Annotated in this window: 115 protein-coding genes and 2 pseudogenes; 59 read left to right on the forward strand and 58 right to left on the reverse strand. The window is 59.9% G+C overall.

Annotated elements, in window-relative coordinates:
• Positions 1-876: cache domain-containing protein (locus HGHM_RS23440; protein ID WP_026076213.1), on the reverse strand; the 876-nt coding region annotated here is incomplete at its 3' end.
• Between the two features lie 854 nt (positions 877-1,730).
• Here HGHM_RS23440 and HGHM_RS19350 point away from each other — a divergent pair.
• Positions 1,731-2,120, forward strand: a complete 390-nt coding sequence (locus HGHM_RS19350; RefSeq protein ID WP_019143230.1) for a glutaredoxin domain-containing protein — start codon at positions 1,731-1,733, stop codon at positions 2,118-2,120.
• A 76-nt stretch (positions 2,121-2,196) separates the two neighbouring features.
• Here the strand turns inward: HGHM_RS19350 and HGHM_RS19355 are convergent, their stop codons facing one another.
• The 5 genes from HGHM_RS19355 to HGHM_RS19375 all read right to left on the reverse strand — a co-directional run bounded on the left by HGHM_RS19355 (position 2,197) and on the right by HGHM_RS19375 (position 6,137).
• Complete coding sequence (locus HGHM_RS19355; RefSeq protein WP_245549307.1) at positions 2,197-2,574, reverse strand: hypothetical protein; 378 nt, start codon at positions 2,572-2,574, stop codon at positions 2,197-2,199.
• Between the two features lie 91 nt (positions 2,575-2,665).
• Positions 2,666-3,697 (reverse strand): hypothetical protein, encoded by a 1,032-nt coding sequence (locus tag HGHM_RS19360; RefSeq protein WP_245549309.1) that lies wholly within the window; start codon positions 3,695-3,697, stop codon positions 2,666-2,668.
• 15 nt (positions 3,698-3,712) lie between these two features.
• The gene (locus HGHM_RS19365; RefSeq protein WP_245549311.1) at positions 3,713-4,366 is read right to left on the reverse strand and encodes a hypothetical protein; all 654 of its coding nucleotides are present in this window, start codon (positions 4,364-4,366) and stop codon (positions 3,713-3,715) included.
• Positions 4,367-4,622: 256 nt separating this feature from the next.
• A complete protein-coding gene (locus HGHM_RS19370) occupies positions 4,623-5,120 on the reverse strand; it encodes a DUF6160 family protein (protein ID WP_019143234.1) in 498 nt (165 codons plus the stop codon).
• A 510-nt stretch (positions 5,121-5,630) separates the two neighbouring features.
• Positions 5,631-6,137, reverse strand: a complete 507-nt coding sequence (locus HGHM_RS19375) for a DUF6160 family protein (RefSeq protein ID WP_026076214.1) — start codon at positions 6,135-6,137, stop codon at positions 5,631-5,633.
• Between the two features lie 648 nt (positions 6,138-6,785).
• Here HGHM_RS19375 and HGHM_RS23845 point away from each other — a divergent pair.
• The 6 genes from HGHM_RS23845 to HGHM_RS22010 all read left to right on the forward strand — a co-directional run bounded on the left by HGHM_RS23845 (position 6,786) and on the right by HGHM_RS22010 (position 14,841).
• Positions 6,786-9,350, forward strand: coding sequence for a LuxR C-terminal-related transcriptional regulator (locus HGHM_RS23845; RefSeq protein WP_281004513.1), 2,565 nt, complete (start codon positions 6,786-6,788; stop codon positions 9,348-9,350).
• Positions 9,351-9,643: 293 nt separating this feature from the next.
• Complete coding sequence (locus HGHM_RS19385) at positions 9,644-10,408, forward strand: C39 family peptidase (RefSeq protein WP_019143237.1); 765 nt, start codon at positions 9,644-9,646, stop codon at positions 10,406-10,408.
• A gap of 55 nt (positions 10,409-10,463) precedes the next feature.
• Positions 10,464-11,495 (forward strand): transporter, encoded by a 1,032-nt coding sequence (locus HGHM_RS19390; protein ID WP_019143238.1) that lies wholly within the window; start codon positions 10,464-10,466, stop codon positions 11,493-11,495.
• Between the two features lie 15 nt (positions 11,496-11,510).
• Entirely contained in the window at positions 11,511-13,154 is a 1,644-nt protein-coding gene (locus tag HGHM_RS19400) for an OmpP1/FadL family transporter (RefSeq protein ID WP_051155348.1), read from the forward strand.
• Between the two features lie 14 nt (positions 13,155-13,168).
• Positions 13,169-13,714 carry a DUF2059 domain-containing protein gene (locus HGHM_RS19405; protein WP_019143241.1) on the forward strand — a complete coding sequence of 182 codons (546 nt, stop codon included), beginning with the start codon at positions 13,169-13,171 and terminating at the stop codon, positions 13,712-13,714.
• Positions 13,715-13,806: 92 nt separating this feature from the next.
• Complete coding sequence (locus HGHM_RS22010) at positions 13,807-14,841, forward strand: AraC family transcriptional regulator (RefSeq protein WP_019143242.1); 1,035 nt, start codon at positions 13,807-13,809, stop codon at positions 14,839-14,841.
• A 1,930-nt stretch (positions 14,842-16,771) separates the two neighbouring features.
• On the opposite strand, the gene HGHM_RS19420 is transcribed toward HGHM_RS22010, so the two are convergent.
• Positions 16,772-17,134 carry a hypothetical protein gene (locus HGHM_RS19420; protein WP_019143244.1) on the reverse strand — a complete coding sequence of 121 codons (363 nt, stop codon included), beginning with the start codon at positions 17,132-17,134 and terminating at the stop codon, positions 16,772-16,774.
• Between the two features lie 233 nt (positions 17,135-17,367).
• On the opposite strand from HGHM_RS19420, the gene HGHM_RS22015 reads away from it, so the two are divergent.
• The 4 genes from HGHM_RS22015 (at position 17,368) to HGHM_RS19435 (ending at position 19,567) form a co-directional block, all read left to right on the forward strand.
• The gene (locus HGHM_RS22015) at positions 17,368-17,703 is read left to right on the forward strand and encodes a hypothetical protein (RefSeq protein WP_148415811.1); all 336 of its coding nucleotides are present in this window, start codon (positions 17,368-17,370) and stop codon (positions 17,701-17,703) included.
• A 463-nt stretch (positions 17,704-18,166) separates the two neighbouring features.
• Complete coding sequence (locus HGHM_RS19430) at positions 18,167-18,796, forward strand: tetratricopeptide repeat protein (RefSeq protein ID WP_019143246.1); 630 nt, start codon at positions 18,167-18,169, stop codon at positions 18,794-18,796.
• 110 nt (positions 18,797-18,906) lie between these two features.
• Positions 18,907-19,035 (forward strand): hypothetical protein, encoded by a 129-nt coding sequence (locus HGHM_RS23850; RefSeq protein WP_281004509.1) that lies wholly within the window; start codon positions 18,907-18,909, stop codon positions 19,033-19,035.
• A 58-nt stretch (positions 19,036-19,093) separates the two neighbouring features.
• Positions 19,094-19,567 carry a hypothetical protein gene (locus tag HGHM_RS19435; protein WP_148415813.1) on the forward strand — a complete coding sequence of 158 codons (474 nt, stop codon included), beginning with the start codon at positions 19,094-19,096 and terminating at the stop codon, positions 19,565-19,567.
• Between the two features lie 196 nt (positions 19,568-19,763).
• On the opposite strand, the gene HGHM_RS23900 is transcribed toward HGHM_RS19435, so the two are convergent.
• The 8 genes from HGHM_RS23900 to HGHM_RS19475 form a co-directional block, all read right to left on the reverse strand.
• The gene (locus tag HGHM_RS23900; protein ID WP_019143248.1) at positions 19,764-20,078 is read right to left on the reverse strand and encodes a YceK/YidQ family lipoprotein; all 315 of its coding nucleotides are present in this window, start codon (positions 20,076-20,078) and stop codon (positions 19,764-19,766) included.
• A 1,661-nt stretch (positions 20,079-21,739) separates the two neighbouring features.
• Positions 21,740-22,183 (reverse strand): hypothetical protein, encoded by a 444-nt coding sequence (locus HGHM_RS19445; RefSeq protein ID WP_019143249.1) that lies wholly within the window; start codon positions 22,181-22,183, stop codon positions 21,740-21,742.
• A 101-nt stretch (positions 22,184-22,284) separates the two neighbouring features.
• The gene (locus tag HGHM_RS19450; RefSeq protein ID WP_019143250.1) at positions 22,285-22,704 is read right to left on the reverse strand and encodes a cupin domain-containing protein; all 420 of its coding nucleotides are present in this window, start codon (positions 22,702-22,704) and stop codon (positions 22,285-22,287) included.
• A gap of 58 nt (positions 22,705-22,762) precedes the next feature.
• Entirely contained in the window at positions 22,763-23,152 is a 390-nt protein-coding gene (locus HGHM_RS19455; protein WP_019143251.1) for a VOC family protein, read from the reverse strand.
• A 352-nt stretch (positions 23,153-23,504) separates the two neighbouring features.
• Positions 23,505-24,131 (reverse strand): glutathione S-transferase family protein, encoded by a 627-nt coding sequence (locus tag HGHM_RS19460; RefSeq protein ID WP_019143252.1) that lies wholly within the window; start codon positions 24,129-24,131, stop codon positions 23,505-23,507.
• A gap of 48 nt (positions 24,132-24,179) precedes the next feature.
• The gene (locus HGHM_RS23790; RefSeq protein WP_019143253.1) at positions 24,180-24,524 is read right to left on the reverse strand and encodes a bleomycin resistance protein; all 345 of its coding nucleotides are present in this window, start codon (positions 24,522-24,524) and stop codon (positions 24,180-24,182) included.
• A gap of 67 nt (positions 24,525-24,591) precedes the next feature.
• On the reverse strand, positions 24,592-25,044 hold the full coding sequence (locus HGHM_RS19470) for a hypothetical protein (RefSeq protein ID WP_019143254.1): 453 nt from the start codon (positions 25,042-25,044) through the stop codon (positions 24,592-24,594).
• A gap of 597 nt (positions 25,045-25,641) precedes the next feature.
• Positions 25,642-25,962 carry a carboxymuconolactone decarboxylase family protein gene (locus HGHM_RS19475; protein ID WP_051155349.1) on the reverse strand — a complete coding sequence of 107 codons (321 nt, stop codon included), beginning with the start codon at positions 25,960-25,962 and terminating at the stop codon, positions 25,642-25,644.
• Between the two features lie 198 nt (positions 25,963-26,160).
• On the opposite strand from HGHM_RS19475, the gene HGHM_RS22020 reads away from it, so the two are divergent.
• Positions 26,161-27,366 (forward strand): GGDEF domain-containing protein, encoded by a 1,206-nt coding sequence (locus HGHM_RS22020; RefSeq protein ID WP_034349431.1) that lies wholly within the window; start codon positions 26,161-26,163, stop codon positions 27,364-27,366.
• Positions 27,367-27,513: 147 nt separating this feature from the next.
• On the opposite strand, the gene HGHM_RS19485 is transcribed toward HGHM_RS22020, so the two are convergent.
• Positions 27,514-28,098 (reverse strand): IMPACT family protein, encoded by a 585-nt coding sequence (locus HGHM_RS19485; RefSeq protein WP_019143257.1) that lies wholly within the window; start codon positions 28,096-28,098, stop codon positions 27,514-27,516.
• A 123-nt stretch (positions 28,099-28,221) separates the two neighbouring features.
• Positions 28,222-28,848: a TetR/AcrR family transcriptional regulator gene (locus HGHM_RS19490; RefSeq protein WP_019143258.1), complete on the reverse strand. Its 627-nt coding sequence runs from the start codon at positions 28,846-28,848 to the stop codon at positions 28,222-28,224.
• 156 nt (positions 28,849-29,004) lie between these two features.
• On the opposite strand from HGHM_RS19490, the gene HGHM_RS22025 reads away from it, so the two are divergent.
• From HGHM_RS22025 to HGHM_RS23910, 3 genes and pseudogenes are all read left to right on the forward strand, one after another.
• Complete coding sequence (locus HGHM_RS22025; RefSeq protein ID WP_019143259.1) at positions 29,005-29,874, forward strand: SDR family NAD(P)-dependent oxidoreductase; 870 nt, start codon at positions 29,005-29,007, stop codon at positions 29,872-29,874.
• A gap of 197 nt (positions 29,875-30,071) precedes the next feature.
• Positions 30,072-30,668, forward strand: a pseudogene (locus tag HGHM_RS23905) (alpha/beta hydrolase); the annotation flags it as partial.
• A gap of 177 nt (positions 30,669-30,845) precedes the next feature.
• Positions 30,846-32,381 (forward strand): flavin-containing monooxygenase, encoded by a 1,536-nt coding sequence (locus tag HGHM_RS23910; RefSeq protein WP_173390529.1) that lies wholly within the window; start codon positions 30,846-30,848, stop codon positions 32,379-32,381.
• An 81-nt stretch (positions 32,382-32,462) separates the two neighbouring features.
• Here HGHM_RS23910 and HGHM_RS19505 read toward each other — a convergent pair whose 3' ends face one another.
• The 4 genes from HGHM_RS19505 to HGHM_RS19525 form a co-directional block, all read right to left on the reverse strand.
• Positions 32,463-33,347, reverse strand: a complete 885-nt coding sequence (locus HGHM_RS19505) for a LysR family transcriptional regulator (RefSeq protein WP_019143261.1) — start codon at positions 33,345-33,347, stop codon at positions 32,463-32,465.
• 275 nt (positions 33,348-33,622) lie between these two features.
• Positions 33,623-34,720, reverse strand: a complete 1,098-nt coding sequence (locus HGHM_RS19515; RefSeq protein ID WP_019143263.1) for an ABC transporter ATP-binding protein — start codon at positions 34,718-34,720, stop codon at positions 33,623-33,625.
• Positions 34,717-36,495, reverse strand: a complete 1,779-nt coding sequence (locus HGHM_RS19520; protein ID WP_019143264.1) for an ABC transporter permease — start codon at positions 36,493-36,495, stop codon at positions 34,717-34,719. The genes HGHM_RS19515 and HGHM_RS19520 overlap by 4 nt, the downstream gene beginning before the upstream one ends.
• A gap of 100 nt (positions 36,496-36,595) precedes the next feature.
• The gene (locus HGHM_RS19525) at positions 36,596-37,939 is read right to left on the reverse strand and encodes an ABC transporter substrate-binding protein (protein ID WP_019143265.1); all 1,344 of its coding nucleotides are present in this window, start codon (positions 37,937-37,939) and stop codon (positions 36,596-36,598) included.
• 900 nt (positions 37,940-38,839) lie between these two features.
• Here HGHM_RS19525 and HGHM_RS19530 point away from each other — a divergent pair.
• Both HGHM_RS19530 and HGHM_RS19535 read left to right on the forward strand, forming a co-directional pair.
• On the forward strand, positions 38,840-39,619 hold the full coding sequence (locus tag HGHM_RS19530; RefSeq protein WP_019143266.1) for an alpha/beta fold hydrolase: 780 nt from the start codon (positions 38,840-38,842) through the stop codon (positions 39,617-39,619).
• Positions 39,620-39,791: 172 nt separating this feature from the next.
• Positions 39,792-40,070 carry a hypothetical protein gene (locus HGHM_RS19535; protein ID WP_019143267.1) on the forward strand — a complete coding sequence of 93 codons (279 nt, stop codon included), beginning with the start codon at positions 39,792-39,794 and terminating at the stop codon, positions 40,068-40,070.
• Between the two features lie 38 nt (positions 40,071-40,108).
• Here HGHM_RS19535 and HGHM_RS19540 read toward each other — a convergent pair whose 3' ends face one another.
• A complete protein-coding gene (locus HGHM_RS19540) occupies positions 40,109-40,693 on the reverse strand; it encodes a DUF1269 domain-containing protein (RefSeq protein WP_019143268.1) in 585 nt (194 codons plus the stop codon).
• 207 nt (positions 40,694-40,900) lie between these two features.
• Positions 40,901-42,247, reverse strand: coding sequence for a dihydrolipoyl dehydrogenase family protein (locus HGHM_RS19545; protein WP_019143269.1), 1,347 nt, complete (start codon positions 42,245-42,247; stop codon positions 40,901-40,903).
• A gap of 234 nt (positions 42,248-42,481) precedes the next feature.
• Between HGHM_RS19545 and msrA the strand changes: the two genes are divergently transcribed.
• Positions 42,482-43,270, forward strand: coding sequence for a peptide-methionine (S)-S-oxide reductase MsrA (gene msrA, locus HGHM_RS19550; protein ID WP_051155371.1), 789 nt, complete (start codon positions 42,482-42,484; stop codon positions 43,268-43,270).
• 21 nt (positions 43,271-43,291) lie between these two features.
• Here msrA and HGHM_RS19555 read toward each other — a convergent pair whose 3' ends face one another.
• From HGHM_RS19555 to HGHM_RS19570, 4 genes are read right to left on the reverse strand one after another with little or no spacing between them, the layout of a single operon-like run.
• The gene (locus HGHM_RS19555; RefSeq protein WP_019143271.1) at positions 43,292-43,915 is read right to left on the reverse strand and encodes a PqiC family protein; all 624 of its coding nucleotides are present in this window, start codon (positions 43,913-43,915) and stop codon (positions 43,292-43,294) included.
• Complete coding sequence (locus HGHM_RS19560; RefSeq protein WP_019143272.1) at positions 43,912-45,540, reverse strand: PqiB family protein; 1,629 nt, start codon at positions 45,538-45,540, stop codon at positions 43,912-43,914. Before HGHM_RS19560 ends, HGHM_RS19555 begins: the two co-directional genes overlap by 4 nt.
• On the reverse strand, positions 45,533-46,159 hold the full coding sequence (locus HGHM_RS19565; protein ID WP_019143273.1) for a paraquat-inducible protein A: 627 nt from the start codon (positions 46,157-46,159) through the stop codon (positions 45,533-45,535). The genes HGHM_RS19560 and HGHM_RS19565 overlap by 8 nt, the downstream gene beginning before the upstream one ends.
• Positions 46,160-46,207: 48 nt before the next feature.
• Positions 46,208-46,879 carry a paraquat-inducible protein A gene (locus tag HGHM_RS19570; protein WP_019143274.1) on the reverse strand — a complete coding sequence of 224 codons (672 nt, stop codon included), beginning with the start codon at positions 46,877-46,879 and terminating at the stop codon, positions 46,208-46,210.
• Positions 46,880-47,241: 362 nt separating this feature from the next.
• Between HGHM_RS19570 and HGHM_RS22035 the strand changes: the two genes are divergently transcribed.
• From HGHM_RS22035 to HGHM_RS19595, 4 genes are all read left to right on the forward strand, one after another.
• The gene (locus tag HGHM_RS22035; RefSeq protein WP_019143275.1) at positions 47,242-47,553 is read left to right on the forward strand and encodes a hypothetical protein; all 312 of its coding nucleotides are present in this window, start codon (positions 47,242-47,244) and stop codon (positions 47,551-47,553) included.
• Between the two features lie 303 nt (positions 47,554-47,856).
• Positions 47,857-48,150 carry a TFIIB-type zinc ribbon-containing protein gene (locus HGHM_RS19580; protein ID WP_019143276.1) on the forward strand — a complete coding sequence of 98 codons (294 nt, stop codon included), beginning with the start codon at positions 47,857-47,859 and terminating at the stop codon, positions 48,148-48,150.
• 209 nt (positions 48,151-48,359) lie between these two features.
• Positions 48,360-48,866, forward strand: a complete 507-nt coding sequence (locus HGHM_RS19590) for a hypothetical protein (RefSeq protein WP_020693872.1) — start codon at positions 48,360-48,362, stop codon at positions 48,864-48,866.
• A 12-nt stretch (positions 48,867-48,878) separates the two neighbouring features.
• Positions 48,879-49,406 carry a DUF421 domain-containing protein gene (locus tag HGHM_RS19595; protein WP_019143279.1) on the forward strand — a complete coding sequence of 176 codons (528 nt, stop codon included), beginning with the start codon at positions 48,879-48,881 and terminating at the stop codon, positions 49,404-49,406.
• A 39-nt stretch (positions 49,407-49,445) separates the two neighbouring features.
• Here the strand turns inward: HGHM_RS19595 and HGHM_RS19600 are convergent, their stop codons facing one another.
• From HGHM_RS19600 to HGHM_RS19610, 3 genes are all read right to left on the reverse strand, one after another.
• The gene (locus tag HGHM_RS19600; RefSeq protein WP_019143280.1) at positions 49,446-50,066 is read right to left on the reverse strand and encodes a glutathione S-transferase family protein; all 621 of its coding nucleotides are present in this window, start codon (positions 50,064-50,066) and stop codon (positions 49,446-49,448) included.
• Positions 50,067-50,106: 40 nt separating this feature from the next.
• Positions 50,107-50,817: a glutathione S-transferase family protein gene (locus HGHM_RS19605; RefSeq protein WP_019143281.1), complete on the reverse strand. Its 711-nt coding sequence runs from the start codon at positions 50,815-50,817 to the stop codon at positions 50,107-50,109.
• A gap of 114 nt (positions 50,818-50,931) precedes the next feature.
• Positions 50,932-52,824: a glycoside hydrolase family 15 protein gene (locus HGHM_RS19610; protein ID WP_019143282.1), complete on the reverse strand. Its 1,893-nt coding sequence runs from the start codon at positions 52,822-52,824 to the stop codon at positions 50,932-50,934.
• 316 nt (positions 52,825-53,140) lie between these two features.
• On the opposite strand from HGHM_RS19610, the gene HGHM_RS19615 reads away from it, so the two are divergent.
• The 7 genes from HGHM_RS19615 (at position 53,141) to HGHM_RS19645 (ending at position 61,164) form a co-directional block, all read left to right on the forward strand.
• Positions 53,141-54,940 (forward strand): thiamine pyrophosphate-requiring protein, encoded by a 1,800-nt coding sequence (locus HGHM_RS19615; RefSeq protein WP_026076219.1) that lies wholly within the window; start codon positions 53,141-53,143, stop codon positions 54,938-54,940.
• A gap of 3 nt (positions 54,941-54,943) precedes the next feature.
• Entirely contained in the window at positions 54,944-56,059 is a 1,116-nt protein-coding gene (locus tag HGHM_RS19620; protein WP_019143284.1) for an enolase C-terminal domain-like protein, read from the forward strand.
• On the forward strand, positions 56,044-58,965 hold the full coding sequence (locus HGHM_RS19625) for an FAD-binding and (Fe-S)-binding domain-containing protein (RefSeq protein ID WP_245549313.1): 2,922 nt from the start codon (positions 56,044-56,046) through the stop codon (positions 58,963-58,965). Before HGHM_RS19620 ends, HGHM_RS19625 begins: the two co-directional genes overlap by 16 nt.
• A 15-nt stretch (positions 58,966-58,980) precedes the next feature.
• Positions 58,981-59,358: a sensory rhodopsin transducer gene (locus HGHM_RS19630; protein ID WP_019143286.1), complete on the forward strand. Its 378-nt coding sequence runs from the start codon at positions 58,981-58,983 to the stop codon at positions 59,356-59,358.
• A 51-nt stretch (positions 59,359-59,409) separates the two neighbouring features.
• The gene (locus tag HGHM_RS19635; RefSeq protein WP_019143287.1) at positions 59,410-59,868 is read left to right on the forward strand and encodes a beta/gamma crystallin domain-containing protein; all 459 of its coding nucleotides are present in this window, start codon (positions 59,410-59,412) and stop codon (positions 59,866-59,868) included.
• 45 nt (positions 59,869-59,913) lie between these two features.
• Positions 59,914-60,507, forward strand: a complete 594-nt coding sequence (gene petA, locus HGHM_RS19640) for a ubiquinol-cytochrome c reductase iron-sulfur subunit (protein WP_019143288.1) — start codon at positions 59,914-59,916, stop codon at positions 60,505-60,507.
• Positions 60,508-60,705: 198 nt separating this feature from the next.
• Positions 60,706-61,164 carry a hypothetical protein gene (locus tag HGHM_RS19645; RefSeq protein ID WP_019143289.1) on the forward strand — a complete coding sequence of 153 codons (459 nt, stop codon included), beginning with the start codon at positions 60,706-60,708 and terminating at the stop codon, positions 61,162-61,164.
• A 188-nt stretch (positions 61,165-61,352) separates the two neighbouring features.
• Here the strand turns inward: HGHM_RS19645 and HGHM_RS19650 are convergent, their stop codons facing one another.
• Positions 61,353-62,321: a LysR family transcriptional regulator gene (locus HGHM_RS19650; RefSeq protein WP_019143290.1), complete on the reverse strand. Its 969-nt coding sequence runs from the start codon at positions 62,319-62,321 to the stop codon at positions 61,353-61,355.
• 112 nt (positions 62,322-62,433) lie between these two features.
• Here HGHM_RS19650 and HGHM_RS19655 point away from each other — a divergent pair, with 112 nt between their 5' ends.
• The 13 genes from HGHM_RS19655 to HGHM_RS19705 all read left to right on the forward strand — a co-directional run bounded on the left by HGHM_RS19655 (position 62,434) and on the right by HGHM_RS19705 (position 71,381).
• Complete coding sequence (locus tag HGHM_RS19655) at positions 62,434-63,036, forward strand: FMN-dependent NADH-azoreductase (protein ID WP_026076220.1); 603 nt, start codon at positions 62,434-62,436, stop codon at positions 63,034-63,036.
• Positions 63,037-63,060: 24 nt separating this feature from the next.
• Positions 63,061-63,936 carry a pirin family protein gene (locus HGHM_RS19660; protein ID WP_019143292.1) on the forward strand — a complete coding sequence of 292 codons (876 nt, stop codon included), beginning with the start codon at positions 63,061-63,063 and terminating at the stop codon, positions 63,934-63,936.
• A gap of 253 nt (positions 63,937-64,189) precedes the next feature.
• Positions 64,190-64,909: a hypothetical protein gene (locus HGHM_RS19665; RefSeq protein ID WP_148415821.1), complete on the forward strand. Its 720-nt coding sequence runs from the start codon at positions 64,190-64,192 to the stop codon at positions 64,907-64,909.
• A gap of 49 nt (positions 64,910-64,958) precedes the next feature.
• Entirely contained in the window at positions 64,959-65,276 is a 318-nt protein-coding gene (locus HGHM_RS23330) for a hypothetical protein (protein ID WP_148415824.1), read from the forward strand.
• Between the two features lie 99 nt (positions 65,277-65,375).
• Positions 65,376-65,600 carry a hypothetical protein gene (locus tag HGHM_RS22765; RefSeq protein ID WP_075111763.1) on the forward strand — a complete coding sequence of 75 codons (225 nt, stop codon included), beginning with the start codon at positions 65,376-65,378 and terminating at the stop codon, positions 65,598-65,600.
• A gap of 82 nt (positions 65,601-65,682) precedes the next feature.
• Entirely contained in the window at positions 65,683-66,207 is a 525-nt protein-coding gene (locus tag HGHM_RS19675; RefSeq protein WP_019143295.1) for a demethoxyubiquinone hydroxylase family protein, read from the forward strand.
• Positions 66,208-66,277: 70 nt separating this feature from the next.
• A complete protein-coding gene (locus HGHM_RS19680) occupies positions 66,278-66,721 on the forward strand; it encodes a hypothetical protein (protein WP_019143296.1) in 444 nt (147 codons plus the stop codon).
• A gap of 88 nt (positions 66,722-66,809) precedes the next feature.
• Positions 66,810-67,160: a DUF2185 domain-containing protein gene (locus tag HGHM_RS19685; protein ID WP_019143297.1), complete on the forward strand. Its 351-nt coding sequence runs from the start codon at positions 66,810-66,812 to the stop codon at positions 67,158-67,160.
• A 32-nt stretch (positions 67,161-67,192) separates the two neighbouring features.
• The gene (locus HGHM_RS23915) at positions 67,193-67,420 is read left to right on the forward strand and encodes a GFA family protein (protein ID WP_407635413.1); all 228 of its coding nucleotides are present in this window, start codon (positions 67,193-67,195) and stop codon (positions 67,418-67,420) included.
• Between the two features lie 311 nt (positions 67,421-67,731).
• Positions 67,732-68,673 carry a SphA family protein gene (locus tag HGHM_RS19690; protein ID WP_019143298.1) on the forward strand — a complete coding sequence of 314 codons (942 nt, stop codon included), beginning with the start codon at positions 67,732-67,734 and terminating at the stop codon, positions 68,671-68,673.
• Positions 68,674-68,751: 78 nt separating this feature from the next.
• Positions 68,752-69,354 carry a chalcone isomerase family protein gene (locus HGHM_RS19695; RefSeq protein WP_019143299.1) on the forward strand — a complete coding sequence of 201 codons (603 nt, stop codon included), beginning with the start codon at positions 68,752-68,754 and terminating at the stop codon, positions 69,352-69,354.
• A 646-nt stretch (positions 69,355-70,000) separates the two neighbouring features.
• A complete protein-coding gene (locus tag HGHM_RS23555) occupies positions 70,001-70,801 on the forward strand; it encodes a hypothetical protein (RefSeq protein WP_019143300.1) in 801 nt (266 codons plus the stop codon).
• A gap of 286 nt (positions 70,802-71,087) precedes the next feature.
• Positions 71,088-71,381: a YciI family protein gene (locus HGHM_RS19705; protein ID WP_019143301.1), complete on the forward strand. Its 294-nt coding sequence runs from the start codon at positions 71,088-71,090 to the stop codon at positions 71,379-71,381.
• Between the two features lie 34 nt (positions 71,382-71,415).
• Here the strand turns inward: HGHM_RS19705 and HGHM_RS19710 are convergent, their stop codons facing one another.
• Positions 71,416-72,357: a cation diffusion facilitator family transporter gene (locus HGHM_RS19710; RefSeq protein WP_034349453.1), complete on the reverse strand. Its 942-nt coding sequence runs from the start codon at positions 72,355-72,357 to the stop codon at positions 71,416-71,418.
• A 258-nt stretch (positions 72,358-72,615) separates the two neighbouring features.
• Between HGHM_RS19710 and HGHM_RS19715 the strand changes: the two genes are divergently transcribed.
• Positions 72,616-73,044, forward strand: coding sequence for an antitoxin Xre/MbcA/ParS toxin-binding domain-containing protein (locus HGHM_RS19715; protein WP_026076223.1), 429 nt, complete (start codon positions 72,616-72,618; stop codon positions 73,042-73,044).
• 21 nt (positions 73,045-73,065) lie between these two features.
• Complete coding sequence (locus tag HGHM_RS19720; protein ID WP_019143304.1) at positions 73,066-73,527, forward strand: RES family NAD+ phosphorylase; 462 nt, start codon at positions 73,066-73,068, stop codon at positions 73,525-73,527.
• Positions 73,528-73,548: 21 nt separating this feature from the next.
• Here the strand turns inward: HGHM_RS19720 and HGHM_RS19725 are convergent, their stop codons facing one another.
• The 17 genes from HGHM_RS19725 to HGHM_RS19805 all read right to left on the reverse strand — a co-directional run bounded on the left by HGHM_RS19725 (position 73,549) and on the right by HGHM_RS19805 (position 89,102).
• Positions 73,549-74,541, reverse strand: coding sequence for an SDR family oxidoreductase (locus HGHM_RS19725; protein ID WP_019143305.1), 993 nt, complete (start codon positions 74,539-74,541; stop codon positions 73,549-73,551).
• A gap of 1 nt (position 74,542) precedes the next feature.
• The gene (locus HGHM_RS19730) at positions 74,543-74,860 is read right to left on the reverse strand and encodes a cytochrome C oxidase subunit IV family protein (protein WP_245549314.1); all 318 of its coding nucleotides are present in this window, start codon (positions 74,858-74,860) and stop codon (positions 74,543-74,545) included.
• Positions 74,861-74,876: 16 nt separating this feature from the next.
• Entirely contained in the window at positions 74,877-75,530 is a 654-nt protein-coding gene (locus HGHM_RS19735) for a cytochrome c oxidase subunit 3 (RefSeq protein WP_019143307.1), read from the reverse strand.
• Positions 75,527-77,170, reverse strand: coding sequence for a cytochrome c oxidase subunit I (gene ctaD, locus HGHM_RS19740; RefSeq protein ID WP_019143308.1), 1,644 nt, complete (start codon positions 77,168-77,170; stop codon positions 75,527-75,529). The genes HGHM_RS19735 and ctaD overlap by 4 nt, the downstream gene beginning before the upstream one ends.
• The gene (coxB, locus tag HGHM_RS19745; RefSeq protein WP_019143309.1) at positions 77,167-78,096 is read right to left on the reverse strand and encodes a cytochrome c oxidase subunit II; all 930 of its coding nucleotides are present in this window, start codon (positions 78,094-78,096) and stop codon (positions 77,167-77,169) included. Before coxB ends, ctaD begins: the two co-directional genes overlap by 4 nt.
• A gap of 190 nt (positions 78,097-78,286) precedes the next feature.
• On the reverse strand, positions 78,287-79,060 hold the full coding sequence (locus HGHM_RS22050; RefSeq protein ID WP_019143310.1) for an SCO family protein: 774 nt from the start codon (positions 79,058-79,060) through the stop codon (positions 78,287-78,289).
• Positions 79,057-79,443, reverse strand: a complete 387-nt coding sequence (locus tag HGHM_RS22510) for a hypothetical protein (RefSeq protein WP_019143311.1) — start codon at positions 79,441-79,443, stop codon at positions 79,057-79,059. Before HGHM_RS22510 ends, HGHM_RS22050 begins: the two co-directional genes overlap by 4 nt.
• Complete coding sequence (locus HGHM_RS19760; protein ID WP_019143312.1) at positions 79,436-80,518, reverse strand: hypothetical protein; 1,083 nt, start codon at positions 80,516-80,518, stop codon at positions 79,436-79,438. The genes HGHM_RS22510 and HGHM_RS19760 overlap by 8 nt, the downstream gene beginning before the upstream one ends.
• Positions 80,515-81,129, reverse strand: a complete 615-nt coding sequence (locus tag HGHM_RS19765) for a c-type cytochrome (RefSeq protein WP_019143313.1) — start codon at positions 81,127-81,129, stop codon at positions 80,515-80,517. The genes HGHM_RS19760 and HGHM_RS19765 overlap by 4 nt, the downstream gene beginning before the upstream one ends.
• Positions 81,126-81,662, reverse strand: coding sequence for a DUF3341 domain-containing protein (locus HGHM_RS19770; protein ID WP_019143314.1), 537 nt, complete (start codon positions 81,660-81,662; stop codon positions 81,126-81,128). Before HGHM_RS19770 ends, HGHM_RS19765 begins: the two co-directional genes overlap by 4 nt.
• Positions 81,659-83,077 carry an NrfD/PsrC family molybdoenzyme membrane anchor subunit gene (gene nrfD / locus HGHM_RS19775; RefSeq protein ID WP_019143315.1) on the reverse strand — a complete coding sequence of 473 codons (1,419 nt, stop codon included), beginning with the start codon at positions 83,075-83,077 and terminating at the stop codon, positions 81,659-81,661. The genes HGHM_RS19770 and nrfD overlap by 4 nt, the downstream gene beginning before the upstream one ends.
• 2 nt (positions 83,078-83,079) lie before the next feature.
• A complete protein-coding gene (locus HGHM_RS19780) occupies positions 83,080-85,947 on the reverse strand; it encodes a 4Fe-4S dicluster domain-containing protein (RefSeq protein ID WP_245549316.1) in 2,868 nt (955 codons plus the stop codon).
• A gap of 29 nt (positions 85,948-85,976) precedes the next feature.
• On the reverse strand, positions 85,977-86,627 hold the full coding sequence (locus tag HGHM_RS19785; RefSeq protein ID WP_019143317.1) for a cytochrome c3 family protein: 651 nt from the start codon (positions 86,625-86,627) through the stop codon (positions 85,977-85,979).
• 109 nt (positions 86,628-86,736) lie between these two features.
• On the reverse strand, positions 86,737-87,246 hold the full coding sequence (locus HGHM_RS19790) for a MarR family winged helix-turn-helix transcriptional regulator (RefSeq protein ID WP_019143318.1): 510 nt from the start codon (positions 87,244-87,246) through the stop codon (positions 86,737-86,739).
• Positions 87,247-87,446: 200 nt separating this feature from the next.
• Positions 87,447-87,752: a cupredoxin domain-containing protein gene (locus HGHM_RS19795; protein WP_034349460.1), complete on the reverse strand. Its 306-nt coding sequence runs from the start codon at positions 87,750-87,752 to the stop codon at positions 87,447-87,449.
• Positions 87,753-87,803: 51 nt separating this feature from the next.
• A complete protein-coding gene (locus HGHM_RS19800) occupies positions 87,804-88,328 on the reverse strand; it encodes a DUF4142 domain-containing protein (RefSeq protein WP_026076226.1) in 525 nt (174 codons plus the stop codon).
• Positions 88,329-88,520: 192 nt separating this feature from the next.
• Positions 88,521-89,102, reverse strand: a complete 582-nt coding sequence (locus HGHM_RS19805) for an SRPBCC family protein (RefSeq protein ID WP_019143321.1) — start codon at positions 89,100-89,102, stop codon at positions 88,521-88,523.
• A gap of 242 nt (positions 89,103-89,344) precedes the next feature.
• Between HGHM_RS19805 and HGHM_RS23565 the strand changes: the two genes are divergently transcribed.
• Positions 89,345-90,925 carry a CHASE domain-containing protein gene (locus tag HGHM_RS23565; RefSeq protein ID WP_019143322.1) on the forward strand — a complete coding sequence of 527 codons (1,581 nt, stop codon included), beginning with the start codon at positions 89,345-89,347 and terminating at the stop codon, positions 90,923-90,925.
• 5 nt (positions 90,926-90,930) lie between these two features.
• On the opposite strand, the gene HGHM_RS19815 is transcribed toward HGHM_RS23565, so the two are convergent.
• A complete protein-coding gene (locus HGHM_RS19815; protein ID WP_019143323.1) occupies positions 90,931-91,371 on the reverse strand; it encodes a GreA/GreB family elongation factor in 441 nt (146 codons plus the stop codon).
• A 634-nt stretch (positions 91,372-92,005) separates the two neighbouring features.
• Here HGHM_RS19815 and HGHM_RS19820 point away from each other — a divergent pair.
• Together HGHM_RS19820 and HGHM_RS23795 are read left to right on the forward strand one after the other, a co-directional pair.
• On the forward strand, positions 92,006-93,010 hold the full coding sequence (locus HGHM_RS19820; RefSeq protein WP_019143324.1) for a Bug family tripartite tricarboxylate transporter substrate binding protein: 1,005 nt from the start codon (positions 92,006-92,008) through the stop codon (positions 93,008-93,010).
• 350 nt (positions 93,011-93,360) lie between these two features.
• Positions 93,361-93,957, forward strand: coding sequence for a DVUA0089 family protein (locus tag HGHM_RS23795; RefSeq protein ID WP_019143325.1), 597 nt, complete (start codon positions 93,361-93,363; stop codon positions 93,955-93,957).
• A 117-nt stretch (positions 93,958-94,074) separates the two neighbouring features.
• Here HGHM_RS23795 and HGHM_RS19830 read toward each other — a convergent pair.
• The 6 genes and pseudogenes from HGHM_RS19830 to gdhA form a co-directional block, all read right to left on the reverse strand.
• Positions 94,075-94,557: pseudogene (locus HGHM_RS19830) on the reverse strand (DUF2199 domain-containing protein); the annotation flags it as partial.
• Between the two features lie 39 nt (positions 94,558-94,596).
• Positions 94,597-95,004: an ester cyclase gene (locus tag HGHM_RS19835; protein WP_019143327.1), complete on the reverse strand. Its 408-nt coding sequence runs from the start codon at positions 95,002-95,004 to the stop codon at positions 94,597-94,599.
• Between the two features lie 123 nt (positions 95,005-95,127).
• The gene (locus tag HGHM_RS19840) at positions 95,128-95,712 is read right to left on the reverse strand and encodes a DMP19 family protein (protein WP_019143328.1); all 585 of its coding nucleotides are present in this window, start codon (positions 95,710-95,712) and stop codon (positions 95,128-95,130) included.
• A gap of 531 nt (positions 95,713-96,243) precedes the next feature.
• Positions 96,244-96,630 (reverse strand): hypothetical protein, encoded by a 387-nt coding sequence (locus HGHM_RS22065; RefSeq protein ID WP_019143329.1) that lies wholly within the window; start codon positions 96,628-96,630, stop codon positions 96,244-96,246.
• Between the two features lie 530 nt (positions 96,631-97,160).
• Positions 97,161-98,180: a tryptophan--tRNA ligase gene (trpS, locus tag HGHM_RS19855; protein ID WP_019143331.1), complete on the reverse strand. Its 1,020-nt coding sequence runs from the start codon at positions 98,178-98,180 to the stop codon at positions 97,161-97,163.
• A 2-nt stretch (positions 98,181-98,182) separates the two neighbouring features.
• On the reverse strand, positions 98,183-99,535 hold the full coding sequence (gene gdhA / locus HGHM_RS19860; protein ID WP_026076228.1) for an NADP-specific glutamate dehydrogenase: 1,353 nt from the start codon (positions 99,533-99,535) through the stop codon (positions 98,183-98,185).
• Between the two features lie 310 nt (positions 99,536-99,845).
• Between gdhA and rnk the strand changes: the two genes are divergently transcribed.
• The 7 genes from rnk (at position 99,846) to HGHM_RS19895 (ending at position 106,883) form a co-directional block, all read left to right on the forward strand.
• Positions 99,846-100,259: a nucleoside diphosphate kinase regulator gene (gene rnk, locus HGHM_RS19865; protein ID WP_026076229.1), complete on the forward strand. Its 414-nt coding sequence runs from the start codon at positions 99,846-99,848 to the stop codon at positions 100,257-100,259.
• Between the two features lie 143 nt (positions 100,260-100,402).
• Positions 100,403-101,434 (forward strand): C45 family autoproteolytic acyltransferase/hydolase, encoded by a 1,032-nt coding sequence (locus HGHM_RS22070; protein ID WP_019143334.1) that lies wholly within the window; start codon positions 100,403-100,405, stop codon positions 101,432-101,434.
• 418 nt (positions 101,435-101,852) lie between these two features.
• Positions 101,853-102,461 carry a TetR/AcrR family transcriptional regulator gene (locus tag HGHM_RS22075; protein ID WP_034349468.1) on the forward strand — a complete coding sequence of 203 codons (609 nt, stop codon included), beginning with the start codon at positions 101,853-101,855 and terminating at the stop codon, positions 102,459-102,461.
• 69 nt (positions 102,462-102,530) lie between these two features.
• The gene (locus tag HGHM_RS19880) at positions 102,531-102,821 is read left to right on the forward strand and encodes a YciI family protein (protein WP_019143336.1); all 291 of its coding nucleotides are present in this window, start codon (positions 102,531-102,533) and stop codon (positions 102,819-102,821) included.
• A gap of 37 nt (positions 102,822-102,858) precedes the next feature.
• Positions 102,859-103,470: a DNA-3-methyladenine glycosylase I gene (locus tag HGHM_RS19885; protein WP_019143337.1), complete on the forward strand. Its 612-nt coding sequence runs from the start codon at positions 102,859-102,861 to the stop codon at positions 103,468-103,470.
• 397 nt (positions 103,471-103,867) lie between these two features.
• Entirely contained in the window at positions 103,868-105,364 is a 1,497-nt protein-coding gene (locus HGHM_RS19890; protein WP_019143338.1) for an ATPase domain-containing protein, read from the forward strand.
• Positions 105,365-105,482: 118 nt separating this feature from the next.
• Complete coding sequence (locus tag HGHM_RS19895) at positions 105,483-106,883, forward strand: hybrid sensor histidine kinase/response regulator (RefSeq protein ID WP_245549318.1); 1,401 nt, start codon at positions 105,483-105,485, stop codon at positions 106,881-106,883.
• Positions 106,884-107,238: 355 nt separating this feature from the next.
• On the opposite strand, the gene HGHM_RS19900 is transcribed toward HGHM_RS19895, so the two are convergent.
• Positions 107,239-108,030 (reverse strand): AraC family transcriptional regulator, encoded by a 792-nt coding sequence (locus HGHM_RS19900; protein WP_019143340.1) that lies wholly within the window; start codon positions 108,028-108,030, stop codon positions 107,239-107,241.
• 127 nt (positions 108,031-108,157) lie between these two features.
• Between HGHM_RS19900 and HGHM_RS19905 the strand changes: the two genes are divergently transcribed.
• Entirely contained in the window at positions 108,158-109,408 is a 1,251-nt protein-coding gene (locus HGHM_RS19905; protein ID WP_019143341.1) for an MFS transporter, read from the forward strand.
• Between the two features lie 345 nt (positions 109,409-109,753).
• The gene (locus tag HGHM_RS19910) at positions 109,754-110,314 is read left to right on the forward strand and encodes a hypothetical protein (RefSeq protein ID WP_019143342.1); all 561 of its coding nucleotides are present in this window, start codon (positions 109,754-109,756) and stop codon (positions 110,312-110,314) included.
• 110 nt (positions 110,315-110,424) lie between these two features.
• On the opposite strand, the gene HGHM_RS19915 is transcribed toward HGHM_RS19910, so the two are convergent.
• Positions 110,425-111,315, reverse strand: a complete 891-nt coding sequence (locus HGHM_RS19915; RefSeq protein WP_019143343.1) for a LysR family transcriptional regulator — start codon at positions 111,313-111,315, stop codon at positions 110,425-110,427.
• 164 nt (positions 111,316-111,479) lie between these two features.
• Between HGHM_RS19915 and HGHM_RS19920 the strand changes: the two genes are divergently transcribed.
• From HGHM_RS19920 to HGHM_RS19930, 3 genes are read left to right on the forward strand one after another with little or no spacing between them, the layout of a single operon-like run.
• Positions 111,480-111,812: a carboxymuconolactone decarboxylase family protein gene (locus HGHM_RS19920; protein WP_026076231.1), complete on the forward strand. Its 333-nt coding sequence runs from the start codon at positions 111,480-111,482 to the stop codon at positions 111,810-111,812.
• A 45-nt stretch (positions 111,813-111,857) separates the two neighbouring features.
• A complete protein-coding gene (locus HGHM_RS19925; RefSeq protein ID WP_026076232.1) occupies positions 111,858-112,286 on the forward strand; it encodes a (R)-mandelonitrile lyase in 429 nt (142 codons plus the stop codon).
• A gap of 11 nt (positions 112,287-112,297) precedes the next feature.
• Positions 112,298-113,044: an SDR family oxidoreductase gene (locus tag HGHM_RS19930; protein WP_019143346.1), complete on the forward strand. Its 747-nt coding sequence runs from the start codon at positions 112,298-112,300 to the stop codon at positions 113,042-113,044.
• Positions 113,045-113,195 lie beyond the last annotated feature (151 nt).

Raw genomic sequence — 113,195 nt, forward strand, 5'->3', positions numbered from 1 at the left:
GGACAGATCCATGTTGCCTGCGGCGATCTGGTCCGACGCCGTGGCAATGGTGTCCGTGCCGGTGCGCACTTCGCTCACGATCTTGAACAGGCTGCCATTCATTTCCTTCAAGGCTTGCAGCAGCTGGCCGACTTCATCGCGTGAGTCGACTTCGAAGCTTTGACTCAGGTCTCCGGCGGCGACACTGCTGGCCAAATGTACTGCGCTGCGCAACGAACGGGTGATGCTGCGGACCAGCATCGCACAGAAGGCGATCAATATGCCGACAAGAATGGTGACCCCGACCAGGGAACGTCCAGCCCGGGACCAAAACATGGCATCGATCGTATCCACATACACCCCGGAAGCGATTACCCATCCCCACGGCGCGAACGCCTTCGCATAGGATGCCTTCATCACCGGCTCCTCTGCCCCTGGCTTGGGCCACAGATAGAGAACGAAGCCCGCACCATTTTCCTTGGTGGCGCTGACAAGTTCGACAAAAACCCGCTTTCCGGTCGGATCCTTGATATCGCTGACATCCCGTCCTTCCATTTCCGGTTTGATCGGGTGCATCACCGCCCTCAGATCCTTGTCGATGATGAAGAAATATTCGCTGCCGCTATAGCGCAGCGCCCTTACCTCATCCGCTGCGGCCTGCTTCGCTTCGCTTTCAGGCATCTTTCCTTGCGCGGCTAGATTCTGATAGCGGCCCAGGATGCCATATGCGGTTTCCACCGCCTGCCGCACGCCGGCCTTGCGTTCCTCCAGCAGCAAGGACTTCTCGGACAACAAGGAAATAACGGTCAATAACGCGATGCCGATTGCCGCGCAGGCAACGACCATCCATAGCTTGGTGCCGACGCTTAACGAAAACTTTTTACTAGTGGTAACCATAAAGATGAGGTTTAAACAGACCATATACCAGGCTGACTGGCGCGGCATGTGGCCAAGGTTCAGAGTCAATGACGGTGTGTCTCGTCTTGAAACAGGTGCATTGAAAATACTGCGATTGGCAAATGGTTATCGACAGTAAAAACGAATTCTTTAACCTTTGGTTAAATTTGGTACACCTGCGAATGAAGCTTGGTCGATGGCTCTTGCTTGCGCCCCTTTACGTTCAAGGATGGCAAATAAGCTTCGTTTGGCAAGGACTCTGGCAACCGCCCGTACCGTTCTCCGGATGGATTCCATGACTTGTTCCCTCTTCGAACTCTTGTGCCTCGTCGAGCCTCTCGAAATGCGGCGGCATGCAGCTTGTACCGGAGTGGCGATGGGAGGCATGATTGGTTTAATCGAACCGGAATGACGCGATGGTGTCCAGATTGGAAAATCGTGTCTTTCGGCTTGGCGCGCCGGGAATTTTGGGCCTTGGTCGTCATAACATCGACACGACTTACCGCGATGTGTTGAAGAACTTGCGGCATTGTGGGAGTGCTTCACAGCAAATTTATAAAATGGTGCGATCGGTTGGCCGTCGCTACCTGTCCGAATTTCCACTTGTTTAGGGCATCGGGCAAATGCAAACCGGCGTAAGCAGCGAGCGTCTGCTCGACGAAGGCGCCACAGGCCAAGCATGGTGCCCGCGTTGGCTGATCTGCTGAGGCAGATGGGTCTGTCGTCGCACGATTGGCTTAAAACAGCCTGATCGATTGGCCGAAGCGGAATATAGTGTAGTTTCTTGCTCTGCTCCCAAAGAACACGGATTCAGATCTCTCTGTTACCGCCACATACCAACCAAGGAGACCGCCATGAGCCGCAGCATCCTCGACGAAGCGCATATTCATCCTGCCATCCGTGCCACCATCGAGAACAACCAAGTGGACATCGTGCGCGAGGTGCAATCGGCAATAGCAGCCCATCCCGTGGTCGTGGTTGGCATGGCGCAGAATCCTTTTCCGAAAAAGGCACGCAAGGCGCTGGACTCCGCAGGCACCGCTTACCGATACCTCGAATACGGCAGCTATTTCAGCCTATGGCGCCGCCGCCTTGCACTCAAGATGTGGACCGGATGGCCGACTTTTCCGATGGTGTTCGTGAATGGCGTATTGGTAGGCGGGGCCAGCGAGTTGCAGCAACTGATCGACAGCGGCGAATTGCGCCGCATGCTGGAAGAGAACGCGCCGATGAAGGCATCCTGAACAGACTGGCATGTGAACGACGCACGACAAGATTCCGTGCGCCCTGCTTTGCGAGCCGCAGACGTTCAGACGCTCGCTAATGCGCCCAGAATCTCATTTCGCCCTGCATTGAAAGGGTTCCATTCAGGTTCATGCGCCCGAGGCTCGCTGAGGAACTTGCGATCGGATCTGTTTGCACCGTCATGGATTCGAAGCCGAAGTCAGTGAATTTCACGTATTGCGGCAGCGTCAGCGCCATGTAGTCCGTACCGTCCGGTTTCTTTTGTGTGCTGATGCCGTAATCGTGCAGCTCGAGTTTGCCGCGCAACTCATTGAACATGAGGTAGGTGGTCTGACCATCCACATGGAAGCCCAAAGACAGGCGGGCTCCCGGAAACGCTCCTGCCAGCGACGGATCGTTCAGTGAGAGTTTCACCGAAAATGCGACCCCATCCCGCCCGCTGATTTCGGCCAAGTCACTGTCCTCGATCGGAACCAGCCCTTGCGCTGCCACATTGCCGCTCAAGAGCAGGACGGCGACAATGGAAAATAGCTTTCTTCGCATCTTATGGCTTGAATTTAACGTCCATGTACTGGATCTGAATTGACCCGATATGGCTGGCTCCCAGATCAACGCTGCCCGTACCGCTGCGGAACGAGAGATTTGCGATCTGCATGCCCCCCATGGGCGCCCCATTTGCATCCGGCCAATCGATTCCAACGTGCATGGTGGAATTGCCAGCGGCATCCGTCACTGCGTTGAAGATGCCGGGTTGCGAGGCCACGTCAGCGATGCGCCAGGGTGTATTGAGGATATTTCCATTGCTGTCGACCGCGCCTATGCGCAGACCGCTGATGTTCATCTGTTCCGTTACCGAGGCTGGTTCAGCCAGATTGACATCATCGCGCCCCCGCGGCCGTAGCAGCAGGTTGCCAATATCCATGCGCAATCCAAGACCGAAAGCGATGCCATCCCCGTTACGTGGCGTAGACCACTGCATGCCCCCGCCAAGGAAAGCAACATCCTTGAAGATCATGCTGCCGGCATCGAACGCCAGCCCGTTCGCATCCGTTCCCCAGTCGAAGGCAGTTTGCCAGCGTACCAGGCCGCTCGCGTTGGCGGGAAACGCCAGATTGACCACGTCAGCCATGCCGGCGGCGCCGCGTACCACTTCCATGCGGTAAGGATCAGAGAATGGGTTGTTCAGGTCGTCTGAACGCGAGATGTGCGGATTGGCGAGATAGTATTGGGCGTTGGAGCCGGGGGCGTAATAGGTAAAGCGAGCATCGCCCGACAGCGAGAAATTGGAAAAATCAAAGCTCAGGCCATCGCGCCCTTGTACAGCTGAGAGCGCAGTGTCGCTTAGCGGAAGCATGCCTTCCGCCGAGGCGCTGGCGTGGAAGGAAAATGCCAGCATCGCGCCCAGCATCGCCATGCGAACAGCATTAATCGTCGGGGAAAACAGAATGCTCCGCAACGCGCCCTTGCTCCTTTGGGATTGCAAGCGCTTGCGGATCATCAGGGCAAAGAGATTCATTGCGCGATGACGTGACCCTTTCTTCATCTCACGCAGAGAATTACAGTGCATTGAAGGCATGGCGGTCTCCATTTCCTAACGGACCAGCGGCATGTTGGGTGGCGGTGCTGCATTGACGTTTAATGCAGTGAGCCGGTCGCGCCAGTTGAGCCAGAATCCGGCTCGGGCAATATCCGGCACTTGCGTCGTACCCGGCGGAGCCTGGAATTGCACATCATTCTTAAGCACCGAAATCCAGAAGTCCCGGCTGGCACCAGTACTGTCACCTGCCCGGACGCCACCAATCTGTGCCAGGCTCAGGCAGGAGGCAGCTGTACAGCTTCCATCCCAGCGCTTGCCACCGCCCGCGTCGGTGCGGGAATCAAGGGTGCCGGCGGCGCCACCGTCAATCAGCATGGAGCCACTCAGTGTTTTCAGGGTGAGGCCGATGTCGCCGGCAATACTGTCGAAGCCGAATCGCAGGCCCACAACTTCGCGGGTAGAAGCATCACCCACGTTGCGGTAAACAAACTCGACATAGGGGTTGGTGATTTTTACCAGGCGCTGTGCGTCGCTCGCGTCACTGCGCCCGAACTGCAGCAAAGGCATGTCAATATCCGCACCCGTGCCGTTACGGGCGGCATAGTTGTATTCGCCCAAACGAATATCACGCAAGTTGGCATTCAGGGTCACATCGGCGCCGAATGCGATGCGCGTGAAGTCGAATCCACCGTAACTGCTGTTGCTCAAGTCTATCAATCCTTGTGCATGGGTCGCAGACAATTCCTGTTCTGACAATTCATGCAACTGGGCCGAGGCAGTGCCGACGCAAAGCAGCGCAGCACACATCGCAGTCAGCAGGCGAAGGGCAGCAAACTTGAGGAGATTCTTCATTTTTCAGCGATGAGACACCAATTCAGGAGCTTCATGAATGCGACCCCCAGTTGCTACCGGGGGCCGCAAGCTTTGGTGCTAGGTCACAAACTCTCGCCCTGACGACGGGAGATTAGTGAGCCCAGATCCAGACCTGAGTGCCGCGCAGGTCGATGTCGTTCATTGCGATGCGGCCGAAGGAAGCAGTGCTGCCACCCATCGTGATGGAAGCAACCGACATGTCGAGCAGCGCAGCGGTGGGCAGAGTGACTTGCGCAGCGGTCGGGATGGCAATTTGAACAACGTCGCTAGCCGGGTTGAAGAAGGAACCATCTACGCCGGTTGCAGTGCGGATCGCACCGAAGTGAGCACCGCTGATCACGTCGATCGTGGCAGCGATCAAGCCGGTGAAGCCGATGTTGTTGAAGCTAACCGAAGCGCCCGTTGCACCCTCGGTGGTGTTCGTGTACTGGAACGAACCGACGTTGACGTTCAGGCTGGCAGCGATCGACACACCGTCCTGGCCGGAAACCTGGCTCAGGCCTTCGTCAGCGATCGGGGTCATGGCGGAAGCAGCAACAGCAACGGCGGACAGAACGGCGGCCAGGCCTGCTTTTTTGATGAATTTCATGGTGTAGTCTCCAAATATAAGTAGCGGGTTTAATTCTTAAAGGGTTCCTCAACTACCGCATCCGCCTGCTCCTCGTTCCTCTTGGGAACCATTACGGTGAGCCGCCGGTATAAGCACCCCGTGGGGCATAGCGCTTTGCGGAACTTAATAATAAGACAACGTCCGCAAGTGGCACCCATGGTTCAGACTGACCTGCGAAGCCAAATCCTTGGCTTCGAGAGCCACCCCTATCAAGCAGCTTTTTCAGTTTGATTTTTGTTCTGGATTGGCGCGAGGGGACTAACTGGAACAGCAAGGCAGGACAAGCAACTCAATTCAAGAGAATGCTTTCTGCGCACATCCTGGCCAGTTTCCTGGCATTTGAGCTACATGAAAAAAATGAGAACGGCGTGATGTTTCACTGCATATATCCGCCTGTGCGCCAGCAAAAGTTCTATACGGCCCTTGACGCTAGTCAAGGGCCGCAAGCTTTGGCACTAGTTCACCAACTCTCGTATTGGCGACGGAATATTAGTGAGCCCAGATCCAGACCGAAGTGCCGCGCAGATCGATGTCAGTCAGGGCAATCTTACCGAAGGAAGCATCGCTGCCATTCATCTTGATGGCGGCAACCGACATGTCGAGCAGCGCAGCGGTGGGCAGGGTGACTTTCGATGCATCCGGAATGGCGATTTGCACAACGTCGCTGGCGACATTGAAGAAGCTGCCGTCAACTACCGGTGTCGGAGATCCAGTGCCGAGCTTGCGGATTTCAGCGAAGTGAGCGCCGTTGATCACGTCGATGGTTGCAGCGATCAAGCCCGTGAACTTGATGTCATTAAAGCTGATCGAGGCACTCTCGGTGGTGTTGGTGTACTGGAACGAACCGACATTGACGTTCAGGCTGGCTGCGAGCGACACGCCGTCCTGGCCGGAAACCTGGCTCAGGCCTTCGTCAGCGATCGGGGTCATGGCGGAAGCAGCAACTGCGACTGCAGACAGAGCGGCGGCAACGCCTGCTTTCATTGCAAATTTCATGGTGTAGTCTCCAAATTTAAGTAGCGGGTTTAGTTCTTGAAAAGGTTCCTCAACTGCCGCATTCGCCTGCTCTTCGTTCCTTTTGGGAACCACACGCTGCACGTTGATTCAGCATGCCGTTAAGCAAGGCGCCGTGCGGATGTTGATAATAAGACAATGGAAACCATTGGCGTGCTTCTGAGCATTACTCCTGAAGCCAAATCCTTGGCTTCAAAAGCCACCCGCGTTAGCGGTAATTTCTGCCGGTCTGACATGGTTGATGGGTATTTTCCTTAAAGAAATGTTTGGCGCAGCATTCTTGCTGGACAGAACTGGAACAGATCCTTTATAGTTTTCTTGACAATTCCCTGTAGCCTTACTTTTTCAGGCACTGACTCAGGAAAGTATTTCCCTGACCTCCTTACTTGCGTGGCATCAATGCATACCAAGGCGCCTCATCAACCTTCGATTCTGCGGCCGCCTCCATCCAAGCTGAACCCTCCTACAGCTGGAATGCATTTTGTCGCGCGGGAAAGCCTGATAGGCCGGATTCGGCAAACGGCAGCCGCCAAACTGGTCCTGATTGAGGCTCCAGCCGGATTCGGCAAAACCTCCTTATTGCGTCATATCTATGATGTCTTTAGTTCGACAGGCTGGTCCGTGGCATGGATGCGCCTCGACGCGGGAGACAATGATCTAGACCGGCTGCTGAGTTGCCTTGGACAAGCCATCCTGCAGGCTGGCCGAGTGACACCCACCAACAGAGACAACCCGGGCCTGGTGGCGGCACTGCCTGCCGTGACCGAACAGCCGGCAGCGCTGATGGAAGCAATCGCTGCAACTCCCCTGCCGTTCATGCTGATTCTCGATGAATTCGAGCACTTGCATAACCCGGCAGCACTCTCGATGGTCCAGCAACTTATCGAGGCACTGGGACCGCAACAGAAAATCGTCATAAGCTCACGCGAGCACCCGGAATTGAGCATCGGCCGCTTGCGCGCCTGTCAGCAACTGCTTCAAATCGACGCGGCCCAGCTGCGGTTCACCCCGGAAGAGACCAGTCATTTTCTATTAGCAAAGCGCAAGCTGAGACTCGATACTCCAGATGTGCAAAAGCTGCATGAAGTCACGGGCGGCTGGGCGGCCGCCTTGTGGCTGTCATCGCTTGCGCTCGAGGGCAGCGAAGAGCCAGGCCGCATCATCCAAAGCTTCTCCGGCTCGAACATGGCGCTTGCTTCCTACCTTGCCGAAGATGTGCTATCGCGCAAACCGAAGCACCTGCAAGACTTCATTCTTCAGACAAGCATCCTGCGAAAATTTTGCGGTGAAAGCTGCAATGCGGTTACCGGGCGCGACGATGCGAGAGAGCTGCTCCAGGAGATTGCGCGTTCCAACATGTTTGTGACGGCACTCGATGAACAGCATCTCTGGTTCAGCTACCATCCGCTGTTTGCGGAATTTTTGCGCATTCAGCTCGACACCAAACATCCCGGACTTGCCCGCATCCTGCATGGACGCGCCGCGCACTGGTACGTCGAACAAGGGCAGTCGGTAGCGGCGATCGAACACGCGATTGCATCCGGCGAGCAGGAGCTGGTCGTGCAACTGCTGGTCAAGTATGCCGAGGGCTTGTTCATGCAGGGACGAGTGCGCTTGCTGGCGCGCTGGTTGGACACGCTGGATCGGACGCGCCTTGCAACCAATCCGAAGTTGATGATCTTTTATACCGGCGCGCTGATTCACACCAACCGCAGCGCTGAAGCGCTCCAGTTGCTGGAAACCGTGATCCAGGAAGGCGTTTCATCGATATCTCGCCCGGCTTATCTCGGGCTCAAGGCTTTGAGCCTGATCATGCTGGATCGACTGGAAGAAACCGCTGCGATGTGGGATGACCCGGGCATGGTCGCCAGCGCAGTGGAAGAGCCGCTCTTGCACACCATACTGATGATCGGCGGCGCCTATTATTATGCGACCGCCGATCGCTACAAGGATGCAAGACTCCTGCTTGACCAGGCCACCCGAGAACACTTGGCGGTCGGGCCGCTGTTCAGCCTGACGGCAGCTGGCTATCTTCATGGCATGCTGGACTTAATGCAGGGAAAATTGTGTGCCGCCGGCGTGCGACTGCGCTCGCTTGTCGGTAGCCCGAAGGCAAATGCCCGCTCTGCCACACTGTATCGACATGCAAGTCTGGACAGCGATCCTGATTCACAAGCCCTGCGGCATGGCGCAGACAGCGGCTTTGCCAGCATTTATCTTGCGGAAGTGCTGTATGAAATGGATGCCTTGGAAGAAGCCAAGCTTCTGCTGAAGCTGCATTTGCCGCGTGTCAAGGACGCTGGCATTCCCGACCAATTAATCGCCAGCCATCTCGTGTATGCACGCATTCTGCGCGCTGAAGGACATGGCACCGAGGGCTTGCAAACTCTGCTTGAGCTGGAGCGACTTGGCATGCAGCGCCGGCTGCCCCGAATGGTTGATATGGCTCGGTTGGAACAGGCTCGCGAAGCGGTCTTGATTGGCGACCTGGAAGCGGCAAAAGGCTTGCTGGCATTGGTAGGCAATACGCCCGCGTGGCAAGGCGAACTGCAATTGATCGCCACCGACATCGAAAGCCCTTTCCTCGGCATGACCAGATTGCAAGTGCATTGTGGGCAGGCGGCCCTAGCACTACCGACACTTAAGGCCCATTTGCAGAAAGTCCAAGGCCGCGGCCGCCTGCGTTATGCCCTGCGTATGAAGATATTGCAAGCCCTCGCGCTCGCCAACGCCGGACAGCGCAACCCAGCCTTGCGGACAATACAGCAAGCCTTGCAGGACGCACTCCCGGAGGGATTCGTGCGGGCTTTCAAGGATGAAGGCCCGGCTGTACTTGCGCTCATCCGCGACATGCTCGAAGGTTCGAGGGATTTGGCGAGCAACGAGAATGCGTCGCTACGTTTTTTCGCAGAAAGAATACTTGGCCAGAGCGAGATCGCCCCGCTTCACGGTGCCAAGGAAGTCGTGCATGGCATGCGGATTACCGACAGCATCGCGGGTAACGAACTGACCAGCCGTGAGCTGGATGTACTGATACTGCTTGCGCAAGGCTATGGCAATCAAGTGATTGCCGAAAAGTTGTTCGTGTCCGTCACTACCGTCAAGACCCATCTGCGTAATATCAATATCAAGTTGGGCTCGCATACCCGTACTGAAGCAATTTCCATCGCGCGCAGGCTTTCAATTATTTCCTAACGGAATTTAATATTTCTTTAGAGAATTAGATTCGCCCATATTTGCGTCTTTCAGGAAACGAAATCACGCGAAACTTGAGATCGCGCAATCGCAATTCATCCGTTCGGATGAGTTCGCAAAGTCAATTTCCCTCTTACATTTAAACCCCCGGAGCAAGTCTTTCGTCGCATCAGCATGACGAAAAGAACAAGCGAACAAGAAATCGCCGATAACAGGCGACTTGAAGCGATTGCGTCGCATGCCGCAACGCTGAATGAAAAACATAGAGGAGACAGCATGAAAGGGATGAACCCATGTTCATGATCATCCTGGGCGTCGTTGCAGTCCTGATCTCAGGCTCTGCCGCCTGGTCAAGGCAGGAACCCTTGGACCGTCCGAAGGGGCAGTTTGAGTTGCCGCAATCGACGGTCGGTGCCGGTCCCATCACGCAAGCGGTGCAGATCGAGCCCTTCTCCGAATTGAAGTACCGCCATATCGTGCGCCAGGCCTTCGACTACAGCTGCGGGTCGGCTGCACTTGTGACCATCCTCAAATACCACCTTGGATTGGATGTGACCGAGCAGCAGGCGATGGAAGGCATGCTCGAGCGCGGCGAGAAGGAAAAAATCATTCAGCGACGCGGCTTTTCCCTGCTCGACATGAAGCGCTATGTTGCATCGCTCGGCGTCAACAGTGCCGGCTTCCGTGCCGAAATCAAGGATCTGCTCCAGCTCGAGCATCCTGCGATCGTGCCGATCGACTATGCCGGATTCAAGCATTTCGTTGTCTTGCGCGGCATCCGCGATGACCTGGTCTATATCGCCGACCCTTCCGCCGGCAACATCGTCTTTTCCGCGAAGGAGTTTGCGGGACTGTGGGACCGCAACACGCTGTTCATCATCTATCCGCCAAAGGACAAGCCCGCCGTAGCCCAACTGGCGCTGACCGACAAGGAGCTCGGCGTGTTCGACATGGACCTCGTCAAGGATCACGCCAATCTTGAACCTATGGGCAATGCCCACCTGATCAACCGCGCCATCAACTCAGGTTTTGGCGGGGTGTATTTGCGCAAGCAGTGAACTTGCGCCGGCGCGTTCGCGCTTTGCAGCTACAACAATACATAAGGGAGTCGTCATGAAAACTATTCCAATACTGGCGTTCATTGCCGCCGCGCTGATTCTGCCTGCGCACGCGCAGCAAGGCCCTGCCTCTTCGTCATCACCGGGTGACAGCACGGGAGCGGCCAGCACTTCCGCAGCGCGCGACGCGCTCAAGCAGCAGGAAGGTGACACTGATCAGACTGCTCTTCTGAAGCAGACACTCACCGCAGTCGATAAGCAATACTCGTTGCTCAAGCGCGACAAGCTGCAAGTGACATATGACCTGAGCTACACCTACATTGGCCAGGAAAGGATCAATGCCGACCTTTCGACAGGCACGCTAACCCTGTTCAATATTGAAAATGACAGTTCACACACCATCACAAATACCCTGACTTTCGACTATGGCGTGCGTGACAATTTGACCGGCAGTCTCATCCTGCCCGTGATCAGCCGCTACTCGGAAAACCCCGCGTTCGACGGGTTGTCCCATTCCCTCGGTGACATTGGCCTCGGCGGCCGGTGGCAGCCATTCGAGACCCGGCGCGGCGAACCGTCAATGAGCCTTACGGGAACTGTGCGCCTGCCTACCGGGCGCAGCCCGTTCAAGGTAAATGCGAACGAAGGCATCGCGACCGGTTCAGGCGTGACGTCATTCAGTGGCGGCGTGAATTTCAACCATATCGTCGACCCGGTCGCTCTGTTCGGTTCCGTGAACTTCACCTACAGCCTCGCTGCGACCCACCTGTCGCAGGTGCGCGGCAATCGCGTGCTCACCCGAGTCGAGCCAGGCACGAGCTTCGGATTCGGCCTTGGCTTCGCCTATGCGCTGTCCTATGGGATATCGACTTCGGTCTCCGTCCAGGAATCTATTTCAGCTGCTTCGGAGCTGCGCTTTGCCGACGGCAGCACGTTCAAGACGAGGACCCAGACTGCAGGTGTGCTGAATTTCGGCCTGGGCTATCGCGTGTCCCCCAAGACCACGCTCAATATCACGGCTGGAATCGGCCTGACTGAAAACTCTCCCAATTTCACCCTCGGCCTGACCATGCCGCTGGCGTTTTAAACGGACCAGAAAGAAATGGACATCCGCTTGATAAGCTGCCACGGCCGCAGCTGGACAAAGAGCTGGCTGCCAGCAGTTGCCGGCAGCTTGCTGGCTTGCAGCTTGCTGCCGGCGGCACAGGCGGCAATGACGGAAAACCTGGTGACCAGTCCTGTAGCCATGTCGCTTGGGAACGCGGTGACGGCAGATCCGCCAGGCATCGACTCGATCCATTTCAACCCGGCCGGCTTGGCCCGTCTGTCGGGCAAGCAGGAATCTCACTCCTTTTTCGGTGCCTCGATCCGGACTACGGCATCGTTCCACTCCCGTGATGGCTTCAACATCGGGGGCTGGACGCAGGACCCGTTGGACGGCACGCAAACCGGGCCAGTCCGTCAGACGCTCTACATTCCTGTCTACGGTCTGCCCAATTGGCGACTGCCGGCCGCGGGCGGTGCCGGCCTGGGCCTGTCATTCAACAATGAAGGCTCGCCCTTCACCTTTGCGACGGCAAGCTACATCACTCAGGCGATGAGCGTGGACCGCACCAAGGACCCCAATGATCCGGGCCGCTTCGATGGGCGCCTGGTGCAGCTCCAGCGGCTGGTCTATCTCTCGCCTTCAGTAGGCTACAAGTTCTCCGAGACCCTGCGCGTTGGGGCCGCGGTGCCGATTGCGTATTCAGCGTTTGCATTGAATACCGATATGCGCATGCCGAACACTTTGCTGGGCATCATTGGCAAGATACAGCAAGGCTGGTGCCCTCCCGGCGGCGGCAATCTGTTCGACACCCTGACCATAGGCTTATGCGGTGGCGGCGATGAAGGTCGGCTCAACCCCTTCAAGAAGGCAGCCAACATGAACCTGGACCTGACGGCACCCATCGATCCGACCGTCAACCTCGGCGTACTATGGGAGCCGGCTGACTGGTTCGGCTTCGGCGTGGTGTACCAGAGTGGCTCCAAGACCAAGTACACCGGCCGCTACACCATCACGACCGAACCGATGCTGCGCAGTTTTGTTCAAGGCATGTATTCGAGCCTGTTCGGCCCAATCGTTGGCGCGACACTTGGCATGCCTTCGTCGATCCCACAAGTGCAATCCGGCACGGTAACAGCAACCATACCCTTTCCTACCCACTGGCAATTCGGCATCAAGCTGAAACCGGTGGACATGTTTCAATTCAATTTCGATGCCAACTATACAAAATGGGGCGACTGGAATGCGATGACCTTCCAGTTTGACCAAAGCATCAAGCTGCTGGAAATGGCACGTTTGTTTGGCACCGGCGACTCGACCAAGCTCACCATCCCGCGCGGCTACAAGAGTGTCTGGCATTTCGGGTACGGACTTCAGGTAAATGCCACCAACAAACTGACCCTGCGTTTTGGCTACGAGCCACGCAAGAGTTCGATCCCGAAGGACAAGATCGACCTGGTCGCACCGCTGCCAGACACGAAGTTGTACAGCGTCGGGCTCGGCTACAAGCTGGATGACAAAAGCGAGATCAACATTGGAGCGAGCTATATGAAAGGATCGTTCAACGCGCCCGCAAACAGCAGCTGCAACATGAACTGCGACAATTTTTTGAACGTCATCTATAACCCGTATGCCGGCATGGATGTATCGGGCGACATACGGGTGCGGTATTTCGGCATTACTTACAACAAGCGTTTTTGAGAGGAGGCATAGCAATGTTCAAATCAATCTTTGCTGTTATCACCCTGATAGCGATCGGCAGTACCACTGCACAGGCTGCCCCGGCAGGCGCCCCGGCAACCAAGCAGGAGCTTGCGCAGCGCGTGGTGCAGCTGTGGCATGTCGAGGATATTGGCCAATCCATGCTGCAGGCGCCGGTTGCAGAGTCGGTCCAGCAAGCGCGCGTCATGCTGCAAGGACTCGCATCGCCGGAACGGCGCGAGCCTGCGATGAAGGACGTCACCGAAGAGGCCAAGAAGTTCATGGATGAAACAAGCCCGCTGGTGCGCACCACCGCGCAAAAGCTCATACCCACCACCGTGCTCCCCATCCTGACAGAGCGCTTCACCGAGGAAGAGCTGCGCCAGATCGTTGCGATCCTGGAATCTCCAGTGAAGCGCAAGTTCGAGGAGATGGTGCCGGAAATGCAAAAGGCGCTGGGTGAAAAACTGGCGAGCGATGCGCGTCCAGTGATCGAGCCGAAGCTGCAGGACCTGAAGCAGCGAATCGGGCTGCGCCTGCGCGCGGCCGTCACTCCCTGATCCATGTCCCGAAACGCCACGAATGGAATGACAGACAGCGTATCGCTGCGTCCTGAACGCAAGACAGACGCATCTTTCATGAGGGCTAAAGCATGAGATATTCATCAGCCACAGATTTCCTGAACCTTATCAAGGCCCCCCTGGAAAGCAGGGGCTTCGATGCCGGACTCCTGTTTCGACAGGCAGGGCTCGAAGAGCGCGAGTGCATCGCCGACGATGCGCTCACGCTTTCGGACAAGCTGAGTCACTTGTGGGAACTTCTGGCGCATGCGTCCGGAGACCCCTTGCTGGCGTTGAAACTCCCTTCGCCCGAACTGCTGGACCGGTCAGGTTTGATGGGCCGGATCATGCAGGTATCCCCCGACATCAGCAGCGCCATTGAAAACCTGGTGCGCTATACGCCGCTCGTGGCGCCGACCGTCCACAGCACCATCGAGCGCCTGGAAGACCGCACGCGCGTGAGCCTGCACCTGCCGGGTGGCCGGCGCCTGGTGCCACGCCAGCGCTACGATTTCGTGTGGGGCCTGGCGCTGCAAGTGGTACGCACGGCTGCGGCGCGCAGCGACTTGCGGCCGCTGCTGGTGAGTTATGCATTTCCGGAACCCGAGGCGGCGACAGCTTATGCCGAAATATTCGGCTGTCCGGTGCGTTTTGGGGCGACGGTGAACACGATCGAATTTGCCAACGCCGACCTGGCCACGCCGATCGCGACCGCAGATCCGGCAACCGGGGATTGGACCCTGCGCATGCTGGGCGATCTTGCACAGTCCCAGCGCGACTGGACCCTTCGCATGCTGGCCAAGCTGGAACAGATTCCCGTCTCAACCTTCAGTGCGCGGGTGCAGCGCTTGTTAATGACCATGCTGGAATCAGGGGAGCCGCTGCGCGAGGAAGTGGCCAAGCAACTGATGATGAGTGAACGTACGCTGCAGCGCCGCTTGGCGGAGGAAGGCACGAATTTCACCAAGCTGGTTGACGACACGCGACGGGAGATGGCCCAGCGCTATCTGAGCAATGGTGGAATGCCGCTGAAGAAGCTGAGTTTCCAACTGGGATTTTCCGATCCGAGCGCCTTTTCGCGGGCATGCAAACGCTGGTTCGGCCGCTCGCCCAAGCAACTGCAGTAAACATGAAACAGCAGCCTGGCTCCCTTCCGGGACAGTCCGGTTGCGCAGCCAGGCGCGCCCGGATGTCACCTATCTCATTGAATCCACGCGGAAATTTCCTTCCTGTTTTGTCAGGAAATTCAACCTTGATCAAGTCGTATCCGGGAACAGTTACGCACAGTGTGCAAAGTTCCCTTCTCTGACTTTCATCAAATTTAGCCTGATTTCGCAAGTCATTGTTTTTAAAAGCAAATTTTCGTGCTCCTTCGGTAAGCAATCCAATGGAGAGTCGCGTAAATGCTTGGTTTTGAGGCTGTTCAACTCACTTTTCCACATAGTTTTCCACAAGAACTGTGTATAGCAGGAAAAATTCCTTATAAATCCGTGGTTTAGGAATTCCGGAAGGCAATTAGGATTTTTCCTACAATTTTGTCAAGGGGCGCGCCTGTTTTCTCTGCTCAAGGAAAACCGACTTGTTCTTCCGAATTTGAAGGCCCTAGGAGGGCAAACGCTGGTATTTCCTGCCTTCAAATCGCTCCGCTTTGGGCATACCAAGAAGCGCTGACAAGTCCGGGCGCATTCCAGGAAATTGTTCTTGCAATGGCAGCGCGCAGTAAGTTACGCACATAAGGCGGTCTTCATTTCGCGGCAATTGCTTTGGAATTAAGCCAATACCTTAAGTCTTTGATTTTAAAGGAAGCGCAACCTTGCTCTGTGGATAGGCAAATTGTGAAAAACCCGCTTAAACAGTAGGCTTGAGGGCGATCAAACCAGTTTTTCCACAAAGTTGTTCACAGGAATTGTGAACAGAATAAAAAAATCCTTGTAAAACCGAAGCTTAGGGCATTTCCTTAATATTTCTTAGGATTATTCCTACAAGAAAAAGCCGGGATGCGGATAGTCTCGATCTCACAGCGCTAGTCAGGGTCAATTGAAACCTGAACCGGGACAATAAATCCTGCTTTATCTCCCTTACGTCGGCAAATACGCGAGCGGCTTATCGTCGGTACTGCAAGAATATCGAGACGATATCGACCTATGGTGCCACGGCCACTTGCATCGGCATCTGAACTTTACCGATGAAAGTGTGCGTGCCTTCTGTAATCCCCACAGGTACCACTCTAAACCGCAGCCCATAATCAGCGCATTCTGACTCGGAGCTCACGCGACCAATGATGCGATTGCCGAAAGCGCGCAAGAATATTCTCGCGATCCCTATGAGGGCGCTAGGAGCGCGGCGCGGCACGCCGATTGCCCTCGTCCTTGAAACGTAACCCTTGCTCAAGGATGGCTTTCAATTCCGTCTGGCTGAAAACAGCGTCTGGCTCATTGCTACTGTGCCGGCGAAGCACATCCGTTTTCCCGATTGAGGCCCAGTGAGAACCCCAAGATATCGAGATGCGAGGTTCTTCCGAAGAACGTGAGGAGCGGACTGTTTCGGTATGTCTTTGCGTCTTCCTGCTTTATACCGAAGATATAGCCATTTAGGCTACTTCGCAGCGTCAGGGACTGAAATCTGGCATCTGAACGAATAGAGCGCTGATTCAGCGATACGTCGGCCACAAGGTCCACCGACAAGTCGCGCCGGGTGCCAAGGTTCTTCCGTTGTAGCCGCGGTGGTCCGGACGTTAAATAGGACACGTTGGAGCATGCCCAGCGCAAGCAATACATTTACAGCTTCCCCAAGAGCCGCCTATACCATTCTCCCGGTAACGCTTCGCCACTTTTACTCCTACTTCGAGCTCCTTCGGTCCGCTCATGATTTGCTCTTCGGCGCATCGATTTTTCATGCTGCTGCCAAAGCAGACGCCCCCATTACCTGACTACTCCAGGACTCGGGTCAGTCGTGACCAACAAGTCAAATTGCGGTGGTATTTGAGCTAGCCCATATCGGAAAAAAACATTTACATCTTTCCGGGCGCGGCCAGCGAACTCCAACGATGCCAACACGTCAATATTGGCGTGGCCACAAGATACTGCATTCAAAAAAGGAGCAATGAATGAAAAATTGGCTTTTACCGATAACCTGTGCGATTAGTCTAGCGGCCTGCAGTTCGACAGGACCGAGCACTGGCGGCTCCGCCTCTGGCTCAGCCTCTGGAATAGGTTCCGCAAGCGGGTCCGCCCAAGTTGCTCCAGGGGCCTCGTCGGGCAGCTCGAACACCTCACCGTCTGCTTCAGCGGCGACCAGCGGCTCTTCGAGCAGTTCGGGACTCGGCTCCTCCGGGCAATCCTCGTCTGATTTGTCATCGCCTTCCGGCAGTAGCGTAACGTCCGGTACCTCCGGCAGCACAGGCGCATCGTCGTCGAACAATTATGGGGCCACGTCGAGCAGCTCCGGTACGACTGGTACAACGGGTGCGTCGTCCTTCGGTAATGCGTCCTCATCGGACACGCCGTCCGGCGTCGGTTCGTCCTCCAGCCCAGCAGCCGGTACAAAGTAAGGCCCCAATCGCGGTTACCGTATCTGCACCGTAACCGCATTACCCAACCAATCCGAAGTTGCGTCAGCATGCGTCCCCCGCCATGCAGATGGAGGCGCGTGGCTTGGCGCACCCTCAAGTTAAAGGAGTAAGCATGAAAAAGCACCTGATTGCAACGATTTCGATTGCGGTGGCATTGCCGGTGTTTGCCCAAACCGCCAACACGCCAGCTGATGCCAAAGCCCAAGGCAAGGTGGAACAGGCACAAATCAAGGCAGACAAGAAGGTCGACGAAGCGATGACCGATGAAGCACGTGCCAACGTGCAGGCTGACGCCAAAGCGAACGACAAGAAGCTCAAGGCACACCACAAGGCCCAGAAGAAGATTGATGATGCGGCCGCCGATGTCGCCAACGCCCAAAACAAGGCTGAGGTAGATGCTGCAAAAGCCACGAAGTAAAACATAGAAGCCACCGTCTCCTCCGAAGGCTTTCGCTTGGCAATGGTGTTCTCATTCACAGGCCGGTATGCAAGGCTATAAAAGCCAACCCGGCAAGCCGGGTGTCAGCATGTGGTGCCCCGAGGATACATGCTACGGAGGCTGACATGAGCGTCTGCGCCATCCGGCGCAGACGCTGTTGCCACATCGGCAGATGAGGCAACAGCTTCTACTGCAGCATCAGTGTCAGGCGCGTTCGCGCTGCGATTATTGAAGAGCGGGATGAGTCGCCTTCGTTGCGCTGGTGTGTCTGAGCCAGGCGCACCAATCCGAAGGGCCGCCGTTCAGTTCCGCGACACCGGCTGCATTCGGATTTTGAGCTACAACCATTTGCTGCTGAAGCATCTTGTTTGCGGATCAATTTTTCGTTTTTTCACTCTTCCATGCATCGATTGTCTTGTTGTGTTGAAAATCACGAACATCAATGAAACCCATACTGATTGCATGCCTTATTCTGAATCTAGGAGGGCCGGCCGCAGCTGCCTCCATTTCGCCGCGACTGCCCATGTATGGAAGTGACGGGCGATTAGATGGCTCGTTATTGAAGCGGCAGAACATCCTGGTGAACGCAGTAATGAAGAGCCGGCGTGACAGGAGCGAAGCGTCATACGAGAAGAGCGACCTCGGATGGAGCTTTGTACACCAGAAGCGGTATGACACGGCCATGGCCGCCTTCAATGACGCTTGGTTGCTCGATTCGGAGAACGGTGAAGCGCATTATGGGTTCGCAACCGTGGTAATGCGACGCGACCACGATGCGCGGAGCGCTGAACGATCCTTCAAAATGGCAGTGGAAAAGCCAAAAGTACCACCAAATGCCTTTGTCGAATACGGGCAGCTTCTCCTGTCCTTAGGGCGAGTGGACGACAGCCTGGAGATACTCTACAAGGCACTGGACCGCTCACCGAAAATTTCCAACGCGCGTTCCTATATCGCCGGCGCGTACTACCAGAAGAAGAATTTCGCCAAGGCGTGCCAGTGGGCGCAGAGCGCCGTCGAGAACAAGGACGTGCTCAAGCGCAGGCTGCTCGAGGAAAGCTGCAGCCGAGAGTAATAAGGCCAGCCTGGGACATCAAACAATGTTCGGACAGGCAGACGTCGAAGCAACCCCGACCGTTCTTGTGCGTATTGCCCTATGCGAATTCAAAATTCGTTGGAGTTCCCATGGCCGAACAATATCTTCGTCTGGTCGCGAAGGTGAGCAATTTTCGAGTTCCAGCGGGCGATTATCACCATACCGCTTATGCCATCACCTCGGAGAGGAGGCCGATGCTGGATTTTCCGTGCATCTGAATTCTGCATAGCCTGGGTACAGCGCTCGCTTGGTTCAGCCTTCCTTTGATAACGAGCAGTGGGCGCGGCACAAATGCGGATTGCCACGGTGAGATTGTGTGCCGCTCGTATGGTTTTCAACTCGAACACGAGGAGCGCTCGTGCCTATGAATGGAGCGTATTGGACAGTAACTTAGCGATGAAGGAAGCGTTGTGCACAAAGGATGGCATCAATTTGATTCTTTCCTATGTTGAAACAGCGGATTTGCACGAAAATGTCTATGTTGAATGTGATGGCCGCGACTGTCTTTGGGAATACGTCATGCACCGCGATGAGTCTATTGCATCTCTACTTGAATGGTTATCACCGAAACTGACAGTAGACGAGTTAGATTTTTTACGCACTCAACTCGACAGCCTGGCTGAGAACGCGAAGCGATACGGGCACTTGTTGGAAAGGGATTCACACTCGCTATATGCAGTCGTGGTCTCCTCAATAAATCAGGTCGCGATCGATCAAGAAGAAACGCTCAAAATTAAGAAAGAAAAATGAGCCAACTCGTGCTGAACAGCGCCTGTTTCGGAAGAGACAGCCAGACGTACTGCCAGTGGCCATTAGCCAGCTAATCGCTTTGACAGGAGGCGGCCGCACCAAATACGAGACACGCGTACCACGGTCAAGTCCATGACTGTGGCACTGGCCAGGTTGAACTATGGCCGCTTCTTTCGCAATGCGAGTCACCAGCCATTCAATGTAGCTGCTCAGCTTTCCCGGTTCTGGGTGCCGGCATCAAGGCAGTCGATTGGCGTGCTGACGAAGCGTCCACCGTGTAAAAGTCAACGAGCGTCCAGGGAACGGTTACAGGCAGGAGGAGTGTGTCCGCCACCAATGAGAACGGCAAGTCAGCGCATACGATAGACATACACCTGGCTTCAATGTGCCGTCTTGTTCCGGAATAGATTTTATTGGGCGTCTTGTTTTCCACCAGCGTGCCGACAGACACGCAACCGCAGAGGTTGGTGAATATAAAGATAGCTATCGCATAGACTTTAACATCGCGCATGAAGCTTTCTCCTCACCCCATTGAGTAACTCTTACTTCACAACCGTCCTGCACCGTAGTATAGCCCGGTAAGTGTCTGCAGTCGGTCCGTAACGTCATGTCCCCCTGTTGGCGCACCACAGATGGCAGCCCATTCCATCTTGATGAACTCGCCCGTTTGTCATTCACTGTTGCTTTCCGCAGCACCGGGACTGTCTGAGTCAAAAAAATGGAATGGGTAGCACCCTGCGAAACTGCCCCGCAATGCGGACAAACAATCTTTCCGGGTTCAACCGCGACTGCGCTGTGTGGGGAAAATTGGGTTACCAAAAACGGGCGCCCACATCCGGAAAAAGCACAACGATACAACATACGATACCCAAGTGGAGACAAGAAGGGTGAGAGGCCGTTCACCATTAAACAGAATTTCGGTGCACGTGGCCGTCATCAAGGCGATGCAAAGTATGGCAGGCGACCATGACTCCAGCATGACACAGCCATACGTCTTGCAACGGCATAGCCCAACCTCCTTGAGCAAATAGGAGCCAAGCACATGGCGTGGCCGTTATCAATCAATCGTATATCTCGTATTACAAACCAAAAGCAGACAACAGAACATGTGCCCGGTATAGTTTGTTCCGTCTCCTCCTTTCCTCTCCAAGGAATGGATTCGCCCGCAGCCGCAAGGTCTGCGGGCTTTTTTATTGGTACGGAATTTCGCAATAAGCCGGCTCTCGGCTAACAGCCCATTGGCTGTCAATCCCGCGCTTCGCACTTGCCTTGTTTTTCTTCACAAAGAGAGCGCTCCTGAAAATCCATGAATCGCCCCGGGTTTAGATGAAACGCGCGAACCTTACAATCTGGGAGACGTGTGGGTGGTGACCGGAACAGAGAACGATGCCAGTCACCAATGGCAACAGCGTCATCCGAGTGTCATATTTCGGGAGTAATCTGGTTGCATGGACGCGCGGCGTCGACACCTGCATCAAACGGTGCTAGGCCGTCACTCGACATCGAGTGGTCCATCCGATTCCAGCCATCCTGCCCACCGCGAAAGGAAGGCGCTGTCTTCAGGTGTTGCCGCTCAGCAGATTGCAAGCCACTGCCCAAGCCTCAGGTCCGGCAACAACCTTAGCTAGCGTTGTCCTGGCCATATATACGCTCAGGCTCTCTCAGGGAGAGCCAAATCGGGCTATATATCCGGAAATGTGGGTTGCGGGCTTGCTGTGCGCGACTTTGGCGCAGTGTGGGCGATTTCCGGAGCAGCGACACGGGAGTGCTGTTCCAGCTGTTCACGAGTAGAGGAACCGTCGTTCGAACACATGCTGTGCTTCTAACGTCTTTCCGTGACAGTGCTACTCGGCCTCAGCACGGGACGCCGCTTCCTCGCTGGCTCGGTAGAAAGGCTCATACCACGCCCAGAAATCAGCGTTAACACTGTTACCAATCGCGGATTGCTGCCTTCCCTAAAAATTTAATAAAGATGCGCAGTCAATGCCAGTATCGTGCGCCAACTCCGACATGCCCGGAGCGCCGCCGACAGAAACGTGGACACGCTCTCGACGGTCAATTAATCCGGCTCATCCTTCGCAGTTGCACGCGTCCAAAACTTACCTCCGCAAGTTATCGTTTATTCAACACTGTAATTGAGATGGCTGTACCCGAGTCAGCCTGGAACGTTTGTTATGCTCTGTTATTGTCGAAACCTCCCAGTAACGCCTGCACCGCGCCCAGCAACTGCTTGAAGGTCCCCCGGTAGTACCACACCAGGCCGCACATGGCATACAGGGACAGGGACGCCGGAAAGTTCGCTTCCCGCATCAGCTCAAGGGCGACCGGATTCTTGAATTTCCAGTACAACCAGTAGCAGCCGTCGACGGTGAACCAAGTCAAGAACAGCATCAACGGAAAGCGGCGCCACTGGCGGGTTAGCACTACGCGCATGCTCCAGGCGGCCGTAAAGTAAGCGAACAGGGCCATGATGAAACTGATCGGGATGTCCCAGTCCGGAGCTTCATAGTAGAACGAGCCGACAATGAGAAGGCCAATGCCCACTGATAGCGCCCCGAGCTTCCAGGGGCGGCGGTACTCCACCATCAGCTCCTGGACTTGCTCTCTTATGTGCATGGCTTTGTCCCGGCACGACCAGGTTGAAGGGTGCGGATGCGATATGGCTGCGTAACGCCGTCGCCCGCCATTCCCGAGTACGCTTCTCATCTTGTTGCGTTTCAAGACTGAACCGGGGCGAATACCGGCTTATGCTCTGTGCCGGCGCCCGGAGTCAGGAAAAGCATAGTGGTTTCAACATCCGTCTTGGCCGTGTGCCACGCGCCGCGTGGCACAAGCACATACGCCCCCGGGGTATCTAGCTCAATCACCTGCTCGGTGTCGGCCATCTCAAGAACCAGGGTAGCGGCTCCGGAGAGGAGCATGACCAGCTCATCGCCCGCCGGGTGGCGCTCCCAGGTGGCCCACGGCTCCGAGAACGTAAAGGCTGTCATCAGCCTGCCTTCGTCGAGCTCGGGGCGCTTACCGCTGGTCAGCTCCTTCCAGAACGATGCTGTTACCGGCACGACTTCAGCCTCCGCGCCGTCACGAAAGTGCAGATAACTGGAAAGGATGTGTTTTACGTTCATCGATTTCGTCATGCGGCATCGAACGCAACCGGGGCCACGTGCGCAGCACGCATTCTCCGGGTTAAACAAATTAGGTCCCTGGTTGGACGAGATTGATGAGATTGCCGCAGGAGTCTTCAAATAAAACCGCTGTGACGGGTCCCATGCTCTTCGGCCCACCTCGAAATTGAACGCCTCGCTCCTTGAGACGAGAGTACTCAGCCGAGATGTCATTGGTGATGAAGGCGGTGGCGGGAATGCCAGCTTCAAAGAGCGCCTTTTGGTAGATGCGCGATGGAGGAAACTCCATTGGCTCAAGGACCAGCTCGACCCCCGTGGCGCCCTCGGGGGAGCATACGGTGAGCCACCGAAACTCTCCCATGGGTATATCGTGCTTCTTTTCAAACCCAAGAATACTGGTATAGAAGGCCAGAGCTCGCTCCTGGTCTTCGACCAGGATGCTTGCCAGCGTGATTTGCATGACTCACTCCTTTCGGCAGTTCAGGGGCCTAAGTCATTATAAGTTACAGAGTATCAATTTAATAATGGGCACGCTGATACGTCCGCTTCCATGACGTGCGACAGCCCAAGGAATTCGGCGGCAAAGACGTCGAAGGGATGCTATCGATGGTGGCCAATGAGCGCAAAAGCACGCCTCCTGCCCATCGCCAGGCAGCGCATCGTTGTCTCTGTACAAAGAAGTGCCGACGACGGAGCTGCTCTTGGTAGGGGACGTCGGGTCGACCGGACGGAATGAGCCGGCGCCTCAGGCGACCACGGCACGGTGATTCCATTGGTGACCACATACATCGCCGCCCACTCGATTAAGGAAGTCAGGCGTTTTTAGCCCGTAAAAATTCCTCGTTGAGGCGGTTGGCTTGTTGCGCCGGCGGCCGCGAATACAAGCGACTGACGTAGGCGTCAAACACGGGGCGCCGCTCAATCGAGCCGAACATCATGCCCCAGCCCAGGCTCGAGCCCACATACACATCTGCCGCCGTGAATTGCTCGCCGCAGATGTACGGGCCAGGGGTGAGTGCCGTTTCAAGCGCATGGATGGTGGCGTGATAGCTGCCAAACCCCGCCACACCGCTTTTGCCTTCAGGAACTTGCCAGCCGAACGCTTTGGCAGTGACGGCCATTTCCAGCGGGCCGGCCGCAAAAAACAGCCAGCGGTAGTACGCGGCACGACTGGGGTGGTTCACTGGCGGGACAAGGCGCTTGTCGGGAAAACGGTCTGCCAGGTAGGTGCAAATGGCGGCGACTTCCGTAATAACGGCATCACCATGGACTAACGCCGGCACTTTGCCCATAGGATTGACTGCAAGATAGTCGGGCGCTTTCATGGGTGGCCCGTACTCAAGCCAAATGGTCTGGTACGGCTGACCAATCTCTTCCAGCATCCAGTGCACGATACGCCCCCTGGATTGCGGGTTCGTGTAAAACACCAAATCACTCATGCCGAGTCTCCTGGTTAAATAGATTTAACGTCGAGTTAAATTTTGTTCTCATACCGACTCGCCAAATTTCAACAGATTGCCGTGTGGGTCAATAACATAGAGTTCCCTCATTCCCCATTCCCGTACAACAGGCTCCTGTATATTCAGACCCTTCGATACAAATTCCTGATACAGCTCCCGAGTGTTCGCACGTATGTAGCAGGAGCTCGCCTCAGCAATTCGACGGTCATCGCACGGCCAAAAGTGAATCTCGCATCCATCGCGGCTCACTATTGCATAGTCCGGATACCGGCCCACCTCCTTGAACCCGAGTTTTGCCGTGTAAAAATCCACTGACTGCTGTAGGTCTAATGAAGGAAGCACTGGAACGGTACTTTGAATATCAGCGGCCATAGAAAAATTTAACGTTTAAATTGACCCGCATGCCGCAGGCATGTCGGTGTCGAATGATGAGTTAGCATTACGGTGCATCTCCATCGGCCAACTCATGCAGTCCTGAAAGGGGTACCAGCTTGCGGTTTTCATCAATTTCACAAAGTCGCCACTGAATTTGTTCGGCAATTTCATCTTCCAAATCGCCTGGCTGCCCGGCGTCGAGCGCACTCACAGTTTGATGGACGAATTCCGACATCACACCGCGCAACAGTAGCAGCAAATCCTCACTGTTTGCTCCCGCATTAAGCAAGCGGGAATATGCGGCACAGGCTCCTGGCTGGGTATCAGCCTCATAGGCAACCCAACGTTTTAGCCAGAACTGGTCGTCTTTCGCCGGCACTAGCTTTCGCAGCTCGCGCAAAAATGCCAGGCTGGTGAGATTGCCTAGTTTTTCCTCAAATTCGCTCGATGCCCAACCTTCCGGGTCCTCTACACCTATCTTGCGAAACAGCGTCTCCCATTCTTCTTTGGTTCGCATTCTCGTATGCCTCGTAGTGATGCTAACTTGTTATAAATCGCAAAACACCAATTTAACATGGCCGTTTGCGATATAACATGGGAATCAAGACCCCGCGAGAATGGCTTGCCACCTGATGTTTCCGCCCATATACTGTGGATATGTCCAGCATTAACAAGTCCTACAAACCACGCAAGCGGCTGCATTCCACCCACCTTCTCGACCGGCTTTGCGAACGACTCCGATACCTGCATTCCAGCCTGCGCACTGAGCAAGACTAGGTGTACTGGGTGCGCTGGTACATCCGCTACCGCTACCATGCCATCCAGCATCCCAGGGAAATGGGCGACAAGAAGGCAGACGAGTTCCTATCGATGTTGGCCAATGCGTGCAAAGTCCCCTTCCGCTGTCGCCAAACCCTCAGGGCACCATTGCTTCTTTACAAAGAAGTACTACGGATGGGCCTGCCTTGGAGGGAGAACATCAGGCGCCTGTGCTGCGTGCCCGCATTCCGGTGGTTCTCACACCTGCTGCCTACCCAGTCGACTCTCTACTGCCACTATCGCAGCATCCAGCCTCTATATTCACATTACCGAGAACAAACCGGGCAATAGCGTTTCATGCTTCTACGTACAAAGTAATGCCCAGGTCGACACAAGCCTCTCGGGCAACCGGCAGACCATTTAATACGGCAGGACAGCCAGCGTAAACCGCCGTCTGCATGCTTATCTCCGCCATTTCCCGGGCAGAGTACCCAACGTGCGCCGCTGCATGAACATGCACCTTCTGGGGCGCGGCATTGCCAAGAGCTGTTAATGCTGCCACGAGCGCCTGTTCCCGTGCCCTTAACCCAGTCCCTTCATGGGCGTAGATGTCGGCGAATGCAAATTTCACCAGGTAGCGGGCAAATTCCGGAAAGCTGACCATCACCCGATTCATTCCGTCGACCTGTTGCAATGACAAGCGAATCAGGAATCCCTGCCGGCTTCAGCACATTGAACATGTGGTGCCCGATGCATCTTATCGGGCGCGCATATTCACAGCCGGATCGCTCTGTGCAACAATTCGCTCCCTTTGCTTCGATCTCCCGCCCGGATGGCGTTTCGCGCAGGCGCATCCGCACTTGTACCCAGCACCATGCTCGATCCCTTTAACCTTTTGCTACTCACCGCCGCGCTGTGCATCGTCATGCTCTTTGTCCTGGGCTCGCTCATCCGCAGTGGCATTCCGGGGATAAGGCAATGGGTCGCCGCGAATGGCTTGGCGTTTGTCGCCCTGCTTCTGTATGCAACTCGGGGAATAGGCCCGGCATTTTTAAGCATCGAGGTTGCAAACACGGTATTCGCGCTTGCGATCGCTGCCGTATTGGCCGGATTCAGAAAATTCTTTGGTCGCCCCATACCAAGCAAGATGCTGATCGGAGGCCTGATCTACGTCGCCGCCGGGATTTCAGTCTTTCACTATGGCGTGGAGTCCATGACGGCACGCATCGTCGTCGTGTCAATCTTTCATGCCGCGACATGTCTGTTCGTTGGTCTCACGATTTTCCAGTCAATCGGCACGGCGAAGTCACGCTATTCCTATTTCTTTACCGGTGGCGCCGCATTGTTGTTCGCCTTCGCCCACGTTTTCCGGGGATTTGTGTATGGAATCGGCGCTGATGCCCTGAGCTTTTCGTTCCAAAGCACCGGCTGGAATGTCTTGTTCTTTTCCATTGGCACCCTGGTTCTGCCCATATTGACCATGGGCGCAGTGATGATGGTGCACGACACCATGATGGCAAAGGCCGTCGATGCGGCGAACCGCGATTTTCTCACCGGAACATGGTCCCGGCGGGCCTTTCTTGAGTTTGCAGAACATGAAGTCAGCAGAGCGCGCCGCACCGGGCGTGTATTTTCCTTGCTTCTGCTTGACATCGATTACTTCAAAAACATCAACGACACGTTCGGACATGCCGTCGGCGACCGGGTACTTGTCGACATTGCGGCAAGGGTTCGCAAGGAGATACGAACCGTCGACTGTTTGTCCAGAATTGGCGGCGAAGAATTTGCCGTGCTGTTACCCGAGACCAGCCACTCCGCCGCACTGCTGGTGGGCGAGAGATTGCGGGCGGCCCTGGATCAGCAAATCAGTGCCAATATCGCGGGCAACAAATCCGGCAACCCTGTCCGCTACTCGGCCAGCATTGGCGTAGGCACGATGCAAGAGGGCGAGTCGTTTTCTGAACTCATGCAAAGGACGGACATCGCACTCTATGCCGCAAAAGCTTCGGGCCGAAACGCGGTGTTCAGCACCTCGAAAGTAGTGCCTGCCTCTTCCAGCCCTGACATGGCAAAGGCATAACAACAGCATTTTCGTGCGGTGCTTGTCTTCGCCGGCTGTCATGGGAATTGCCGAACCAACTGCACCGATCCCGATCCGCCAGCTGGCAGATCCCGCAACTGGGAAGATCGCTTGCCTTGCCGCTTTCCTGTTTGCCGGCATCCGCCGTCAGGAAAAGCGCGCACGGCCTTGTGTCAGGTTGCGCAATGCATCTTTCGCCTGATCCTGCATGATGCCGGGCAGGCGAATGCGCAGGCGCACCGTTTCGGCGTGGCTCCCGTGCACCAGCGCATAGCCCTGCTGTTCCGCCCAACGCCGCACCCTGGCTTCTTCCGCATAATCACACTCGACATCCAGCTCGGCATAGCTGATGCGTTCGATTCGCTGCGCCTGCATCAATGCGGCGGCAACGGCATCGGTATAGGCGCGCACCAGGCCGCCAGCCCCCAGCTTGATGCCCCCGAAATACCGCACTACCGCAGCCAACACGCCGTCAAGCTCATGATGGCGCAGTACTTCCAGCATGGGGCGTCCCGCCGTCCCGGACGGCTCGCCATCGTCGGACATCCCGGATTGTCCGCCTGCCATCAGCGCCCAGCAGACATGGGCGGCCGCGCGGTGCTCGTTGCGCAGGCGATCGATTTCCTGCATTGCAGCATCACGGTCGCTGACGGGAAAGACAAAGCCAATGAAGCGGCTTTTTCGAATTTCGATTTCCGTTTGTACCGGAAATGCCAGGGTGTATTTGCTCAAATGGTGAAATGCCTTAATAAGCTGGTCAATTGTGCCAAAAAGAAGGGTGCTGCCGCGCCTGCTTGCTGCCTGCCATGAGAGACGGTTCGGATTGAGATTGCTGGCGGCAACTGATCAGGAGCCTCAGTCGAATTTCAGACTCTTCGCCAGCGATTCATCCATGATATACGGCAGGAACAGGCTCAACACTTGTGAAAACCCCCAGTCGAGATGATCGCGCGTCACCCGGGTCACGTTGTGGCGGCAGTGGAGATAATCCAGCCAGTAACTGGACACGATCCAGGCGTTGACCACCAGCCGGTCGATTTCCGCCGGTGCCATCCTGAGCAAGCCATTTTCCACCATACCTTGCAGCACAAGCCGGATCTCGGCTTGCCCGCGGTCGGCAAGCTTCATGTTCTTGCCCCGCAGCTTGGGCGCGACGCGCATGACGCTGGCGCCGTCACGGTAAAAGAAACGCCATTCCCACATCAGGTTGAACCAGCGCTTCAGGTATTCCAGCGCGGCATCTGGATTCGCGCTGGAGGACTGCGGTACGCTGGCGACCTGGTTCATTGCGGCTTCGAATTGCTCGAACAACGCAAGCAGGATGTCCTGCTTGCGCTTGAAGTAGTAATAGAGGTTGCCTTCGTTGATGCCCACCGCGCCGGCGATTTCCGCCGTCGTCACTGCATCCGGCCCTGCTTCATTGAACAGCCGCAGGCAGGTTTCCAGCACCCGGTCCCGCGTGTTGAGGGTCTCTTCCGCCATTGTTTATAGTCAAGTTGACAATACTAAGGTATTTACCTTAATGTGCATGATGCAGCAGCGGACCGTCTTCCGCAAGCTCAAGACGTCCCATCCTGCGCATAGTCGGCGATTGCAAGGAATGTCCATCGGTTAACAACGATACTGAAAGGACTTGCCATGAAGTTCGATCTGGAAGGAAGCGTTGCCGTCGTCACCGGCGCGGCGCAGGGAATCGGTGCGGCGCTGGCGCTCGAACTGGCGCACCGCGCCTGCGACCTCGCGCTGGTCGACCGCGACGCGTCGCTGCTCGTGCGAAGCGCGCAATCCGCCCGCGACCTGGGGGTATATGTCACCCAGTACCAGCTGGATATCGCCGATGCCGCCGGCGTCGCCGCCCTTCCCGACAGGATTGTCGCCGACCATGGCCGGGTCAACATCCTGATCAACAATGCCGGGGTGGCGATGATGGGCAATATCGAACAGCTCTCGCTGGACGATTTCGAATGGCTCATGAATATCAATTTCTGGGGCGTGGTACGCACCACCAAGGCCTTCCTGCCCCTGCTGCGGCGCGAGCCACAAGCGCATATCAGCAATCTGTCCAGCGTGTTCGGCCTGATCGCACCGACCGGCCAAGGCCCCTACTGCGCCAGCAAGTTCGCGGTACGCGGCTTTTCCGAAGTGCTGCGCCATGAACTCCGGGACAGCAATATCACCGTGTCGACGGTCCATCCGGGCGGGATCAAGACACGGATCGCCCATCATTCCCGCCGCGCTGCCGGATTCGACGAGCAGCAGGCCAGGGAGCTCGCCGACAAGTTCTTCCGGCTCGTCAGGACCTCGCCGCAAGAGGCTGCGCGATGCATCGTGCGCGGCATCGAGCGACGTTCGCCGCGCGTCCTGATCGGTGCGGATGCGCGCCTGCTCGACTGGCTTTCCCGCTACCTGCCGCTGGCGTACTGGCCGCTCATCAGGAAACTCTTCGAGGTGCCGCCGAGCGGCAGCGCCCAACCCGATGCCACGCTCAAGCAAAAGGTTTCGCCATGAGCTGGCAGGCGCAATTCTTCAGCTTCCTCCTGCGCCATACCTTCAGGCGCAAGCTGGCCGCTGCCGCCGATGCGGCCAGCGCGCGCGCCGTCCTCAATAACGGCATTTCGCGCACGCCCCGGGGTGTGCGCATTACCGGGGACACGCTCGCCGGCGTACCGGGCGAATGGGTCGAATCGCCGCGTGGCGGCAATGGCATGACCCTGCTTTACCTGCACGGCGGCGGCTATTTCGCGTGTTCGCCAGTAACCCATCGCGCCATCACCGCCTTCTACGCCCGCCAGGGCTTTCGTGTCTTCGCCCCCGCCTACCGGCTCGCGCCCGAGCATCCGTTCCCGGCAGCGCTCGACGATGCCCAGGCCGTTTATGGCGCGCTGCTCGGCATGGGAATCGATCCGGCACGGCTGGCTGTTTCCGGCGACTCCGCCGGCGGGGGCCTGAGCCTGTCGCTGCTGGTACGCCTGCGTGATCATGGCACTGCCCTGCCAGCTGCGGCAGCATTGTTTTCCCCGCTCACCGACCTTGCCGCCACTGGCGAATCGCTGGTGAGCAACAACGCACGCTGTGCCATGTTCTTTGGCCACCGGGTCGGGGAAGCTGCACAGTTCTATCTTGCCGGCACCGATCCGCGCACGCCGCTCGCTTCGCCACTGTATGCCGATCTGCGCGGCCTGCCGCCGCTGCTGATCCACGTCGGCGTCGATGAAACCCTGCGCGACGACTCGACCCGGCTGGCGCAACGTGCGCGCGAGGCCGGTGTAGCGGTCGACTTGCGCAACTGGCCGGACGTGCCGCACGTCTGGCAACTCTTCCACCCATTTATCCCGGAGGGCCGGGATTCGCTCGCCGAAGCTGCCGGCTTTCTCAGACGTGCGATCGTGTTCGGTCCACCAGATAAGGAGCCGGCATCCGCGAGAGGCATGCCCGAGCCACGCTTGCCGTCTACCAATGCGACGCCGGACGCAGCCAGCATGAAGACACCGCTGCAACCGGATCTCGACGCTGCCATCATCGGCAGCGGCTTCTCCGGAATCGGCATGGCGATCAAGCTGAAGCAGGCGGGCATCACATCCTTTGTCGTGCTGGAAAAGTCGAATGACATCGGCGGCACCTGGCATGCCAATACCTATCCCGGCTGTGCCTGCGACGTGCCCTCGCACATGTATTCCTTTTCCTGGGAGCGCAATCCCGGATGGAGCCGAATGTACTCCGGCCAGCCGGAAATCTTCTCGTACCTCAAGGAGTGCGTGGCCAAATACGGACTGGCTCCGTATATCCGCTTGAATACCGAAATGACCGAGGCGGCATTCGATGAAGCCAACGATTGCTGGCAGGTGCGCACCGCCGACGGCAAGTCGTTCACGACCCGCATCCTGGTCTCGGCCATGGGTGCCCTGAGCCGCCCCGCGTATCCCCATCTTCCCGGGATGGAGCGCTTCAAGGGCATGGCCTTCCATTCTGCCGAGTGGAAGCACGATTACGATCTCGCGGGCAAGCGCGTCGCGGTCATCGGCACCGGCGCCAGCGCCATCCAGTTCGTGCCGCAGATTGCGCCGAAGGTCGCCAGGCTGACGCTGTTCCAGCGCACACCGGCCTGGGTCCTGCCCAAGAAGGACCGTGCGATCAGGAGGCTGGAGCAGGCCATCTTCAGGCATGTTCCGGGCGCCATCGGCCTGTTCCGCAATGTCGTCTACTGGCGCCAGGAATCCCTCGGCGTCGGCTTCGTGCATCCGAAGCTGATGAAGCTGGCGGAAAAAATGGCGCTCGAGCACCTGCAGTCGCAGATCAGCGACTCCGGCCTGCGCGACAGGCTCACGCCGCGCTACACCATTGGCTGCAAGCGCATCCTGATCTCAAATGATTACTATCCCGCGCTCGCGTGTCGGAATGTCGAACTCGTTACTGCAGGCGTAGCCGAGGTGCGCGAAAACAGCATCGTCAGCCGCGATGGCGTGGAACATCCCGTTGATGCCATCATCTTCGGCACCGGCTTTCGCGTCACCGACCTGCTCACCCCGGTGCGCCTCCTCGGTCGCGCCGGCGTCGACCTGAACGATGCGTGGAAGGACGGGGCGCAAGCCCATCTCGGCGTGATGGCGGCCGGCTTTCCCAACCTGTTCCTGCTGCTCGGTCCGAACACCGGACTGGGCCACAACTCGGTCGTGTTCATGGTCGAACAGCAGATCGGCTACATCATGAAATGCCTGCGCTTCATGCGTAAAAGGGGAATGACGGCTATCGAGGTGCGACCGGAAGTGCAGGCAAGATTCAATGACGACCTGCAGCGCCGCCTGCAGACCACGGTCTGGGCAACCGGTTGCAAGAGCTGGTACCAGACGGAGCATGGCAAAAACGTGACGCTGTGGCCGGGATTCACTTTCCAGTACTGGGGCCGCATGAAGAAGCTGAATGTGTCGGAATACCGCTTCACGCGCGTTGCATCTGATAACCCTGCAGGCGAGCAGGAAGGCTTGCCGATCGGTGCCCGGACTGCAGGCTCAGCGTGAATGTTGTGGCGGAGCATGTCCCAAGGGGCTGGAAATGCCACTCCGGCCAGCAGGAGCAGATGGTCAGGACACAACCCGCCCCTAATCCGCCACGCCCCAGTTGTCGCGCAGGACGGACAACATGCCGACGATGATCGGATCAAATTCCGCCGCCACCGGATAGAGGAAGGACAATTGGGTGTCGGCGCTGGCATGGCTCCAGATCGCAATCTCACCCTTTTCCGCCGCGACGAGCGCGAGGTCTTCCCGCATCAGCGACAGACCCAGACCCGAGCGCACCAGGCTGTGCGGCGACGCCAGTTCATCGGTTTCCATCACGATGTTCGGATGCAACCCCTGCCTGCCGAACATCGCGACCAGCGACTGGTAGATGTGGCTTTTCTCGGGAGCACCTATCCATGGCATGGCCGCGATTTCCTTCCAGCCGCAGGTGGACAGGCGACTGGCATAGTTCGGCGGCGCCACCACCCGGTAGCGCACCCCGCGCAAGGGAAAGCTCGCCACATTCCGGTTGTTGACCGGGCCGACATAAAATCCGGCAGCGAATTCCCCGGTCGAGACCGCATCCAGGATGGTGGCCGCCAATGCGGACCGGGTCTTGATCTGCACCAGAGGCAATGCCGTCATGAGCCCGTTCAGGAAACTGCCCAGCCTGAGGAAGTCCGGATCGCCCAGGGTGCCGATCAGCACCCGCCCCGTGATTTCGCCCTTGATCTCCTTGGCCTTGGCCAGCGTCGCGTTGAACGTGTTCAGCGTTTTCTCGAACTCCGGGAGCAGCAGTTCGCCCGACTTGGTCAGCGTGATTCGTCCGTGGTTGCGATCGAACAATGCAATCCCGAGCTCCTGTTCCAGCGCCTTGATGTGGCCGGTTACCGCAGGCTGCGTGACATGGAGCGCCTCGGCAGCCTTGGTAATATGCCCGAGCTTGGCGACCGTGATGAAGGTACGAAGCTGGTAAATCTCCATGAACGATTTCCTCTTCTTCTTTTCATGTCCACCCCTGTCCGGCTTGCTGGCCCGGACCAGGCAGGTTCTCCTCAGAGCGGATTTGATCATCCCGTGGCCGGGATGTCCAGACAGGAATTTGGGCCGCTTCACTGCAGCAGCTAGCGCAATCCTGCGGGGTGGCCGGCTCGACCGGATGTTTCGGACCAGCCATTCGGAGTGGATGCTCCCGGGCAGAGCATGAAAGGCCGGTGTGGCGGCGCTATGCCGGCGATATCACGCCGCCAGATGAGAAACTACACTGGCAGGTAGCGAATCTGCGAGGTATCGATGCCCAGGCGGACCGAGGCCGATGGGGCGAATGAGGTCGTCCCGGAGAAGTGGCTCTGGTCGGCCGTGATGACCGCTTCACCGACACGCACCCGGTAGCGCGTGAATTCACCGAGGAATTCGCTCTGCTCCACGGCGCCGTTCAGCCAGACGTAGGCACCGTCGCGCACCGCATCGCCAACCGCCATCCTGATGGTGTGGGGCCGGAAGCTGATGGCCATGCGCCCGGTGCGTGCTTCCGGATGCTTGGGCAGGATGATTTCGCCGATGCCGGGCGCGCGAAAGCGCAGCGTGTCGCCGTTGACGTGCTCGATGTCGCCAGTCAGCAGGTTGGTGGTGCCGACGAAATTCGCCACAAAGGGATTGACCGGATAGTCGAACAGGACGGCCGGCGTTCCCAGCTGCTGCACGACGCCCTTGTCCATCACCGCCATGCGGTCGGCCGTGGTCATCGCTTCTTCCTGGTCGTGAGTCACGAACACGGTCGTGATTCCCAGCGTGCGCTGCAGGGAGCGCAATTCTTCGCGCATCTGCACCCGCAGCTTCTTGTCGAGGTTGGACAAAGGCTCGTCGAGCAGCAGGACCTGCGGCTCGATCACGATCGTGCGCGCCAGCGCCACGCGCTGCTGCTGGCCACCGGACAGCTGATTGGGCCGGCGGTTCGCATATTGTGCGAGGCCAACCAGTTCGAGCGCAGCACCCACCTTCTGGCGGATAGTGGCCTTGTCCATGCGCCGTTCCACCAGACCGAACGCCACATTGTCCCAGACCGTCATGTGCGGCCACAGGGCGTAGCTCTGGAACACCATTCCGATATTGCGCGCATGCGGCGGCACGCCGGTGATGTCCTTGCCATCCACCAGCAACTGGCCGCGCTGGTGCTGGTTGAAGCCGGCGATCAGGCGCAGCAGGGTCGATTTGCCCGACCCTGACGGGCCGAGCAGCGCAAAGAATTCGCCCGGCTCGATGCGCAGGTTGATGTCCTTCAGGACTTCGGTCTTGCCGCCGTCGTAGGACAGGCCGATATTCCTGCACTCGACCGCGATTTTCCTGAGTTGTTTCATGGTGCCACCTTCACTTCCTTGTTTGCGATCATTCCGGCCAACGCGTCCGGACGTTCCTGAATTGCTGCGGCCTGCGGCGGCACGTCCTCCTCGTCGAGCTGCCGGGTCCGCGTCAGTGCCGATGTCCTCTCCACGATGAGATGGGAGGCATAGGTGCCGAGCGCAACGATGACGACTGCGAGCACGCCGAGCGCCGCGCCGGGGCCGCGTCCGGAGACGCTTTGCATGTAGAGGTAGATGCCGTAGCTCATCGGCGCCTGCGATTCCGAGGTGGTCATCAGGATGGTCGCCGACAATTCGACTGCAGCCGTGATGAAGCTGGTGACGAAACCGGCCAGAATGCCGCCCGCCATGAGCGGGATCACCACGCGCCGGATGGTGCGGGCCTTGGTGGCGCCCAGGCTTTCCGCCGCTTCTTCCAGGCTGAGGTTCAGCTGCTGCAAGGCCGCAATGCAGGAACGCAGCGCATAAGGCAGGCGACGCACCGCATAGGCGATCATGATCAGTACCCAGGTCTGGGTAAAGAGCGTGTCGGTAAAGGGAATCGTCACATCCTTGAAGAAGCGCAGGTAGCCGATCGCCAGCACCACGCCCGGGATCGCCATGGCGGCGCTGGCGGCATAGTCCAGCCATTGCCGGCCCCTGAGCTTCGTGCGCAGGATCAGATAGGCGATCGCGGTCCCGAGGATCACGTCGATCAGGGCGGCCAGGCCGCAATACAAGAGCGTGTTGCTCACCATGCCGCCGGTATTGCTGACCACCGCTACATAGTGCTGGAAGGTGAACGCATCTGGCAAAACCGAGAAACTCCATACGCTGGCGAGCGAGAGCAGCAGCAGCCCGAGATGCGGCGACAGCACCACGAGCAGCACGATGCCAATCCAGCCGTAGGCCAGCACGGCTTGCCAGGCAGTCAGCCTGCGGCGCTGGATCGAGTTGCCGCCCTTTTGCGTGGTCGAATAATCCTTCCCCTTCAATACATGCGCGGACAGCCACAGGGCAAGAATCGAGAAGGCAATCATGATGAAGGAAATGACATACCCAAGCGGATCGTCGAGACCGACCGAGGTGATGCGCAGATACGCTTGCGGCGCCAGCATGTTGGTCGTCCCCAGCACCAGCGGCGTGCCGAGGTCATCGAACACCTTCACGAACACCAGGGCCGCGCCCGCGATGAAGCCCGGCATGGCAAGCGGGAAAATCACGCGGCGGAACAGGCGGAAGCCTTTCGCACCGAGGTTCAGCGCGCTTTCCTCCATGGCGCCATCGATGTTGCGCAGGGAGACGACGAGGTTCATCAGGATGAAGGGAAAGTAATGGATGCTTTCCACGAAGACCACCGCCTTCAGGCCATCCATGATGGGCAGCTTGAAATCGAACCACTCGTCGAGCAGCAGGTTGAGGCTGCCGTTGTTGCCGAAGATGAGCTGCAGCGCGACCGCACCGACGAAGGGCGGCATGATCAGCGGCAGCACGCCCAGCGTCTGGATCAGGATCGATCCCCGGAACTCGAAGCGCACCGTGAAGTAGGCCAGCGGCACCGCGATCAGCGAGGCGAACAGCACCGACAGCAGCGACACCACCAGGCTGTTGAGGAAGGATTCCTTGAGCAGGGATTGCTCGAAGAACGAGACGAAATGGTGGAGCGTGAAATGCCCTTCCGTGCCGAATGCCGACCACACCACGGTTCCGACCGGCAGGATCAGGAACACGAGCAGCGCGGCTGCAATGAGGAGCGCTACCAGGGTAGGCGCAAGAGGAAATCGTTGTTTCATGAGGCATCCTTCTCGCGGTCTGCGGCGAGAATGTCTTTACGGGAGGATGGCGGCAGGGCGGGATGCAAGCGCGTCCACGTCCCTGCCCGCGGTCAGCCGCTTACTTGATCGCGGCCGATGCCTGTTGCGCGAGCTCCAGCGCCTTGGCATAGTTCGCCTTCGCCGTCGAGTTCCATTGCTCTTCGAGGGAGGCGAGCTGCTTGTTCGCGGAGTCGCCGGCCGCTTTCTTGGAAACCGACTTGGTGAACAGGTCCAGAAAAGCCGGCTTCTTGAGCGTTTCCGCATCGACGACCGGCGTATAAGCGAGTGCCCGGGCCTGTTTGATCAGCTCGGCCGCCTGCGGCGAAGATTTGCCGGCAAGTTTCTTTTCCGCCTCGTGGATGGCTTTCGTAGCAGCCTGGAGATCCTTGTGGCGGAAAGTGATCGTCTGGTCGAACATGGACGTCACGACGTGATAACGCGCCTGTGCCAGCTGCGAGTCGAACTGCACCTTGGATTTCTTGGCGATTTCGAAGATGTTGGGATAGCCGGCCGGGATCTTGCCCTGCAGCTTGTCATAAGGGACGATCGGCATCCGGGAAATCTTCGGATCGAGCAGCAGCTCCTGGCCTTCATTCGAGAGCGCGAATGCCATGAACTTGCGTGCATCTGCCGGGTTCTTCGCGCCGGCGACCAGGCCGATGTTAGCCGGCACCACCGCGGTGACGGCCGGATAGGCGAACTCGACGGGGAAACCGCTGTACTTGCCGGCCAGGCCGAAGAAATCGATGACGAGGCCGATACCGAACTGGCCGCTGTTGACGCCGTCGGGCACGCCAAAGGAGCGCTCCGTGACGGCCGCGCAGTTGCCCGCGATTTCAATCAGCTGCGCCCAGCCCTTGTCCCAGCCCTCGCCCTGGAGAATGGTTTCGACGGTCAGGTGGGTCGTGCCCGAGCGTGACGGCGCGCTGATGGCGACATGGCCGAAGTATTCACCCTTGGTCAGGTCGCTCCACTCCTTGGGCGCGGCAAGCTTGTGAGCCTTCAGGTAGCGGGTATTCCACATCATGCCGTAGCCCGACAGCGCCTGCCCGTAATACAGCCCGTCGGGATCATTCATCGGGTAATTGCCGATCTTGTCGGGCGCAGCCGGATTGATCACTTCGGGCGCCTTTTCAAGCAGCTTCTCGCGCGACAGCACTTCGAAGGCATCCGGCGCCGAAGCCCAGAATACGTCGGGCCGCTGCCCCGGCGAGTTTTCCTTGATGAAGGCAAGCGATGCCGTCGTGTTCTTGTTGAGGATTTCGACCTTGATGTCCGGGTACTTCTTCTCAAAGGCCTTCTTGTAGGTATCGGTGATCTCTTTCGGGAACGAGGTAATGACGGTAATCGGCCCCGCATGGGCACCAAGTGCCGCCATGCTCAGAAGCGATGCAAGCAGCGTACGTTGCAAACGGAATTTCATGGAATCTCCTCCTTCTCTTGTTGGAATTGAGATGTTGCCCGGAAAAATATAAGGGGCAAGCGGAGGGATTTCCAATCATAAATCGTGATGCGGGTGATAAAGGGCGGATGTTGCGTAGCACAATTGACGCAGTGCTGGTGCAGTCAGAGACAGGCCTCAATCTGCTGGCGCCATGCATCAGCATCAATATTAGTTTCTGCAAGAAGTGAACAGGCGCACATGCCTGAAACCAGTGGAGACTGCCAATCCCGGTCCAGATGCTGCGCCGCAAATACGGAATTGCTGCCTCACTTCCCTGATCGAGTGGTTCGCCATCTCGTGTGCTTCAGTCTCATAACTTTCCGCAACTTGATTCAGCCGTCCCGCCATTGCAAGCGGGCGACTTGTACCGGCGATTAACCGGAATGCGCCGGCAATCTTTGCTTCGTGATTAAGTTCCTTAGTCACGGTGCTCTCCCGATCGTCGCGCTCCCATGGATATGGGAAGCTGCACAGAAACTGCACGCTTTGCAGCTTCTCTCACCGGCAAGCCGGCGCAATGCTTGATGCGCCTATATACCGTGCTTGAGGGAGCACAACATGCCCCTTGCATGCGACTCCAAACTAGGCGAGCACCGCGGCCCTTCATTTTGACCCGGCGGTCCCGGGCACCGCGTTTACGGCTGACATACGCAGAGGGATATGGTGAATCACGGGAAAGGCGGGCTTCGGGCATGGGCGGCAGTCGCATTGACTGTTACTCTGCTCGGGTGCGCCAGCAGTACGTCCTGTCCCACTTCCTTCCATGTGGGCAGCATCAATGGCGGTGCGATAAGTGGCCAAAGCAGCGGTCAGATTTCGTCAGGCGACTTGGAGCCGGACGTTTCAAACGCGGCAGGAATCTCTGGTGGCGGGGGGCTTGTGGACGGCAGACTTCGGCGTCTGGCCGGGCCACGCAACGCGAAGCAAGTCATCATCCTGATCGCCGGCATCCATGACAGTTACCGCTACTTCGAATCCTGGGCTGGGCCGCTTTCCGCAAGCGGGTCTGCAGTCTGGGGATGGGATCACGATCATCGTTCCTCATCGATCGAGCAATCGGCCGCCATGCTGGCGTCGGACCTGACCACGCTTGCCAGGGCCGGCACACCGGATATCGTCCTCGTCGCCCACAGCATAGGCGGGCTTGTCGGCAAGGGAGCGATCGACCAGCTCTCGCGCACCGGAGCAGCCGGCACATTCACCCGTCTGGACCTGCACGCCTTCGGTACTCCCTGGGGCGGGTTCGCGCTGCTTGAAGTCGCGATGAAGGTGCCGGGCTCGATTGCCCTCAGCAAGTTCTTCCGCTATCCGATGGCGCCGGAACTGCGGCCAAGCAGCCGCTTTCTTGCCAGCCTCGCCGCACCGATGCCACCCAACGGCGAGCTGCATCTGTACGTCGGGACGGATGACGGCGTGGCGCAACCGGACACCGCCGCTGCCAGGCAACGTTATGCGGAACTTGAAGCGCAGGCAAGGACGGTAACCGAGCTCGACGGTGTCCGGCACAACGATTACAACCGGCTTGTCGCGCTCACCAATGAAGTGAAGGGCACGCGTCCGGGACCGGCCTGTACCCGCCTTCCATGCCGGCTGGCCATGCATGTATCGCAGTGTGCCGCCACTGCACTCGCAACGGCAGCGCTTCCAGGCACACGTTGAACCGGCAACAGCCGTGAATACGTAAGCAATGGCAGCAAAGCAACAGAAGCTGTGCCAAGCGGAAAGCAGGCCGGACCGGCGAGATATGCGCTCGTACAGATACGGACAATGAATTTGCCGCGCCGGCGAATGTCAGAGCATTGCGACCCATCATCCTGACAGAGGAAGAGGCATGACGATCACCGTAAGGAACACCCGCCCGGAAGCGCCACAAGTGACCTTGTTCGGCAGGCTGAACGACGGCACGTATTCCGCCGCCGTGATGGAAGAGACCGGCGTCCCCTATTCTCCCTACTGGGACAACATGCTGGAGCAAGTCATGGTGTACATCGATCCGGACGAGGATCAGCTGGCCAGCATGCTGGCAGCCTTGAAAGATGGCCGGCTTGAGTTCGCCGATCTTCAGAATTACGGCTCGTCGAGCGGCGGCACGTCCACGATTCCGATCTGAAGGGATGGCCGGTTATGCAAGCATAGCCGGCGGAAAAATCAATGCGCCATTCCGCGGTTCTGGTCGGTATTCGTGGCCGCGGCCGATGTCGGCGGGGCCTCTTCCACCGCAGAACCGGTAGCCTGGTTGCTCGGCTGATGCTGGCTCGACAGCGCCTGCTGCAGGCGCTGTTCCGCATCGCGCGTCAGCGACGAGCGCAGGACGGTTCCGCCGTACCGAGCGAGTTCATCCGTGAACTTGTCGGGGGTGAAGCGACGCGCCAGGATGAAGATTGCGGAGCCGCCCGGCTGCAGCTGCGTGCCCAGCTCGCGCATGAAATCATCATTGATGCCGTAATCCGCGACTGCGCCGGTAATGGCGCCGGCACCGCCACCGATGGCCGCCCCCAGCAAAGGATTCAGGAACAGCAAGCCGATCAGGCCGCCCCACGCGATTCCGGACACCGCGCCCAGCAGCGGGATGTTCACCGATTGATAGAGGCGAACCTTGCCATCCTGGTCCTTGGTCACGTAAGCCGCATCTTCAAGATCCACCAGATACTCTCCCTGCAGGCGGCGCATGTTCGAAAGCACCTCTTCCGCCTTGTGCATCTCCCGATATGCAACGACGATCAGATCAGCCATCTCGGTCTCCTTGAAAGTTGGAAAGCTGGTGTTGAGTAACTGTTGCGCCACCGTGCACCTTCCCGTTGAAGTCGCATGGTGGTGCGGGGCATCAAAACCGGTCAGAAGCCATGGGAAGGCGAAAGTTCATTCACCGCCAGCCACCAACGGAATCGCGGCCCTCGGAACTTTCCAGGCATGGGCGCAGCCCTTGAATGTGATTGGCTCCTATAGCATGTAACCAATATCCGAAGCGCCGGTCGGGTAGGCAAACATCATTTCCTTCAAGTCCTCGGCACGAAGGTCATGACGGATGGCCAGGGCAAACAGGTTGATCACTTCATCCGCATGCGGGCCGACCAGATGTGCGCCGAGCAGCTTGCCGCTGCTCTCTTCCACCAGCACCTTGAACCCGTACACCGGTTGCGCTGCCTGCCGTGCGGTGAACCAGTTGGACGCTTTCTGGCGTTTCATGCGGAATGGAATGCCCTTGTTCCGCGCTTCGTGTTCGCTCATGCCTACCGCTGCGATGGGCGGGATGGTGAATGCCACGCTCGGCACTGCCCGGTAATCGGGCCGGTGGTGATTGCCTTCAAGAAGATTGGCTGCGACAACTTTCGCATCATGGCTGGAGACCGGCGTCAGGGGTGGCCCCATCTGTGCCGCATCTCCGGCCGCATACACCGCAGGGTTGGAAGTGCTCTGCAAATAGTCGTTGAGGCGCAGCCGTCCCTTTTCCACAGCGACGCCGCCGGCTTCGAGGTCGAGCGCATCGAAGTCAGGCTTGCGGCCCGCCGCATGCACCACCAGGTCCGCCTCCACGCTGTCGGTCCCGCCCTCTCTGGCCACCTGCACCGCGTAAGCACTTCCGTTTTTCTCGATGGCTTGCACGGAAGCGCCGGTGCGCACATCGATGCCGGCCGAACGGAAGGATGCATCCAGCCAGTCGACCAGCTCGGGATCGAAGCGCGTGAGCATGCGGTCGCCGTGCTGGATGATCGTGACTTGCGCACCGCAGCGCGCGGCGACATGGGAAAACTCGGCTGCGATATAGCCGCCTCCCGCCAGTACGATACGGCGCGGCAGCGCGGCGAGCGCGAGGAAGTCTTCGTTGGTGGCGAGATATTCCTCGCCGGGCACGCCAAGCTTCACCGGTTCGGCGCCGCAGGCGATCAGGATATGCCGTGCTTCGATCGCTTCCCCATTCACCTCCAGGGTATTCCTTCCCGTGAAGCGGGCGCGGCCGTGGTAGCCGGTGATGCCTTGCTCGGCAAAGCTGCGCTCGCGCTGTTCAGGCACCGGGTCGGTGAACGTGCGCTTGAAGGCCATCAATGCCGGCCAGTCGATATGGGTATCGCCGGCGATACCCTTGCCCTGCATCCGGCGCACGCGATCGAGCGCGCTGGCGGCTCCCGCCAGCACTTTCTTCGGGTCGCAGCCGCGCAGCACGCAGGTGCCGCCGAAGGGGTGATAATCAATGACGGCGACGCTCCAGCCGGCGGCGCGTACTCGCGTGGCAGTTGCTGTTGCGGCGACTCCTGTGCCGATCACTGCAAGATCGTATCGTCCCGCCATCGCATGTCTCCAGAGGGATGAAATGTAACGCTGTGTGCCGCCTGTCAGATCGCGCCGCAATCCTGCCGGGCCGAAAGACGAGGCAGCTGCAGCCCGTGCCTGATTCGACTGCGGACAGCGGCGGCGCGTTCCTGCCGCGCGCACCGCTCTGCGTTGCACGCCGTCATGGCGGGATGAGGAAATGCCGCTTCTGTTTCGCGTCCTATAATGAAAAGGACCGATGCGGAGGACGTCATGTCACCGAAACCGAATGCATTTCTGAAACGGGTCTATTCCCTTTTCCACCGCAGCAGAAGTCTGGGCGTGCTTGCCGTCGCGGTGGCCGCGCTTGCCGGCATGCAGTTGAACGGCCATGCCGGCAACGATAGTGCTGTGAAGATTCCCGCTCCCGCAACCGACATTCCCGCCGATGCGCAGGACAGCCCGCAAACCGCGGTCTTTGCAGGCGGATGCTTCTGGGGCATACAGGCCGTGTTCCAGCACACCAGGGGCGTGCTGAATGCCGTCTCCGGCTATGCGGGCGGTGCCAAGAATACGGCGAATTATGTGGAAGTGAGCACGGGCAATACCGGTCATGCGGAATCGGTGCAAGTCACTTTCGATCCCGGTCAGATTTCCTACGGCAAGCTATTGCAGATCTTTTTTTCAGTGGCGCACGATCCCACGCAGCTTGACCGCCAGTATCCCGATTCCGGCACCCAGTATCGTTCCGCGATCTTCTACAAGGACGATGCGCAGAAGCGGGTTGCCGAGGAATACATTGCGCAGCTGGACCAGGCGCGTGTCTTCCCGTCCCGCATCGTAACCAGGCTGAGCCCGCTGAATGGTTTCTACCCGGCTGAAGCCTATCACCAGGATTACGCCACACGGCATCCGGGCACGCCTTATATCGCCATGTTCGACCGGCCGAAAATCGACAGCCTGAAGCAGGTGTTCCCGGACCTGTACCGGGCGGAACCGGTGCTGGTCGGCGCCCGTAACCCGGCCACCGCCGACAGCCGCCAAGGAAGCGGGAAGCAGTAATCGAAATTCAGCGGAAAGAGGTCAGTTTCCACCGGCCCGCATCTTCTGCAGGCCCGCGGCAATTTCGTCACTCAGCGCCGCGAGCGCGCGGCCGTAGCCGGCGGCAATGTCTTCATAACTTCCTGAGCGCACCGGCTCGCGGATCACGGAGCAGCCGATGCGCGGGTTCTCGGTTTTCCCGCGTATGGTCCAGACGGCTTCGATGATCACTGCTTCGCCAGGAACGGCATCGAAGCGCTCGATGTCCACCGGAATCCGGTAATCCGCATGCTGGCTCGCGTAATCCTGACTGGCAGTGACTCGCACGCCACCCATGCGGCTGCCGAGGTCGGCGGCGAGCGTGCGGGCAATCTGGGGTTGCAGGGATTCGGCCCAGCGGTGCTCTTCCAGCACTTCGACCTGATTCGGACCTTGCCGCACCACGAGCGGCGGGCGATCGACCATCTCGGGGATGCGCACCGGCCCCACCGATACGCTGAAGCCGGCCTTCCCCGCCTGGCCCTCAGTGGTGGTGGGGGGCGCATTCCCCGGCACCGGGTTCAGGGTGTAGTAAGTCGTCTTCGCCGGCGTGCCGCAGGCCGCCAGCAAGAACATGGCAAGGACCGCTGCCATGTTCGCAGCGGAACAGAGCTTGCGCAGGATCATTCCCCCTCCCGTCTTCCGCGGATCAGCGCCTCCGGGTGGCGTCCCAGGTAATCGGCCAGCACCCGCAGGGACTGGGCGGCCCGGCTGACTTCGCGCAACGTGTCATGCAAGTCGTTCTGCACCGGCGCATCGGTGGAGAGCGTGCTTTCCGCGCTGTTGAGCGCCTTCTGAGCCTGTTTCAGCGTGTCATTCAATTCCGGCACGACCGAACCGTCGAGCTGCTTCAGCAGCGCATCTGCGCTTTGCAGCGTGTTGTTGAGGGTCCGGAGGGTCTTGTCGGCATTGTTGCCCAGGCTGTCGAAAGGCACCTTTTCCAGTTTCCTCACGATATTGCCGAGCGATTCCTGGATATCTTCCAGTGCACCGGTGGTGGTCGGCAGCACCGGCGGGTTTTTCGACCAGTCGATCTTGGCCCTGGGTGCATGCGGGAAGAAATCGAGCGCGACGTAGAGCTGGCCGGTCAACAGGTTCGCGCTCTTGAGCTGGCCACGGAAGCCGCGCTCGACGAGCCGGTCGAGCAATACATGCGGGTCGCGTTCGAGCGCCGACATCTGCGGCGCGCCCGGCCGGTAGCGCGAGCGCATGCGCTCGGGGAAGATGTTGATCTCGACCGGGAAGCGCAGGGTCTTCGAATCCCGGTCGTACTCCACGCTGACCGCCTTCACCTCGCCGATGGTGATGCCGCGGAAATCGACTTGCGCGCCCGGCGCCAGCCCGCGTAGCGATTCCGAAAAGTACAGCAGGTAGGTCTGCACTTCCTGGCTGACGCGCTTCAGGGCCGATGCCTTGTCCGGGTACAGGGTGAAGCTGACATCGGCATTTACCGGCTCGCCCGGCGGCGCTTCCGGCGGCGCCTGGAAGGAAATGCCGCCGACAATGATGGAGGTCAGCGATTCGGTATTGACCTTCAGCCCGGCGCCCTCCAGCGCCACGTCGATGCCGCTCGCATGCCAGAAGCGCGCATTCGAGGTGACCAGCCGGTCATGCGGCGCATTGACGAAGATTTCCAGCGTGACGCCCTTGCCGTCCGCATCCAGGGTATAGCCCGTGACGTTGCCGACCGGTACGCGGCGGAAATACACCGGCGCGCCGATATAGAGCGAGCCGATGTCTTCTGCATGCAGCACGAATTGCTTGCCCTGCGCATCCGAGGTGACGGCCGGCGGCACGTCGAGGCCGGTGAAGTGCCGTCTTTCCTTGTCCGACTTGCCGGCGTCGAGACCGATATAGGCGCCGGACAATATCGTTCCCAGGCCGGTGATGCTGTTGAGCGTGATGCGTGGCTTGACCACCCAGAACTTCGTGTCCTCCATGAGCAGGCTTTCGGCCTGCTTGGCCAGGTCGGCGGTCACGGTAATGTGCGAACGGTCCCGGGCAATATTGATTGCCGTGATGGTGCCGATGTCGACATCCTTGTAGCGCACCTTGGTCTTGCCGGCTTCGAGGCCTTCCGCATTCTTGAAATCGATCGTGATGGTCGGGCCGCGCGCCAGGATGTGCTGGATGGCGATCCAGCCGCCGACGAGGGCCGCCACCAGCGGGATGATCCAGACCAGGGAAAAGGTCCAGCGCCGCTTGGGCACGGCGACCGCTTCCGGGACCGAAGGAGGAAGAGCGTCAGCCATTCTGCTCCCTTGCCGAGTCCCAGATCAGGCGCGGGTCGAAGGTTTCGACGGCGAGCATGGTCAGCACCACCACCGCGCCGAAGGCGACCGCACCCAGTCCGGCACGCATGGTGGCCAGGGCTTCGAGATGCACCAGCGCCACCGACAGTGCGACGACATAGATGTCCAGCATCGACCAGCGGCCGATGAAATCGACGAAGCGGTAGAGCTGGGTGCGCTGCTGCGCTTCCCAGCGCGTGCGGCGCTGGACGGACACCAGCAGGAGGGTGAGCGCCATCAGCTTGGTCAGGGGCACGACGATGCTGGCAAAGAAGATCAGCGCCGCGATGAACCAGGAACCGGTGTTCCAGAACAGGATCACGCCATTCAGGATGGTGCTGCGCTGCGATTCGAACAGGGAGCGCGTTTCCAGGATGGGAAGCAGGTTGGCCGGGATGTAGAGAATGTAGGCCGTGATCACCAGTGCCCAGGTGCGCGCGACGCTGTTGGGTTTCCTGAAATGCAGGGACGAGCGGCAGCGCGGGCAGCGCAGGCCGGCATCCTGCCCCGGGGTGCGGCACAACAGGCTGCAGACCGGGCAGCTCACGAGCCCCAGCGAAGCCGCGGAAACGGAATCCATCAGGCTTCCCTCCGGGCGGCAACCGGGCCCGCATGCGCATGCCGCCGCTCAGCTTTCATGCCTTGCCTCCATCGGGTGGCGCTGGCTCCTGGATTCCACCCAGCTCCAGAAGTCGCGCACGCTGAATGCCGCCGAGCCCATCGAAAAGAATATGATCAGTCCGATGAAGGACCACAGGGCGATTCCCGGAACGATGGTGGCGAGGTCGGCCAGTTTGACCAGCGTCACCAGGATGCCGAGCATGAAGACTTCCATCATGCCCCACGGATGCACCACCAGCACGAAGCGAAACAGCGCCGGCACGCCGGGCGGCACCCAGCCGAGCCGCAGCGGAATCAGCATGTACAGCATCGCCGCCAGTTCGAATCCCGGGATCAGGATGGTCGTGACCAGCACCAGCATCGCCACCAGCGGCCGGCCCTGGTCGTAGAGCGCCTGCACCGTGCCGACCAGGGTCGTGGTGTTGTAGCTTCCCTGCACCGCCAGCTCGGCGATCGGGAACAGGTTGGACACGATGAACAGCAGGGCGCTTCCCAGCATCACTGCCAGCATCCAGTCCAGACGGGTGCGGGTACCGCGGTACAGCAGCGCCCCGCAGCGGATGCAATGGGCGTCGCTATGCCGCTCCAGCTTCACTTCGCGCTGGAGCAGGTCGCAATGCTGGCAGGCGACCAGCCGGGTCGGAGGCGCTGCAGTCTCACCGGGCTGCTGCGCTTGCATGCTGGATGTATTCAACAAGATGCACTGGAATGATGGTTAGGTTGGCTGAATGCCGCCGCCGTCAGCCGGGCTCGCAGGATCGGTCACGGATGCCCATCCCTCTCGACGGAAAGGCGCGCGAGCACCCACGGCATGATTTTCGCGTAGACAATCATAGTGGCCCAAGGTTGCGCCTGTTTGAGAGAAATTAACCTGCGGGCAGTGCCGCGCCGCCGGATTCCTTCCGGCTGGCGGGGAATGGCGCTTTTCTTGCGTGTTCTCAATAGAAGGAAACTTTGCCAGCGGCGGACTGTCCGTTGATCTTTCACCGATTTTGTGCGCCGCCGCAGCCACGCGGACAGCTTCGCAAAGGAAAGGAAGGAATGATGAAAGCCATGCATACCACCGCGCTTGCAGTCGCAGCCGGGGTCCTGATGATCGGCCTCGGAGGCTGCCAGAAGAAGGATGAAAGCGCGGGCCAGGGAACGGCGGAAAAGGCCGGGCAGCAAATCGACCAGGCCGCTTCCAAGGCAGGGCAGGAGTTGAACAAGGCCGGCGAGAAAGTCGGTGAAGTAATGCAGAAGGCAGGTGAAAAAGGCGGGGAAGCGGTCAAGAGCGCCGGGGAACAGCTGCAGAACAAATCCCGGGAAGCGCAGCAGCAGTCGGACGCGCAACAACCTCAGCAGAAGCAGTGATCGGATGTAATGGCGCAGGCGGCGGCGCTTTCGCATGTGCTTGAGACATATGATTTCATCGCCTCCATATTCATATCCTGAAGCTCAGGTTGTGATCCAGATCATGAATCGTGATTAGTACCTTTGATATTCATCATCTACCATTCAGTTGTCTCCTCCTACTTTAAAGTACCCTCCCTGCTTTAAAGATAGGGTTCAAGCCCTCTTCCCCGGAGGGCTTTTTTTTGCGCGCTTTCCTCGCAAGCATTCCCGGCACAGGCATGGAGCAATGTCGATTCTGGTTTTCATGAAAAGGAGCGAACGATGGACTGTCCGGTATGCAGGAACATGCAGCTTGTGATGTCCGAGAGGCAAGGCATCGAGATCGATTATTGCCCGAATTGCCGCGGGGTCTGGCTGGATCGTGGCGAGCTCGAAAAGATCATCGATCGTTCCGCACAGCCCGGTTCCTCAGCCGCGCCTCGGCAAACGCGAAACGATTCCTACCCGCTGCAGGAATACGGGCATCCGGCGTCTTTGCAAGGCCAATCCCCGCAGGGCTATCCGAAGAAGAAAAAGCGCGAAGGCTTTCTCGGGGACCTGTTCGACTTCGACTGAGTACACCACATAGCGGGGTGGAAGACAGCTCGCCAGGCCTGAACCATCTCGAAGCGCCTGCGGTAAAGCAAGGCGTTTGCTGATCCAAGGCACGAAATTTGCACAGCGAAACATGCATGCCTGCAAGCGGCGTCGGAAATCGGCACCAGACTTCCGCATGCCGCATCCGGATTTTCCCCACACGCGCAACATGACGACGGAGACCAAGCGTGAAGCATGACGATGCTTTCCTGAACCCAATCGACACTTCTGCTCACATAGTCCAGCAAAGGCGCGAATGGATGCTGCAACGCATCGCCTGGGTTTTTCTGGTTGCCCTGCTCGTCGCCATTTCGCTGGGTGTGCTGGGGCAGGGACCACTCAGCCAGGCGATCCTGAAATCAGCGCAGGGCTTGGTGCAGGTCGAATACCAGCGCTTCCTGCGCCACCGTACGCCCGATGATCTGCACGTCACCGTCCAGCATGCTGCACCCGGAAAAGTCCGGGTCATGCTTGACAGCGGCTATGTGAAGCGGGTCGATATCGAACATGTCGAGCCGGTGCCGGAACAGGTCATCTCGAGTGCGGAGGCCTTGATCTTCGTCTTCAACACCCATGGCAGCGGGCCGCTGGATGCGTCATTCCAGATCAAGCCGCAGGAAGTCGGGCCGCTGCAAGGATGGGTCGCAGCGGAAAGCGAACCGCGCCTGGCATTCCGTCAATTTGTTTATCCATAAGGAAGGAGGAGCATGGAAACCATTCTGCGCACCGCGGGCGTCTATCTCTTTCTGCTGGTCCTGTTCCGGCTGACGGGAAAGCGCACGCTTTCCGAAATCTCGACCTTCGACTTCATCCTTCTGCTAATCATGAGCGAAGCCACGCAGAATGCCCTGATCGGCGAGGATTACTCGGTGGTGACCGGCATGGCGGTGATCCTGACCCTGGTCATGCTCGACCTCGGACTGTCCGTTCTGAAGCGGAAATCGTATGTCGTCGAACGCATCACCGAAGGCGTGCCGCTGGTGCTGGTCGACCATGGCAAGGTGCTGGAATACCGCATGAAAAAGACCCATGTCTCGCACGCCGACATCCTGCAGGCGGCACGCACCACCCAGGGGCTGGAACGGATGGACCAGATCAAGTACGCCGTGCTGGAGCCGAGCGGCGGCATTTCCGTCATTCCCATGGAGCCGGACTCGGATGAAAAGCTCGAACAGCGCATCCGGCAAGCGCTGGCGAAGGTGCTGGAAGAGTATCCGAAGGCAGCGAGCAAGTGAGCGCCGGGTCAGGAGAAGGCGCCAGACCGGCCCCGCCGACTACGCGCCTGCGCTCGGCCGCTCCGCGATCCGGTCCCGGTATGCCTGCAAGTGCTGCAAGCCCTGCTCGCCGGGCTTGAATTTCATCAGACCGCGCGCGAATTCGAGGGCGCAGAAGGCAGTGATGTCGGCAATGGTGAAGCGCTCGCAGGCGACGAAGGGATGCGCGGCCAGCTCCTTGTCGAGCCAGCGCGCCACCTCGAGCATCTTCTCGCCCTGGGATAGGCCGAATTCGCGAAACTGCGGCTGCTCGAGCGGTGCAAGCCCGGGATGGGTATGGCGGATGCAGTTGGCAATCGCTCCGAACAGGTAGAACTCCACCCGGCGGTCCGCCATCTCGATGAATGCGCGTTCCTCAAAACTGGTGCCCATCAGATTCGGCTCCGGCTGCACGCCTTCGAGATAGGTGCAGATTGCGCGGCTTTCCGACAGCACCCGGCCATCGTCGAGTTCCAGTGCCGGGACCCGGGCCAGCGGATTCTTCGACAGATACGACTCGCCCTTGTGTTCATTGGCGCCGAGGTCCACCGGCACCTGCTCGATGCCGGTCATGCCTTTCTCGGCGATGAACATGGTGACGCGGCGCGGATTGGGTGCGCGCGGTGCGATATACAGCTTCATGCTTGTCTCCCGTTTTTTCTGGTTGATGTATGCAAACGACTCAGACGCCGCCCCGCCGCGACTGGCCCATCTCGACCATCCTGCGCGCCTCTTCCGCGAACTGCCGCGCCTTTTCCTCGCCGTCCCTGCCGAGGTCAATGGAAGAAGGCGGAATGGTGATGCCCTTCTGGACCGCCGCCCGGGCGCGAATGGCATCGAGCCAGCGCTTGAGGTTCGGCAAGTCGTCAATCTCGACGCCCGACCAGCGATGGGTCCGCACCCAGGCCCAGTTGGCAATGTCGGCAATCGAGTAATCGCCGGCCAGGTATTCATGCTCTTTCAGATGCCCGTCCAGCACCCGGAACAGGCGCTTGCTCTCGCCCTGGTAACGATCGATCGCAGGCTGGATCTTTTCCGGGAAATACCGGAAGAAGACATTGGCCTGACCCATCATCGGGCCGATGCCGCCCATCTGGAACATCAGCCATTGCAGCACCTGCGAACGTCCCTTGGCATCGGCAGGCATCAGTCGGCCGGTCTTTTCCGCAAGATAGATCAGGATCGCGCCCGATTCGAACACCGGGAAATCCCCTGCGTCACGGTCGACGATGGCGGGGATGCGGCCGTTCGGATTGATCTTCAAGTACCACGGCTGTTTCTGCTCTCCCTTCGAGAGGTCGAGCGCATGCACGGTGTAGGGCAAGGCAAGTTCTTCCAGCGCAATCGAAATCTTGTGGCCATTGGGCGTGGCGGCAGTGTACAGGTCGATCATCGAGCTTTCCTATGGGTATGGAAGGGCGCGCTTTTCAGCGGAATGGATTGGTATTAAATCATGGCCGGGCGGAATCCGTTTACGCGCCGGCAGGCATTGAGCAGGGCCCGGTGCTCAGCTGCCTTTCGTCCCGTGATGGTCGGAAGCCGCCTGCTCGCGCCCCATGCGGCCGATGGAGGAGTGGCCGGATGTGCTGCGGGCCGACATCAGCGCTGCACGCGCGACGATCTGGGAGACATGAGTCAGGCCCTGCGGGAAATTGCCAAGCATCTGCTGCTGCTCGATGTCGTATTCTTCCGCGAACAGGCCGACGTCATTGGCGCAGTGGATGGCGCGCTCGTAGTACTGCCATGCCTCGTCGATACGGCCCTGGTAGGCAAGGCAGGTGACCAGCCAGAAGGTGCAAGGCAGGAAAGCGCCTTCCTTGCCCGGCAGACCGTCCGGGGAGTCGTAGCGGGTCAGAAGTCCGTTATGGTCCAGCGTGGCGCAGACCGCATCCGTGGTGCGCACCATGCGCGGGTCGTCGTAGGCGACAAAGCCGGTGCGCGGCAGGAGCAGCAGCGATGCATCGAGGTAGTCGCTGTCGAAGGCCTGGATGAACACGCCGCGCCTGTCGTCGTAACCCTGCTTCTCGATCGCCGCGCCGATCTCGTTGCGGATCTGCTCCCAGCGCTCGACGGGTGCGGAAAAGCCGTTGCTGCGCGCAAGCTTGATGCCGTGGTCCACCGCCGCCCAGCACAAGGCCTTGGAATGCACATAGTGGCGCGGCCGACCGCGAAACTCCCAGATGCCATGGTCTTCCTGGTGCCATTTTCCCGACACGGTATTGACGACGTCCGCCAGAAAGTCCCAGTAATGGCGGTCGATCGGATGGCCGCTGGAATGCCAGAGCCAGCCGATTTCCATGATTTCGCCATAGACATCGAGCTGGTTCTGCTCGGATGCCCGGTTGCCGATGCGGACCGGGCGCGACTGCCGGTAGCCTTCCAGCCAATCCAGTTCGATCTCGGTCAGCCGCCGCTTGCCATCGACGCCGTACATGATCTGCAGCTGCTCGGCGCTGCCGGCCGAAGTGCGCTGGATGAACTGCAGGAAGCGCGAGGCTTCATCGTGGTAACCGAGTCCGTACAGGGCGCGCACTGTAAATACGGAATCCCGCACCCAGCTGAAGCGGTAATCCCAGTTGCGGCTGCTGCCTATGGATTCCGGCAGCGAGGTGGTGGCAGCGGCCGCGATTGCGCCGGTGCGTTCGTACATCAGCGACTTGAGCAGGACCACCGAGCGCAGGGTCTGGGGATCGAGTTCGTCGTAGGCGTGCGCATGCCGGGTCCATTGCGACCACCAGCGGGTGGTCTGGGCCAGATAGGCATCCGCATCCTTCAGGGTGTTTTCCGTCTTTGCCGCCTCGTCGACCCGCTCCGGCGCCTCGAAGCGCACCAGCAGGTGCTTTCGTTCGCCGGCTGCCACGGTGAAGGTGGCTTCGAGATCGCGGTGCTCGAACACCTGCAGCTCGATGTCGGACTGAATCACCAGCCCCTTGTTGCCACCGGTTGCGGTATAGATGCCGCCGCCATGGCCGCGCATGCGTGGAATGATTTCGCCATAGTCGAAGCGCGGGCAGATTTCCAGATGCAAGGCCATGGTGCCCCGAAGGCCTTCCACGATGCGCACATGGTTGTCCAGCGTTTGCTTCTCGGCATCGGGCTCCATGATGAAAAAATCGTAGAGCTTCGCTTCCGCCTGCGCGGTCGTGAAATGCGTCTCTACAACCATGGTGCCCGGAATGTACTTGCGGGTAACTGCGTAATCCTCCTGGTCCGGGTGGAGGGCGCAAAAGCCGCCCTTGTCCCAGTCGAGCAGGCGCCCGTAGCAGCTGTCGGCATCCATGCGCGGCATGCAACACCAGTCTACCGAGCCGGTGCGCGATACCAGTGCCGTGCAATGGCAATCGCTGATCAGGGCATAGTCGGCAATGGGCGGATATCGTTCCAGGTGCGGCTTGTTCATGGCATGGGCGTCGCCGGTCGGGAATGCCGCCCGGCTTCATACGTGGACCCCGGAAATAATCAGACTTGGCGCCGCATCACAAGTTGCATGCCCACACGGCGCGTCCGAACGAAGCTCCTGCAATATTTACCGGACTGCGGTAATGCTTACCACGAACTCGCCCGGCCCCCGCTTGCATAGCTAATCTGGCGCGCCGCGATCCCGCTACAACTTCCGGTCACATTTCCCGCCCGCCAATTTATATTCGAACAAATGCATTTGGCATGCTGTATGCGTGATCCGCGGGTATGGAATGGACAAGATCCGCGGAGGACATATGGCAAGCACCGTAAGCGATTTCCTGCTCAAGCGGCTGTCGGAATGGGGCATCCGCCGCGTGTTCGGCTACCCGGGCGACGGAATCAACGGCATCATGGGTGCCTTCGGCCGGACGAAGGAAGGCATCGAATTCGTGCAGGCACGGCACGAAGAACTCGCCGCTTTCATGGCCTGCGCGCATGCCAAGTTCACCGGCGAAGTCGGCGTCTGCCTCGCCACTTCGGGACCGGGCGCGATTCACCTGCTCAACGGCTTGTACGACGCCAAGATGGATCACCAGCCGGTGGTTGCGATTGTCGGGCAGCAAAAGCGGGCCGCACTCGGCGGCGATTACCAGCAGGAAGTGGACCTCATGTCGCTGTTCAAGGATGTGGCCCACGAATTCGTGCACACGCTCATCGTGCCGGACCAGGCGCGGCAGCTGGTGGACCGCGCCGTGCGCATCGCACGCGACCAGCGCACCGTCACCTGCATCATCATTCCCAACGATGTACAGGAACTGGATGCGGTGGAAACGCCGCCGCGCGAGCATGGCACCGTGCATACCGGCATCGGCTATACCGCGCGCCACGTGGTGCCGGCACAGGCCGACCTGATGCGCGCAGCGGACGTCCTGAACGCCGGGAACAAGGTGGCCATGCTGGTCGGTGCCGGCGCGCTGCATGCCACCGATGAAATCATCGAAGTCGCGCGCCTGCTCGGCGCCGGGGTGGCCAAGGCCCTGCTCGGCAAGGCCGCGGTGCCGGACGATCTCCCCTTCGTTACCGGCTCGATCGGCCTGCTCGGCACCAAGCCGAGCTGGGACATGATGAACAATTGCGACACCCTGCTGATGGTGGGTTCGGCCTTCCCCTATTCGGAATTCCTGCCGAAGGAAGGCCAGGCGCGCGGCGTCCAGATCGATATCGACGGCCGCATGCTGAACCTGCGCTATCCGATGGAACTCGGCCTGGTCGGCGACAGCCGCGAAACCCTGCGCGCACTAATCCCGATGCTGCGCAACAAGCAGGACCGCAGCTGGCAAAAGGAAATCGAAGAGAATGTCGCGCGCTGGTGGCGGGTGCTGGAAGGCCGCGCCATGAGCCCGGCCAATCCGATCAATCCGCAACGGGTGTTCTGGGAACTTTCGCCGCGCCTGCCCGACAACTGCATCCTCACCTGCGATTCCGGTTCGGCTGCCAACTGGTATGCACGCGATATCAAGATCCGGCGCGGCATGATGGCATCGCTGTCCGGCGGCCTCGCGACCATGGGTCCCGGCGTGCCCTATGCGATCGGCGCCAAGTATGCCCATCCGGACCGTCACGTCATTGCCATGGTCGGCGACGGCGCGATGCAGATGAATGGCATCAATGGCCTGATCACGATTTCGCGGGCCTGGAAGGACTGGGGTGACCCGCGCCTGACGATCATGGTGCTGAACAACGGCGACCTGAACCAGGTGACCTGGGAACAGCGCGCCATGGAAGGCGACCCGAAATTCACGACGTCGCAGGCGCTGCCGGCGATTCCGTATGCCGGTTATGCCGACCTGCTCGGCCTGCAGGGCCTGCGCGTCGACCGCGCCGAAGACATCGGCCCGGCCTGGGACCGCGCGCTGTCGTCCACGGTGCCGACCGTGCTGGAAATGGTCACCGATCCGAATGTGCCGCCGCTGCCGCCGCATGTCTCGGGCAAGCAGGCCAAGGCCTATCTGTCAGCCCTGATGCATGGCGATCCGGACGCGACCGGCATCATCACCCAGTCGATCAAGCAGGAATGGGAAACCCTGTTCCCGCCGGATGACAAGAAGGGATGAATCATGTCCACCCGGGAATCCAGTGTGCCCCTGCACAGCGTGTCGGTGGCCGCCTACCGGATTCCGACCGACGCGCCGGAAGCCGATGGCACCCTGGCCTGGAACTCGACCACGATGGTACTGGTGCAGCTCGAGGGCGGCGGCAAGCGCGGCATCGGCTACGGCTATGCCGATAGCGCCACCGCCACACTGATCCATGACCGACTGGCGCCGTTGCTGCTTGAGCACAATGCGGGCCGCGACGCGCTGGCGACCAATGCCTGCTGGCTGGAGATGGTCAAGTCCATCCGCAACCTCGGCCGCCCCGGCATCTGCTCGATGGCGATTGCAGCAGTGGACGCGGCGCTGTGGGACCTGAAGGCGAAGCTGCTGGAGCTGCCGCTGGCAGCCCTGCTCGGCAAGACGCGGGATGCGATTCCCGTCTATGGCAGCGGCGGCTTCACCAGCTATTCCTCCACCCAGCTGTGGCAGCAGCTGCATGGCTGGATCGAATGCGGCATCACACGCGTGAAGATGAAGATCGGCTCGGAGCCGGAGCGCGACCTGGAGCGGGTGCGCAGCGCGCGCGAAGCCATCGGCCCCGCGCCGCAACTGTTCGTCGACGCCAATGGCGCGTACGAGCGCAAGCAGGCGCTGGCCTTCGCGCACGCCTTCCGTGATTTCGGTGTCGCCTGGTTCGAAGAACCGGTGTCATCCGACGACCTCGACGGTCTGCGCCTGCTGCGCGACCAGGGTCCACCCGGCATGGCGATTTCCGCCGGCGAATACGGCTATGACCTGCCCTACTTCCGGCGCATGCTGGAGGCGCGCGCAGTGGATGTGTTGCAGGCCGACGCCACGCGCTGCGCCGGCATCACCGGCTGGCTCGGCGTTGCCGCGCTGTGCGAAGCGTACAACGTGCCGCTGTCGAGCCATTGCGCGCCGATGCTGCACCTGCCGCTGTGCTGCGCGGCAAGGCCCGCGATCCACCTCGAATATTTCCATGACCATGTGCGCATCGAACACATGCTGTTCGACGGCGCCATTCACTCCGAGCACGGCGGGCTGGCGCCGGACATGAGCCGACCCGGACTCGGGATCGCGTTCAGGGAAAGGGATGCGGAATGCTACAGAATCTAGTCGATACGCGGAAGATGGCGGCACCGCCGGTTGGCGGCGTACGCGACGTGGCCGCCCTGGAAGCTCAGCTGCGCCAGGCGATCAGCGGCGAAGTGCGCTTCGATGCCGGCAGCCGGGCCCTGTATGCCGCCGATGCCTCGAATTACCGCCAGGTGCCGATCGGCGTGGTGATCCCGCGCAGTGTCGAGGATGTGATTGAAACCGTGCGCATCTGCTACCGCCATGGTGCGCCGGTGCTCTCGCGCGGCGGCGGCACCAGCCTGTGCGGCCAGTGCTGCAATGTGGCAGTGGTGATGGATTTCACCAAGTACATGAACAATGTGCTGGAAATCGATACGGAGGCCAAGACGGCGCGGGTGCAGCCGGGCACGGTGCTCGACGACTTGCGCGACGCCGCCGGCAAGCACGGACTGACCTTCGCGCCCGATCCCGCCACCCATACCCACAACACCCTGGGCGGCATGATCGGCAACAATTCCTGCGGCCCGCACTCGGTGATGGGCGGCGAGACAGTGCACAACATCGTCGAGCTCGATGTCCTGACCTATGATGGCGTGCGCATGACAGTGGGCGCCACCAGCGAGGAAGACCTGCGCACACTAGGCGCCGGCACCGGCCGGCGCGCCGAAATATACCGCGACCTGCTCGCGCTGCGCGACAGGTACGCAGACGAAATCCGCGGGCGCTTCCCGCACATTCCGCGCCGCGTCTCCGGCTACAACCTGGAAGCGCTGCTGCCCGAGCATGGTTTCAACGTGGGACGCGCCCTGGTCGGCTCCGAAGGTACCTGTGTGGTGGTGCTGGAAGCGAAGGTGCGTCTGCTCGACAACCCGCCGGCGCGCTCGCTGCTGGTGCTCGGCTACAGGGACGTGTACGAGGCGGGCGACCATGTGCCCGAGATCATGCAGCACAAGCCGATCGCGCTCGAAGGCATGGATGACCGCTTGATCGACGACATGAAGGCGGTGCATCTGCATCCGCAGGATGTGAACCTGCTGCCGCCCGGCGGCGGCTGGCTGCTGGTCGAATTCGGCGGGCGCGACAAGAAGGATTCCGACGACCAGGCGCGCCGGGCGATGGAGACGCTGAAAAAGGTCGACCATCCACCGTCGATGAAGCTGTACGACGATCCGCCGGTGGAAACCCTGCTGTGGAAGGTGCGCGAGTCGGGCCTCGGCGCCACCGCCCATGTGCCGAACAAGCCGATCACCTGGGAAGGCTGGGAAGATTCTGCGGTGCCGCCGGAAAAGCTCGGCGAATACCTGCGCAAGCTGCGCGCCCTGTTCGACAAGTATGGCTATGGCTGCGACCTGTACGGCCATTTCGGCCAAGGGTGCGTGCACACCCGCATCGACTTCGAACTGGAAACAGCCGAAGGCATCAAGACCTTCCGCGCCTTCCTGCATGAAGCAGCGGAACTGGTTGTCAGCCTGGGCGGCACCATCTCGGGCGAACACGGCGACGGCCAGTCGAAAGCGGAGCTGCTGCCGATCATGTTCGGCGACGAGCTGATGCGCGCCTTCCGTGAATTCAAGCAGATCTGGGATCCGCTGAACCGCATGAATCCGGGCAAGGTGGTCGATGCCTACCGGCCGGACCAGAACCTGCGACTGGGTACCGAATATTCGCCGCCGGAACTGCCGGTGCATTTCCACTATCCCTCGGACGAAGGCAGTTTCCCGCGCACCCTGCTGCGATGCGTCGGCGTGGGCGAATGCCGCAAGAAGCATGGCACGATGTGCCCGAGCTACATGGCCACCGGCGAGGAAATGCATTCCACGCGCGGCCGGGCCCATCTGCTGTTCGAAATGGTCAAGGGGGAGGTGGTGCGCGGCGGCTGGAAGGATGAATCGGTGCATGAAGCGCTCGACCTGTGCCTGTCCTGCAAGGGATGCAAGGGCGAATGCCCGGTGAACGTCGACATGGCGACCTACAAGGCGGAATTCATGTCGCATTATTACGATGGCCGCCTGCGCCCCTTCAATGCCTATGCCTTCGGCATGATCGACCGCTGGGCGCGGATGGCCTCGCACATGCCCGGATTCGCCAATTTCCTCACGCAAAAGCCGCCGTTCTCGACATTGGCGAAAAAGCTCGCACACATTGCGCCGCAGCGCCGCATCACGCCCTTCGCCGCGCAATCGTTTGGCGCCTGGTTCCGCAAGCGGCCCTCGGCCCAGCCGGGCGGCACGCGCATCCTGCTCTGGCCCGACACCTTCAACAACTACTTCCATCCGGAAGTGGCGAAAGACGCAGTCAGAGTACTGGAGCATGCCGGCTTTCGCGTCAGCATTCCGCAGGTGCATCTCTGCTGCGGGCGGCCGCTGTACGAATTCGGCATGCTCGACCATGCGAAGCACTACCTGCAGCACGTGATGGATGCGCTGGGTGACGACATCCGCAACGGCACCCCCATCGTCGGCCTGGAGCCGGCCTGCGTCTCGGTGTTCCGGGATGAGTTGCCGAACCTGTTCCCGCACGACGAGCAGGCCAAGCGCCTGCAGGCGCAAGTCTTCATGCTGAGCGAATTCCTGGACAAGCAGGCCGGCGATTTCCGCTTCCCGCCAATTGCGCAGCGGGCGATCGTGCACGGCCATTGCCATCACAAGTCGGTACTGAAGATGGATGCGGAGGAATCGGTGCTCAGGAAACTCGGCCTCGATTTCCGGATGCTCGATTCCGGCTGCTGCGGCATGGCCGGCTCTTTCGGGTTCGAGGCCGACAAGTACGAGGTGTCGATGCGCTGCGCCGAACGGGTATTGCTGCCGGCGGTGCGTGCCGCCGTTCCCGACGAACTCGTCATTGCCGACGGCTTCAGCTGCCGGGAACAGATCCTGCAGACGACTTCCGCGCAACCGCTGCACCTGGCCCAGGTATTGAAGCGTGCCATCGACCAACATCCGTGAACAAGAAGGAAGAACATGCAAGCCATCGGAAAACTGCGCTGGGCGATTGCGGAGGGTTATATTCCGCCGGCCAGCACCGGTGACAGCCGCGAACTGGTCAGCCATGAAGCGGCCTGCATCCTGAACGCGGGCGACAACGATGCCAGCATCACCATCACCGTTTTCTTCAACGACCGGGAACCGGCCGGGCCGTACCGCGCCAGGGTGCCGGCGCAGCGCACCCTGCATTTGCGCTTCAACGACCTGAAAGATCCGGAACCGATCCCGCACGGCGTCGATTATGCAAGCGTCATCGAGTCCGATGTGCCGGTGGTGGTGCAGCATACCCGGCTCGATTCGCGCCAGGCCGAGCTGGCCTTGCTCTCGACCGTTGCTTACTCGAGCGATGCATGACCTGCGGCTTCAGGCCGCATGCCGCGCCCTGGTTCATTGAAAGGAGGCTCCATGTTCAACCCACGGCTGACGATCGTTCCCATCCTTGCGTGCGCCATGCTGGGCGGTGCGCATGCCGCCGGCAAGGCGAAACCCGCAAATGAAAACCTGGCCGCACCGGTGGTGCCGCCGCTCATCATCATCGCGCCGACCGAGGTGCGCACCGATCCCACTCTGGCCAAGGGCTGCTGGGTGCGACTGTTTCCGCAACCGGATTTCAAGGGTGTGGACGACCTGACGATCGCGGGACCGATCGAACTCAAGTCGCTGCACACGCCGGTTGGCACCAACTGGAAGCACAGGACGGAAAGCATCCTGATCGGCCCGAAGGCCACGGTAGTCGTCTATGAAAGCAAGGATTTCCGCGACAAGGCGGCGACCCTGAAGCCCGGCACCCAGGAACCGCAATTGCGCAAGGGTCTGCAGTTCACGCAATCTATCGATTCGCTGAAGATCAGCTGCAGCCAGTGAGGTTTGTGCCGTCTGACCGCTGCACATATTTGAAGGGGTACTGGCATGGATACGAATCAGACTGATGAAGACAGAAGGCGTTTTCTCCGCAATGCAACAGTAGCCACGGGCGGCGTCGGTGTCATCGGCGTCGCGATCCCGTTCCTGGAAACCATGGCGCCGAGCGAAGCGGCCAAGGCAGCCGGCGCGCCGGTGGAGGCGAACGTGAGCAGCCTCGCACCCGGCAAGCTGATGACTGTCGAGTGGCGCGGCAAGCCGGTCTGGATCCTGCACCGCAGCGACGCAATGATTGCCGGGCTGGGACAGCACAACGACCTTCTGGCCGACCCGGATTCATCGAAATCGGAGCAGCCGGCATATGCGAAAAATCCCGGGCGCTCGATCAGGCCGCCGTTTTTCGTCGTGACCGGCATCTGCACCCATCTCGGCTGCGTACCGGGCTTCCGCCCGGAACCCGGCGCGCCCGACCTCGGCGCAAACTGGCCCGGCGGTTTCTACTGCCCCTGCCACGGCTCGAAATTCGATCTTGCCGGCCGCGTATTCAAGAACGTGCCGGCTCCGCTCAACCTGGTGGTCCCGGAATACAACTATCTGAGCGATACGCGGCTGCTGATTGGCGAAGACAAGAAGTCGACGTAGGAAGGGTGCGGAAAACGCCAGCTAACTGCGAGCGTGGCCGATTGGGATGGGAATGAGCCTCAAGATCGCCGGAGTTTTTCCCTGAATCGACCTCGGGGTAAGCAACCGGGCAAGCCCTCGTTCGGCGACTCATCCATGTCTAACGATAGATCGCCGTGTTAAATTCGCGTCTTGCGATTTACAACGAGCGAGGCAGCTATGGAAGCATCGCAGTACCCCCCGGTCCTCGACCCCAGCCTGGTAGGCACCTACCCTGCCTCGGCCAAGGCAGGCGGCGGCTATGTCTGGGATGCCGTTCTGGAGTATCGCGTCTGGTGCCACCCGGAGCGCGGCGCCCCGGACCTTTGCGAGGGCAGCGACTACTACTACGCCTTCGAGAGCTATGAGGAAGCGGCCGAGTTTGCCCGCGAAGCGGAGGGAGCCGAAGAGCCCCTGGCGCTCGTGCTCCAGGAGGAATACATCGATGAGCCCGAGGATGGACGGTACATCCATGTCAGGGAGCGACGTGTCACCGAGTGGCCGGTAGTATTCCTGTCGCGGCCGCGTCGCACACCGAGCACTATCCCCAATTTCCTGGCGCCGGATGCGCCTGCGAACCGGCTGGATATCCTTCGGGGCCTGGTGCCTCCGGCCGGCCGCCCGTCGGCAGATGCATGACAACTCGTCCGAGCGGACGCCGCTTCGCAGCGCAGCTTCACTAAAGTGCTAGATATATGGATAAGCGCTGTAGGTTGGGCTGCTAAGCCCAACCTCCACTGGCAAAAGCTCCATGAGATTGCCGAGGTACCTGGAGCATGATGTTGGGCTTCCTTCGTCGGCCCAACCTACGCCCTAAGGCCTACGCTCTACGCCTTGACCGCCTTCTCCGGCTGATACTTGCGCCGGTTCTCCCTCACCTGCTTTTCCTGCGCCTGGCATTCCGGCCCCGACAGTTCGGCCTGGATGGCGTCGAGGAATACCCGGGTGCGCGCCGGCATTAACCGCCGCCCCGGAAAGACTGCCCACGCGGGAACGGCGGGCAGGCTCCAGTCCGCCAGCACCGGTACCAGTTCGCCGCTGCGCACATAGGCATTCGCATAGTGGTCGGACACTGCCGCGATGCCGGCGCCGAGGCGGGCCAGGCGGATCAGCAGTTCCGGTGAATTGATGGTGGCGCGCATCGGCGGCGCGATGTCCATCTGTTCGCCTTCGCGGCTGAGCAGCCAGGTTTCGGCTTCGCCGGAACGCTTCAGCAAGCACAATGCCTGGTGATGCATCAGGTCTTCGGGATGCGACGGCTCGCCATGTTGCGCGAGGTAGGCGGGGGCTGCATACAGGCCCGCGGAAAACACCGCGAGCTGGCGCGCGGCCAGGGTGGCATCGTCCGGCAAATGGCCCATGCGAATTGCCAGGTCGAAGTTTTCCCCGATCAGGTCGACCCGGCGCGGCGACAGGTCCAGTTCCAGCTGGATCGCGGGATGCGCGGCCAGGAATTTCGCCAGCACCTGCTCGAACACCACGTTGGCAAGGTCGCCCGGCATCGATACCCGCAGCCGGCCGCTTGGCTGGGCCTGGCGATGCTGTGCCAGCGCGGCCGCCGCTTCCACTTCGTTTGCCACCTGCTGCGCATGCTCCAGCACGCTGTGCCCGAAATCGGTCAGGGTCAGCTTGCGGGTGGTGCGCAGGACCAGCCGTTCGCCGAGCTGGGCCTCCAGCTGGGCGATGCGGCGCGACACGGTCGATTTCGGCAAGTGCAGGCGCTCGGCGGCGCGGCTGAAGCTGCCTTCGACCGCGACCCGGGCAAACAGCAGCAAGTCATTCGGTTCGAGATTCATTGGCCCTCCATTGTTCCATCAGTGGAACGATCTTATCCATTCTGACATCTTCTGCACAGTATTTGGAATAACTAGAATGGCTTCATCGATCAAACACATGGGAGAACACCAGATGAACATTCTTCAGATCAATTCCAGCGCTCGTGCCGACAGCTCGCATTCGACCCGCCTCGCCAGCACGATTACCGAACGCCTGCGCGCGGCGAATCCGCAGGCAAGCGTCACGGTGCGCGACCTACTGCGCGCGCCGCATCCCGAACTCGACGAAGCCGCACTGCAGGCCCTGTTCACCCCGGCCAGCGAACGCACGCCGGAGCAGGCTGCCCGTGTCGCGCTGGACGACGCGCTGATTGCCGAGATCCAGGCAGCCGACGTGGTGGTGCTGGGCGTACCGATGTACAACTTCGGCGTGCCGGCCCAGCTCAAAAACTGGATCGATGCGATCTCGCGTGCGCGCGTGACCTTCCAGTACACCGACAAGGGACCGGAAGGCTTGCTCAAGAATAAGAAGGTATATGCCGCGTTGGCCCGCGGCGGCATCTACCGCGACACGCCCAGCGATAGCCAGGTGCCTTACCTGAAGACCGCGCTCGGCTTCCTCGGCATGACCGATATCGAATTCGTGTACGCTGAAGGTTTGGCAATGGGGCCGGAAGCCGAGCGGCAGGCACTTGCCGCGGCGCAGGCGCAGATCGAAGACGCGCTACCGGCCTGAGTAAATTACTTTGAGGAGTTGCACATGACTGAGACCGCATCCATTGAAACCGCTGTCCGGCAGGCGCGCGAAGTCGAGCGCCTCGTCACCGGCATGGCGACTTCCGACGGCGCCGGCGTGAAGCTGACCCGCGTGCTGACCAAACCGCTGCAGCGCCGGCTCGATCCCTTCCTGATGCTCGACGCCTTCGGCACCGACGACCCGAAGGATTACATCGGCGGCTTTCCGGATCACCCGCACCGCGGCTTCGAAACCGTGACCTACATGATCGCCGGCTGCATGCGCCACCGCGACAGCGCCGGCCACGAAGGCTTGCTGCAGAACGGCGGCGTGCAATGGATGACCGCGGGACGCGGCGTGATCCACTCGGAGCTGCCGGAACAGGAAGACGGACGCATGGAAGGCTTCCAGCTCTGGCTCAACCTGCCGGCGAAGGACAAGCTGAGCACGCCCTGGTACCGCGACATCCAGAGCGGCGACATCCCGGAAGTGACGACGCCGGAAGGTGTCACCGCGCGCGTCATCGCCGGCGCCAGCCATGGCGTCGCCGGCGCGGTGCAGCGGGAAGCGACGCAACCGCTCTACCTCGACTTGCATTTCGACGGTGCGGCCTCGTTTTCGCAGCCGCTGCCGGCCACGCACAATGCCTTCGTCTACGTCTATCGAGGATCGCTGCAAGTCGGCGACACCACCGTCCCCGCGCAGAATATGGCGATCCTGAAGAACGGCGGCGACGGCGTGGTCCTGCGCGCCAACGGCCCGGCCCGCGCCCTGCTCATCGCCGGCCAGCCGCTCGACGAGCCGATCGCGCAATACGGCCCGTTCGTGATGAACACAAACGAGGAGATTTTCCAGGCGGTGGAGGATTTCCAGTCGGGGCGGTTCGGCGCTGCGGCGTAATGCTCCCGGAGCGCATCGCTCGCGCTCCGGTTCATTCGGTCGGTGGCACAGGTAGGCAAATCGTTGCGGAGGCAACTTTGGGCCGGATGTGTGAAATTGATGGCGTGCCCCTCTAGTCCGCCCGCTCCTTTACCCTTCCGAAACACACCGGCCCTGGTCTCCTTTCGGCGAGGCCTGAACACGACCTCGATCCCCGCATCCGCGTTTTCCCTGTGCGTCCTCAAGCAAAGAATGACACTTCCAAGGACGCGTCGTGTTTCCCATTTCTGTTAATACTGCATTTATATCCAGTGCATCCGGCGCAAGACCAGTAGCGAGGCCGGTCTTCACGCATGGCCACGCCCGTGTTAAACGACAGTGCGCCATGTTAAATTGGCGTTTTGCGATTTATATCAAGTTAGGCCCCATCAGTATGCTCTTCGGACGAAAAGAAACCTTTGCCATTGAAGCGATGGCTGAGCCCCATCTAGCAGCTCCCTCAGCGGTCTGGGGGCGCATGCAGGTATGGTGCCAAGGAATTGCAATAGGTGACTATTCTGAGCAGCATTGCGGTCTTTATACCGCCTATTGGAATTTTAAGGAGCTGAGGGAGGCCCTCCCAACTCTGTGGCGGGCTCAGTTTAATGGACTAGGTGATAGAGACTTATGGAATTACCTTGACGGTCGCCTGTTTGGTTGGCACGGAGATGTTGAGCTTGAGGATGATCGTACCGTTGAAGAATGCCGGACTGACGCAGTCGAATATGGAATGTTCAGCTTCCTGACCAGTTGGGGAGAGCAGTTCGACCGCAACGGCAAGTCCTTCATTTTCTGCCCAGACGGAAAAACTGTTCGGGTACTGAACCGCTCGCTTCCCAGTGATAAAGGCATGGCGTTGGAGGCATCTTTGGAGGCCGTGAACAAAGCAATTCAACAGTTTGTCGATTGGTTTGATAGAGAGGCCACGCGTCTTGCTGGCGACTGCGATGCCTAACATTCCATTCGACACGGGCAGCTGCGCTGCCGGTCAATTAAAACGTTAAATGTCTACACAAATGGACGCGGTTAGGCGAGTCACACAGTCAATTGTCTTTTTTGGCTTGGGGGTGATGTCGCTTTTGATGGCAGCTGGAGCGTTTAATGGCGTAATGTTTTTGCCCAGTGGCGGCTCTTCTAAATCCGGCCCACCAAGCAAGTGGAGCGCTCAGCCAATAGACTCGCCTGCTGCTCAAATCTTTTGGACAGTCTTCTTTACTTTAGGCGGTATTTGGATGCTTTGGAGGGCGCACATAAATCTGAAACAGCCTATCGAAAGAAATAACACTAAAAGAAAAAAGAAGAGTAAAAGAAAAACCAATTGACTTTAGGTTTTGCTACAGTGCCGCCATTTAACATGGTGGTAAACCCCGAGAGCATCACTGCGGGTTACCTTATACGTTATACGTCTTGACGCGTCACAAATGGAAATGAGAAAAGGCGATTTCGTCGAATATGATGGCCTTCCTGCTGTTGTAGTGGGCATCTATGGTGATGCTGGGGTGCCAGAGGAACATGTGGCACTGTGGTTTGGAGCAAACGGAATCATGCGCAAGTCCGAAGGTGGCATGGGCGGCGTAGTGCCGGAGGTTTGGACTGTGCCTGTTGAGTTGTGCAGTCCAGGCATTAAAGCCATATTCAAGCACTGAAGCGACACATAACATCGCATTCGACACCGACGCTACGCGTCGGTCAACTTAAACGTTATACGTCATGGAACTAAGTGCGCGAGTGTTGACCGCCGACGGACTGGGCGGACGCATTCTCAAAGTGAACCACGCCGGAGAGAACGGGGCCGTGAACATCTATTCCGGTCAGATCCTGATGGCGCGGCTCAGGGCGCCGTCGATCGTGTCAGAGTTGCAGGAGTTTCGAGGCCACGAGGAGCGGCACCGCGAGATCTTTGCGACTGAGCTGAAGCAACGCGGCGTGCGGCGGTGCCGAAGCTACGTTCTTTGCGGCGTCGGCGGCTACGTCCTTGGTCTCTTCACTGGCCTCTTCGGCCGCGGCGCGATTGCGGCTACCACGGTCGCTGTGGAACGGGTAGTTCTTTCTCACCTCAGGAAGCAGTTGGAAGTCCTCGAAGGTCGCGATGCGCTCGCCAGTGCCGCGGTCCGGGCGATTGTGAGCGAGGAGCAAGAGCATCACGACCGCTCTAAGACTCACGCCATAGCGAGTCCGTTCTGGCTGACGGTGCTGGCGCCGGTGGTCTCGGTGGCTACTGAGGCTGTAATTTGGGCGGGGATGCGCCTGTGACGTATAACAGGTCGGTCGACTCGGACAGGTTGCAGCAATGCGCCGGTCACCTTTGCGTTAGGCTCCAAACATGACAGAGTTCTCTCAGAAAATTGGTGACGAAATTTTTGCTTCTCGCCCCGAGTGGGAGGCATTCGCCACGTATGAGACGTATAAAAACAGCGAGCCATATCTAGTCGTCACAATCCCCGCTCCAGCGGAGGCAAATACGCATCTTCCGCTCAGGATTAGTACGTGGGACGATGAAGTTACGGTCGACTTCGATTATTACCATACTCATTTCGATAGATGGGCTCCGAAAGAAGGTGATGGACGCCAAGATGCTGCACAAATCTACGTCGAAGAACTGTTAGCTGAAAAATTCGCAGTGGTCTCGTGGTGGCAAGGAGAGTCGTGCCGCATTTGTTCGCAATATGTGCCAGGCACCGAGCTAAAGATCAGCTTCAACATTCCGTGGAGTAACGCGAGAGTGAGGTCTTGGAAAGGCAGCTTTAATGCAGACATCAAAGCCTAACTTGTCACTCAACTCAGACCCGCGCCAAAGAACTTGCCGCTTCGCGGCAAATGGCGCGGGCTGGTTAGCTCGGCGTAAGAGGCCAACCATGCCAAAGCAATTCAAGCTCAGCAAAGACCAAATAAAGCCCCTGGTCACGGGATTGGGCGCTTGCATAGCAAGCGACAAGATCACCGTCGAGGGGTATCCGGTTGGATTCATGTATCGGGAAGAACCGATCAACGCTACGGACAGCGGCTGGCGCTTCATGTCGGGGTACGAGGATGAGGCATATATGGAGGACTCCAGAAACCATTCCATATATGAAGTCAATACCATTGCCAATTACGACCCATCCATCATCAGCTTTCTGGATTTGCCAATCGGCAGCGTGTACGAGAAACCGCCGGAATCAAAAAACTTCGTTCCTGTAAGCGATTGGGCTCCGCCAGAAGACTGAGCGTGCCCTGACCTCACATCCGGCATAAGCATATCTGGCGCGGGTTTTGTCGGGGATGCCATTCCCGGCTCTTCGCCAAGCTGGAACTCATGCCCGAGCACTGTTTCATCCGGGCGGGCAACCTGGATGACCCGACACGGTATCAGCCGCGAGCCGACATTTGTTACAAACGCGCGCCCGGCAATCCGCTGCCCCAACCTTCCTCGGGGCGCATCGACTCTCCCTTTTACCAGAAAACAAGCATCGTCAGCCAGGCGTAGCAAGTCATTCGGGGCTTGAACAGACCTGCTTCCGGCGGCTTTCGTCATCTCCGGATGAGCCCTTGGCAAGACCTGCCCTCCCCCGCCCTCAAAAAACCTTGGCCGACGCACGGTGCCCGCCTTCATCCACGTTGCTTTGGGAAAATTACAACAACCTAAAGTTGCACTATCGAAATTAGTTGCCTCGTGGCATCTCCTATCCTAGACTCCGCTCTGAAACATTTTGTTACGTGAGTAACGTGAAGAAACATTCCGATAACCGAAACGCGAGCAGCCCCGGAAACTGCCAATCACTTATCAGGAGCGCGAAAGTGCACAACATCAAGAATAGTTACAGCAAAGTGGTATTCGGCCTGGCGATGGTCGCAAGTGCCGGCGCAGTCGCAACGGAGCTCGGCAGCTCCAATTTTTTGAGCGGCACGGACCAGTTCGGCATGCTCGCCGACCCGGCACCCGGGGTTTATTACCAGGTTCAGGCCGCACGGTTCGATGCGGATGAATACCGTGACAACAAGGGCAACAAACTGGCCATGCCGATGACAAAAAAGGTCCAGGCCCTTGCACCTCGCCTGACCTGGGTCACCAAAGCCAAGATTCTGGGCGGCCAGCTGGTGTTTGACGGCATGCTCCCGGTTGTCAGGGTCGAGGGAACGGCTTCCGCCTTTGTTCCTCCATTCGGCATCGTTTCGCAGTCCGATTCCAACACCGGCGTGGGCGACCTGCAGTTCGGCACAGCGCTCGTGTTTGCCCCTTCCGACGAATTCTTTTATGCGCTGGCCCTGCAATTCACGGCGCCGACCGGCGAATACGACGACGCCCGCCTTGCCAACCCGGGACGCAATTACTGGAGCGCGCGCCCCAAGTTTGTAACGACCTATGCCAATCCGGAAGGCTTGAACGCGGATCTGAGCATCATGTACGGCTTCAACGGCCGCAACAAGGAATCGAATCAGTTGCGCGGCCAGACGTACAAGACCGGTCGGGAGCTGAATGTTGAATACGCGCTTGGCTGGGCCGTGGCACGCGACTGGGTCGCCGGAGTCAGCGGCTATGTCTATCAGCAAACCACCGATGATGAAGTGAATGGCGTGCGCCTGGATGGCGTGCGCGGACGTGCGCGTGCCTTCGGACCGGCCATCAAGTATGACAACGGCTATGGCCTGATCGTGAATGTGGCATACCAGAGGGACTACGGTGTCAGGAATCGCCTGTCCGGCGACACCTTCAGCGTGCGCGTCGTGTTGCCCTTCTGAGCCGCGTAGCCGCCTTCTGCTTGATTTGACACAGGGCTTGCCGCATCGCGCGGCCGGCCTCTCTGAAACGGAGTAATCATGCACGCCACCAAATCGATAATTCGTCTGTTCTGCGCCCTTGCAGTGCTGGTATCGGCCATCCCCGCATATGCCCTTGAGGTCAAGAGTGCCCATTTCGAGGAAACCGCCCGCGTTGCCAATGACGATCTGCGCCTGAACGGCGCAGCCTTGATCGATGGAACCGGTGCCTTCGCAAGGTCGAGCGAAGCCAGCGCGATGGGCCTTTATCTGAAGGAGTACAAAACCACAACGGAGGCAGTCCTCGCCGCACCGGGCGCCAGGCGCGTGAAGCTGGTAATGGTCCAGGACACGGACAGCGAAGTCATGGCGCGCGGTTTCCTCCAGGGCATTCGAAATAATCTTTCCCGCACGGACCGGATCAAGATTGCGTCACAGATGCAGACATTCGGCGAAGTCTTTGCCCAGGTTGGTATCTTCAAGAAGGGCGACGTCTTTTATATCGACTGGATTCCGAGCAGCGCCACCACCCTCATTACGATGAATGGCAAAAAACTGATCGAGTTGCCCGATCAAGCCTTTTATAACGCAGTACTGCTGTGCTTCATCGGCGAAAGGCCGTTTGGTCCGAAACTGAAGGCGAGCATGCTGCACCAGCAGTAAGCCTTCCCCCAGCGTTTAGTCTCCGCATTCTTCTCCAAAGGGTGCGTTCGCCCGCTGCGCTTCTGCGGCGGGCATTTTTTCATTTGACAGTATTGGCACGACGTTCGGTGCCAACACATTTCGGCGCAGCTCCTTGAATCGCCCGCGGATTCACAACTCTCCAATGAACTGGTCGAGCATGGCGGCTCACAGCAGGACTTACTGATTCAGCGCTTCGCAAGCACTGCCCTGCCAGCACGGCTTGCCGCATTTTGCCAACGCGCTTGGCCTTTCCGAAACAAGGTATACGCCATCTGGTCCATGGCGGATGGGCGCAGGAAGTGTCGTCAAAGGAATGAGAAGGAATTACATCCCCCGGGTATCGAATTTCCCGTCTCGATTCATGCTTGTCCTTGCAGGCTGACGCAATCGGCCCAAGGCAGCTTCCTTAAGCCTGAAAGGGGAAGGAGGTAGGGTGCGCCGCGCGCACCGCAGTCGCATGGTGCGCACGGCGCACTCTACTTCCCCGTGGCACACCGAAATCCGCTCCAAGTCTCTCCTCACTTGGCCTTTTCCACGTCGCACACCATTTCCTCTTGCCTGGCGTCCTCGTGGCGCGAAGCTTGCTTTCATTTGTCCAAATCAGTTGAATGAAAGGAGCATTTCCATGAACACAAAACTTACGGTCATCGCCGCCTCATTTGCCTTCGCCTTCGCCGGCAACGCTTTCGCACAGGGCGCTTCCGGCAGTTCCGGATCGGGAGGCCAAGGCAAGCAGTCTCAGCAGCAATCTTCCGGATCGAGTTCGGGCCAGCAGGATCCGAAGCAGCAAATCGAACAGCAGCACAAGGATGCGCTCAAGAAATGCGACAGCATGAAGGACAATGCCAAGGATATCTGCAAGGCCGAGGCGGACGGCCAGCAGAAGGTGGCCGAGGCCGAGATGAAGGTCAAGCAGCGCGACACGCCGAAGAACCGGCTGGAGCTGGAACAGGCGAAGGCTGATGCGCAGTACAAGGTCGCGAAGGAACGTTGCGACGATCAGGTCGGCGACGCGAAGAAGGCGTGCGGCCAGCAGGCCAAGGCAGCGCATGACAGCGCGGTTGCGCAAGCCAAGATGGCTTCGCAGAAAGCCTCGTCCACCGGTGGCAGCGGCACCGGTGGCGCAGGTTCCAGCGGTGCAGGCGGCAGCTCTATGGGTAGTTCCTCGGGGGCTTCCTCGGGATCGCCTTCGGGTACGTCCTCCGGCAGCTCGTCCGGCATGCCGTCCAGTGGCACGTCTGGCGGTACCTCTGGTGACACTTCCAGCGGCACCTCTGGTGGTACCTCTAGCGGCACTTCTAGCGGTACTTCTGGTGGCGCTTCTGGTAGCACTTCCGGCAGCACCTCTGGTGGCGCTTCCGGTGGCACTTCCGGCGGTTCGCCTGCCGGCCAGCCCTCGGCGCCAGACGCCACGCAGCCGAAGTAAAACTTCCTTCCCGGGCTGCGGCATGCATTGCCGCAGCTGCTTCCATCCCGCAACGCGCCGCTCCATGGTGGCGCGCTGCACTTTCTTCCACGGCTTCCGGGTTACACTTCTCGCCTGTCGACATGCGTGCGGAAGCGCGGGTGAGGCTTCATCCGCATATCCGTGACCTGTCGAGCAGGCGCCCCTGCACGGACGCAGCGCAGCCTGACCGCATATTCTCGGCGCGGCTGTTGCAGCCATGCCCGCAAAGCCGCGCTGACTGACCTGGATACGAAAGAGACCATCGATGTTTGTGATTCTTCTGAACTATGTGAAGCCCCTTGAAGATATCGACCGCGTGATCGCCCCGCATCGCGCCTTCCTGGAGAGACACTATGCCAGCGGTCATTTCCTGCTGTCGGGGCGGCAGGAGCCGCGCACCGGCGGCGTGATCATCGCCGCGGCGAAGGACAGGGCCGAAGTCGAGGCGATCGTCCGCCAGGATCCGTTTCACGAAGCGGGCGTGGCGGAGTACACGATCGTCGAATTCCTTCCGACCATGGCGGCGGAAGCGCTTTCGGCCTTCAGGGTATCTGCGTAGGACAGAGGGGCATCCTGCGGCGCGGGTGGAGCGCTTACCCGTGCGCCCGCCTCAGGCGTGCAAGCTGCCGCTCCGCCGCCCCGGGATTGGATTCGATGTAGATGCGCCTGACCTCGGGAAACCGGCTGCGGATGTCGCGTTCGATGCGGTTCACTGCCGCCGAGATATCGGCGACGGACGTGCCTTTGCGGAATTCGACGTCGAGCGTCACCAGGATGTTTTCCGGGCCGAAGTACATGGTCAGCGGAAGCGCCGCCGATTCGACGAAGTGGTCCTGCATGGCGATGTCCCGGATCGCGTAAGCCATATCCCGGTCGACGCCTTCCCCGATCAGCAGGCCCTTGCTTTCATAGATCAGCAACACCGCCACGCCGGCCAGCAGGATGCCGATGGCGAGCGATGCGGCGCCGTCGAGGACGGGCATGTTGTAGCGGTGGCTGCAATAGACGCCGATCAGCGCAATCACCAACCCCGCCAGCGCCGCGCTGTCTTCCGCGATCACGGTGAAGGTGCTCGGATCCTTGCTCGCGTGGAGCGACTTCAGGAGCGGCTGCTTGCCCTTTTCCTTCCATGCGGTGCGCATGGCAATCGTGAAGCTGGCGCCTTCGAAAATGATCGCGCTGCCGAGGACGACGTAGTTCCAGAGCGGGTCCTGCATCTCTACCGGGTTCAGCATGTGGATCACGCCCTCATAGGCGGAAATGCCGCCGCCGATGCCGAAGATCAGCACCGCGACCATCAGGCTCCAGAAATACAATTCCTTGCCATAGCCGAAGGGATGTTCCGGATCGGGCTTGCGCTGGCTGCGCTTCATGCCGACCAGGAGCAGCAACCCGTTGCCGGTATCGACGGTGGAATGGACGGCTTCGGACAGCATGGCGGAACTCCCGGTGAGGCCAGCCACGATAAACTTGGTGGTGGCAATTGCCACATTCGCCGCGATCGCGCCATACACTGCAACCTTGGATTCAGCCATGGTGATTTCGTCTTGGTAAGAGGAAAGATGCCGCCAGAGCACTTCCGGAAGCACTACGTCGGACTGCAAAACGGCAACGCGGTTCCTGCGGGCTCGACTGGCGAATGCGCGATGCCCGGGGCGCAAGGGGCGAGGATGGCGCTGCAGCGCTGCCCGGTTTTGCCGCGTTTGAGGCATGCCGGCGGCTGGTCGAATGTTCAGCTTGGTGGTATCATCTGAACCGTATTGCCGGATCAAACGATACTAAAGGTGATGATCATGGTTTCGGTTTCTCCCGAAATTATCGCTGCCGTCATGGCCCTGTCCCCGCTGCCCCATTCGTTTTCGGAGCTGGACGAGATGGTGCGCAAGGGCTTGCCGAAGTCCGCACTGCGCTCTTCCGCCGAACAGGTGGGGCGCACGGCGGAAGAGCGCAAGGCCGTGCTCTATCGCATCGTGCCCGAAGCCACCTACAAGCGGCGGCGCGAGCGCCTGAACCCCGACGAGTCGGAAAAGGCCGAGCGGCTGGCGCGGGTATTCGCCACTGCCCGCCACGTCTGGGATTCCGAGCACGACGCCCGCGAATTCCTGAATACGCCCCATCCCTTGCTGAACGGCAAAACACCGCTCGACGTGTCGATGACCGAGCTCGGTGCCCGGCGCGTGGAAGAGCTGCTCTGGAAGCTGTTTTACGGCCTGCCGGCTTAGAGCCTGGTGCAACAGGCTCTCATGCAGATTTACCGCATTGCCGACGCGCGCCACCCGATCTGGGATGGCACCGGCGCCATGCTCATGGGCGGCAGGTGGAACAGCCCGGGCAAACCCGTCATTTACGGCTCGCTCAGCTTTGCCGGCGCCATGCTGGAAGTGCTGGTACATGCCAGGATCGGAAAAGTGCCACGGACGCATGCCTGTGTCAGCGTCGAGGTGCCGGCTGAGGTATCGGTCGAAAGACTGTCCCCCGAGATGCATCTTGCCGGATGGGACGCCGAACAAGCCACCGTCGCCCGCCAGATCGGCAACCGCTGGATCGACGAACAGCGCAGCGCCATCCTGCTGGTGCGTTCCGTCGTGGCGCGCGAAGAATGGAATGCCATTGTCAACCCGCGCCATCCCGATGCCCTCAAGCTCGTCCCGTCCGCGCCGGCTCCGGTGCAATGGGATGAAAGGCTGTTCTCCGGGCGCGGCTGATACGGGGTCCCGGCGGCTTCCTCAAGCCCGCAAGCCGGCCAGCGCCAGCCCCAGCACTACCAGCAGGACAATCACTCCCGCCACCACCACCCAGCGCCGAATATCGATCCACAATTCCCAGCTCCAGGTCACTGCCTGTCTGTCGAAGCGGCCATGCGCGCCATGGTCGCCCGGCACCGGATGGTAGAGATTGTCCTTGCGGCCCGGTTCGATCGGCTCGTCGCTCTGCTGCCCGTCATAGGCCTGAAAAGCCAGCTTGCGGTCGAGGAAACCGGGGATCACGCGCGTGCCGAGGATGGCTTCCACTGCCGGAAAGCCCACCCACAGCTCGCGCCGCCGGTGGGTGGCGGCCCAGTAAATGCCCCGTGCCGCGACTTCCGGCTGGAAGATCTTCCCGAGCGGCTTGGGCTTGTGCTGCATGCAGGTGCGACCCCAGTCGAATTGCGGCGTGTTGAAGGCCGACAGGTGCACCATGGTCAGATGCACCTGGCTCTTGTCATGGATCAGTTCCGAGCGCAGCGAATCGGTGAAGCCGCGGATCGCGCTTTTCGCGCCGCAATACGGCGCCTGCAGCGGGATCGAGCGGTAGGCCAGGGCCGAGCCGATCTGCACGATGGTGCCATGGTTGCGCGGCTTCATGCGCTTCAGGGCGGCCATCGTGCCCCATACGGTGCCGAGGTAGGTCACGTCGGTGGCACGCCTGAAATCTTCCGGCGCGATCGATTGCAGCGGACAAAAGATGGTGGCCATCGCATCATTGACCCAGACATCGATCGGTCCCCATTCACGCTCCACCTTGTCCGCCGCCGCCTCGACCTGGGCATGGTCCGCGACATCGGTCGGAATCACCAGTGCCTTGCCACCCACACGCTCGACATCGCGGCGCGCGCCGTCCAGTCCATCGAGACCGCGCGCCAGCAGCGCCACATGCCAGCCCTGCCTGCCGAATTCGATGGCGGCGGCGCGCCCCACTCCCGCGGACGAACCCGTGATGACTGCAATTTTTCTTTCCATATCACTTTCCTTGTCCGACTTCGGGCTGCAACTGCTGCGGCGACTGCCAAGGCGCCGGGTACAGCGTGCGGGTGGCATAGTCGCTGCCGCTCAGCACGAACAGGAGCGCGAGCGTGGCAAGCGCGGTCACTGCCAGCAGGCGTACCAGCGCGCGGCTGCTGCGCAGGTGCATGAAGAACAGCGCGATCAGCAGCGCCTTCACCACCGCAATCGCCAGATTGATGATGCTGTTCCAGGCGCCGAGATGCAGGAAGGCGCTGCCGCAGGTCAGCATCAGCAGCACCATCAGGCAGACCCAGACCAGCAGGTAGCGTTTCATTTCCGCCCGCATGCCTTCATCCTCCGGAGCGTCCGACCAGGTACAGGATCGGATACAGGAACACCCAGATCAGGTCGACGAAATGCCAGTACAGTCCAACCAGCTCGATGCGTTCTCCGCTGGCGAAGCGTGTCGCGTTGCGGCCCAGGGCGACGGCGAACACGCCGGTCAGGACGATGCCGGCCGTCAGGTGCAGCGCATGCAGCGCGGTCATGGCGAAATAGAGATAGAAAAAGATTTCCGCTCCGCCCGCCTGCGCGCCCGACAGTGCGAACCGCGGTCCCGGGAACAGGTGTTCGCGCCATTCGATCGCGTATTCGCTGCCCTTGATGACGAGGAAGACGATGCCGAGCGCCGCCGTGATCCATAACAGGCGCGTGGCGGCGCGGGCATTGCCCGCCTTGCGCTGTTCTGCAGCAAGCACCATGAAAAGACTGCTGGTCAGCAGTACCGCGGTATTGATGGTGCCGAGCCAGACTTCGGTATGGCGGCTGGCGTCGGCAAAGCCCTGCGGGAAATGCAGGCGGCCATAGAAATAACCGAAGAACAATGGACCGAAAAACATCAGTTCGGTGCCGAGGAAGATCCAGACGCCGAGCGTGGCCGCCAGCGCCTGCTGCTCGCGGCTGGCGAACTGTTCCGCGATCGGCTGGGCAGCGTCCGGCTTCATTGGGGACGCTCCAGGTCCGGCGCATCCGGCCGGTAGGCATACGGCGCCTCGGTGACGACCGGCGGCTGCGCGAAATTGTGCTTCGGTGGCGGCGAGGAGGTCTGCCATTCCAGCCCGGTCGCCTGCCACGGGTTCGGGCCGGTGCGCTTGCCGTAGAACAGCGACCAGCCGAGATAGACCAGCGGCAGCAGATAGCCCGCGGCGAGAATGGACGCGCCCGCCGAGGACAGCAGGTTGAGCACCTGGAACTCCGGCGGATAGGCATGGTAGCGGCGCGGCATGCCTTCGTAGCCGAGCAGGTATTGCGGGAAAAAGGTCAGGTTGAATCCGAAGAAGATGATCAGTGCGGCCACCCGCCCCCACATTTCCGGATACAGGCGGCCGCTGATCTTCGGCCACCAGAAATGGATGGCGCCGAAATAGGCCATCACCGAGCCGCCGACCATGATGTAGTGGAAGTGCGCAATCACGAAATAGGTGTCGGTCAGGTGCACGTCGAGCGCGAGCGAGGCGAGGTACAGGCCGGTCAGGCCGCCGATGGTGAACAGGCCGACGAAGCCGAGCGCATACAGCATCGGCGCGGAAAAGGTGATCGAGCCCTTGTACAGGGTGGCGGTCCAGTTGAAGACCTTGATCGCGGACGGGATCGCCACCAGGAAGCTGAGCAGCGAAAACACCATGCCGGCATACACCGACTGGCCGCTGACGAACATGTGGTGACCCCAGACCAGGAAGCCGATCACTGCAATGCCGAGGATGGCATAGGCCATGAAGCGGTAGCCGAACACCCGCTTGCGCGCGAAGCAGGGAATGATTTCGCTGGCCACGCCCATCGCCGGCAGGACCATGATATAGACCGCGGGATGGGAATAGAACCAGAACAGGTGCTGGAACAGCACCGGGTCGCCGCCCAGCGCCGGATCGAAGATGCCGACCTGCAGTAGCCTCTCGATGCCGATCAGCACCAGGGTCATCGCCAGCACCGGCGTGGCCAGCACCAGGATCACCGAGGTCGCGTAATTGGCCCAGACGAACAGCGGCAGGCGGAACCACGTCATGCCGGGCGCGCGCAGGGTATGCACGGACACGATGATGTTCAGTCCGGTCATGATGGAAGAAAAGCCGATGATGAACACGCCCACCAGCACCAGGATCACATGGGTGTTGGAAAACATGGTCGAGAACGGCGTGTAGAAGGTCCAGCCGGTATCCACGCCGCCCAGGAGCAGGGCCGCCAGCGTGAACAGGCCGCCGAGCACATACACATACCAGCTCGCCAGGTTCAGGCGCGGGAATGCCAGGTCGCGCGCGCCGATCATCAGCGGCACCAGGAAGTTGCCGAACACCGAAGGAATGGACGGAATGAGGAACAGCCAGACCATGATCACGCCATGGGCGGTGAACAGCTTGTTGTAGGTATCGGCCGTGACCAGGTCGCCCTGCGGCGTGGCCAGTTCCAGCCGGATCAGGGTCGCCGCCGCGCCGCCGATGAAAAAGAAGGCAGTGATCGCCACCATGTAGAGCACGCCGATGCGCTTGTGGTCATGCGTGGTCAGCCAGGAGCGCAGGGAAAAGCCCTCGGCCAGATAGCTGCGCGGCGCGGCGTCGGCAGTCCTGCTGATGGCATCGGCGGTCGTCATGGCCGGGTTCCTCGGATGTATTCGATGATGGCGAGCAAATCCTCTTCGCTGACCTGGCCTGCGAAGGAAGGCATGATGGGTTCATAGCCGGCCACCACATCCTTCTTCGGCAGCAGGACGGAATCGCGGATGTAGTTTTCATCGGCGATCAGGCTGCGCCCGTCCTGCAGGTGCACGGTGCGGCCGAGCAGGCCGTTCAGGTCCGGCGCATGTACCGAAGAACCGGCGGCATGGCAGCCGCTGCAGCCATAGCTTCGGAACAGTTCGAAGCCGCGCTGCGCGATGCCCGGCTGGCTGTTCCCCTGCTGCAGCCAGCTGGCGAATTCTGCCGGCTGCATCACCACGATGCGCCCGCGCATCATCGCATGGTCGGTGCCGCAGTATTCGGCACAGAACAGATGGAATTCGCCGGCCTCGGTCGGCGTGAACCAGATCGAGGTATAGCGGCCGGGCACTACATCCTGCTTGATGCGAAAAGCCGGCACGTAAAAGCTGTGGATCACATCCTGCGAGGTCATCACCAGGCGCACCGGCTGACCGAGCGGCACATGCAATTCGCTGATCTCGCGCTTGCCGTTGGTGTGTTCGAGTTTCCACATCCATTGCTTGGCCACCACGAATACCGGCATCGCATCCTGGGGAATGCGGAACAGGCGCGAATAATCGAAGGCGGCCCAGGCGTAAATGCACAGGAACAGCAGCAGCGGCGTCAGCGTCCAGGTCGCTTCCACCCACAGCTTGCGCGCCGGCGCATGGCTGCGGTCGGCCGGCGATCCGCGCCTGTAGCGCACCGAGAAGATGACGATCATCAGGGTGACGCCGAGCGCCACCGTGCCGGTGAGCAGCAGCAGCGCCAGCATCAGCGTATCGGAACGCGCGGCGAATTCCGAGGCGCGTTCCGGCAGGAGGTGGAAGGCTTCGTTCATTGCCGGCCTCCCGCATGGGCGGGAAGATGAATGAGGGCGACGCGCATTGATGCATTCGTCCTCCACCCTGAAGCAGCTTCCCCAAGCTTGAAAGAAGATCGAAGTAGGGTGCGCCATGGGCACCATGCAATTCCGGTGCGCATGGCGCACCCTACTTCCCTTTGTGCGTCCTGCAAGGAGAGCACACCACTCATCTGCGCCCCCTCCATACACGCTGCCGCCACACCCAGCCCGCCATCAGCAGCAACACCGCTATGCAGACGATGCGCACCGCCGTCATCGCGGCGAAGCTGTAACGGCCAGTCGCCGGATCGTAATGCGCGCACAGCAACAGCAGGCGCTGCACCGGCGAGCCGATGCGGCCCGACGATGCCTGGTCCAGCGCGCGCCGCACCTCGCCCGGGTCAAAGCGCACGCCGAGGAAATAGCGCGCCACCCTGCCCTGCGGCGTGACGATGACGAAGCCGGCGGGATGGGCATACTGCTGCTGGCCGGCGTCATAGGCATGGCGAAAGCCGACCGCGGCGGTGAGCCGCGCCACTTCCTGCGCGCTGCCGGTCAGCAGATGGGTGTCGGCGATCTGGCTCCCGAACAGGCTGGCATACGCAGCCTTCTTGCGCGCCGCCACTTCGGCAGTCTCATGCGGATCGATGCTGACGCCAACCAGCCGGTACGCCTGCGGCGGCAGGCCGGCCAGCGCGAGCGATTGCAGCACGCCTTCGAACACGGTGCTGCACAGGTTCGGGCAATGGTAATAGCCGAGCACCAGCACCACCGGGCGCGCGCCGAACAGGTCGCCCAGCAGCACCGGGCGCCCATCGTCATCAACAAAACGTGATTGCAAGGGCAGCGCAGCATCGAGCTGCTGCAGGAATTCGGTCTGCGGCGGTGCGGGCAGCGCACGCGCCTGTGCATGAGCCGCACCGGCCATCAGCCACAAGACCAGAAGCCATGCTGCCTTCATTGCTGCCGCTCCTGCGCAGCCTTTTCCTGCGGCGCTTCGGGAACGTTCCGGCGCACACCGCGCTGCGCCATCAATTCCATCGCCCGCTGGATCGGGATGCGCGCGATGCCGGCCTGGCGGTCGACCCATGCATAACTGTTCAAGCGCTTTTCCTTTTCGGCGAAATAGGCTTCGCGCGCAGGCTGGGGCGCGCTGTCCAGCACCGGCTTTTCCACCTTGAAATCGAATGCGGCATTCGGGCCGTCATAGGAACCCGCCGGCCGCCACTGGCTCCAGATCCCGTACGCAATCGCGCAGGCAACGGCAATCATCGCCGCCAGCGCCACGCCGATCCAGATGATGGCGCGCACATGGATGTCATCCTTTTGCACGGCTTCAGGCATGGGCCTGCCCCCTTTCCGCCACGGCCACCAGTTCCCGGTAAGGCGTCAGCAGCAGGACGATGCCGCCCAGCGCAATCGTGGCCAGCGGCGCCGCCCACAGCCAGTCGAGGCCGACAGTCCGGACCGAGGGCAGCACCAGCCACCAGGCATCGATCAGGTGCACCGTCAGCATGCCGATCGCGAGGCTGCCGAGCAAACGCGCCGACCGCTTGGCATTGCGCGACAGCAGGATCAGCAAGGGCGCGGCGAAATGGAACAGCACCAGGATCCAGGCCACCACCAGCCAGCCGTTTTTCATGCGCGGCAAATACCAGGCGATTTCATGCGGCAGATTTTCCGCCCAGATGATCAGGAATTGCACGAAGGCGAGATAGGCCCAGGTCAGCACATACATCAGCATCAGATTGCCGAGGTCACGCAGGATAGCCGCACTGGCGGGTGCAGCCGGGCGCGTCACCAGCACGATGGCGAGCGCCATGCCGGCCAGCATCTGCCCGGTACCCGCGAGCCAGCCGAACACGCTGGAATACCAGGCGGGCAATAGCGACATGATCCAGTCGACCGCCGCCAGGCTCATGCTGAGGCCATAGGCGATCAGCGCAAAGGCGGAAAACGCCCTGGAGCGGCGCAAGCCCGGGCGCTGACTCAGGTATGCGAGCGCAACCCAGATCAGCAGATACACGATGCTGCGCGCGATGAAAAAGGTCGGCATCAGCCAGGCATTCTTGAAGGCCGGTGCGGAATAGTCATTGGTCCAGCGCGCCATGCCCTGCCCCGCATGGGCCGCCCAGGGATAGAGTTCGTTCATGCCCAGCAACACCGGCAGGAACAGCAGCGCTGCGATCCAGCTTGTTCTCGACATGTGCAGCAGCGGCGAACGGATTGCTTCACCCCAGGCGCCGCCGGTGAGGTTGTGCAGCCAGATATTGGCGAGCCCGCCCATCAGCAGGCCGATCCAGAACCACCAGGCGGCAAGATAGGCGGCGAGCATGGCGCCGGGCTTATACAGCCCACCGAGCACGCACAGCAGCACGGCCACCCCGGTCGCGACAAGGATTACTTTGCGCTCCTTCATCGCTTGCCCTCCTCGGGAGCATTCCACAATTCAATCCGGGCCGAGCGCGGCAGGCTCGCAGCCTCCGCATGCTGGCTCAGTTGCAGGGCGCGGATATACGCGACGATGGCCCAGCGGTCCGGCGGCTCGACCCGGTCGCCATAGGAATACATGATGCCGTAGCCATTGCTGATGACATCGAAGAAGTGGCGATCAGGCGCCTGGCGCAGCCGGTCGATGTGATAGGAAGGCGGATGCGGGAAGCCGCGCCGCGCCACCAGGCCATCGCCGTCGCCCACCGGGCTGTGGCAGGGCAGGCAATAGATCGAATAGCGTTCCTGGCCGCGCCTGAGCAACTGCATGTCGACCGGATAGGGAATGCTTTGCGCGGCCAGTGCCTGGCGGTTGCGTTCCACCACGTCGGCGCCGACCCGTCCGCTCGAGGTGCCGGCAAACTGCCCCTGCGCATTCGGCAGGCTGCCTTCCGGCAGCGGCCGCGAGGAATTGCCGTCGCTGAACATGCCGCTCGGGCGGAACGGCTTGTACTTCGGCTGGTCGTACATGTCCTGCTTCGCCTTTTCACAGCCGGTCACCAGCAACAGGCCGGCAAGGAGGATGGGCCAGGGCTTCATGATGCGTTCACCTCCCGGATCATCAGCGGCTGCAGCTCTTCCAGGAAGCGCCGGCTGCGCGCTTCATCGAACACGATGTCGCTCGCCGGCAGGAACAGGAAGAAGCGGTTGCGCGTGGCAAGGTCGAAATCCGGCACGTCGAACAGCGGATGGTGCAGACGCGGCAAGCCGTTCAGGGCCAGCATGCCGAACACGGCGGCCAGCGCAGCGCCGAGGATGGTGATTTCGAAAGTCGCCGGCAGGAAGGATGGCCAGCTGTGGAAGGGCCGGCCGCCGACATTGATGGGGTAATCGACGACCGCCGAATACCATTGCAGGAAATAGGTGCCGGCGCCGCCGATGATCCCGCCCAGGAGCGTGATGAAAGCCACGTGGTTGCGGCGGAAACCGACGGCCTGGTCCAGCCCTTCCACCGGGAAGGGCGCATACGCTTCATGCCGCTCGTAGCCTTCGTAGCGTGCCTTCGTCGCAGCCGCAAGCAGCGCGTCGGCCGTGGGGAATTCCGCCAGCAATCCATACAGGGACGCGCTCATTGCCGTCCTCCATGGCGCGGCGATTTCTCCGCTTCACTTTCCGCACTTTCCTTCACCAGCTCGCGCATTTCCGCAATCGAGATCGCCGGCAGGAAGCGCACGAACATCAGGAACAGCCAGACGAACATCGCGATGGAACTCAGCAGATGTACCCAGTCCCAGAACGAGGGATAGAACATGCCCCAGGCCGACGGCATGAAGTCGCGGTGCAGGCTGGAGACGACGATCAGGAAGCGCTCCATCCACATGCCGACATTCACCACCAGGCTGATGAGGAAGAGCGCCAGGATGCTGTGCCGCACGCGCTGCCACCAGAGGAGTTGCGGCACCAGAATATTGCAGGTCAGCATGGACCAATAGACCGGCGCATACGGCCCGACCCAGCGGTTGATGGTCATGTATTGCTCGAATTCGTCGCCGCTGTAGAAAGCGGTGAAGATTTCCGAGGCATAGCCATAGCCCACCATCCAGCAGGTCGCGAGCAGCACCTTGGCGGCATTGGCGAGATGGCGGCGGGTGATGAAATCTTCCAGTCCGAAGAAATGGCGCAGCGGGATCGCGAGCGTCAGCACCATGGCGAAGCCGGAAAACAGCGCGCCGGCCACGAAATACGGCGGGAAGATGGTCGAGTGATAGCCGGGCGTATTGCCGACGGCGAAGTCGAGCGAGACGATGGTGTGCACCGATACCACCAGCGGCGTCGCCAGTCCCGCCAGCAGCAGGTAGGCGGTTTCATAGCGCGCCCAGTGGCGCGCCTCGGCGCGCCAGCCGAGCGCCAGCAGACCGTAGATGAATTGCTTGCGGCGCTGCACCGGCGCCGTGCCGGCACGGTCGCGCAGGGTGGCGAGGTCGGGAATCAGGCCGACATACCAGAACAGCAGCGACACCAGCAGATAGGTGCTGATCGCGAAGAAGTCCCAGACCAGCGGGCTGCGCCATTGCGGCCAGACGTTCATCACGCTCGGATAGGGCACCAGCCAGTAAAAGAACCAGGGCCGGCCGAGGTGCAGGATGGGGAAGATGCCGGCGATGCCGGCGGCGAACAGCGTCATTGCTTCGGCGAAGCGGTTGATCGAGGTGCGCCATTTCTGGCGCAGCAGCAGCAGGATGGCCGAGATGAAGGTGCCGGCATGGCCGATGCCGATCCACCAGACGAAGTTGCCGATGGCGAAGCCCCAGGCGACCGGAATGTCGACGCCCCAGATGCCCACACCTTTGGCAAACAGGTAGGCCGTCGCGCCGAGGAAGATCAGCACGCCGACAAAGGTGAACAAGAAGGCCGTCATCCACGGCCAGTGCACCGGCCGCGTCAATACCAGGTCGGCGATCTTGTCGGATACGCTGGCATAGCCCCAGCCGGCGCGCAGCACGCCGATGTCCTTGGACACGGGAGGCTGGCGCGATGCGGGTTCCATGCTCACTCCAGTTCCGTATCGGCGTTGATCACGCGCGCCGCATAGGTGGTGCGCGGGCGCGTGTTGAGCTCGGCCAGCAGCGCGTAATCCAGCGGCGACGTCTTGACGCGGTTGACCTTGCTGTCGGAATCGTTCAGGTCGCCGAAGGTGATCGCTTCGGTCGGGCACACCGCCTGGCAGGCGGTGACGACTTCGCCATCCTGGATGCGCCGGCCGAGCTTTTCCGCTTCCATCCGGGCGCGGGCGACGCGCTGCAGGCAGTAGCTGCATTTCTCCATCACGCCGCGCCGGCGTACCGTCACTTCCGGGTTCTGGAGTGCCTTCAGGCTGTCGACATCGGTGTTCGAATACTGCAGGAAATTGAAGCGGCGCACCTTGTAGGGACAGTTGTTGGAACAAAAGCGGGTGCCGACGCAGCGGTTGTAGACCTGCACATTCAAGCCTTCGCTGTCATGCACGGTTGCGCCCACCGGGCAGACTTCCTCGCAGGGCGCCTTTTCGCAATGCATGCAGGGTACCGGCTGGAACACGGTGCGCGGCCGCTCCGCCTTGCCGAGGTAATAGCGGTCGACCCGGATCCAGTGCATTTCACGCCCGCGGATCACTTCTTCCTTGCCGACCACCGGGATATTGTTTTCCGCCTGGCAGGCGATGGTGCAGGCATTGCAGCCGATGCAGGTATTCAGGTCGATCGCCATGCCCCACTTGTAATCCTCGTAGGGCACCACCTGCGGGTAGAGAGATTCTTCCGGCACCCGCTGGCGCTTGAGTTCAGTGGCGAAGCGCGGATGGCGCCGGTATTCCTCCAGGGTCGCCATCCGCACCAGGTCGCGGCCTTCCATGCGCGCATGGTTCTGCGTGGTGGCGAAGGCATGACGGGTCCTGGTCTTTTCCAGCTGCAGCACTCCCCTGCCCTGCATCGCGGCCAGCGTCCGCAGGCGGTAGGCATCGAAACCGACGCGGTTGCCGACCCGCCCTGCCGCCGTGCGGCCATAGCCGAGCGGCAGCGTTACGGCATCGTCCGCATGCCCGGGCAGCACCCATACCGGCGCATGCAGCGCGATGGCCGGCCGATCCTTCAGGCTCAGGCGCACCACATCGCCGGTATCCACGCCGAGCTTGCGCGCGGTAGCGGGACTGAGCAGCGCCGCATTGTCCCAGGTGAGCTTGGACAGCGGCCGCGGCAATTCCTGCAGCCAGGCGTTGTTGGCGAATTCGCCGTCGCCGGCAGAGGGATCGGCCGCAAACAGCGGCGCCAGGCCTTCGTTGCGCAATGCAGGCGGCTGGATCGCCTGTGCCGGTCGCAGCTTGAGCGGCACGCCCGCACTGTTTTCCACCAGGCCACTGCGCAGGCTGGCTTCCCAGAAGTTGTTGAAGTCGCCACTGGACTGCTGCTGCCACGTGCGGCGCACCAGGGCGCGGCCATTCCTTTCGGTATCGATGCCGAGCAGGGCAAGCAATTCATGCGCGGAGCGCCCGGCATACAGCGGCGCGATCACCGGTTGCAGGATGGTAGCCGTGCCGTCATGGGCGCGCGCATCGCTCCATTGCTCGTAAAGATGCGTCTGCGGCAGGTGCCAGGTGGTGCGCCTGCCGGTCTCGTCACGGTAGAGCCCGAGATGCACCGAGAACGGCACTTTGCTGAGCGCATCGGCGAAATCCAGGTCGGCCGGCGCGTTGTAGACCGGATTGGCGTCGAGGATGAACAGGCTGTCCACCCGGCCGGCGCGCATGTCGGCGACGAGCTGCGCGATCGACTCGGCATGGCTGACGGCCAGGGCTTCGACCGGCGCAATCTGCAAGGCAGTGGTGCCGGCGTTGCCGAGATGCGCATTCATCAGATGCACCAGCGCCCGGGTCTGCGGCGACAGGCTGGCGCCTGCCGCGATCAATCCGGCGCCGCGGTGCGCATTCAATTCCTTCGCGAGGTCCTCTTCCCATTTGCCCAGATCCGCAGCCGGCGCCGTTCCTGCTGTCTCGCCCGGAATACCGAGGCGGCCGGCAAGCCGCCAGGCGAAGCGCTCGATCTCCGCCGGCGGCAAGGCGAGCCGGCTGTCGGCATAGGCGCCGGTAATGGTGGGCGTCGATTCGAGCGCGATCATGCGGTTGAAGAAATTGCGCGTTTCGCTCTTGCGCGCATGAGTGAAATCGCGCGCATGGCGTACGGCGCCTGGCCAGTCGCCGAACACGTCCGCGTCCAGGCACAGCACGCGGGCCGCGCGGCTGAAGTCGAACACGGTGTGCGCGGGCTGACCGAACGCCAGGCGCGCCGCTGGCAGCGCGCCGTCATCATGCAGTGGATCCCAGGCATGCCAGCGTGCTTCCGGATAGCGCTTGAGCAGCGCCGTCAGTTGCGCCGCCAGAGTCGGTGAGGTAATGGTGCCGGTGAGGATGCGCAAGCCGGCGCCGCGATTTTTGTCCAGCGCCGGCCGCCTTGCCTGCAGCGCGGTCTCGAATGCCTGCCAGGTAGCCAGCACAGTCTTGTTGTACACCGCCTGCGAGCGGTCCGGGTCCCAGAGCTGAAGGATGGAAGCCTGCGCGAAGACGTCGCTGGCACCGAGGCTGGACGGATGATGCGGATTGCCTTCCACCTTGGTGGGCCGGCCCATGTTGCTTTCAACCAGCACCCCGCTCGCATAACCGCGGCGCACGAAGGCAGTGGCATAAAACAAGGGCTGGCCGAGCACCATGTTCTCCGGCATCTGCACATAGGGCACGATGGTTTCTCCCGGCGGGCCGCTGCAGGCGCCGCTGGCCAGTGCCATCGAGGCTGCCATGATCTTCAGGAAGGTACGGCGCTCCATGCTGTCCGGCGCCATGCCGGCGTGTCCGCCGTCCGCGTCGCCATGCGATGCAGGATGATGGGGCACGAGCGGGAACCTCGGATAATCACGCATGGTCAGCGGTGGCAGGTGGAACAATCGGTCAGCCGCCGCGTGTCCTGCAAGTGGTAGAGGCGGTCGAGCTGGCGGATTTCCTCGTCGGACAGGGGCTTCTGGTTCGTCATGAGATAGACCTGGCTCAGGGGCCGCACATGCTGGGGCGCGCTGCGATGGCATTGCAGGCACCACTGCATCTCGAGCGATGCGGTGCGCCAGGTCAGCGGCATCTGGTCCACCCTTCCATGGCATTCGATGCAGGCCACGCCCTTGTTGACATGGATGCTGTGGTCGAAGTACACGAAATCCGGCAAGTCATGCACACGGTTCCAGCGGATCGGCATGCCGGTGCGGGCGCTTTCGTGCAGGGGCGCGAGTTCCGGCGAATCGCGAAACAGCTGGGAATGGCAGGTCAGGCAGATCTGGCTGGAGGGCAGCCCGGCAAACGAAGATTTCTCCACCGAGACATGGCAGTAGCGGCAGTCGATGCCGTCGTCGCCCACATGGTGCTTGTGGCTGAAGCGGATCGGCTGCTCGATCGCCTGCAGCGGCGTATGTTCCGGGGCCATGCGCCATCGCGCGATCATGATGGCGGCAAACAGCAGGATGACGAGGCCGATCAGCGTCAGCTTGATGACAAGCACCGTCGGCTGGCTGAATGGTTGCGACATAGCTGTCGGTCTATCCTGTTCGTGTCCCGCTGCACCTCGAATCGAGAGCGCATCGAACGAGAAGTTCCCGCCATGCCGCCGGCCATCTGCCGCAGCACAAGGCTGCGAGCTACATCATGAAGGGCAGCGGCTGCATGGCGTGCGACTCGTCGACCATGTCGATCACTTCCAGCAGCGCTTGCAGCCCCTGGTCCAGGCGCTGCAAGGCATCCTCGTCCAGCCTCGACAAGGCTTCCACCAGCAAGCCGCGTGCCGGGATGGGTGCCTGGGCGAGCAAGGCCTGCCCGCTGGCCGAGAGCGTGACTGTCACCACCCGCTGATCCGCCGCATCGCGTGCCTTGACGATATGGCCGGCCTTCTCCAGGGTATCGAGCAGGTTGCTGGCAGTGGTCTGGTGGATGGCGAGCTTCGCAGCCAGTTCGCCCACGCGCAGGCCCGGGGCGTCCCCAAGTTCACGCATCATCCAAAGCTGGGCGCCGCTCACGCCGCATTGCTTCTCAATCCATGAGGAATGCCTTTGCGCAGCACGAATCACGATGCGCAGATTCCTCAGCACATCAAGACGGGACGGTGTTGCGGCACCGACGACCTTGGCGCCTTGATTCGATCCCGTTTTCAAACCCGCGGATTTTCTTGTCACTGCGGACGCTCCATTACCCATTGTTCTCCACTTTATAATTGATTCAATATATTTGGAGCAAATACAGCTTGAGCCGGCTCAAAGGCCGGCAAGGTTGGAACATTCTGAACAGGAACAAGACCAGCCGGAACCGTGCGGACAGTGCCGCACGGCTAACTGGTATGACGAAGCCGCCGGCCTTACTTGACCACCACGCTCCCCTTCATCGTCGGATGCAGGGTGCAAACATAGGGAAACGTGCCTTTCCTGGCAGCCTTGAATGTCCATCCCTGGTCCGGCGCGATCTCCCCGGAATCGAAGCTGCGGTCTTGTGCCGTGACCGTGTGCGGAAACGGATCGCGGTTTTTCCAGGTGATGGTGTCGCCGGCCCTGACTTCAATGACCTGCGGCGAAAACTGCATGGCTTCGATGACGACAGTGTGTTGCTGCGCCACCGCAGGGCTGGCGGCGATGCCGAGCAGAAGCAGCATTGCCGGCAAGGTCATGCGGACCGCCTTCCCTCCACGCGACGCAATCAAGGCAGGCATGGTCTCACCCTATTTCATCGATTTTTCGATCATCTTGGCATGCTGCAAATGATCAGCAATGACAGGGCGGGTCTTGGTCAGCAGATCCTTCAGCTCGGCATTTTTCGCATTCGGCAGCAGGGTCTGGTCGATCGCATCCAGCACCGTCTGGTGATAGGTCACTTCATTCTGGACATAAGCCTTGTCGAAGTCTTTTCCCTTCAGGCCTTTCAGCTTGTCGATGTTGGCCTTTCCCGCCTTCTTCAGGCTCTTGCTGGTGTCGCTGTCTTCCGGCTTCAGGTCCAGTTTCTTGGCGAGCGCACTCGCCTGCTTGTTGGAGCCGGTATGGTCGGTCACCATGCGTTTGGCGAAATCCTTGACTTCCTTGCTCTGCGCCTTCGATTCGGCCATCTTGCCGGCGTCGATGTCCACCGTGTTGGCGGCGACCACGATGCCTGCGATCTGGGCATCATTCGGCGTGCCGGACTGGGCGAATGCCGTCGCGGCAAGCAATGCAAACAAGCCCGGGATCCATCCTAGGGAAAACTTTTTCATGGCCAAGCTCCTTCTCTGAAGCAGGATCAACAAACATTGCCGCGCCGCAGGCGGCACGGTACCGAGGCAGACTGGCTTGCCGCCGCCGGAGGCAGCTTCATGAAAGAAATTGCTTCGCACAAGGCGTGCGGGCGGGTACAGCCGGTTTCCTTGTGAATTAGATGAAGATGCGGCGGCGTCCGTTCCTGCATTTCAGCGCGCAGGCTGCGCCGCCGTCTTTCTTTTCAATATCTCGGCGCGCAAGCTTTCGAACTGCTGGCGGGTCCCGCTCTCAATGATGGCGGGGCCGATGCCCGGCGGCACCCAAACGGCCGGCACCGATTCACTGTGATAGAAAATGCGCGTGCCTCCGCCTTCCTCGACCAGCCGGGTGTCTGCATCGCCTTTTCTCAGGCTTCCGCCTACGGCGCGCGAACGGATTTCCTCATACGGCTTCAGTTCGATTTCCCGCACCGACTCGAAAGGAAACGACAGCAGGCCATAGGACACCTTGCCATGCTGCTCGAGCCGCAGGACATTGCCGTTTCTTTGGGTGACCTTGCTGGAAGTAAGCCGCGGGAAGAACTCGGCCATGTGGTCGTAATCGGTAAGCACGTCCCAGGCGTCGCGCTGGCTCGCCTCCACCAGCATGCTGACATCCACGATCACCTCGCCGCGCGACTTCCTTACCTGGACGGCAAGACTTCGTTCCGTATCCTCAACTGGCTTGGGGAGAATGGGTGTGGCAGCCAGCAAGGTTGCCGCGAACAGCAAGGCATGGTGAAAACTGGGCATGGGATATCCGGCATCAGCCAGGAGCGGTTCAGCTCTAAGCTAGCGAGCTCTGGCGCGACCGCCCCGAAACAGGAATAGGACGCAGCGCCGATTGAAGCGGTTCCTCACAGAAGCGCAGAAGGTATCAGCGCGCAGCGCACCGCCTTTCCTGAAATTAACGTCGTCCTGCATGGTCAAAGTATCCGTAAGGACGGGAACGGTAAGCCATTGCCGAAATCAGGCAGAACATGCGACACGCAAGGATGAGTGACGTGGACAACAAAGGGAAGAGCGCGCAGGCAAGATTCAGGCTATTCAATGCCCGGGAATTGGTGCCGGTCATCCTGCTGATCCTCTCTTTGGTAGTGACCTACCGCCTATGGGATGCCGCCCGGCAAAATGCGGAACAGGCATTGCTGGCCGAGTTCGATTCGCGTGTACGCGAATTGAACGGGCTGATTTACGAAAGGATGCAGACTTACGAACAGGTGCTGCGCGGCGCCGTCGGCTTCTTTTCAGGATCAAGGACCGTGGATGCCGGGGAATTCGGCGCCTATGTCGGGGCGTTGAAGCTTGGGGAATACTATCCGGGCATCCAGGGTATCGGCTTCGGCAAATTCATTACATCCGCGCAAAAGGAAAAGCTTGTTCTCGCCATGCGCCGCGAAGGCTTCCCCGATTACACCATCACCCCGGCGGGAGAGCGCGCCGTCTACGCGCCGGTCAGCTACATCCAGCCTTTCTCCGCACGCAATCAGCGGGCAATCGGCCATGACATGTATTCGGACCCGGAGTCGCGGGAAGCCATGGACCTGGCGCGGGACACCGGCGAAGCCGCGATTACCAACAAGCTGACGCTTCGGCAGGAGAATGGAGCCGATGTGCAACCCGGCTTCCTGATGTTTCTGCCGGTGTACCGCAACGACCTGCCGCACGATACGATCGAGGCGCGTCGCGCCAATCTGCTCGGCTGGGTATATGCCCCCTTCCGCATGAATGACCTGATGCTCGCCCTGCACGGCGAACCCCGGCGCGACCTCGACATCGAGATCTACGATCGTGCCAATCTGACGGATGCCGCGCGCATGTACGACACGATTACCGAAGTCGATGCGCCGCGCGCAAAAACGAAACTCAGGCGCCAGGATTTGATCGATGTGGCCAGTCATCGCTGGCTGGTGGTAACGGCTGCCCAACCCGCCTTCGAACAGCAATGGGGCGGCGGCGACCGGGCAGCGCTGATCCTGCGCGGCGGGATCAGCATCAGCCTGCTGCTGGCCCTGCTGGTGTGGGTTTTCCTCGACGACCGGGCGCGCGCCATCGAGGCAGCCAACCAGGCGATGCAGCTTGCCTTGTACGACACCCTGACCGGTCTGCCCAATCGCAAGCTGATCAGCGAACGCCTGACCCAGGTGCTTGCCCTGGCCCGACGCGACCAGACCCAGGCGGCGCTGCTGTTCATCGACCTCGACAAGTTCAAGCCGGTCAACGATGAATACGGACACGCGATCGGCGACCTGCTGCTCAAGGAAGTGGGAAGCCGGCTGCAACGATGCATGCGGGCCTCGGACACGGCAGCCCGGCTGGGCGGCGATGAATTCGTCGCCCTGCTGCCGGAAATCGAAGGCCGGCACGGCGCCGAGGTCGCTGCAGAGAAAATCCTGCACGCCCTGACCACGCCCTTCCACATCGCGGGACATACTCTGGACATCGCCGGCAGCATCGGCATTGCGCTCTACCCCGAGCATGGCGCCGACCAGGCGGCGCTGATCAAGAGCGCCGACCAGGCGATGTATGCTGCCAAGCATGCCGGCCGCTGCACCATACGCTTCGCCCAGGCGTGACATGCTCACGCCACGGCGGCATCCTCGCCTTCGCTGGGCTCCGGCATCCCAGCTCCCGTCAAGGGCCGGATATCGAGGATCTTCACGAACTGCACGTTCCCGAACGGCAGTTCCACTTCGACGATGCTGCGCAGCTTCCTGCCGATCAATGCCATGGCGATCGGCGCGAGTATCGAGACATGGGCCAGCGTCTGATTCGCATCCTGGGGACAGACGATCGTGACGGTATGCTGGTCGTCCGGACCGATCTTGCAATACGTGACTTCCGAATACAGCGAGACGCAATCCTTTCTGCGCACATTCTCCGGAAGCAGCATCGAACCCGAAATCAATTCGATCAGCTTTTCCCCGGCATTGACCTTGACATCCCTGAGGCGCAACAGCTCTTCCGCGAGCCTGCTCAGCGTGGCAGCATCGTTCTGGGTGAGGTAACGTTCGATTTTCATGGCAAAAGCACTCCACTGCCGCATCCTCCCGGAAGCAGCCTGTAAATGGAAACAAGGTGTCAGGCGCAGGGTAGCGCCGGCACCGCGATCAAGCTGGGAAAGTGGAAGCTCGGAGAGTGCTGGTCGGAATCCGGTCCCCTGGATTCCCCGTGGCGCTCGCCGAGCCTAGGAGAGGCAGGCGAGGTCTCGGGTGGACGTCTGGATGCGAGGCGTACCGGAAGCCGGATACGCGCGCGAAGAAGCACACTGAGGACGGAAAGAATCGGGCGAAACGAGCGGATGCACGCATCCCCTGCCTGAAACGGCATGCAAGCGATTCGACAGGAAGATTGTCTTGTTCACTCGGATGAAAGGGATGGGGTGGATGACCTGGACCGAGTATAGCGGTTTAGCAGGTTTCGTCAACCGGGCTGGTCAAGCCTGGAGACCGCAAGGTGGCGGCCACGCTGTGACCGGAGGCGAAAGGCCGTAAAATTGCGGATGGAAGTCATTGTCTGCGTCGTCTGCCTGTGTATCACCGAAAGTCCCCTGCGGCTTGTCCGCCATCTCCTCCCCCCGACAAGAGGCAAGAAAGCTCCGCTGTCTTGCGGCAGGCGCGTGCATCCACCCAAATCACTATCTGCACACCTTCATCATGAAATCATTCCTCGCCAAGTTGCTCCTCGCTTTCACTCCTGTCCTTGCTGTGCTTTCTCCTTCGGCCGCGGCTGCCGATACCTGGCCGACGAAGCCCATCCGCTTCATCGTTCCTTATCCACCGGGCGGTCCGCTCGATGCCGTCGCGCGCATGCTGGCCGACAAGATGAAGGATGGCCTGGGCCAGGCCGTCATCGTGGAAAACAAGCCCGGCGCAGGCGGCAACATCGGCGTCGCCGCGGCAGCCCGGTCCGCGCCCGATGGCTACACGCTGGTCATGGGAGCAGTCGCAACCCATGCGATCAATCCCACGCTCTTCCCGAAGCTGCAGTATGACCCGGTCAAGGACTTTGCCCCGGTATCCCTGGTCGCGAATGTGCCGAATGTACTCGTGCTCAATCCCAATGCCGCTTCGAAGCTGCATATCGCCACGCTGCCCGACCTGATCGAGTATGCGAAAAAGAATCCGGGCAAGCTGAATTACGCCTCCGGCGGCAACGGCAGCGCCGGCCATCTCGCGGGCGAGCTGTTCAAGATGATGGCCAAGGTGAACATCGTCCACATCCCCTATAACGGCGCGGCACCTGCGCAGCTTGGATTGCTGGCAGGCGAAACGGATCTCATGTTCGACAACCTGGCATCGGCGTCGGCCAATATCCAGGCCGGCAAGCTCAAGCCGCTGGCAGTCACCACCGCCAGGCGCGCAGCGGCCCTGCCCGAGCTGCCGACGATGACCGAAGCCGGCGCCAAGTATGGCCTGAGCGGCTTCGACATCAACACCTGGTTCGGCGTGCTGGTCCCGGCGGGCACGCCCGCGCCCATCGTCGCGCGCCTCAACGGCGAAGTCGTGCGGGCCTTGCGCATGCCTGACATCAAGGACAAGATGGCACACTTGGGCGCCGAGCCTTCCCCGACGACGCCTGAACAGTTTGCAAGCTTGATCCGGACTGATCTGAAAAAATATGCAGCGGTGGTGAAGGCCTCGGGCGCGAAGGTGGATTGACAATCCTTGTGGCGAGGCGCCCGGTGGTGCACGGGTGCCTTGCCTGCAGTGCCGGCCCGAACGCTTTCCTCCCTTCAGGAGCTGCCGTCCAATTCCATTGCAGCGGCGATACTCGACACGCCACTTCAACTACAAGCGCTGCACGAAGCCTGTTACCCGGTCCGCCTGAAGGAGCACGGCATCACCCTGCCCGCGCAACCGGCTGCCCCGCGTGTCGGAAAATTTGCCACTTCGTCCCGATCCCGTAGTCTGCGCAAAGCCAAGTCCTTGATATCAAACAAAGGTCTGCGGCTGGATCGCTTATTGCTTATCCGTGCTCCCGCATATTTTTAATCAACAGGGAGAACATCATGATAAGCAAGAAAGTCCTGGCAATCGCGCTGGTCGCATTGTCAGGGGCAGCCAACGCCGCCACCTTCCACTTCACCGGCAACATCGCCAACCATAACGACGTCATCAGGACGACCTTCACGCTCGACTCCGATGCCACGAACGTCCGCGTGTGGACCGATTCGTTCCTTTCCGGCACCAACTTCGATCCGATCACCGCCTTGTGGAACGCAACCACGGGCGAACTGATCGACGAAAATGATGACGATGGCAGCATCGATCCCTCGCAGACCTACTATGACTCCGGCTTCAACATTGCGTCACTCGCTGCCGGCACCTATTTCTTTACCGTGGCCACGTATCGCAATTTCGCCAGTGGCGACAATATTGCAGACGGCTTTGTCTATGACAACGACGCCCCCATCGCACTGAGCAACTGGTGCCAGCCAGCCAATGGTTGCAACATGGGGACTTACTGGAGCGTCTGGCTCGATGGCGTATCGAGCGCAAGCAATCCGGACGATCCCGGACAGGTGCCGGAACCGGCGAGCCTGGCGCTGCTCGGCCTGGGCCTGGCCGGACTTGTGCGGTCCCGGAAGCAGAAGCAGGCTGTCTGATGCTTGTGTGATCGCGTCAGGCAAAAAACAAGTCCCCGGTCTTCGGGGACTTGTCATGCGGGGAAATGGGCAGCGTTGCGCCGCATTCTCCTGCCCGGATTCCTGGCAGGATGATCGTTATGCAGGACGCTCGTGCATCATGATCGAATAGATTTCCGCCACTCTTTCCACGGAAATGCCGTTCCTCTGCTCCATGGCGAGAGGATGGTCGGTTGGCTCCAGTTCGATGTAAGGCCGGAGGCCATCGTCACGCAGTTGCACCATCGTCTTCAGGCTCACCGTATCCGGATATGGCTTGATCCAGGCGTTGAGCCAGCCGGAGAAAGGGCCGATATGCGAACGATGCCTGGGCTCGTAGCAGGCCTTCCAGGTCGCAAAGCTTTGCTCGCTCAATGACACCCACACACCCCGCGACAAAGGCTCGTCTTCGCCGTGAACCGGTATCTCGATGCAGCCGCGCACGAAAAACATTTCCCCATCGATGACGCATTCATCCGTTCCGAGGCGAACCCTTTTCTTGCGCTCCTCGGCTGGCACACGGAAATAGCTCAAGGGCACATCGGCGCCGAATGAGGGCATGCCGCAGTGAACCTCGCCGCATGAACTGCATTTGAATTCAAAACGGACCGCAGCATGGGATCAGCCACCCGTGACGCCGAGCTGGCGCAACTGCGATGCGGAATCGCGCGCGCCCCAGCGGCGCTTGATCCGGCCTTCGCGGATTTCAAAGAACTCCATCGCGACGAGCTCATACGATTTCCCGGTAGGCTGATGCCCGAAGGCCGGAGCCTTGAAGGTGCCGGTTTCCGTGTAGCGCGCCGCGACGATATTCTCTTCCGCGACCAGCTCTTCGACCCGCAGCTGCATGCCATAACCCTCGATAAGCTGGCGCCATACCGGTTCGATCCGCTCGAACAATCCCTTGCCCATGACGCCCTGGATCTCGGCGTCGTCATGCAGGAGGCTGCGCAAAGCCTGCAGGTCGCCACGGTTGAATGCCTCCACATAGCGCATGACAACGGCTTTGTTCTGTTCTTCGAGGGTCATTTTGTCTCTCTATTTGGACTGCAGCCTAACGGGTTGAACACCCGGCACTGAAGCTGCCAGATTCATCGATAAGGTAACCGGCCAATTGCAGCAAGCAATCAGTAACTCGTGTCGAATCGAATGTCAACCATGTTTCACCAATCCCTCGTCATGTGCGAATCGCTCCAGCTTCGCATCCAGCGAATCCGGGTCGGCACAAAATCTCGAATCCAGGAGATCAAGCGCTTGGGGATTTCCCATCCTCCTGAGGCGCAACCATCGTTGCGACCGTTCCGCTGGTACGTCGTCGTCACCAAAGACAACCGCCCTTGATGCCCGCAGCAAGGCAAGAGACTCTTTCGAGCCGATGCGCATCAGTCCCGCCTCTGCGTACTCGTAGTAATCGGCCGAAGAATTATGAAAGTACTGCTCAAACCCGCCGTTGTATACCTCACCGACCAGGACGCGAACGGAAAAGTATTGTTTTTCGGCTGCGGACAGCGCCTCGAATCCCCCGGGCTGGTTGTAGACCCTGTCCACAAGCTCCTTCCACAGCGCCCTGAACGGGCAAGTCCGATCCCGCTCACGATCCTGTGCATAATGCTCCTCCGCCGCCTCGATGCTTTTGCGCCTACCGCTTTTGCACGGCATGCAAACACCACCATTTCGTGCCACGGTGCTGACCAGGATCATCGCGCCGCAATCTTTGCACTTTAGCTTTGTTTCCATGGCTGCGTTTTCAATGCTTGATACTGAGCTAACAAGGGGCGGGCCTTCCTGCCATCCCTACCGATTAGTCCCTTGGACTTCGGGGGGAGTCCATATATGACACGTTAGATCAGAATGAAGTCTGAAGAGATGATTATTCCGATTGATAAACTGGCGTGCTAACTATTTCAGTTTCTATCCACTAGAGCACGAATGGATTGTTCTGTAAATGCCGTTTATCTTTGCGGTAAAAAATCATACGAACTGCGGAAATCAATAAATATATTGCTAGACCTAGCAATCCCGATGCAAATAACAATGGCTTAGCTTCTATCCCTGAGTAATGAGTGATCTGTCTGTAAATAATCATACTAGCCAAGGCCATTGTGCCAAGACCAAACACGAGAGCCGTGAGCCCAATAAAAGGGGTAAGCGCACGTAACAGCCTTATGCGTGGTTCGTTCGTACTTTTAATCTCATTATGCATGCCTGCTGTTAGCTTTCTAACGTTTTAATTGGTCGTCGGCAAAGCTTTCTTGGTCCAATGGAATGTTAAACGGCATAGCCACTGACCTCCGGTGCGCCCCATGCCAGCACACTTACACAATCATCTGTCCCCGTTATCAAATATTCCTTGATAGCTTTAATGTCTCCACGAACGAAGCCAGTTCGCTGTGCTTCCAGATCAAACCATCCGCCTTGCTTAACGTGGAAAATCCAATCATCTTTTTTACCGCAGACTTCCCAAAATTCAAGCAAATCCCCTTCGTCTAGGACACGGAATCCAGCAATCTCGGAAAATGTAACCGTAACTGCGGCAGTCCCGTCTAGCGCATTTACGTTGATCGTCAAACGACCGCCAGCATATTGGATGGCGGTTACCTCATGGGCTCCGGAAAATTGGATGCCAGTTTCAACTTTGTCCGCGAGTACGCTCATCTGCTTCACTGCCGTTTAACGCTTAAGTTAAACGTTGCCAAGGCCATTTTTCTTAATTCCATCTAACTTCCCAATAGCAGTGTCTATTGCAGAAGTCGTGGGCAAATCTTCGTTTGCGTAGTCGTCCCTTATTCCAATCATATCCAGAATAACGGAACGTGTGACGCCGTACTTTTGAGCCATATGCAACGCACAGGACCGCACATGAGATACTCGGTGTGCCAAGAGTTTCGACTGGTCCAATGATTGGCGCCGATGCGCTGAATATGACATTCGAGTCTATGACGTTTAACTTCTAACTAGATAGAAAAATTTAAACATAATCTGGTATTTCGCCGTATAACAAGCGCAAGCGGCTCCCCCCAAACCATTACCAAACCAACGCAACTCATTGATCTGCAAGGATGCTAAAAATCAGGTGGGACGAGATAACGGCAATAACAGATCGTGAAATACGACAGGCATACCGGGCACGTCAGATCGGCGCTTCTGCACAAAGACAGTGCACGCAAACCGCCACCAGCCCACCATCAGAAATACCGCAACCCCAACACCGCCTTCACTTCATCCATCGTCTGCGCCGCCACGTCACGTGCCTTCGCCGTGCCTTCCTTCAGCAATTGCATGACATAGCCGCGGTCCTGCGCGAACTGTTCGCGCCGGGTGCGGATCGGTTCCAGCAATTCCTGCAGGATGTTTTCGAGGCGTTTCTTGACGAGGCTGTCGGCGAGGCCGCCGCGCACGTAGTGTTCCTTCAGCGCGGCCAGGCCTTCCTTGTCCGGATCGAAGGCGTCGAGGTAGATGAAGGCGACGTTGCCTTCGAGGTGGCCGGGGTCGTCCACCCGCAGGTGCAGCGGGTCGGTATAGATTTTCTTGACGGCGGCGCGGATCTCGTCCGCGGTGGCGCCGAGGTTGATGGTGTTTCCGAGCGACTTGCTCATCTTGGCCTTGCCGTCGATGCCGGGCAGGCGCCCGACCGGCGGCACCAGGGCCTGGGCTTCGACCAGGATGTCGCGCCCGGCCATGCGGTTGAAGCGGCGCACGATCTCGTTGGTCTGTTCGATCATCGGGATCTGGTCTTCGCCGACCGGCACCAGCGCCGCCTTGAAGGCGGTGATGTCGGCGGCCTGGCTGGCGGGATAGGCGAGGAAGCCGGCCGGGATGTCGCGCTCGAAGCCGCGCAGGCGGATTTCTTCCTTCACCGTCGGGTTGCGCTCGAGGCGCGCGACGGTGACGAGGTTCAGGTAATAGAAGGTGAGCTCGGCCAGCTCCGGGATCTGCGACTGGATGAACACGGTGGACTGCCGGGGATCGATGCCGACTGCGAGGTAGTCGAGCGCGACTTCGACCACGTTGCGGTGCACCTTGTCGGTGTCATCCATGTTGTCGGTCAGCGCCTGCGCGTCGGCCAGCATGATGAATTGCCGGTAGTCGTGCTGGTAAGCCACGCGGCTGCGCAGGCTGCCGACATAGTGACCGAGATGCAGCGGACCGGTGGGCCGGTCGCCAGTCAGGATCACCTCGGCATTCCTGGGGCTGGTCGTATCCATGCTTACACGACTCCCTGATCGATCATGGCGTCGGCGACCTTGCGGAAGCCGGCGATGTTGGCGCCGAGGACGAGGTTGCCCTTCTGTCCGAACTCGGCCGCGGTTTCGCTCGCGGTCCGGAAGATGTTGTCCATGATCCGGCGCAGATGCGTATCAACTTCCTCGAAGGTCCATTGCTGCATGCTGGCGTTCTGCGCCATCTCCAGCTGGCTGGTCGCCACCCCGCCGGCATTGGCTGCCTTGCCAGGCCCGTAGCAGATGCCGGCCGCCAGGAACTTTTCGACCGCGCCCTTGGTGGACGGCATGTTCGCGCCTTCGGAGACGCAAATGCAGCCGTTCTTCAGCAGGGTCGCCGCATCCTCTTCGTTCAGTTCATTCTGGGTCGCGCTCGGGAAGGCGGCGTCGCACGGCACCGACCACACCGCGTTGCGGCCGGCGGGATATTCGGATACCGGGGTGTAGCGCGCGTCCGGATGATGCTTGACATAGGCCGACAGCGGCCGCTTCTCGACTTCCTTGACCTGCTTCAGGGTTTCGAGGCTGATGCCCTTCTCATGGTAGATCATGCCGCCGGAATCGCTGACGGTGACCGGCTTCGCGCCCACCTGGTACAGCTTCTCGATGGTGTAGGTGGCGACATTGCCGGCACCCGAGACCGCGCAGACCTTGCCTTCGAGCGACTGGCCGCGCTCGGCCAGCATGTTTTGCGCAAAATAGACCGAGCCGTAGCCGGTGGCTTCCGTGCGCACCAGCGAACCGCCCCAGGCAATCTTCTTCCCGGTGAACACGCCTTCATAGCGGCCGGTCAGGCGCTTGTACTGGCCGAACATGTAGCCGATCTCGCGCCCGCCCACGCCGATGTCGCCAGCCGGCACGTCGATGGTCGGTCCGATGTGGCGGTAGAGTTCGTTCATGAAGGACTGGCAGAAGCGCATGACTTCATTGTCGGACTTGCCCTTGGGGTCGAAGTCGCTGCCGCCCTTGCCGCCGCCGATCGCGAGGCCCGTCAGGGCATTCTTGAAGATCTGCTCGAAGCCGAGGAACTTGATGATGCCGGCGTAGACGCTGGGATGGAAGCGCAGGCCGCCCTTGTACGGGCCGAGGGCCGAGTTGAATTCGACGCGGTAGCCCTTGTTGACCTGCACCTCGCCCTTGTCATCGACCCATGCGACCCGGAAAAAGATTTGGCGCTCGGGTTCGACTATGCGTTCGATGATGTTGTGCTTGCGGTATTTGGTATGCTGGTCGAGGAGCGGACGCAGCGACATCAACACTTCTTCGACGGCTTGGTAGTACTCGACTTGGGCGGGGCTGCTGCGTTTCAACTTGGCAATGGTTTCGGCAACGTAAGGCAAGATGGTTCTCCAAACGGGAATTGAAAGACGGATGGCCGGAAGCAGATCCTGCAAAGGTCCTTGGACCTGAAGATGATGCAATGTTTCCAGGCCGATTTTACGTCAATGCGGGTGCAGATCCAAACCGGGCCCGGCACGCTAGCGCGTTGATCGTCCATCCAGCGCCCGCGAGCAAGCGGACGATCGCTCCTCGCCGAGCCCCTGCCGGCAGCCCCTTGCTAGCCGTGATCGCTCATCTCGTCCATAATCATAGTGACGGCGGCCTCGCTAGCATGCCCGGCCGCACAATTCAAATACCGTGAGGAATCCCGTGAATCAGAAACCGCATATAGTCGTGTCCTCACTGGACATGGAACGCCTCGAAGCGCTGCTCGACTCCCTGCCCGCGAATGCCTCCCCGCACAAGGAAGCGCTGCTGGAAGAACTCGGGCGGGCCGAGGTCGTGGAACCGAACGAAGTACCGCCCACGGTGGTCACCATGAATTCGACCGTGCGCTTCGCGATGGAATCTTCGCAGGAAGAGTTCTGTCTGACGCTGGTCTACCCGAAGGACATGAATGGCAGCCCGGACCGGATCTCGGTGCTGGCGCCGGTGGGCAGTGCGCTGCTCGGGCTTTCCACCGGCGACCATATCGAATGGCCGCGCCCCGGCGGCGGCCTGATCAGGGTGAAGATCATGGAGGTCGTCTACCAGCCGGAGCGGGCCGGTGAATTCCACCGCTAGCCGGTAACCATGCGGCCGTGGATCGGCACGGCTTTCGAGGCGGCACCGCCACATTGGGCGGCACCATTTTTCCAGCGAGATTATTCAGCAATGCCTGTTCCCGCCTGCCGGGACAGGGAACAGTTCACTGGCACGGGAATGCCATGGAAGAATCAGTCGTTACGAGAATCGAAGGAAGCCCGGCCGAGATCGGGGAAGCGTTGGGCCGCCTGGCCCGGCCCGTGATGCCTGCGCTGCTGGCGAACAGCAGCACATGGGCGCAATTGCAGCCATGGCGCGGCCATCAACGGCTCGACGCAATGATGGGCATGACCCGGGACATGCTGCCCGAGTGCTGGGACGAATTGCAGGGAATGGCGCAAGGCATCGGCATGGATGCTGCGGACCTGTTCCTCTGGAATTGCCGCGCCGATCTGCAGGGCCACGGCCCGGACGAGAGCAGCTGTGTCGCCGTCCATCGCCTGGCCAATTCCATGATTGCGCAAAAGGTGGCGAACGATCTGCGGCCGGAGGGACATTGCCGCATCGTGGATGTGCAGCCGCACAATCGCCCCGGATTCCTCGCCCTGTATTGTCCGGGCACCTTGCCGGGGCATGCGTTTGCGGCGAACCGGCGCGGACTGGTGCAGGCGGTCAATCTCCTGGATGTACCGGAACCGGCTGAAGGCGTGCCCAGCATGATGCTGTGCCGGGCCCTGCTTGGCGCCGCCACCTTTGCCGATGCGCTGGACCTGATGGAATTGCCGCGTGCCGGTGCCGCCCACCATCTGCTCGGCTGGGCCGGCGAGTTCATCATGCTCAGCATCGAAGCCACGCCCGGCACGCGCTCGGTGGAACCCGTGGTGCGCGGCTATGGCCATGCCAATCATCTGGTGCACAGGGAAGCGCAGCCCGATGCGCAAACCATCACGCCGTCCTCACGCAAGCGGCAGGGACGCATGGCGGAGCTGCTCAAGACCCTGCCCGATTTTCCGGAAGAGCGTGAACTGCTCGACCTGCTCGACGCCACGGATGAAGGCGCTTCGGGTGCGGTGCCACAAGCACAGACCAGCGCCGTATTCCGGTTCACGCCGGCGGAAATTCATGTCCATCTGCGGCATTGGCGCGGCACGGAGCAATTGCTGATCCAGGTCGGCCACAATACCGTCGCCACGTCGCGTGGCGACGGCTCCTGAACCGGCGGCAGCCGGCCTCACACTCTCCCTTCCCGCCAGGCCCGCCGCCATCTTCCGCACGCTCGCGGCTGGCTGGAGCCTTCGGACCGGCGCTGCTGGCAACGCTGCATGTCACCTTCCTTGCCTTTGCACTGGCATGAGAGCGAATTGAACTGATCCGAAACCCGCCGACATCCGCACGTTTGCCCTCCTTCACGCGCTCCTCGGCCCGATGGAAGAGCCATCGACATGCCCAGGTATTGACGCGCCAGGACAATTGCCCTATTGTCTAGGACGGCTGTCCTAGTAAAAAGAATTAACTCGAAAATAGCCGGCACATCCATTGCTGTGGCCGTGGCGACGCAACCTGCGCGCCTATCCCTTTTATCAGGCCGCAGCAACCTGTCATGCAGGCCCGGTCATATGCGAAAGCGAATCAATGAACGACAAGACGACGTACGATCACATCATTGAAGCTGCGGATCGGCTGTTCTATCAGCAAGGATATGAACATACGTCGTTTTCGGACATTGCGCATGCCGTACAGATTTCGCGCGGCAATTTCTACCATCACTTCAAAGCCAAGGATGAAATCCTGAATGCGGTGATAGAGCGGCGCCTGGTTAACACGCGCGCGATGCTGGCGCAGTGGGAAAACGAAGGAACACGGCCAGAGGAACGCATCGGGAGCTTCATCCATATGCTCATCGGGAACCGGGCCAAGATCAAGCTTTACGGCTGTCCGGTTGGCACCTTGTGCTCCGAACTTGCGAAGCTGGATCACCCCTCCAAGGCTGACGCAAACAAGCTGTTCACCTTGTTTCGGACCTGGCTGCGCAAACAGTTTGTGCTGCTCGGCTGCAAAGCGAATGCCGATGAGCTGGCGATGCACCTTCTCGCCCGCAGCCAGGGCGTTGCTATGCTGGCGAGTGCCTTTCAGGATGAGAAATTCATCAAGCAAGAGGTCCAGCAGATGCTTGACTGGCTGCGGTCGTGCACGGAAAGTCCCCGGTCCGCTCGACGCGATGAGCGCGAGAGCAGGCAATGAAGTTCGTCGCCGCTATGCGTGGCTCACTGAGCGGTCCGTAACTAATACCAAGAAGAGGAGGGATGTCAGATGTTTGTCGTGCTGCTTAAATTCTCGGGCAACATGGCCCAAGCCAGCCAGTTCATGCAAGGCCACAAGGATTGGATCAAACGCGGCTTTGACGACAAGGTGTTCGTATTGGCCGGCAGCCTCCAACCCAATTCAGGCGGCGGTATCCTGGCGCACAATACGACGCTGTCCGAGCTTCAGGCCAGGCTGAACGATGACCCGTTTGTGAAGGAAGACATCGTCGCAGCGGAGATATTCGAAATCGCACCGTCCAAAGTCGATGAACGGCTGGCATTTTTGCTCCCGCAATGAGAGACGCAGTTCGGCTTTCCAGAGAAGAGGATAAAAGATGAGCACGACGATACTTGGCCCGGACGGAAAATCGCGATGCCGCTGGTGCAGCGCCGCGCCGGAATTCCTCGCATATCACGATACCGAATGGGGGTTCCCGGTCAGCGACGATCAACGCTTGTTCGAGAAACTGAGTTTGGAAGGTTTTCAATCCGGTCTGAGCTGGCGCACCATTCTCGCCAAGCGCGAGAACTTCCGAGCGGCGTTCCACCATTTCGATTTCAACCGGGTCGCGCGCTTTACGCAGCGCGATGTGAATCGTCTGCTTCAGGATGAAGGAATCGTTCGCCACCGCGGCAAGATCGAAGCAGTCATCAATAACGCCCGGCGCGCTCAGGAACTCGTCGAGCGCGAGGGCTCGCTGGCGGCCTTCATCTGGCGATACGAACCGCCCAAGGAGCACCTCGCAGAACCGCAGACGGTATCGACCTCCACGGAATCGCTGGCCCTGTCGAAGGAGCTGAAAAAGCAGGGCTGGAAATTCGTCGGGCCTACCACGGTGTACGCCTTCATGCAGGCAATGGGATTGATTAACGACCATGCACATGACTGCGTGGTCAGAGCCAAGGCCGAACTTGCGCGCAAACGTTTCCAGCGTCCAGGACGCTGAGCGTTCGTCATTGCGCAGCGCCACAGCCTGCAGGACCGATTTCGCCGGCTTCGAACACGGACCGGCACGTCCCATGTTCGATTGAAGCATTCCTCAACGGAAGCTGAGCACTTTTTGCGGGGCCAATAGGAGACACTCCGGCCCCTGGCCTGCTGCCCCGAATCGGACCCTCTTGCCTCCCCGGCAAGCTGATGGTGGAATTCCCGGGGCGCCCTTCGCACACCCCCCGTTGCGGCGAAGCATTTTCAGATGCGACCATCGGCGCAAGTCCGTCGCACCGACATTGCTGCTCGCACCCCTGCTCATTCCTGTGTATGATCTGCTAACGTTTTTCCCTTCTGATATCTCGTCGGGCCTGGTTGAAAAGGTTTCCCAATTTCATTTCCCGCACAACTCCATGACCCAGCAAAACGTTTCGGCCAGTGCCTTTTTATCGAGTGGAATCCCCGGTCTCGATGATGTATTGCGGGGCGGCTTTAGCCGTGATCGGCTTTACCTGATCGAGGGCTCTCCCGGTTCAGGCAAGACCACCCTCGCTCTCCAGTTTCTCATCGAAGGAGCGAAGCAAGGCGAGCCGGTGCTGTACATCACGCTGTCCGAGACGAAGACGGAACTGCAAGCAGTCGCGGCCTCCCATGACCTGTCACTGGACGGCATGCATATCCATGAAGTGCTGCCATCGGAAAGCATTCTCAATCCGGAAGAGCAGTACACGATCTTCCATCCGACGGACGTAGAGATGAGTGCGACGACAAACGACATTCTCTCGGTCATGGACGCGGTACAGCCGACCCGCGTCGTGCTCGATTCACTGTCGGAGTTGCAGCTTCTTGCATCCAGTTCGCTGATGTATCGTCGCCAGGTACTCGCACTCAAGCAGTATTTTGCAAACCGCTCGTGCACCGCATTGCTGCTGGATGACCGAACCGCGGTTGATGGCGATTTGCAGGTGCGCAGTATCGCTCATGGCGTGATCAGTCTGGAGCGGATGGCGACCGATTATGGCGGTATCCGCCGCCGGCTCGAGATCATCAAATATCGCGGCATTGCATTTCGCGAAGGTGTGCACGACTACAAAATCCAGCACGGCGGCATTGTCATTTTCCCGCGACTGGTCGCTGCCGAGTCGCGTGAAGCGTTTCGTCAGAAGCAGTTTGGCAGCGGTCTGCCTGAACTCGACGAACTGCTGGGTGGCGGGATCGAAGAAGGCACCAGCACCCTGATCGCAGGACCGCCCGGCACTGGCAAATCCTCGTTGGCGGCGCAGTTCGCTGCTGCTGCGCTTCAGCGTCAGGAACGGGCAGCGCTATTCCTTTTTGAGGAAGCCACGTCCACATTTCTGAACCGTGCGGATAGTCTGGGCATCGATTTGCGTTCGCATCTGTCGACTGGCCAGCTGTCATTGACGCAAATTGATCCAGCCCAGCTCACTCCAGGCGAGTTCGTTCACGCCGTTTGCGAGGTGTCTGTTCAAGGCGCAAAAGTCGTCGTGGTAGACAGTCTGAACGGGTTTTTGCATGCGATGCCCAATGAGAAGCTGCTTGCGACACATTTGCATGAACTGCTGACTTATCTCGGACAGCGTGGCGTAGTCACCTTTTTGATCGGGGTGCAGCAAGGAATGCTTGGCAATAATATGAGCACGGCAGTCGATGCCAGCTACATTGCCGACAACGTCATTTTGCTTCGTTATTTTGAAGCGAGTGGCGAGGTACGACAGGCGATTTCCGTATTCAAGAAGCGCGTTGGACGGCACGAACGAACCATCCGACAAATGTCCATTACATCCACTGGAATCCAGGTTGGTCCGGTATTGAAGCACTTTCACGGCGTGCTGACCGGTTTGCCCCAATTTGAAGAGGCACCAGATAAAAATCGCGGGCCACATGACTGACCTGGCAGAACAGCGGATCCTGATTCATGCGCCAGTTGGAAAAGACGCCGAGCTTGCAGCGAACGTACTGAATCGAGCCGGTTTTTCCTGTGTCATATGCCGGACGTTTCCGGAATTAATGGATGAACTGGACAAAGGCGCAGGGGCTATCCTCGCCGCCGAAGAGGCTCTGCCCGTGTCTGCATCTGCACCGCTTACCGAATTTATCACCGCCCAGCCAACCTGGTCTGATTTGCCCATACTGCTTCTCACCAGGTCCGGCGGCGACACGCCATGGATCAAGGGAGCGTATGAGCACCTGGGAAACGTGACACTGCTGGAGCGCCCCATCCGCGTGCCCACCTTGATCAGTGCCGTTCGCGCAGCATTGCGTGCACGATCGAAGCAGTACGAAATTCGATTGGCGGATCAGCGCAAGGATGAATTCCTGGCGATGCTGGCGCACGAACTCCGTAATCCCCTGGCGCCGATCGGCGCCGCTGCCCAGTTGCTGGAATTGGTCTCGGCGGACGCGGACAGGGTAAAGAAAACCGGCGAAATCATTTCCCGTCAGGTTGAGCACATGACCGGCCTGATCGACGATCTGCTGGATATTGCCCGCGTGACGAGGAAGCTGATCAAGCTGGTCAAGGGGCCGGTCGATGTCCGGCAAGTTCTGTCGGAAGCCGTGGAGCAAGTCAATCCGCTGATCAGGCAGCGGCAACATGATCTGGTGCTCCATCTGTCGCCTGATCCGGCCATTGTGCTGGGAGACTACAAGCGGCTGGTGCAGGTAGTCGTCAATCTGCTCAATAACGCCGCGAAGTACACGCCGGAGAGCGGGCATATCTCGGTGCACTTGCGCGTCCCGGCCGATGAGGTGGTGCTGGAGGTTTCGGATAACGGCATCGGCATGGACCCGGAACTGGTCGTTCGCATCTTTGACCTGTTCTCGCAGGGGAAACGGAATTCGGATCGCGCACAGGGGGGCTTGGGCTTGGGCCTTTCGCTGGTCAAGAACCTGGTTGAGTTACATGGCGGGAAGGTGTGGGCGAAGAGTGAGGGCCCAGGCAAAGGCAGCACATTTACCGTTCACCTGCCACGACTGGCAAGCGATTCTCCCGGTGCGCCTGACTACCCAGCCGCGAAGGAGCAGGTATCCCGCACCGTTCAGCCATTGCGCGTGCTGGTGGTGGATGACAATGTCGATGCTGCCAACATGATGGACATGCTGCTCAATGCCTCGGGACACGAAGCAGCCACCGAATATACCGCTTCCAAGGCTCTCGAGCACGCCCAGCGAACACCGCCCCAAATCTGCCTGCTTGATATCGGTTTGCCTGATATGGATGGTTATGAGCTGGCGCGGCGGTTGCGAGTGATGCCGGAAATGGAGAAAGCGGTTCTCATTGCAGTAACCGGGTACGGGCAGGAACAGGATAAGAAAAAATCAAATGAAGCCGGATTCGACTATCACCTGGTGAAGCCGATCAATACCGCAAAGCTGCTGGCGTTGCTCGCGCAAATTCGCGTCGCCTGACGCGGAACTGTCGCTGGACAATTCATTGTATGTCCGCTCCCGTAACACAGGGCAGGCTGCTTCGGAATGCGGCGGAGCGGCAACCTGCAGATTCTTGCCCGGTTTGGCCTTGATCTCATCCGGCATTGCGCCTTGCATGCGCCAGTGCTACCCCGGGGAAGTAGGGTGCGCCGTGCGCACCATGCAAGCTCGGTGCGCATGGCGCACCCTACTGTTGTTTCCTTTAAGGGTTGTGGAAAGCGCTTGTGTAATTGGTCGTTTATGCGTCCTTGGCTTTGCTGGCAAATACAGGGTGGCAGCTGCGTGCCGGCCTTCCTTGAAAACGCGGAAAGGTGCGCACTCGGACGACCTTGATCTATCGGTAGAACGCCGACGGCGATACGCCGAAGTGACGCCGGAACATCGCGGCGAAGGCGCTCTGGCTGGAATATCCACAGTTAAGAGCAACCTCGACGCCCTTCTTGCCCTCGGCAATTTCTCTGAGCGCAGACAAGAGCCGGGCCTGTTCGCGCCACTGGGAGAAGGTCATGCCGGTTTCCTGTGCAAAGAGGCGGTGAAGCGTCCTCTCTCCCATCCCTGTCGCCTCGGCCCACTCCCTGGCGTTCGAACGGTCGCCAGGCTGCTCTATTAACGACTGGCACATCGTTCTGAGCCTCGGGTCGCTCGGCATCGGCAAATGCAGAGGAATCTCGCTCGAGACCTTCAGCTCATCGATAAGCAATCCGACGAGTCGCTCGTCTCTCGCGCTGATCTCGCGATCCAGCGGGATTCGGACTGCTTCCACCAATAGCTCCCGCAGGAGCGGTGACACATTGATAACGCCGGTTTGCCCGGGAAGACCGGGCACTGCACCGGCATCAATGTAGGCCGTGCGCATCTCCACGTCCCCGGACATGGTGACGTTGTGACGCAGACCGGCAACCATCCATAATGCGCGATTCGAGGGAACCACCCAGGACCCTGCCTCCGAATGCACGATCATCACGCCTTTGATGGCATAGAGAAGCTGCCCTCTCGGGTGCGAATGCCATCCGGTCGAAGCACCGGCGGGCCACATGTTTTCCAAAGCAACCAACAGTCGCGGAAGGTCGTGGAAATCCCGGTGCTTTTCGAAGTCCCGGTGCTTTGCTGGCATCTTCATCGGCATGGCAGGAATTCTACATCTTCAGGCAGATTGGCGTGAGACGGCCTTGTTCAATCCCCCTACACTTGACGACTATTGGCGCATGAAGCGCACCCTTCGTCTATAAGCTTTTGCATTCCGTGACCGACCCATGACAACCAAGACAGCAGCTCTCGACAGCACCGCCAATTCTTCCGTAAAGCCAGTCACGGAGGAAGCCAAGGGAACCTTCTTTGTACGCATCGTCGGCGCGGCTGCGTTCGCTCACCTGTTGAACGACCTGATTCAGGCGACACTGCCTTCCATCTACCCGATGCTGAAGACGCAGTTTTCGCTTAGCTTCAGCGAGATTGGCATGATTGCACTGACCTATCAGGTCACCGCTTCCCTGTTGCAGCCATGGGTCGGCTTCTACACCGACAAGCACCCCAAGCCCTATCTGCTGCCCTGCGGGATGATGGCGACCTTGCTGGGCATCGCGCTTCTGGCAACCGCGGGCAGCTACCCGATGCTGCTGCTCGCCGCCGCGATCGTCGGTATCGGTTCCGCCACGTTCCATCCTGAAGCGTCGCGCGTGGCCCGGATGGCATCCGGCGGCCGCTTCGGCACAGCGCAATCCACGTTCCAGGTAGGCGGCAATACCGGCTCGGCGATCGGACCACTGCTGACTGCGGCCATCGTCATCCCGCATGGCCAGTCCGCGGTCGCCTGGTTCATGGTCGCAGCATTGGTTGCCATCGCGGTCCTGTTCCGCCTCACCGGATGGACGCTCACGCACGGACATGCCCAGCTGAAGGGACTGGCGCGCAGCCAGAAGGAAGGGCTCAGCCGCGCCGGCGTCATTCAAGCCGTTGTGGTCATCTGCATCCTGATGTTTGCGAAGTTCGTTTATATCGCGTCCTTCACCAACTACTTCACCTTCTACCTGATTCAACGATTCGGACTCGCCGTCCAGGAAAGCCAGATCTTCCTGTTCATTTTTCTCGGATCGGTAGCCCTTGGCACCTTCGCCGGCGGCCCCGTGGGCGACCGCATCGGCCGCAAGGCTGTCATCTGGATTTCGTTCCTGGGCGTTGCCCCGTTCGCCTTGGCCCTGCCGTATGCCAACCTGTTCTGGACTGCCGTTCTCGCCAGCACGGTCGGCCTGGTGATGTCCTCGGCATTTGCGGCACTCGTGGTCTACGCCCAGGAAGCAGTACCGGGCCGTGTGGGCCTGGTGTCCGGCTTGATGTTCGGACTGATGTTCGGCATCGGCGGCATTGGCGCTGCCGGACTGGGCCAGTTGGCCGACAAGTACGGCATCGTCTGGGTCTACGGCCTTACTTCATTCCTGCCACTGCTTGGATTGGCAACAGCGTTTCTCCCGAATCCTCGCAAGCGCAAGCAAATGCGCCTCGGCTGAATTTAGCGCACATTCGATGGCCGGCTACACTTGAAGACCTTGCAGGTTCTCAGTGCGAATGCCGGTGATTGCGGCACGCCGGTGGCTGGTGTGCTTGGACACACGCCTTCTCTCCGGGCCGTCTCCTGACCGTCGGTGCCTGGCAACACTCCGCCACAAAAACAGTCCCTGCGGGCTGGCTGGTTTTTCACCTTCCATGCTTGTCTGTTGCGTTACTACCGTGCTGCGACGCTGCACAGGCGGGCGAACCTCAAGCTGACGGCAGATTTTCAGGCTGGGTCTATGGGATGTGAAAAGGCGCGGCGCAATGGTAAATTGGCATTTTGCAACTTATAACCGTTAGCCATGCTGTTCCTTGCGATCGTCTTTTGGCCAATAAGCGTGCCGCTCCTTGTCGGTTATGGTTATCTCCTCTTCAGGGCAGTTAAAAAACCCGCCTATGGCATGCTTGCCATCGCCATTCTCGCGCCCTACCTCGCCTACAAGGCATTTCTCTACCACTGGTACGTGCAAGTGCTGCCTGAGCAACTCGAAGTTACCTATCCTGTATCGATCAATGAAGAGGGCGGATTCATGGAGGGGTGTTCCGTGGCCGTGTTCAAGCTCTCCGACAAAACGGTTCAAGCGGTGCGGAAGAATGGCTTGACGTTCTTTGCGGCAGCGACACAGGCCCGTGGCTATCCCGATGAAATCTATTACCAATACGACAAATGGAACGAAACCCCAGTCCCGGAAATATGGACCCGCGAAGGTTCATGGATGATGTGTCCGGACATGAGCAACACGATGCATTCGCAGATCGTTAAAGCCGCTCAGAGAAACGGGGCCTATTACACCCACACGGATGAAGGCCAGTTGATTGTCATTCCATCCTTGGGGATAGTCGTTTTTTCATCCTGGGGCTAGCCAGTTCTGCGTGCGCAGATACACGCCTCCCGAATAATTTCTGACTTCGGCCAGACATGGCTCGCTCATCGATTCCTGCGGACGACTCGTGCCGCCGACCGCGCCCGGACCTACCCCGCTTTCAGCGCTGCCACGACCAGCGCCGCGGCGCGCGAGGGTTGTCGCCGGCTTGAATAGTAGATGTGAAACCCGGTGAAGGTCGGGTGCCAGTCCTCCAGTACCCATTCGAGCCGTCCCGCACTGACGTGTGCCGCGACGAGGTCTTTCGGCACGTAGGCGAGCCCAAAACCCGCCAGCGCCGCGTCGACCATCTGGTAGACGTTATTGAAGACGAGCTGCCCCTCCACCCGCACCTGGAGTTCCCGGCGTCCCTTGCGCAGTTCCCACGGCAACAGAGCATCCCTTGTGGGAAGCCACAGGTTGATGCAGTTGTGGCGGGTGAGGTCCTGCGGCGTCTTCGGTGCGGCGCGCGTTTCAAGATACGAGGGAGCGCCGACAATTGCCAGCGTCATGTCCGGTCCGATCCGAGCGGCAATCATGTCCTTCTCCACCTGATCACCCAGCCGGACGCCGATGTCGTAGCGTTGCGCCACGATATTCGTCAGTCCGTAATCGTTGATCAGCTCGACCCGGACCTCCGGGTACTTGCGCAGCACAGGCTTGAGCTTCGGCCAGACATAGGTGTTCGCTGCGTAGTCGGTGGTCGTGATGCGCACCGTCCCGGCCGGCCGATCCCTCAGTTCGCTCAGCGCATCCAGTTCCGCATTGATCTCATCGAGCTTGGGCGCGATCGCCGCCAGCAAGCGCTGTCCCGCTTCGGTGGGAGATACGCTTCTTGTCGTGCGCGTCAGCAACAGCAGCCCCATTCTTTCTTCCAGGGCTCGGACCGTTCGGCTCAGCGCCGACTGCGACACGCCCAGCTTGGCTGCAGCGCGGGTGAAATTCCGCTCACGCGCCACGGCCATAAATGCGAGCAGGTCATTGAGGTTTTCGCGAGTCATTCATGCTCCCATGCATAAGTGCATGTCAATTTTCCCACCTAGTCACGGAGCAGTCACGCCTATAAAGTAATGACCTCCTGCGGAGCACCACCCTGCCCCGCTCTTTCAACAAGCTTTCCAGGGTGAACTGAAGCAGCGGCTTCGCCTGTCTGATGGAGAACATCATGAGCCAAAAGAAACCCGTTACCGCGGCGCGCCAGTCGTTCGGCGACATCGCGCCCAAGCTTGCCGAACTCAGCGACGAAGTGCTCTTCGGCGACGTCTGGGAACGCCCCCAACTCGCCAAACGCGACCGCAGCCTCGTGACTTGCGCTGCATTGGTCGCCCTCGGCAAGACCGAGCAGATGAACTTCCACTTCCCGCGCGCACTGGAAAACGGCGTGACGCAGGAAGAACTCATCGAAGTCATCACGCACATGGCCTTTTACGCCGGCTGGCCCAATGCCATGTCCGCCGTAACGAGGGCGAGGGAACTCTTTGGAAAAGCCTCGTCCTGATGAAAGGACCCGCTTCTTCCGCCTGAAACAGAGAATGGAAAGAACATGGAACTGAAACGTGTGGGGTCCCAACCCTCCATGAAAGGCCAGGAAGAATACTTCACGGGCAATGTACGAATCGACCCCTTGAATTTCCCGCCTGCACCTGCTCGTGTGTCCGTTGCCAGCGTGACCTTCGAGCCGGGTGCCCGCAGTGCCTGGCATACCCATCCGCTGGGGCAGACGCTCATCGTCACTTCGGGTTGCGGCTGGACCCAGTGCGAGGGTGAACCGATTGTGGAGATTCGCGCCGGCGACGTGATCTGGTGCCCGCCCGGACACAAGCACTGGCATGGGGCGACCCCGACTACGGCAATGACCCACATCGCCATTCAGGAAGCGCTCGATGGCAAGAACGTTGAATGGCTGGAGAAAGTGACCGACGAGGAATACACGGTCGGCCCGGCTGCCGGAACGCACGGTCATCGTCAATAAGGAGCATGGCAATGAACAACAATATCCAAGGCAAAGTCGTCGTGATTACCGGGGCGAGCAGCGGTCTGGGCGAGGCGGCTGCCCGGCACCTTGCTTCCCTGGGCGCCCGCGTGGCGCTGGGCGCACGGCGATCGGAGCGCATCGAAGCCCTGGCAAATGAACTGAACGGCAGGGGTGGCAAAGCGCTTGCCGTGCAAACGGATGTCGTTCATCGCGACCAGGTGCAAAAGCTGGTCGATGCGGCCGCCAACACCTATGGCCGCGTTGACGTCATCATCAACAATGCCGGGCTGATGCCGCAATCGCTGATTGAAAACCTGCAGGTCGAAGAGTGGGATCGGATGATCGACGTCAACATCAAGGGTGTGTTGTACGGCATTGCGGCGGTCCTGCCTTACATGAAGCGCCAGAAGTCCGGCCAGATCATCAATGTCTCTTCTGTCGCCGGGCACAAGGTCGGCCCCGGCAGCGCGGTGTATGCGGCGACCAAGCATGCGGTGCGCGCCTTGTCCGAGGGATTGCGCCAGGAAGTCAAGCCATACAACATCCGCACCACCGTCATCTCGCCCGGTGCGGTTGCCACCGAACTGCCAAACAGCATTACCGATGCCGCCGTTGCCGGTCGCGTGCACCAGCTTTACAGCGAAATTGCGATCCCGGCGGATTCCTTTGCCCGTGCAGTAGCCTTTGCCATCGAGCAGCCGGAGGATGTCGACGTGAACGAAATCCTGTTCCGCCCGACGCAGCAGGCCTATTAGCCAGGGCATGGCGCAGGTATGCCCAGGATGCCTACACTTCAAAAGGATGTTCAAGACCCGAAGAAGCGTCACTCTTGCAGCTCAAGGCTACGCGCACGGATCACCCGCTTTTGCGATCCCTGTTACCATGAGAAAACTTCAAAAATGGTAG

This window comes from Noviherbaspirillum massiliense JC206 (assembly GCF_000312045.1).
Lineage (GTDB): Bacteria > Pseudomonadota > Gammaproteobacteria > Burkholderiales > Burkholderiaceae_D > Noviherbaspirillum > Noviherbaspirillum massiliense.

Bases quoted from the DNA above. Each gene is read 5' to 3' on its own strand.
- HGHM_RS19405 (WP_019143241.1), top strand. From the start codon at position 13,169: ATGTTCAAATCAATCTTTGCTGTTATCACCCTGATAGCGATCGGCAGT.
- HGHM_RS22035 (WP_019143275.1), top strand. From the start codon at position 47,242: ATGATGAAAGCCATGCATACCACCGCGCTTGCAGTCGCAGCCGGGGTC.
- HGHM_RS19900 (WP_019143340.1), bottom strand. From the start codon at position 108,030: ATGCCGATGAAGATGCCAGCAAAGCACCGGGACTTCGAAAAGCACCGG.
- HGHM_RS19605 (WP_019143281.1), bottom strand. From the start codon at position 50,817: ATGATCGACCTGTACACTGCCGCCACGCCCAATGGCCACAAGATTTCG.
- HGHM_RS19515 (WP_019143263.1), bottom strand. From the start codon at position 34,720: ATGAAACAACTCAGGAAAATCGCGGTCGAGTGCAGGAATATCGGCCTG.
- HGHM_RS19880 (WP_019143336.1), top strand. From the start codon at position 102,531: ATGTTTGTCGTGCTGCTTAAATTCTCGGGCAACATGGCCCAAGCCAGC.
- HGHM_RS19840 (WP_019143328.1), bottom strand. From the start codon at position 95,712: ATGGAAACAAAGCTAAAGTGCAAAGATTGCGGCGCGATGATCCTGGTC.
- HGHM_RS19470 (WP_019143254.1), bottom strand. From the start codon at position 25,044: ATGCGAACCAAAGAAGAATGGGAGACGCTGTTTCGCAAGATAGGTGTA.
- ctaD (WP_019143308.1), bottom strand. From the start codon at position 77,170: ATGACGACCGCCGATGCCATCAGCAGGACTGCCGACGCCGCGCCGCGC.
- HGHM_RS19535 (WP_019143267.1), top strand. From the start codon at position 39,792: ATGACGATCACCGTAAGGAACACCCGCCCGGAAGCGCCACAAGTGACC.
- HGHM_RS19565 (WP_019143273.1), bottom strand. From the start codon at position 46,159: ATGGATTCCGTTTCCGCGGCTTCGCTGGGGCTCGTGAGCTGCCCGGTC.
- HGHM_RS19925 (WP_026076232.1), top strand. From the start codon at position 111,858: ATGGAACTGAAACGTGTGGGGTCCCAACCCTCCATGAAAGGCCAGGAA.
- HGHM_RS19765 (WP_019143313.1), bottom strand. From the start codon at position 81,129: ATGAAGCCCTGGCCCATCCTCCTTGCCGGCCTGTTGCTGGTGACCGGC.
- HGHM_RS19920 (WP_026076231.1), top strand. From the start codon at position 111,480: ATGAGCCAAAAGAAACCCGTTACCGCGGCGCGCCAGTCGTTCGGCGAC.
- HGHM_RS19795 (WP_034349460.1), bottom strand. From the start codon at position 87,752: ATGACCTTGCCGGCAATGCTGCTTCTGCTCGGCATCGCCGCCAGCCCT.
- HGHM_RS22050 (WP_019143310.1), bottom strand. From the start codon at position 79,060: ATGAAGGCAGCATGGCTTCTGGTCTTGTGGCTGATGGCCGGTGCGGCT.
- HGHM_RS19660 (WP_019143292.1), top strand. From the start codon at position 63,061: ATGACTGAGACCGCATCCATTGAAACCGCTGTCCGGCAGGCGCGCGAA.
- nrfD (WP_019143315.1), bottom strand. From the start codon at position 83,077: ATGGAACCCGCATCGCGCCAGCCTCCCGTGTCCAAGGACATCGGCGTG.
- HGHM_RS19710 (WP_034349453.1), bottom strand. From the start codon at position 72,357: ATGGCTGAATCCAAGGTTGCAGTGTATGGCGCGATCGCGGCGAATGTG.
- msrA (WP_051155371.1), top strand. From the start codon at position 42,482: ATGTCACCGAAACCGAATGCATTTCTGAAACGGGTCTATTCCCTTTTC.
- HGHM_RS23845 (WP_281004513.1), top strand. From the start codon at position 6,786: ATGCGCCTCGACGCGGGAGACAATGATCTAGACCGGCTGCTGAGTTGC.
- HGHM_RS19490 (WP_019143258.1), bottom strand. From the start codon at position 28,848: ATGGCGGAAGAGACCCTCAACACGCGGGACCGGGTGCTGGAAACCTGC.
- HGHM_RS22510 (WP_019143311.1), bottom strand. From the start codon at position 79,443: ATGCCTGAAGCCGTGCAAAAGGATGACATCCATGTGCGCGCCATCATC.
- HGHM_RS19835 (WP_019143327.1), bottom strand. From the start codon at position 95,004: ATGACCCTCGAAGAACAGAACAAAGCCGTTGTCATGCGCTATGTGGAG.
- HGHM_RS19545 (WP_019143269.1), bottom strand. From the start codon at position 42,247: ATGGCGGGACGATACGATCTTGCAGTGATCGGCACAGGAGTCGCCGCA.
- HGHM_RS19580 (WP_019143276.1), top strand. From the start codon at position 47,857: ATGGACTGTCCGGTATGCAGGAACATGCAGCTTGTGATGTCCGAGAGG.
- HGHM_RS23555 (WP_019143300.1), top strand. From the start codon at position 70,001: ATGAACACAAAACTTACGGTCATCGCCGCCTCATTTGCCTTCGCCTTC.
- HGHM_RS23795 (WP_019143325.1), top strand. From the start codon at position 93,361: ATGATAAGCAAGAAAGTCCTGGCAATCGCGCTGGTCGCATTGTCAGGG.
- HGHM_RS19455 (WP_019143251.1), bottom strand. From the start codon at position 23,152: ATGCAAATCACGCTGGCAAGCATCCTGGTCGAAGACCAGGAGCGAGCT.
- HGHM_RS19895 (WP_245549318.1), top strand. From the start codon at position 105,483: ATGGATGAACTGGACAAAGGCGCAGGGGCTATCCTCGCCGCCGAAGAG.
- HGHM_RS19915 (WP_019143343.1), bottom strand. From the start codon at position 111,315: ATGACTCGCGAAAACCTCAATGACCTGCTCGCATTTATGGCCGTGGCG.
- HGHM_RS19785 (WP_019143317.1), bottom strand. From the start codon at position 86,627: ATGTCGCAACCATTCAGCCAGCCGACGGTGCTTGTCATCAAGCTGACG.
- HGHM_RS23330 (WP_148415824.1), top strand. From the start codon at position 64,959: ATGTCTACACAAATGGACGCGGTTAGGCGAGTCACACAGTCAATTGTC.
- HGHM_RS22010 (WP_019143242.1), top strand. From the start codon at position 13,807: ATGAGATATTCATCAGCCACAGATTTCCTGAACCTTATCAAGGCCCCC.
- HGHM_RS19770 (WP_019143314.1), bottom strand. From the start codon at position 81,662: ATGAGCGCGTCCCTGTATGGATTGCTGGCGGAATTCCCCACGGCCGAC.
- HGHM_RS19680 (WP_019143296.1), top strand. From the start codon at position 66,278: ATGACAGAGTTCTCTCAGAAAATTGGTGACGAAATTTTTGCTTCTCGC.
- HGHM_RS19385 (WP_019143237.1), top strand. From the start codon at position 9,644: ATGTTCATGATCATCCTGGGCGTCGTTGCAGTCCTGATCTCAGGCTCT.
- HGHM_RS19570 (WP_019143274.1), bottom strand. From the start codon at position 46,879: ATGCAAGCGCAGCAGCCCGGTGAGACTGCAGCGCCTCCGACCCGGCTG.
- HGHM_RS19630 (WP_019143286.1), top strand. From the start codon at position 58,981: ATGCAAGCCATCGGAAAACTGCGCTGGGCGATTGCGGAGGGTTATATT.
- HGHM_RS19620 (WP_019143284.1), top strand. From the start codon at position 54,944: ATGTCCACCCGGGAATCCAGTGTGCCCCTGCACAGCGTGTCGGTGGCC.
- HGHM_RS19595 (WP_019143279.1), top strand. From the start codon at position 48,879: ATGGAAACCATTCTGCGCACCGCGGGCGTCTATCTCTTTCTGCTGGTC.
- HGHM_RS19885 (WP_019143337.1), top strand. From the start codon at position 102,859: ATGAGCACGACGATACTTGGCCCGGACGGAAAATCGCGATGCCGCTGG.
- HGHM_RS19560 (WP_019143272.1), bottom strand. From the start codon at position 45,540: ATGGCTGACGCTCTTCCTCCTTCGGTCCCGGAAGCGGTCGCCGTGCCC.
- HGHM_RS22020 (WP_034349431.1), top strand. From the start codon at position 26,161: ATGCTCGATCCCTTTAACCTTTTGCTACTCACCGCCGCGCTGTGCATC.
- HGHM_RS19735 (WP_019143307.1), bottom strand. From the start codon at position 75,530: ATGAAGCCGGACGCTGCCCAGCCGATCGCGGAACAGTTCGCCAGCCGC.
- HGHM_RS19525 (WP_019143265.1), bottom strand. From the start codon at position 37,939: ATGAAATTCCGTTTGCAACGTACGCTGCTTGCATCGCTTCTGAGCATG.
- HGHM_RS19555 (WP_019143271.1), bottom strand. From the start codon at position 43,915: ATGATCCTGCGCAAGCTCTGTTCCGCTGCGAACATGGCAGCGGTCCTT.
- petA (WP_019143288.1), top strand. From the start codon at position 59,914: ATGGATACGAATCAGACTGATGAAGACAGAAGGCGTTTTCTCCGCAAT.
- HGHM_RS19390 (WP_019143238.1), top strand. From the start codon at position 10,464: ATGAAAACTATTCCAATACTGGCGTTCATTGCCGCCGCGCTGATTCTG.
- HGHM_RS23850 (WP_281004509.1), top strand. From the start codon at position 18,907: ATGGCCGAACAATATCTTCGTCTGGTCGCGAAGGTGAGCAATTTTCGA.
- HGHM_RS19805 (WP_019143321.1), bottom strand. From the start codon at position 89,102: ATGCCCAGTTTTCACCATGCCTTGCTGTTCGCGGCAACCTTGCTGGCT.
- HGHM_RS19655 (WP_026076220.1), top strand. From the start codon at position 62,434: ATGAACATTCTTCAGATCAATTCCAGCGCTCGTGCCGACAGCTCGCAT.
- HGHM_RS19460 (WP_019143252.1), bottom strand. From the start codon at position 24,131: ATGAGTGATTTGGTGTTTTACACGAACCCGCAATCCAGGGGGCGTATC.
- HGHM_RS19350 (WP_019143230.1), top strand. From the start codon at position 1,731: ATGAGCCGCAGCATCCTCGACGAAGCGCATATTCATCCTGCCATCCGT.
- HGHM_RS19610 (WP_019143282.1), bottom strand. From the start codon at position 52,824: ATGAACAAGCCGCACCTGGAACGATATCCGCCCATTGCCGACTATGCC.
- HGHM_RS23900 (WP_019143248.1), bottom strand. From the start codon at position 20,078: ATGCGCGATGTTAAAGTCTATGCGATAGCTATCTTTATATTCACCAAC.
- HGHM_RS19375 (WP_026076214.1), bottom strand. From the start codon at position 6,137: ATGAAATTTGCAATGAAAGCAGGCGTTGCCGCCGCTCTGTCTGCAGTC.
- trpS (WP_019143331.1), bottom strand. From the start codon at position 98,180: ATGGATACGACCAGCCCCAGGAATGCCGAGGTGATCCTGACTGGCGAC.
- HGHM_RS19815 (WP_019143323.1), bottom strand. From the start codon at position 91,371: ATGAAAATCGAACGTTACCTCACCCAGAACGATGCTGCCACGCTGAGC.
- HGHM_RS19445 (WP_019143249.1), bottom strand. From the start codon at position 22,183: ATGCACATAAGAGAGCAAGTCCAGGAGCTGATGGTGGAGTACCGCCGC.
- HGHM_RS19720 (WP_019143304.1), top strand. From the start codon at position 73,066: ATGCAGATTTACCGCATTGCCGACGCGCGCCACCCGATCTGGGATGGC.
- HGHM_RS22075 (WP_034349468.1), top strand. From the start codon at position 101,853: ATGAACGACAAGACGACGTACGATCACATCATTGAAGCTGCGGATCGG.
- HGHM_RS19695 (WP_019143299.1), top strand. From the start codon at position 68,752: ATGCACGCCACCAAATCGATAATTCGTCTGTTCTGCGCCCTTGCAGTG.
- HGHM_RS19360 (WP_245549309.1), bottom strand. From the start codon at position 3,697: ATGCCTTCAATGCACTGTAATTCTCTGCGTGAGATGAAGAAAGGGTCA.
- HGHM_RS19520 (WP_019143264.1), bottom strand. From the start codon at position 36,495: ATGAAACAACGATTTCCTCTTGCGCCTACCCTGGTAGCGCTCCTCATT.
- HGHM_RS19685 (WP_019143297.1), top strand. From the start codon at position 66,810: ATGCCAAAGCAATTCAAGCTCAGCAAAGACCAAATAAAGCCCCTGGTC.
- HGHM_RS19450 (WP_019143250.1), bottom strand. From the start codon at position 22,704: ATGACGAAATCGATGAACGTAAAACACATCCTTTCCAGTTATCTGCAC.
- HGHM_RS19540 (WP_019143268.1), bottom strand. From the start codon at position 40,693: ATGGCTGATCTGATCGTCGTTGCATATCGGGAGATGCACAAGGCGGAA.
- HGHM_RS19600 (WP_019143280.1), bottom strand. From the start codon at position 50,066: ATGAAGCTGTATATCGCACCGCGCGCACCCAATCCGCGCCGCGTCACC.
- coxB (WP_019143309.1), bottom strand. From the start codon at position 78,096: ATGAACGAAGCCTTCCACCTCCTGCCGGAACGCGCCTCGGAATTCGCC.
- HGHM_RS22065 (WP_019143329.1), bottom strand. From the start codon at position 96,630: ATGAGCGTACTCGCGGACAAAGTTGAAACTGGCATCCAATTTTCCGGA.
- HGHM_RS22025 (WP_019143259.1), top strand. From the start codon at position 29,005: ATGAAGTTCGATCTGGAAGGAAGCGTTGCCGTCGTCACCGGCGCGGCG.
- HGHM_RS19725 (WP_019143305.1), bottom strand. From the start codon at position 74,541: ATGGAAAGAAAAATTGCAGTCATCACGGGTTCGTCCGCGGGAGTGGGG.
- HGHM_RS19430 (WP_019143246.1), top strand. From the start codon at position 18,167: ATGAAACCCATACTGATTGCATGCCTTATTCTGAATCTAGGAGGGCCG.
- HGHM_RS22070 (WP_019143334.1), top strand. From the start codon at position 100,403: ATGGAAGAATCAGTCGTTACGAGAATCGAAGGAAGCCCGGCCGAGATC.
- HGHM_RS19730 (WP_245549314.1), bottom strand. From the start codon at position 74,860: ATGAAACGCTACCTGCTGGTCTGGGTCTGCCTGATGGTGCTGCTGATG.
- HGHM_RS19505 (WP_019143261.1), bottom strand. From the start codon at position 33,347: ATGGAGATTTACCAGCTTCGTACCTTCATCACGGTCGCCAAGCTCGGG.
- HGHM_RS19650 (WP_019143290.1), bottom strand. From the start codon at position 62,321: ATGAATCTCGAACCGAATGACTTGCTGCTGTTTGCCCGGGTCGCGGTC.
- HGHM_RS23910 (WP_173390529.1), top strand. From the start codon at position 30,846: ATGAAGACACCGCTGCAACCGGATCTCGACGCTGCCATCATCGGCAGC.
- HGHM_RS19890 (WP_019143338.1), top strand. From the start codon at position 103,868: ATGACCCAGCAAAACGTTTCGGCCAGTGCCTTTTTATCGAGTGGAATC.
- HGHM_RS19475 (WP_051155349.1), bottom strand. From the start codon at position 25,962: ATGAATCGGGTGATGGTCAGCTTTCCGGAATTTGCCCGCTACCTGGTG.
- HGHM_RS19715 (WP_026076223.1), top strand. From the start codon at position 72,616: ATGGTTTCGGTTTCTCCCGAAATTATCGCTGCCGTCATGGCCCTGTCC.
- HGHM_RS19760 (WP_019143312.1), bottom strand. From the start codon at position 80,518: ATGAAGGAGCGCAAAGTAATCCTTGTCGCGACCGGGGTGGCCGTGCTG.
- HGHM_RS19910 (WP_019143342.1), top strand. From the start codon at position 109,754: ATGCTGTTCCTTGCGATCGTCTTTTGGCCAATAAGCGTGCCGCTCCTT.
- HGHM_RS19905 (WP_019143341.1), top strand. From the start codon at position 108,158: ATGACAACCAAGACAGCAGCTCTCGACAGCACCGCCAATTCTTCCGTA.
- HGHM_RS19400 (WP_051155348.1), top strand. From the start codon at position 11,511: ATGGACATCCGCTTGATAAGCTGCCACGGCCGCAGCTGGACAAAGAGC.
- HGHM_RS23790 (WP_019143253.1), bottom strand. From the start codon at position 24,524: ATGGCCGCTGATATTCAAAGTACCGTTCCAGTGCTTCCTTCATTAGAC.
- HGHM_RS19930 (WP_019143346.1), top strand. From the start codon at position 112,298: ATGAACAACAATATCCAAGGCAAAGTCGTCGTGATTACCGGGGCGAGC.
- HGHM_RS19615 (WP_026076219.1), top strand. From the start codon at position 53,141: ATGGCAAGCACCGTAAGCGATTTCCTGCTCAAGCGGCTGTCGGAATGG.
- HGHM_RS19800 (WP_026076226.1), bottom strand. From the start codon at position 88,328: ATGAAAAAGTTTTCCCTAGGATGGATCCCGGGCTTGTTTGCATTGCTT.
- HGHM_RS19645 (WP_019143289.1), top strand. From the start codon at position 60,706: ATGGAAGCATCGCAGTACCCCCCGGTCCTCGACCCCAGCCTGGTAGGC.
- HGHM_RS19370 (WP_019143234.1), bottom strand. From the start codon at position 5,120: ATGAAATTCATCAAAAAAGCAGGCCTGGCCGCCGTTCTGTCCGCCGTT.
- HGHM_RS22765 (WP_075111763.1), top strand. From the start codon at position 65,376: ATGGAAATGAGAAAAGGCGATTTCGTCGAATATGATGGCCTTCCTGCT.
- HGHM_RS19820 (WP_019143324.1), top strand. From the start codon at position 92,006: ATGAAATCATTCCTCGCCAAGTTGCTCCTCGCTTTCACTCCTGTCCTT.
- HGHM_RS19625 (WP_245549313.1), top strand. From the start codon at position 56,044: ATGCTACAGAATCTAGTCGATACGCGGAAGATGGCGGCACCGCCGGTT.
- HGHM_RS19635 (WP_019143287.1), top strand. From the start codon at position 59,410: ATGTTCAACCCACGGCTGACGATCGTTCCCATCCTTGCGTGCGCCATG.
- HGHM_RS19705 (WP_019143301.1), top strand. From the start codon at position 71,088: ATGTTTGTGATTCTTCTGAACTATGTGAAGCCCCTTGAAGATATCGAC.
- HGHM_RS23565 (WP_019143322.1), top strand. From the start codon at position 89,345: ATGAGTGACGTGGACAACAAAGGGAAGAGCGCGCAGGCAAGATTCAGG.